Annotated in this window: 75 protein-coding genes and 1 pseudogene (1 of these 76 running past the window's edge); 21 read left to right on the plus strand and 55 right to left on the minus strand. The window is 34.8% G+C overall.

Annotation, left to right across the window (positions count from 1 at the left end):
- A protein-coding gene (locus CWS01_RS05580; protein WP_101176276.1) for an ABC transporter permease crosses the window boundary here: on the minus strand, positions 1 to 683 show its 5' portion. Its footprint begins 238 nt before the window's first position; only the first 683 of its 921 coding nucleotides appear in the window; it begins with the start codon at positions 681 to 683; its stop codon lies off the left edge, out of view.
- A 350-nt stretch (positions 684 to 1,033) separates the two neighbouring features.
- Here CWS01_RS05580 and CWS01_RS05585 point away from each other — a divergent pair, with 350 nt between their 5' ends.
- Together CWS01_RS05585 and CWS01_RS05590 are read left to right on the plus strand one after the other, a co-directional pair.
- Positions 1,034 to 2,740 (plus strand): sensor histidine kinase, encoded by a 1,707-nt coding sequence (locus tag CWS01_RS05585; RefSeq protein ID WP_157827562.1) that lies wholly within the window; start codon positions 1,034 to 1,036, stop codon positions 2,738 to 2,740.
- A 5-nt stretch (positions 2,741 to 2,745) separates the two neighbouring features.
- Complete coding sequence (locus CWS01_RS05590; RefSeq protein WP_157827564.1) at positions 2,746 to 4,383, plus strand: response regulator transcription factor; 1,638 nt, start codon at positions 2,746 to 2,748, stop codon at positions 4,381 to 4,383.
- A 231-nt stretch (positions 4,384 to 4,614) separates the two neighbouring features.
- On the opposite strand, the gene CWS01_RS05595 is transcribed toward CWS01_RS05590, so the two are convergent.
- Complete coding sequence (locus CWS01_RS05595; protein ID WP_101176177.1) at positions 4,615 to 5,451, minus strand: STAS domain-containing protein; 837 nt, start codon at positions 5,449 to 5,451, stop codon at positions 4,615 to 4,617.
- A gap of 622 nt (positions 5,452 to 6,073) precedes the next feature.
- On the opposite strand from CWS01_RS05595, the gene CWS01_RS05600 reads away from it, so the two are divergent.
- The 5 genes from CWS01_RS05600 (at position 6,074) to CWS01_RS05620 (ending at position 14,122) form a co-directional block, all read left to right on the plus strand.
- Positions 6,074 to 7,846 carry a cache domain-containing sensor histidine kinase gene (locus tag CWS01_RS05600; RefSeq protein ID WP_101176179.1) on the plus strand — a complete coding sequence of 591 codons (1,773 nt, stop codon included), beginning with the start codon at positions 6,074 to 6,076 and terminating at the stop codon, positions 7,844 to 7,846.
- A gap of 71 nt (positions 7,847 to 7,917) precedes the next feature.
- A complete protein-coding gene (locus CWS01_RS05605; RefSeq protein ID WP_101176181.1) occupies positions 7,918 to 9,114 on the plus strand; it encodes a response regulator transcription factor in 1,197 nt (398 codons plus the stop codon).
- Between the two features lie 19 nt (positions 9,115 to 9,133).
- The gene (locus tag CWS01_RS05610) at positions 9,134 to 10,441 is read left to right on the plus strand and encodes an ABC transporter substrate-binding protein (RefSeq protein ID WP_101176183.1); all 1,308 of its coding nucleotides are present in this window, start codon (positions 9,134 to 9,136) and stop codon (positions 10,439 to 10,441) included.
- 466 nt (positions 10,442 to 10,907) lie between these two features.
- Positions 10,908 to 12,404, plus strand: coding sequence for a glycoside hydrolase family 68 protein (locus CWS01_RS05615; RefSeq protein WP_101176185.1), 1,497 nt, complete (start codon positions 10,908 to 10,910; stop codon positions 12,402 to 12,404).
- A 113-nt stretch (positions 12,405 to 12,517) separates the two neighbouring features.
- Complete coding sequence (locus CWS01_RS05620; protein WP_101176187.1) at positions 12,518 to 14,122, plus strand: glycoside hydrolase family 32 protein; 1,605 nt, start codon at positions 12,518 to 12,520, stop codon at positions 14,120 to 14,122.
- Positions 14,123 to 14,435: 313 nt separating this feature from the next.
- Here the strand turns inward: CWS01_RS05620 and CWS01_RS05625 are convergent, their stop codons facing one another.
- From CWS01_RS05625 to CWS01_RS05640, 4 genes are all read right to left on the minus strand, one after another.
- Complete coding sequence (locus CWS01_RS05625; protein WP_101176189.1) at positions 14,436 to 14,801, minus strand: winged helix-turn-helix transcriptional regulator; 366 nt, start codon at positions 14,799 to 14,801, stop codon at positions 14,436 to 14,438.
- Positions 14,802 to 14,865: 64 nt separating this feature from the next.
- A complete protein-coding gene (locus CWS01_RS05630) occupies positions 14,866 to 16,152 on the minus strand; it encodes an ammonium transporter (RefSeq protein ID WP_205161143.1) in 1,287 nt (428 codons plus the stop codon).
- 143 nt (positions 16,153 to 16,295) lie between these two features.
- Complete coding sequence (locus CWS01_RS05635; protein ID WP_101176193.1) at positions 16,296 to 16,895, minus strand: hypothetical protein; 600 nt, start codon at positions 16,893 to 16,895, stop codon at positions 16,296 to 16,298.
- An 82-nt stretch (positions 16,896 to 16,977) separates the two neighbouring features.
- On the minus strand, positions 16,978 to 18,930 hold the full coding sequence (locus tag CWS01_RS05640; RefSeq protein ID WP_101176194.1) for a primary-amine oxidase: 1,953 nt from the start codon (positions 18,928 to 18,930) through the stop codon (positions 16,978 to 16,980).
- Between the two features lie 396 nt (positions 18,931 to 19,326).
- Here CWS01_RS05640 and CWS01_RS05645 point away from each other — a divergent pair, with 396 nt between their 5' ends.
- On the plus strand, positions 19,327 to 20,181 hold the full coding sequence (locus CWS01_RS05645) for a helix-turn-helix transcriptional regulator (protein WP_101176196.1): 855 nt from the start codon (positions 19,327 to 19,329) through the stop codon (positions 20,179 to 20,181).
- A gap of 805 nt (positions 20,182 to 20,986) precedes the next feature.
- Here the strand turns inward: CWS01_RS05645 and CWS01_RS22250 are convergent.
- The gene (locus CWS01_RS22250) at positions 20,987 to 21,163 is read right to left on the minus strand and encodes a hypothetical protein (protein WP_157827568.1); all 177 of its coding nucleotides are present in this window, start codon (positions 21,161 to 21,163) and stop codon (positions 20,987 to 20,989) included.
- A 402-nt stretch (positions 21,164 to 21,565) separates the two neighbouring features.
- Here CWS01_RS22250 and CWS01_RS05650 point away from each other — a divergent pair, with 402 nt between their 5' ends.
- Positions 21,566 to 21,991: a VOC family protein gene (locus CWS01_RS05650; RefSeq protein WP_101176198.1), complete on the plus strand. Its 426-nt coding sequence runs from the start codon at positions 21,566 to 21,568 to the stop codon at positions 21,989 to 21,991.
- Between the two features lie 118 nt (positions 21,992 to 22,109).
- On the opposite strand, the gene CWS01_RS05655 is transcribed toward CWS01_RS05650, so the two are convergent.
- From CWS01_RS05655 to CWS01_RS05720, 15 genes are all read right to left on the minus strand, one after another.
- Positions 22,110 to 22,940 (minus strand): sugar phosphate isomerase/epimerase family protein, encoded by an 831-nt coding sequence (locus tag CWS01_RS05655; protein ID WP_101176200.1) that lies wholly within the window; start codon positions 22,938 to 22,940, stop codon positions 22,110 to 22,112.
- A gap of 383 nt (positions 22,941 to 23,323) precedes the next feature.
- A complete protein-coding gene (locus tag CWS01_RS05660; RefSeq protein ID WP_101176202.1) occupies positions 23,324 to 24,688 on the minus strand; it encodes a sugar porter family MFS transporter in 1,365 nt (454 codons plus the stop codon).
- A 158-nt stretch (positions 24,689 to 24,846) separates the two neighbouring features.
- Positions 24,847 to 25,863 (minus strand): LacI family DNA-binding transcriptional regulator, encoded by a 1,017-nt coding sequence (locus CWS01_RS05665; protein ID WP_101176204.1) that lies wholly within the window; start codon positions 25,861 to 25,863, stop codon positions 24,847 to 24,849.
- Positions 25,864 to 25,996: 133 nt separating this feature from the next.
- A complete protein-coding gene (locus CWS01_RS05670; RefSeq protein ID WP_101176206.1) occupies positions 25,997 to 27,022 on the minus strand; it encodes a Gfo/Idh/MocA family oxidoreductase in 1,026 nt (341 codons plus the stop codon).
- 449 nt (positions 27,023 to 27,471) lie between these two features.
- The gene (locus CWS01_RS23120) at positions 27,472 to 27,606 is read right to left on the minus strand and encodes a hypothetical protein (protein WP_268877047.1); all 135 of its coding nucleotides are present in this window, start codon (positions 27,604 to 27,606) and stop codon (positions 27,472 to 27,474) included.
- Between the two features lie 192 nt (positions 27,607 to 27,798).
- Complete coding sequence (locus CWS01_RS05675; protein WP_101176208.1) at positions 27,799 to 28,947, minus strand: PstS family phosphate ABC transporter substrate-binding protein; 1,149 nt, start codon at positions 28,945 to 28,947, stop codon at positions 27,799 to 27,801.
- Positions 28,948 to 29,390: 443 nt separating this feature from the next.
- Positions 29,391 to 31,109 carry an ABC transporter ATP-binding protein gene (locus CWS01_RS05680; RefSeq protein ID WP_101176210.1) on the minus strand — a complete coding sequence of 573 codons (1,719 nt, stop codon included), beginning with the start codon at positions 31,107 to 31,109 and terminating at the stop codon, positions 29,391 to 29,393.
- Positions 31,110 to 31,547: 438 nt separating this feature from the next.
- On the minus strand, positions 31,548 to 32,558 hold the full coding sequence (locus CWS01_RS05685) for an ABC transporter substrate-binding protein (RefSeq protein WP_101176212.1): 1,011 nt from the start codon (positions 32,556 to 32,558) through the stop codon (positions 31,548 to 31,550).
- Between the two features lie 17 nt (positions 32,559 to 32,575).
- A complete protein-coding gene (locus tag CWS01_RS05690) occupies positions 32,576 to 33,337 on the minus strand; it encodes an ABC transporter ATP-binding protein (RefSeq protein WP_101176213.1) in 762 nt (253 codons plus the stop codon).
- A gap of 4 nt (positions 33,338 to 33,341) precedes the next feature.
- The gene (locus tag CWS01_RS05695; protein ID WP_193603752.1) at positions 33,342 to 34,436 is read right to left on the minus strand and encodes a FecCD family ABC transporter permease; all 1,095 of its coding nucleotides are present in this window, start codon (positions 34,434 to 34,436) and stop codon (positions 33,342 to 33,344) included.
- A gap of 363 nt (positions 34,437 to 34,799) precedes the next feature.
- A complete protein-coding gene (locus CWS01_RS05700) occupies positions 34,800 to 35,903 on the minus strand; it encodes a 5-methyltetrahydropteroyltriglutamate--homocysteine S-methyltransferase (RefSeq protein ID WP_101176217.1) in 1,104 nt (367 codons plus the stop codon).
- A 372-nt stretch (positions 35,904 to 36,275) separates the two neighbouring features.
- The gene (locus tag CWS01_RS05705) at positions 36,276 to 37,712 is read right to left on the minus strand and encodes a glycoside hydrolase family 1 protein (protein WP_101176219.1); all 1,437 of its coding nucleotides are present in this window, start codon (positions 37,710 to 37,712) and stop codon (positions 36,276 to 36,278) included.
- Complete coding sequence (locus tag CWS01_RS05710) at positions 37,705 to 38,064, minus strand: PTS lactose/cellobiose transporter subunit IIA (protein WP_101176221.1); 360 nt, start codon at positions 38,062 to 38,064, stop codon at positions 37,705 to 37,707. The genes CWS01_RS05705 and CWS01_RS05710 overlap by 8 nt, the downstream gene beginning before the upstream one ends.
- Before the next feature lie 26 nt (positions 38,065 to 38,090).
- Positions 38,091 to 39,320 carry a PTS sugar transporter subunit IIC gene (locus tag CWS01_RS05715; protein WP_101176223.1) on the minus strand — a complete coding sequence of 410 codons (1,230 nt, stop codon included), beginning with the start codon at positions 39,318 to 39,320 and terminating at the stop codon, positions 38,091 to 38,093.
- A 24-nt stretch (positions 39,321 to 39,344) separates the two neighbouring features.
- Positions 39,345 to 39,656, minus strand: coding sequence for a PTS sugar transporter subunit IIB (locus tag CWS01_RS05720; protein WP_101176224.1), 312 nt, complete (start codon positions 39,654 to 39,656; stop codon positions 39,345 to 39,347).
- A 172-nt stretch (positions 39,657 to 39,828) separates the two neighbouring features.
- On the opposite strand from CWS01_RS05720, the gene CWS01_RS05725 reads away from it, so the two are divergent.
- Positions 39,829 to 41,730, plus strand: coding sequence for a BglG family transcription antiterminator (locus CWS01_RS05725; RefSeq protein WP_101176225.1), 1,902 nt, complete (start codon positions 39,829 to 39,831; stop codon positions 41,728 to 41,730).
- A gap of 380 nt (positions 41,731 to 42,110) precedes the next feature.
- Here CWS01_RS05725 and tkt read toward each other — a convergent pair whose 3' ends face one another.
- The 4 genes from tkt to CWS01_RS05745 form a co-directional block, all read right to left on the minus strand.
- A complete protein-coding gene (gene tkt / locus CWS01_RS05730) occupies positions 42,111 to 44,111 on the minus strand; it encodes a transketolase (protein WP_205161140.1) in 2,001 nt (666 codons plus the stop codon).
- Between the two features lie 38 nt (positions 44,112 to 44,149).
- A complete protein-coding gene (locus CWS01_RS05735; protein WP_101176226.1) occupies positions 44,150 to 45,424 on the minus strand; it encodes a PTS ascorbate transporter subunit IIC in 1,275 nt (424 codons plus the stop codon).
- Between the two features lie 91 nt (positions 45,425 to 45,515).
- The gene (locus tag CWS01_RS05740; RefSeq protein ID WP_101176227.1) at positions 45,516 to 45,794 is read right to left on the minus strand and encodes a PTS sugar transporter subunit IIB; all 279 of its coding nucleotides are present in this window, start codon (positions 45,792 to 45,794) and stop codon (positions 45,516 to 45,518) included.
- Positions 45,791 to 47,875: a BglG family transcription antiterminator gene (locus CWS01_RS05745; protein WP_101176228.1), complete on the minus strand. Its 2,085-nt coding sequence runs from the start codon at positions 47,873 to 47,875 to the stop codon at positions 45,791 to 45,793. Before CWS01_RS05745 ends, CWS01_RS05740 begins: the two co-directional genes overlap by 4 nt.
- A gap of 571 nt (positions 47,876 to 48,446) precedes the next feature.
- On the opposite strand from CWS01_RS05745, the gene CWS01_RS05750 reads away from it, so the two are divergent.
- Positions 48,447 to 49,475, plus strand: a complete 1,029-nt coding sequence (locus CWS01_RS05750; RefSeq protein WP_101176229.1) for a CdaR family transcriptional regulator — start codon at positions 48,447 to 48,449, stop codon at positions 49,473 to 49,475.
- A gap of 184 nt (positions 49,476 to 49,659) precedes the next feature.
- On the opposite strand, the gene CWS01_RS05755 is transcribed toward CWS01_RS05750, so the two are convergent.
- Positions 49,660 to 50,796 carry a glycerate kinase family protein gene (locus CWS01_RS05755; RefSeq protein ID WP_101176230.1) on the minus strand — a complete coding sequence of 379 codons (1,137 nt, stop codon included), beginning with the start codon at positions 50,794 to 50,796 and terminating at the stop codon, positions 49,660 to 49,662.
- A 189-nt stretch (positions 50,797 to 50,985) separates the two neighbouring features.
- Positions 50,986 to 51,570: a DUF6241 domain-containing protein gene (locus CWS01_RS05760; RefSeq protein ID WP_101176231.1), complete on the minus strand. Its 585-nt coding sequence runs from the start codon at positions 51,568 to 51,570 to the stop codon at positions 50,986 to 50,988.
- A gap of 549 nt (positions 51,571 to 52,119) precedes the next feature.
- Between CWS01_RS05760 and CWS01_RS05765 the strand changes: the two genes are divergently transcribed.
- On the plus strand, positions 52,120 to 53,241 hold the full coding sequence (locus tag CWS01_RS05765) for a GerAB/ArcD/ProY family transporter (RefSeq protein WP_101176232.1): 1,122 nt from the start codon (positions 52,120 to 52,122) through the stop codon (positions 53,239 to 53,241).
- Between the two features lie 206 nt (positions 53,242 to 53,447).
- Here CWS01_RS05765 and CWS01_RS05770 read toward each other — a convergent pair whose 3' ends face one another.
- Entirely contained in the window at positions 53,448 to 54,446 is a 999-nt protein-coding gene (locus tag CWS01_RS05770) for an HNH endonuclease (RefSeq protein WP_101176233.1), read from the minus strand.
- A 361-nt stretch (positions 54,447 to 54,807) separates the two neighbouring features.
- Here CWS01_RS05770 and CWS01_RS05780 point away from each other — a divergent pair, with 361 nt between their 5' ends.
- Positions 54,808 to 55,200: a (deoxy)nucleoside triphosphate pyrophosphohydrolase gene (locus tag CWS01_RS05780; RefSeq protein ID WP_101176234.1), complete on the plus strand. Its 393-nt coding sequence runs from the start codon at positions 54,808 to 54,810 to the stop codon at positions 55,198 to 55,200.
- A gap of 11 nt (positions 55,201 to 55,211) precedes the next feature.
- On the opposite strand, the gene CWS01_RS05785 is transcribed toward CWS01_RS05780, so the two are convergent.
- From CWS01_RS05785 to CWS01_RS05795, 3 genes and pseudogenes are all read right to left on the minus strand, one after another.
- Positions 55,212 to 58,358 (minus strand): DEAD/DEAH box helicase, encoded by a 3,147-nt coding sequence (locus CWS01_RS05785; RefSeq protein WP_101176235.1) that lies wholly within the window; start codon positions 58,356 to 58,358, stop codon positions 55,212 to 55,214.
- Between the two features lie 103 nt (positions 58,359 to 58,461).
- A complete protein-coding gene (locus CWS01_RS05790; RefSeq protein ID WP_101176236.1) occupies positions 58,462 to 58,761 on the minus strand; it encodes a nucleotide pyrophosphohydrolase in 300 nt (99 codons plus the stop codon).
- Between the two features lie 11 nt (positions 58,762 to 58,772).
- A pseudogene (locus CWS01_RS05795) lies at positions 58,773 to 60,718 on the minus strand (DNA/RNA helicase domain-containing protein).
- 215 nt (positions 60,719 to 60,933) lie between these two features.
- Between CWS01_RS05795 and CWS01_RS22875 the strand changes: the two are divergent.
- Entirely contained in the window at positions 60,934 to 61,710 is a 777-nt protein-coding gene (locus CWS01_RS22875) for an NERD domain-containing protein (protein WP_101176237.1), read from the plus strand.
- A 65-nt stretch (positions 61,711 to 61,775) separates the two neighbouring features.
- On the opposite strand, the gene CWS01_RS05805 is transcribed toward CWS01_RS22875, so the two are convergent.
- The 13 genes from CWS01_RS05805 to CWS01_RS05865 form a co-directional block, all read right to left on the minus strand.
- Positions 61,776 to 62,369: a cell wall hydrolase gene (locus CWS01_RS05805; protein WP_101176238.1), complete on the minus strand. Its 594-nt coding sequence runs from the start codon at positions 62,367 to 62,369 to the stop codon at positions 61,776 to 61,778.
- A 383-nt stretch (positions 62,370 to 62,752) separates the two neighbouring features.
- The gene (locus tag CWS01_RS05810) at positions 62,753 to 63,715 is read right to left on the minus strand and encodes a phosphoglycerate dehydrogenase (RefSeq protein WP_101176239.1); all 963 of its coding nucleotides are present in this window, start codon (positions 63,713 to 63,715) and stop codon (positions 62,753 to 62,755) included.
- 41 nt (positions 63,716 to 63,756) lie between these two features.
- On the minus strand, positions 63,757 to 64,932 hold the full coding sequence (locus CWS01_RS05815) for a pyridoxal phosphate-dependent aminotransferase (protein WP_101176240.1): 1,176 nt from the start codon (positions 64,930 to 64,932) through the stop codon (positions 63,757 to 63,759).
- 5 nt (positions 64,933 to 64,937) lie between these two features.
- The gene (locus CWS01_RS05820) at positions 64,938 to 65,957 is read right to left on the minus strand and encodes a homoserine dehydrogenase (RefSeq protein WP_193603753.1); all 1,020 of its coding nucleotides are present in this window, start codon (positions 65,955 to 65,957) and stop codon (positions 64,938 to 64,940) included.
- Positions 65,958 to 65,962: 5 nt separating this feature from the next.
- Complete coding sequence (locus CWS01_RS05825; protein WP_168714361.1) at positions 65,963 to 66,724, minus strand: amino acid ABC transporter ATP-binding protein; 762 nt, start codon at positions 66,722 to 66,724, stop codon at positions 65,963 to 65,965.
- Positions 66,725 to 66,749: 25 nt separating this feature from the next.
- The gene (locus CWS01_RS05830; protein WP_157827569.1) at positions 66,750 to 67,409 is read right to left on the minus strand and encodes an amino acid ABC transporter permease; all 660 of its coding nucleotides are present in this window, start codon (positions 67,407 to 67,409) and stop codon (positions 66,750 to 66,752) included.
- Positions 67,410 to 67,574: 165 nt separating this feature from the next.
- Positions 67,575 to 68,381, minus strand: a complete 807-nt coding sequence (locus CWS01_RS05835; RefSeq protein WP_101176243.1) for a substrate-binding periplasmic protein — start codon at positions 68,379 to 68,381, stop codon at positions 67,575 to 67,577.
- A gap of 3 nt (positions 68,382 to 68,384) precedes the next feature.
- On the minus strand, positions 68,385 to 69,590 hold the full coding sequence (locus tag CWS01_RS05840) for a M20 family metallo-hydrolase (RefSeq protein ID WP_328588899.1): 1,206 nt from the start codon (positions 69,588 to 69,590) through the stop codon (positions 68,385 to 68,387).
- Entirely contained in the window at positions 69,586 to 70,938 is a 1,353-nt protein-coding gene (locus CWS01_RS05845) for an MmgE/PrpD family protein (protein ID WP_101176245.1), read from the minus strand. Before CWS01_RS05845 ends, CWS01_RS05840 begins: the two co-directional genes overlap by 5 nt.
- Complete coding sequence (locus tag CWS01_RS05850; RefSeq protein WP_101176246.1) at positions 70,925 to 72,310, minus strand: dihydroorotase; 1,386 nt, start codon at positions 72,308 to 72,310, stop codon at positions 70,925 to 70,927. Before CWS01_RS05850 ends, CWS01_RS05845 begins: the two co-directional genes overlap by 14 nt.
- A 23-nt stretch (positions 72,311 to 72,333) precedes the next feature.
- Positions 72,334 to 73,065 (minus strand): IclR family transcriptional regulator, encoded by a 732-nt coding sequence (locus tag CWS01_RS05855; protein WP_101176247.1) that lies wholly within the window; start codon positions 73,063 to 73,065, stop codon positions 72,334 to 72,336.
- A gap of 293 nt (positions 73,066 to 73,358) precedes the next feature.
- A complete protein-coding gene (locus CWS01_RS05860) occupies positions 73,359 to 74,390 on the minus strand; it encodes an alpha/beta fold hydrolase (RefSeq protein WP_101176248.1) in 1,032 nt (343 codons plus the stop codon).
- Between the two features lie 78 nt (positions 74,391 to 74,468).
- Complete coding sequence (locus CWS01_RS05865) at positions 74,469 to 75,245, minus strand: hypothetical protein (RefSeq protein WP_101176249.1); 777 nt, start codon at positions 75,243 to 75,245, stop codon at positions 74,469 to 74,471.
- 568 nt (positions 75,246 to 75,813) lie between these two features.
- On the opposite strand from CWS01_RS05865, the gene CWS01_RS05870 reads away from it, so the two are divergent.
- The 4 genes from CWS01_RS05870 (at position 75,814) to CWS01_RS05885 (ending at position 78,216) form a co-directional block, all read left to right on the plus strand.
- A complete protein-coding gene (locus tag CWS01_RS05870; protein ID WP_101176250.1) occupies positions 75,814 to 76,242 on the plus strand; it encodes a MarR family winged helix-turn-helix transcriptional regulator in 429 nt (142 codons plus the stop codon).
- Positions 76,243 to 76,301: 59 nt separating this feature from the next.
- The gene (locus CWS01_RS05875; RefSeq protein WP_101176251.1) at positions 76,302 to 76,700 is read left to right on the plus strand and encodes a DoxX family protein; all 399 of its coding nucleotides are present in this window, start codon (positions 76,302 to 76,304) and stop codon (positions 76,698 to 76,700) included.
- A gap of 46 nt (positions 76,701 to 76,746) precedes the next feature.
- The gene (locus CWS01_RS05880; RefSeq protein WP_101176252.1) at positions 76,747 to 77,145 is read left to right on the plus strand and encodes a DoxX family protein; all 399 of its coding nucleotides are present in this window, start codon (positions 76,747 to 76,749) and stop codon (positions 77,143 to 77,145) included.
- Positions 77,146 to 77,277: 132 nt separating this feature from the next.
- Positions 77,278 to 78,216, plus strand: coding sequence for a ring-cleaving dioxygenase (locus CWS01_RS05885; RefSeq protein WP_101176253.1), 939 nt, complete (start codon positions 77,278 to 77,280; stop codon positions 78,214 to 78,216).
- An 868-nt stretch (positions 78,217 to 79,084) separates the two neighbouring features.
- On the opposite strand, the gene CWS01_RS05890 is transcribed toward CWS01_RS05885, so the two are convergent.
- Positions 79,085 to 79,918 (minus strand): TetR/AcrR family transcriptional regulator, encoded by an 834-nt coding sequence (locus tag CWS01_RS05890; protein WP_101176254.1) that lies wholly within the window; start codon positions 79,916 to 79,918, stop codon positions 79,085 to 79,087.
- A gap of 101 nt (positions 79,919 to 80,019) precedes the next feature.
- Between CWS01_RS05890 and CWS01_RS05895 the strand changes: the two genes are divergently transcribed.
- Complete coding sequence (locus CWS01_RS05895) at positions 80,020 to 83,100, plus strand: efflux RND transporter permease subunit (protein ID WP_101176255.1); 3,081 nt, start codon at positions 80,020 to 80,022, stop codon at positions 83,098 to 83,100.
- Between the two features lie 69 nt (positions 83,101 to 83,169).
- On the opposite strand, the gene CWS01_RS05900 is transcribed toward CWS01_RS05895, so the two are convergent.
- Together CWS01_RS05900 and CWS01_RS05905 are read right to left on the minus strand one after the other, a co-directional pair.
- Positions 83,170 to 83,694 (minus strand): methylated-DNA--[protein]-cysteine S-methyltransferase, encoded by a 525-nt coding sequence (locus CWS01_RS05900; protein ID WP_101176279.1) that lies wholly within the window; start codon positions 83,692 to 83,694, stop codon positions 83,170 to 83,172.
- Positions 83,678 to 84,280, minus strand: a complete 603-nt coding sequence (locus tag CWS01_RS05905; RefSeq protein WP_101176256.1) for a bifunctional transcriptional activator/DNA repair enzyme AdaA — start codon at positions 84,278 to 84,280, stop codon at positions 83,678 to 83,680. The genes CWS01_RS05900 and CWS01_RS05905 overlap by 17 nt, the downstream gene beginning before the upstream one ends.
- 528 nt (positions 84,281 to 84,808) lie before the next feature.
- On the opposite strand from CWS01_RS05905, the gene pruA reads away from it, so the two are divergent.
- On the plus strand, positions 84,809 to 86,356 hold the full coding sequence (pruA, locus tag CWS01_RS05910) for an L-glutamate gamma-semialdehyde dehydrogenase (protein WP_101176257.1): 1,548 nt from the start codon (positions 84,809 to 84,811) through the stop codon (positions 86,354 to 86,356).
- A 13-nt stretch (positions 86,357 to 86,369) separates the two neighbouring features.
- A complete protein-coding gene (locus CWS01_RS05915; RefSeq protein WP_101176258.1) occupies positions 86,370 to 87,578 on the plus strand; it encodes an ornithine--oxo-acid transaminase in 1,209 nt (402 codons plus the stop codon).
- 187 nt (positions 87,579 to 87,765) lie between these two features.
- Here CWS01_RS05915 and CWS01_RS05920 read toward each other — a convergent pair whose 3' ends face one another.
- From CWS01_RS05920 to CWS01_RS05950, 7 genes are all read right to left on the minus strand, one after another.
- Positions 87,766 to 88,698 (minus strand): DUF4405 domain-containing protein, encoded by a 933-nt coding sequence (locus CWS01_RS05920; protein ID WP_101176259.1) that lies wholly within the window; start codon positions 88,696 to 88,698, stop codon positions 87,766 to 87,768.
- Positions 88,699 to 89,046: 348 nt separating this feature from the next.
- Positions 89,047 to 89,994 carry an ABC transporter permease subunit gene (locus CWS01_RS05925; RefSeq protein WP_101176260.1) on the minus strand — a complete coding sequence of 316 codons (948 nt, stop codon included), beginning with the start codon at positions 89,992 to 89,994 and terminating at the stop codon, positions 89,047 to 89,049.
- Positions 89,994 to 90,914 (minus strand): ABC transporter ATP-binding protein, encoded by a 921-nt coding sequence (locus tag CWS01_RS05930; RefSeq protein WP_101176261.1) that lies wholly within the window; start codon positions 90,912 to 90,914, stop codon positions 89,994 to 89,996. The genes CWS01_RS05925 and CWS01_RS05930 overlap by 1 nt, the downstream gene beginning before the upstream one ends.
- Entirely contained in the window at positions 90,886 to 91,365 is a 480-nt protein-coding gene (locus CWS01_RS05935; protein WP_157827571.1) for a CPBP family intramembrane glutamic endopeptidase, read from the minus strand. Before CWS01_RS05935 ends, CWS01_RS05930 begins: the two co-directional genes overlap by 29 nt.
- Before the next feature lie 787 nt (positions 91,366 to 92,152).
- Positions 92,153 to 93,580: an NCS1 family transporter gene (locus CWS01_RS05940; protein WP_101176280.1), complete on the minus strand. Its 1,428-nt coding sequence runs from the start codon at positions 93,578 to 93,580 to the stop codon at positions 92,153 to 92,155.
- Positions 93,581 to 93,771: 191 nt separating this feature from the next.
- Complete coding sequence (gene allB / locus CWS01_RS05945; RefSeq protein ID WP_101176263.1) at positions 93,772 to 95,160, minus strand: allantoinase AllB; 1,389 nt, start codon at positions 95,158 to 95,160, stop codon at positions 93,772 to 93,774.
- A 25-nt stretch (positions 95,161 to 95,185) separates the two neighbouring features.
- The gene (locus tag CWS01_RS05950) at positions 95,186 to 95,857 is read right to left on the minus strand and encodes a GntR family transcriptional regulator (protein WP_235851984.1); all 672 of its coding nucleotides are present in this window, start codon (positions 95,855 to 95,857) and stop codon (positions 95,186 to 95,188) included.
- Positions 95,858 to 96,927: the final 1,070 nt, after the last annotated feature.

Genomic DNA, 96,927 nt, shown 5'->3' on the forward strand with positions numbered 1-96,927 from the left:
AATAAAATCATGGCAGTGGGCAAAAGTAATGGTAAATCAATATGAAGAATCTTTTGCATTTTACTCGCGCCATCCATAGTAGCCGCTTCATAAAAGGTTGGATTAATTGCTGATAAAGCTGCTAAATAGATGATGCTGTCCCAGCCAATATGTTGCCATATATCACTCCAAACATAGATACTGCTAAAAAATGATGACTTAGATAAAACGTTTGGCATTTCAATTCCAATCAGCCCCAACACATTAGCTATCAATCCATTACTAGGTGACAGGAAAATCAAAATCATTCCACACATAACCATTGTAGAAATGAAATGCGGTAAATAGGTTGTTACCTGAAAAACCTTTTTAAACATACCAATACGCATTTGGTTACAAAGTATTGCTAATGCAATCGGCAATGGAAACCCTACCAAAATACTATATAAACTGATGCTTAATGTATTCTTTATTGTTAGATCAAATTGATAGGAATTAAAATATTGAATAAAATGCTTTAATCCAACCCATGGGCTCTCCCATATTCCTAAAGCAGGCAAATAATCTTTGAATGCAATAATCAGCCCATACATAGGCAGGTATGTAAAACAAATTAACAATATTATAGAAGGAAGTAACAAAGCATATAATGGCCCGCTTTTCTTGAACTCTTTCAGGGTTTTAGATGCTTTTCTTCTGGTCATTATGACTGATGAATCTGAAATACTTTGAGAAACAACTTTATTTTCCAACTTTCCCCCTCCTTTAATTAATGAATTTACATTTCCCCAGCGTATTAATAAGTAGTTTGATCTCCTCCTTTATTGGCTAGCTTTATTATATGGTAGCGCATTCATTGATAAATAGTAGTAAACGGTTCAAAAATGTATACTATTCCGTACAAATAGATAATTTTTCTAAATCATCCTATATAAAATAGCACTATTCAGCCCTTATCTCCCCTTTCAACCGCTTTCTTGACGTTATTTTGCTAGAAAATGCAAATTGATTCTGTATAATGAAGAGGAAGGCACGTATAGGAGTTGAAAGAGCATTGAAGTTGCATATTGGGAAAAATTCCTCACACTCTGTTAATTATTATTCAAAAGTTCTATTTGTCATTTTAATTTCTATATTACTTATCAATATCTTAGTTAGTTTCTTTACTATTTATATTACTAGACAACAAAGTATTGATTATATTACTAATACCGTTAATCTCTATTTAAAGGACACTCAACAAAAACTTAATGCTGTCGATCATTTTATGATATGGACCGTTAAGCATGAACCATTAATTAAGAATATTGAAGATGCCCAAGATATGGCACAGTTACCCAAAAGCATCAGTGATTTTAGATCAAGAGTGAATGATTTTCAATACACAACCGGGAAGGAATACCAATTTTTTTTATCATTAAAAAAAGAGAACTACTTTTTTAATAGCTCTCCCATCCGAATGAATTATTCTGAATATCTTCAAATAAAGGAATTCTACTTATCAGGAAATGCATACTCGAATAGCTATGAGAATCTGTATACTTGGCAGCCTCTTAAGATTAATAATAAATTCTATTTATCTCACAAATTAGACTATGAAAATAGAGTGTTTATTTGTTTGATTGCTGTAGATGATATTCTTCTGCCTTTACAAGATGTCAATTTGGGTGCTAACGGAAAAATAATTATAAAAAGTGATGAGTATGGTTTTCTTTCTAGCTCAAATCAAGTTCATTCTTTTAATAAGAAAGGATCTAACAATTTTTTTAGAAGTAACCTTGTATTTAAAGGGGAAAACACTTCTCTGCCATTTTCCTTGCATGTATCTGTAGACCATTTTAGTGCTTTTGGAAAAGTCGTTATTGCTCAATTTGCTCTTATAGCTGCAACAATTATAATAAGTATAATTTTATTTCTAATTCTGCTTTATATAAAAAACAGAGTAATATCGCCCATTCAAGTTTTTTCTAAAAATCTATCTGATATTAACCAAAATAACGAAACGATTGATTTTGAGAATAGTAGTATTATAGAGCTTGAACAAGCGAATGAACAATTCAGAGGGTTAATAAAGGAGATTAAAAATTTAAAAGTCAATATTTACGAGCAAGAATTTGAAAAGAAGCAAATACAAATGGATTTTATGAAACTGCAGATTAAACCACACTTTTATTTAAATTGTTTAACAACCATTTATAGTATGGCGCAAATGAAGATGGATAAAGAAATAAAAGAAATGGCATTATCAACATCTAAATATTTCAGATACTTATTTCAAACAAATCAAAACTTTGTAAGGCTGGAAAAAGAATTAAACCATGTGAATGACTATCTCTCAATACAAAAATTAGTGCATGGACCTGCATTTCTTTTTGAAAAATTTATTGAACAGGATATTGAAAAAACAAAGATTCCACCTTTAGTGCTGCAAACATTTATGGAAAACACCATTAAGTATGCTGTTTCTTTAGATGAAGAAGCGAGAATTTCCTTAAGAGTTTTTTCTATAGATATAGATAACAAAAAATACATTAAAATCATGATAAGTGATAGTGGTCCAGGATTCCCTTCTGATGTATTAGATAAACTGCAGAAAAATATTCCTGTAACAGATAAAGAGGGAAATCATGTTGGAATCAATAATGTCATTCAAAGGCTTCGTCTTTTGTATGCCGGCGAATTTTTGACAGAGTTTTCAAACGGTCCCAATGGTGGCGCTTTCATTAATCTGATGATACCTTATCATATATATGGGGAGTGAATAGCTTGAATATATTGATTGTTGACGATGATCGATTTGTCGTTTCAGCTTTAGAACAAAAAATAAATTGGACATCTTTAGGCATCCAACAGATTTACACCGCTTACAATATTCGTCAAGCGAAAAAAATATTCGAGGAAACTACAATTCATATTCTCCTATCCGATATAGAAATGCCACAAGGCAGCGGTCTTGAATTATTGGCTTGGATAAGATCAGAAGGGTTCAATGTACAAGCGATCTATTTAACTAACTTTGCCGATTTTAACTACGCACAAAAAGCTATTGAACTTCAAAGTTTTGACTATTATTTAAAACCTATTGAATTTGATAAACTGGAATTTATCATAAAAAAAGCAGTAAACAAAGTCAAATTAAGTCAAATAAAAGAAAATGCTATCAAAGTTGGACAGTATTGGCAGCATAACAAGGAAGAACTAGTAGAACACTTTTGGCACAATTATTTAGAAAACAATGATACCTTAGCTAGGGAAGAAATTCAAGAACAACTCCGAATCAAAAACATAAACTATTCTCTAAATGATTGCTTTTTGCCATTATTGCTTGATTTTTTTCCATATAAATTAATTGATAACAAAGGAATCATTTCAATATTTGATAAAGAAAACAATTTTCACAATAAGCTAAAATCTATTATGATGGAAACTTTTAAAAATGATTCCATTCGTTTAGATGGTGTTCTAAAATCAAGTACCACTAAAGATGAGTACCTTGCCATTTTTAAATTAACAGATAATGCTTTTGAAGCTTCATCTAGGGATTTGATTTCTTCCTGTAACCAGTTAATTGCAACAATTAACAACCAATTAAAGTGTGATGTTCAATGCAGTATCGGAACTTCAAATCCTTTAAACAAAATTCAAGCTGCTGTAAAGGCACTTCAAGTTGCAAGAAAAGAAACGATAGATTTTCGAAACACAATCTTTTGTTTTGAAACTTACAATACAAATGTTAACAACTATGTCGAACCAAATTTACAACTATTGGAGCATCGTCTCGAAGATGGCAATAGATTAAGTTTCATTAATAAGTGTTATCAATATCTTACAAACCTATTAGATAAAAATGCTTTAAGTCATCATGTGCTATGTTGTTTTAGAATAGATATGACTCAATTAATCTACACGCATTTAAAGAAAAAAGAAATTCTTGCGAATAAGTTATTCCAAGGGAAGATTAGTGATTTATTATTAGAACAATCCTCCAGATCTATAGATGATTTAATGATTTACATTTCCTATTTAGTGGATGTTTCTCTAGACTATATGGAATTTACCAACTCACAGAAATCTGTTGTCAATACAATTCGTGATTATATTGATCAAAATTACCAAGAAAATATCACGAGAACTAGTTTAGCCCAAATTGTCTATCTTAGCCCAGATTATATTGCAAGATTCTTTAAAAAAGAAACAGGAATATCACTTGTCAACTACATTATCAAAAAAAGAGTAGATATCGCAAAAGACTTGCTTACCAACACAAATTTGCCTATTCATAGTATTTCGGATAAAGTAGGTTATGAAAATTATTCCTATTTCACGAAGCTTTTTAAAAAGGAAACAAATTATACTCCAATTGAATTTCGAAAAATGGTTTATTCAAAAAGCGAAACTAGTTGAAAATATTACTTTCTGCTCTTTGTCACCATTCAATTAACCTGTAGCAGGAGAGAAAGAAATCCCTGCTACAGGTTAATTGAGGTTAACATATTGTGAATTAAACAGGAATTTATACATCCACGTCATAATAATATTCCTGCTTAAAATTCTGTAGATTCCTGAAAAATTCCCTCCTATTTGAGAATATAGGCTCTTCTATATTCTCAAACAGGAAAGATAATATAAATTCCTTTATTTCTGCAACTTAGATAAAGCTACTTTTAAACTCGTCATAAATGTTAGCTCTCTCAAATCTAAACCAAGGCTAACAATTGTTTGAGCTATTTCTGGTCGAATACCTGTAAATATGGTTTCTACTCCTAGCATTCTTAATGCATTAATGATTTTAAGCAATTCATTAGCCACCATAGTATCCACGATCATTACTCCAGAAATATCGATAATTAAATTATTAATCCCCAATTCTTTTGATTTAGCAAGCGCCTCTTCCATTAACAGCTTTGCTCTCTCTGTATCAATATCACCAACTAAAGGCAAAATAGCTATTGTATCTGTAATTGGAACAACTGGAACGGATAATTCGAGAAAGGACCTGCGAGTATTAGTAAAAGTCTCTGAATAAGCATCAACATATGCTAAACTAAAACTATGGACAGCATGATCTAATAGAGGATCAATAATGCCCCCCACTTCAAACACTATATCTAAAGACATATGATGTTCGATTACTTCTTCCTTAATAACTTTCCAAATAGACTTTCTATAATAAGATGCATCTTGTAAAGCCTCATTCAGCGGTACACTCTGAGCACAAAAAGCAGCGCCGGTTTCTTTTCCCCATTTTACAAACTTCTCAACTGCTAAATCCTTTTCTGAGCTATTTTTTAAGACTTCTCCAAATAACTCTATAAAATTAGCACGTATATTAATAATTTCATTTTCTACTTTTTTTAATTCACGGAGATCTTCTTCCCTTACTCCCACTAATCTCTCCTCATGAACTACTCTAGCAATTTCATACTTCTTTTTTACTATCACTTCTCCTAGATAGGATAACTCAGTTTCCATAATCTCCTCCAGTAATGCATTCTATATTTGTCTAATATATAAAAATTTCATTCTTTATCATTATACATAATAGAAGAATTATACTAAAAGTAAATAGATTTGCATTAATTAGTTGCCTTATTGCACTGCAAATAAACAAGACTAAATAATCGTTCGACTACTATTACTATCAATTGAGTTTTATTTCCTGCTAAACAGGAATAAAAGCTTCAAAGCAATAGAAATAGAGTAGGATAAGTCTGACTCTATTTCCACTCTTCTGATTATTATTGTCATGAATTAGGATTTGAAACCAAGGAAAATCTACATTCTAGATTCACTCCAATATTCCTACCTTTTGGTGATTATTGGCTAGTGCCTTCGGTTCATTTTTTTCCTGTTCTTCAGCGTTTTCATTTTTTGAAGTAACCGATACCATCCTGCTTATCTACAAGGAAAATAGAAAAACTTATCTAGCTTTCTGCCAATTTATGCGTGTTGACGTATTTAGTCGAATTAGGTTTAAATAAAAATCTAATAGGGTAACATTGGTTAGAGCAAAATTTGCAGTATCTATGCTTACCTTTCTATTACTTAAAAGAGGCATGTTGATTCTACTCCATGAATGAAAGGAGCATCTTACATGAAAAGCATTCAAAGCCGCTTATTTCTTATGCTTCTTATCTTTATTATCCTGCCCTATTTTCTATCCGTTCTGCTCATTTATATCCATACAAAAGATCGTATAGAAACTCATGAACTTGAAAACAATCAGGAGCAAATGGAGAAATTATCAGTAGAACTAGAACAATACTTTGAAGATATGGTTAATCTTCCATATATTCTATATCGCAAACCTGATTTTTTCCGAATGTTCACAAATAGATTTGAAGATTCCATTTACTTTAACCAAATTGCCATGGAAGAAAACATTGAAACTTTTTATCTGATGCGGCATGAAATCCGCCAGGTTCGCTTTTATCTTGATAAGTATAAAGAATCTTTCACTGTTTATAATGCTATAATCAGTGCTCGTAAATCTCACCCTGATTTCATGAAACAAGATGAGATTCAAAAACTTTATCACTCTAATTCGCAGTTTTTAATAGAGCCTCCCCATAAGATAGGAAACTATAATAATGCTGCGATTGTCCCTGATTCGGACAAGACAATGGTTGTAACGATTCATCATAAAATAGTAGATGTACTATCGAATGAGTTTCTCGGGGTTACCTCAATAGATATGGATTTAGATGCATATGCCCGCATATGCAACACACTAATTCAGAAGAAAAAGGAAACGGTCCTGCTTATTAATTCAAATGATATTGTCATGTATGCAAATGATTCGTCTCTTATAGGCAAACAGGCCAATCCTGCTTTACTTAAGCAGGTGAAGAACTCTAGCGTGGATAAAGACGAAAATATTGTCATGGCCAAAACATTATCAGAACCGCTAAATCAATGGAAACTAGTAAAGATAACACCTAGTAAGCTATTATTCTCTGATGTTAGACAAACTGCTTATATAAATACACTTGTTGGGATAGGTGTAGGGCTACTCGGGGTATTGATGATTGGCATTGTATCCTACCGAATTACTCGTCCCATTAAACTTCTTAGCAATAAAGTTCGAACAATTGAAGGGGGAAATCTGGATGTCCCCTTTGATGACAACAGAGAAGACGAAATTGGTCATCTGGAAAAACATATAAAAGAAATGATGAATCGCATTAACCTCCATATTGATCGTCAATATAAACTTGAAATAGAAAATAGGAAAAATCAATTTAGAGCGTTAAAATCGCAGGTTAATCCCCACTTTTTATTTAACGCATTGCAATCCATAGGTGCAGTTGCGCTAAAACATAATTCTGCAAAGATCTATCAACTGGTGACCTCTTTATCCAAAATGATGCGCTATTCTATTCGTGCAGATCAATGGGTCAAGGTTCAAGAAGAAGTGGATTATATAAAAGCATACTTAACCCTTCAAATGGAGCGTTTCGGAAATCATGTCAACTATTCTATACTCATTAACGAAACGATTCTAGAGAAGAAAATTCCAAGCATGATTCTACAGCCTCTTGTAGAAAACTATTTTAAACACTGTTACGAAGAAGGTTACTATGATGGTCATTTAAACATAGACGGGGAAATACATGGAAATACTTTATACCTTGTAGTAGAAAATGACGGTTCTAGCATAACACAAACAGAGCTTGAACTATTAAGAAAAAATATCTACAGTGGCCCATATGAAGGAACCTTTTCTCAGGAGCATATTGGCCTAAAAAACATTCATGACCGATTAGTTTTACATTATGGATTAGATGCTGGTTTAATGGTGGATACGAAACAAGGCCAAGGCTTTATCGTCCAACTTGTTATCCCTCTTAATGGTTCTAATTTGTAGATTTCCCCTTTTTAGAAAACCAAATTCAATTGCATAATGGCAGCCATTCTAGCAAGGAGGTTTAAATAAGTATGAAGGTTCTTATTGTTGATGATGAAATAAATGCACGATATGTTATACGCCATTTAGGCCAGTGGGAGAAATATGGCATTAGTAATATTTTAGAAGCTAGTAATGGAGAAGCAGCAAAAAAAATTATAGAAAAGGAAAAACCAGAGATTATCTTTACAGACGTGAAAATGCCAAAAATGGGAGGCTTGGAAATAATTGAATGGCTGGATGCCATTTCTTATCCTGGAAAGGCTATTTTAATTACAGGGTTTGATGACTATTCCTATATGCGCAAAGCCATTAAGTACAATAGTTTCGATTATCTATTAAAACCAATTGAAGCTGACTCATTTAATAAGACATTGGCTGATGCCGTTAAATCTTGGGCAACTGAAAAGGAAAATCAGGAATATAAAGAGACAGGCGTTTATGAAGATGTGAAAAGACTGCGATTGAATCAGTTAGTTACGCAAGCGTGTACGGGTGAGCTTTTTGATGTGAATGAGATTTCTTCCAGTCTCCCCCATGCTGATGAATATGATTTTACACTTATTTCTTTTTACCAAATGCACCATTCTGACCCTTACATTCAATTGCTGTCAGATGAACTTATTATACAGGGATTAGGAAATGCCTTTGCTCTTCAAAACGATAATAGCCTTTGTCTAGTTATTACGATCAAACGCCAATGGCTAGCTGTTGAGGAATGGATTTGCCAAAAATTCGATATCCCTGTTCGCATAGTGAACGGCGACCCTGTACGATCATTAGAAGAAATCCCGAAATCCTTTCAATCTATGCAAAAGGCGGTAGAAGATCAAAATTTTCGATCGATACACCGTCTAAATGATTTGGATGATGCCCGTCGCATGCAAGACATTATTTCCTATGTAGACATGTATTATATGGAAGAATTGAGTTTAGAAAAACTATCCAACCGTTTTTTCTTAAGTCGTGAACATATCTCAAGAAAGTTCAAAAAGGAAACAGGCATGCCCCTATCTAAATATATTATCAAATTAAGAATTGATCGGGCAAAATATTTGTTAATGGAAACGGACGAAAGCATTTATGCTATCTCCTTGCTGCTTGGCTATCAAGATGAAAAATACTTTTCTAAACTATTCAAAAAGATAGTTGGTTTGACACCATTTGAATATCGAAACAATCAGAAAAAGCTACAAATCGGGATCAGGAAATATATTCCTTTTCCATAAAGATGCCGGGGTGAAACTATTGACTAAATGGATAGTAAATATATTATTGGCTGGAGTAGTGAGTATGTCCCTTTCGGGTTGTCAAACAAATACAGAGACACTGGCAAAAGAAAAGGAATTAAAGAATCAAAAAATTAAGTTAAGCATACGAAATCCAAAGGTGGAAATTTCCATGCAATTTGAGCAAATGGTAGCCGCTTACGAAAAAGAAAATCCAAATGTAGACATCACAGTACATACCGTAGGAGGAGCTAGTGATGACCTTGCTGATTTGAAAGCACAAATTGCAGCAGGAAATGGCCCGGATATCTTCACAAACAATGGATATGATAATGTCAAACGATGGAATCAATATTTAGAAGATCTTTCAGACCAGCCGTGGGTTGATCATGCTTATAAAGACGCGTTAGCACCTATTATGATGGATAAAAGGATTTACGGAATGCCAGTTAACTTGGAAGGATACGGATTTATCTATAATAAAGATTTATTTAAAAAGGCTGGAATTCATAAAGAACCTAAAACATTGACTGAATTAGAAGAAGCGGCAAAAAAATTGCAACAAGCAGACATTACTCCTTTTGCAAACGGTTATTACGAAGAGTGGAAATTGGGAGTTCATCTCTTAAATATTGCATTCGCTCAACAAAAAGATCCTTCTGCTTTTATAAAAAAACTAAATAATGGAACGGAAAAAATCAATCATAATCAAAAATTCCAAGACATCATTCGTTTGTTGAATACAACCATAAAATATGGAAATGATAACCCACTAACAACCGATTATAATACAGAAGTTCAATTGTTTGCCACAGGAAATGCTGCAATGATTCAGCAAGGCAACTGGATACAACCAATGATTGATCAGCTATCACCAAATATGAACATTGGCTTTCTTCCTATACCAATAAATGATGATGCCAAAAATGATGCACTCGTTGTTAGTGTATCTAATTATTGGGTAGTTAACAGACAGACAACAGACGCAAAGAAAAAAGAAGCAAAGAAATTCTTAAATTGGATGGTTTCTTCTAAACAAGGAAAAACCTTTATGACAAAACAGTTCAAATTTATGCCGGCATTTGACAATATAGAGTCCGACAACTTAGGGCCCCTCGCAGAAAACTTGAGCTTATACTATAAAAAAGGAAAAAAGCTGGATTCTAACTGGTCTTCATTCCCTGATGGAGCACGAGAAGAATTTGGATTAGCCATGCAATCATATATCGCAAAACGGATTAATCATGATCAATTGCTGCAAGAGTTTCAAAAGTCTTGGGAGAAAGCTTCTAAACAATCCTCCAATTCACCCCATCATCCAAACTAGCACAAAAATTTCTACCCTCTATTTCAGAGGTTTTTTTTATGGAAAAATTCTGTCCATAAGAACGAGTACTGCTTAGTTCGCTTGTATAAGCATATACTTCTCATCCCTTTTTTATCTTCTAGAATAAGAATCCTAATTTATCTATAACAATCTCCTTCTTCTCAAGTAAGGGAAAATGCGTAAATGCCCGATTGACTCCTCTAATATTCCAAGAAAAGAAAACCAGCTTCTAGTAGTAAAGATTCATCTTCCTGCTATTTTTCTATTCTACTAGACCTAGTTATCAATATAAGACTAAATTTCAATCAATCTATGCCATATGCCAAAGAATAAGACTAGCCTATAATTTTAATTGTAGATACAACATACGGTATGTCTGCTGCTAGTCTTCTAGTAAACATTCAAAGCAGCATTGACGTATCCTTTCATTTATTTGTTTCACCATAACAATTCTAGGAGGTAAACGATGAATTTTCACAAGCTTGCAAAACAGGCAACAGCAGTCACTCTAAGTACAGCAATTCTATTAGGAGGAAGTGGAACACTGACTTTTGCCAAAGAAAAAGACTCATCAGACTACAAAAATACATATGGCATTTCCCATATCACTCGTTCCGATATGGAAAAAATGGTGGATCAGCAGAGCGACCCACGATACACTGTGCCAACATTTGATAAAACAGCCATTAAAAACATCCCTTCAGCAAAAAAAACCGATGAGAACGGCAATGTAATAGATTTAGATGTTTGGGATACTTGGCCACTTCAAAATGCTGATGGAACTGTAGCAGAATATAATGGCTATCAAATCGCTTTTGGATTAGCTGGAGATCCTGATAAAGGATGGGACACATTTATTTACATGTTCTATAAAAAGATTGGAGATAATTCTATTGATGCTTGGAAAAATGCTGGCAGAGTATTTAAAGACAGCGATAAATATGCTTCAAATGATCCTATTTTAAACAATCAAGCAGAAGAATGGTCAGGCTCTGCAACCTTAACTTCTGATGGAAAAGTTCGCTTGTTCTATACAAATCGCCAGGGCTGGGATCCTGCACACGGATTTTTCGGAAAACAAACTTTAACAACCGCTCAAGTTAATGTATCTAAACCAGATTCTAATACTCTAAAAATAGATGGTGTAGAAGACCATAAATCAATCTATGATGGTGGAGACAGCTCTGTTTATCAAACCGTTGACAAAGCTTTTGGCGAGGGAAACTATGCTGACAATCATACATTAAGAGATCCTCACTATGTGGAAGACAATGGCCGCAAATACCTTGTTTTTGAAGCAAACACTGGAACAGATTATGGCTATCAAGGGGAAAACTCGCTGTATAACAAAGCCTATTATGGAGGAAGCAATAAATTCTTCCAAACAGAAAAAGAACAGCTATTACAAAGCCCTAAAAAGGATTTAGCAACTCTTGCAAATGGCGCTTTAGGAATCATCGAAATTAATGATGATTATACAATTAAAAAAGAAATGAAGCCATTGATTGCATCTAATACTGTTACAGATGAAATTGAACGTGCAAACATCTTTAAAAAGGACGGAAAATGGTACCTATTCACAAGTACAAGAGGGGCTAAAATGACAATCGATGGAATCGATACTAAAGATATTTACTTATTAGGATATGTGTCAGATTCCATTACTGGACCATTTAAGCCGCTAAATGGAACGGGACTTGTTCTGCACCAAGATCTTGATCCATATGATGTTACTTGGAACTACGCACATTTCGCTATCCCACAAAAGGGCAGCGACAATCTAGTTGTAACAAGCTACATGACAAACAGAGGCTACTTTGATGATCAGCATTCTACATTTGCTCCAAGCTTTTTGCTGAACATTAAGGGCAACAAGACCTCTGTTGTAAAGAATAGCATTCTTGAACAAGGCCAAATAACAATAAATGATAAAGAAAAAACAAAAAAGAAAAATAGAAAATAAATAATGAGAAAAAAGAAAATTCCAGTAAATTGGTATTTTCTTTTTTCTTTAGATAGGAACTTCTCCTATACTTGGATAGATGTATAGGAATATAAAAAGTGTGGTGAGTCTACTTGGGGAAAAAAAGAGTTAATAAAAAAAATAATAAAATATTCGGTTTCTGGGCCATTTGCTTGATTTTATCCTTTATCATCGGCTTATTAGTCTATAAATTTACTAATTCACATGATCCAACAGCAAAGCATACAAAAACTAAACAGCTGGAACAAACAATTGCTCATAAGGATGCCTCCTATCGTGCTGATTACCACTTTACTACACCTGATAAATGGAAAAACGATCCTCAAAGACCAATCTATATAGATGGTCTATATCACTACTTCTACCTCTATAATCGAGACTATCCAAAAGGTAACGGAACAGAGTGGAGACATGCCACTTCAGAAGATTTAGTGCATTGGAAGGACGAAGGAATAGCGATTCCAAAATATACAAACAAAAATGGTGATCCATGGTCGGGGTCTGTTGTTGTGGATGAGCAAAATACAGCAGGATTTGGCAAGGGAGCACTCATTGCAATTGTGACACAACCATCTGCAAACAATCAAAAACAAGAACAGTTTTTATGGTACAGCAAGGATAACGGGAAAACCTTTATTTCATATAGCGAAAAGCCTATTATGAAAAATCCAGGAACCAAGGACTTTAGAGATCCAAAAATCATCTGGGATGAAAATCATCATAAATGGATTATGCTTATGGCGGAAGGAGCGAAAATAGGCTTTTATGAATCTTCTAACTTAAAAGATTGGCATTATATGAGTGGTTTCTTAACAGTTGATATCGGAATTGTGGAATGCCCCGATCTTTATTTAATGCGAGCAAACGATGGGACGTTAAAATGGGTGTTGGGAGTTAGCGCAAATGGCAAATCTAAGGCTAAACCAAATACTTATGCCTACTGGACTGGAAATTTTGATGGAAAACAATTTTTTCCAGACACAAGTGAACCACAATGGCTAGACTATGGCTTTGATTGGTATGCTGGAGTAACTTTCGAAGATGGAAAAACAAGGGATAAATACAGCAAACGTTATGCCTTTGCTTGGATGAATAATTGGGATTATGTCCATAATACACCAACACTTAAAGAGGGTTTTAATGGAATGGATTCGATCGTTCGTCAAATTGAGCTAATTTACGACAACAATAATACTTATTATTTAACTTCCCAGCCAAATGATAGATACAATGAATTGGCAAAATCTACAGACCACTTTGATCAAATCAACGTGAATGGTATAAAAACCCTTGATGTTACTGGTACTGTCTATCAATTAGAAACAGATATCTTTTGGTCAGAGCTCAATAATGTTGGATTAAGACTGCGAGAATCAACAGATCAAAAACGCCATGTAGACATTGGCATTTTTGCAAAAGAGCAATACTCCTATGTTAATCGTTCCCTCACAGAACATCCTGATAAAAGCAATTCATCTATAGAAAGCACAGCTGCATTTGATGCGAATAAAAAACAAGTGCACTTAAAGATTCTAGTAGATAAAAGCAGCATCGAAGTTTTTGTGGATGATGGAAGGGCCGTCCATTCCAATTTAATATTCCCGAAACAAGATGATCAAGGCATTACCCTATTTTCTGACGGCGGAACAGCACTATTTAAGAATGTGACGATTAAACATCTCCGTGCGGTTGATTGAATACAATTGCAGCTCCAATTGTTAGACAAGAATAACAGTTGAAGCTGCAGGTTTTATTGCAAAAGATGAATAAGAATTTATACGGCATGAACTGGATTATAAATCGCTTTTGCGAAATTAAAGGTTAATGTATTAAAAACTATATAGAAGCAACTTCATTTCAAAAAAGAAATAAAACAAATCAAAATCCACTGAAATAGCTGTTTCCAATGCCATTTCAGTAGATTTTTCAGATAAAGCGCAAGCATAAACATATTATCAAAAATCATCAGCAATATAAGATTTTGTCAAAACTACTTGATAATATAGGCTCTTATTTTATTACCGCTTCCTTATATTTAGCATTTTCTAAATATTTCTGTCGATAATTTTTTCCCCATTCATCCATTGCTTCTAAAATAGGCATTAATGTTTCTCCCTGTTTCGTAAGAGAATATTCTACTTTTGGAGGAACTACTGGATATACTTTGCGATTGATGATGGCATCTGCTTCAAGATCACGTAATTGATTTACCAACATCCGTTGTGTAATTCCAGGCATTAATGATTTTAATTGATTAAAGCGCAGTGTTTTATCTTTTTCTAAATGTGACATAATTAATATTTTCCATTTGCCACCTATTATAGTTAATGTTAATTCTTTTTCACAATTAAAGATTTTGTCAACAAAACGCTCCATCTCCTACTCTCCCTTTTTATTCTAAAATGACGTCATAGCAATAGTTCTTGTTAATAAGACTTATTTATCCTTTTCCTTGATTTGCCTCTTTATAGGCTTCTATCTCAGAATAAACTGGATAGGATGGAACCTCAGAATTATATGCTGGTTCTTCATGAAAACTTAAATCTAAGCCCATTAGTTCCTCTTCTTTGCTGACACGTAAAGGAGTGACCAAACTAATAGCTTTTAAAATAATATATGTCCCTAGAGTTGCTAGAACGATGGCTGTTATGACACCAATTAATTGGTGGAATAGCTGTTCAGGATTACCATATAATAGCCCGTTATTTCCTGCTGGATTAACCGATTTAGTAGCAAAAATTCCTGTTGCAATCGCTCCCCATATACCGCCTATACCATGGACCCCAAAAGCATCTAATGTATCATCATACTTAAAGCGCGCTTTTACAAAATTAATGCCAAAATAACAAACAGGAGCTGAAAGGACACCAATAATCAATGCAGATGGATAAGTAACAAAACCTGCAGCAGGAGTAATACCAACAAGACCGGCTATTGCACCTGTGGCAGCACCTACAAGAGTTGGGCGTTTCCGTATATTCCATTCAATTATCAACCACCCTAAACCACCCGCTGCTGCTGCAATTTGTGTATTAACAAATACTAGAGATGTAAGACCGTTTGCGCCAAGTGCACTTCCAGCATTAAAGCCAAACCATCCGAACCAAAGAGTTGCTGCACCAATCAGAAAAAGAACAATATTATGTGGGGCATGATCTTTCTTTAAGTGTTCAAATCTAGGTCCAATGACAACAGCAGCCGTTAATGCACTTACACCTGAAAGAATGTGCACTACTGTTCCTCCAGCAAAATCAAGTTCTCCTAGTTTGAATAGCCAGCCCCCTCCCCAAACCCAATGAGCCATTGGTGCATAAATAAAAGTGATCCATAAAACACAGAAGATAGACCATGCTGGAAAAGAGATGCGACCAGCAATCCCTCCAGAAATAATAGCAACTGTAATAGCTGCAAAAGCACATTGAAAGATAGCAAATAAAGAATGGGGAATAGTTAGTGTACCGAAAGCTGCCTCACTGCCGACATCTTTGAATCCCAGATAATCTAGTCCCCCTATAAATCCTCCAATATCTGATCCAAAACTTAACGTATATCCCCATAAAAACCAAACAATTGTAACAATTAATAAACTTACAAAACTATGCATCATAGTTGATACAACATTTCTATCACTAACTAGGCCACCATAAAAGAGAGCAAGACCTGGCATATGCATAAAAATAACAATTGCAGTTGCTACAAACATCCAAGTTGTATCACCTGTATCAATTTTTGAAGCCGCCTCTGCAGCAAAAGCATTTAACGGAAATAATGTAAAGATGATGAATGTAAGAATAAATAAATAGCTTCGTTTTAAAGATGACTGAAACATACTATTCCTCCTTTTTTTATAAAAAATGAAACAATTCAACGTTACTGACCTTCTCCCATCTGATGATGCTCATGTCCCATCTCGTTTTTTGAATTGTTCTCTTGATTATCTCCCAAAGAGTTATTACCTATAAAAAGAGCCGTTGCGATAAGTAATATAGGCAGAAAATTCAGATAAAAATACGCAGAAGGTCTAGAATTTGGAGCAATTCTAGTAGCTTCTCGGATTTCTCTATTTATAAGTGCCATAATTAAAAAAACCACTAATAGATAAAAAATACTAAACGAAACAATTATTAAGGTGAAATAGCCCTCTGATAACATCTCCCCTAACATTGCTCCCATCATGCCGCCCATAAAGCTGGCCATAATTGCTTCTAACATACCAGTTAATCCAAATGGTGCCGCTATAAAACAAACTAAAATAAGACTAACTATAATCGCTAAAATAGTTGAAAGAGCTAATTGCCCCTGAAGTGGAATCGCAATAATAATACCAATTGTAGTAGCACTAATCATTCCATAGACCATGGAAATGCATTTTCCTGTTGAGGTCTTTATATAATGCTTATTTTGATAAATTTTCACCCCGAAGTAGACAGTATAAAAAAGAATGGTAGATAAACTAATAAATGATAACATATTTCACCTCTGATCTATTCATTATGATAAAAAGGAGTTGTCGATGAAATCCACAACCCCTTTTATGCCGAAAACCTAATGCTTAATGTTTACAAGATGACTTTTGATTTGATTGACATGAACTTTTCAATGCAGGTCTTGGCAAATCTAAAGCTGGATTATGATCAAAAAATCCAACAGGCTTTAATTGAAAATTAGTATAAGCTGTTGGCATGATTGGCCAATCTTCCGTACGAGTTAGATGATGATGCCCCATTGTATACCAAACGACAAGATCTTCATTTTCTATATTACGATTTGCTTCAATATATTTGGTTAATCCTTCTCCACCTTTACTTTGATTTGGGTAAGAACCAGAAGCAAATTGTTCTTTTCGATCAAATTTCGTAACATGTAAGTGATTTTTTAAGAAACCAGCGCGTTTTATTAAACTAGAGTCATCGTTTGCGAATGGAAGGCAGTTTTCACCTGTCACTATTTTGTAGCCAACTGGTTGACCAACAAAGTTTTTAGAATTAGGATTTATCACTTTCCATGTGCGTACACTCTCTAAATTCATTTTTCTTACAGCTTCTTTCTCTGTTTTAAAAGTTTTTGAAACTGGATACCAGCCATTATTATATGGATTGTTCGGACCTTTTTCTTCAGGTACTGTTTCAATTTCCACTACAGAGTTTTTGGATCCATCTAGTTCCATATCTAAACGGAAGTTGAAAAAATGTTGATGGAATGTGGCATTTAATTGTGGAGCAATCAAGTTCCCATATTTAGGTATTTCCCCTTCATCAAGAGCTCCCGTATTCAACATGCCAGTAAGTTTGACTTCTTGCTCGATTGTCCCATCTTGATAGAAAGACCAAAAGAAACCATAATCATAGTTAGCAACCGTTGAGAAAAAGGAAACGACTAAGCGACGTGAACGACGAACTTCTACATCATCGGTTCTCCAATCAGTATGCTTCCATGCTACTCCATAATCTTCTTCATGGAGACAAATTGCATTTGGAATCGTTCTTATATTACCGTTATGATCTGCCATAACTGCATCAAAGTAATGAATATGACCAAGACAATCACAACCAAGCTCTAATGAATTAGCTAATTGTCCCATCCCGTATTCTCCAGCATCAAAGGCATTTTGACGACCATGCATTTCTGTTGTATCAGCATACGGAACAACCATTTCAGATAAGGAAGCTCGATATAAAATTGGACGTCTTTTTCCTTTATCCTCAAAACCTACTTGATGAATAACTAAACCTTCTCTAGGTGTGAAGCTAATGCGGAAATCCCATTTCTGCCATTTAATATGATGTCCATTCACTTCAAAACTTGGACCTTCCGCTTGTATAATTTCTAACGGCTTTAAATCTTTACGAACTTCAATAGAATCACTTAATTCAGGGGCATAATTTCCTTCTGTTGGAGGCAATGGTTTTACACCATAATCTTCAATTCGGATAATTTCTTTTTTATTTAAATCCACTACCGCATATAAACCTGTAAGAGGATAAGCATAACCATTATCATTTTCAGACTTTCTTACCCAAGCAAGTGCTCTTGCCACCCTCGTGCTTGGTTCATCCAATTCATTAAAATAACCAGCAGACCATGGATCTATCATAACTAAGTCTGGATTTGTAACCCCTCTTTTTAGAAGAGCTGCTTGATAATCTGGATCATTTTTACATACTTGTTCAATATCGAAATCTTCTAATGTAAAGCTTGGTTGAACATTTGGGATATATTCATAGGAGACTACTTCTTCCTTTGTAATAGAAACAATAGCTTCATATGTTTTGTTTTCAGCACTATCTAAAAGAATAATAAATGCTTCTCTATCAATAGAATCTCCTTCTTTAAAGTTAGATACTAGTTCTTTATCAGGCTCATATAATACAACCTGTACAAATTTTACAGTGTCATTTAACTCCTTCTCCCTTTTCATAATGGTTACAGCCTTTGTAATTTCTGAAGCAGTAAGTGGCTCTAAAGGATGAAGAGCTTTTTGTACTAATAATTCAGATGGGTTCATTCATGGTTCCTCCCTATATATACATTCAATTTATACTCTAGCAAACGATAATCGCAGCTTAAGGTTAGCTCCGTTTATGTTTTACTAGTGAAGTTACTCTTATCGTAATTAATTATCTAGTTTATTTATTGTATAAAACGAAACAAAGTTAAAAATAATAACAATGGTAGTTAACTTTTTTAACACTCACATAATTGCAAATACAGTGAGACAGAGTGATTTTCTACTAAATTGAAAAAAATTTAAAAATAAAAATTAAAAACAGTCGAACAATGTCATATATTCTTACACACGAATTGCTTTACACTTATTTTTAATTCATAATGGATCTTATAATTATTCAATCACCAACGAAGTTCTTCTTTGAGTTTTAACAATCATTAGGAGGTCCTGTTCATGCACAATCTGCTTTCTTTTCAAATAAAAAACTATTTTCCCTTCCAGCCTGAAATCCAATTAAATACAAATTCTTATATAGAATATAAGCCATATCATTATTCGGAAAATAAAGACATTGCTTTATTTTATCAATTTAAAACGAATGATAGCTGCCGCACTACTTTATCCCTTATTCCAGATGGCTGTTTTGATATTCTTTTTTGCTGCAATCAAAAAAACCCCTCTTCCTTTCTGTGGACCAGCCCCATTGAAAGAAGAAAACAGCCGACTTTACAAAAGAATAGTGTTTATTTTGGCATTAGATTCTTCCCTGAACAGGGTCTAATAAAATTAAACTATCCAATGAAGGAACTCTTAGATAAACAGATTCCATTGCTAGATGTAATATCTTTAGATTCATCTATTATAGAAAGAATATCTTCTAAGGAATCCTTTTTAGAGCGTATCCGATTGTTTGAAGACTTTATTCAAATCGCAGACTTTCATGTAAATAACAATCAAAAAATTGTAGATTTTGCTATAAAAAAAATCTATTCTTGCAATGGAATAATAAATATTAAAGCATTATCCGATCATTTAGGATATTCTGAGCAGTATATTCGCAGAAAATTTGAGAACTATATCGGATTTTCTCCGAAACAATTTTCTCAAATTGTTAGATTTCAGAATTCTTTAGACGGTTACCTTTTAGAAGAAAATTCAGAATTATTAGATATAATTCATGATAATGGTTACTATGATCAAGCTCATTTTATAAACGGCTTCAAAAAATTAATGAATATCACCCCTAAACAATATAAAAAAAGATTTATGGATATTAATTTTAATGAAGCTAGTCTAAAGCCAAATTAACTATATTCAAACTATTAATAAACACTATATTCACATTGGAATTAATAAAAAATTTATCATAATCTATTTATCTTATTACTCACAACTAAAAAATCCTGCGTTCTCACAAAATAAACAAACTAGAGAATACTCCTTTTCTTCCCAACTAGAAACCCAAATAACTAGGAATGTATATAAAAGGGAATTAAGCGATCTTCCATGAATTAACCTCAAATACGCTTTTATAAACGGACTAAAATTAGATGAATACTATCTTTTTTTATCCATATGATGAAATAATTCTGCTAATCGATAGAAACACGATAAAAATAAACGAAAAGGGCAATCCAATCAGCTGTTTTTCCGGCTGTCGGATGCCCTTTCTATGTTCCTAAATATCACCATATAAACACTGCTTTTTTAATGATGATGTTCCTTACTTCCTTCATTATTAAGTGTTTCTTCTTTGATAGAATTTAATTCCTCTTTAGAAAGTTGAACCACAACAATTTATTTGCTAGGCATTACAATAGAACCTTGATTACTTGCATGCACTTTAATTAAATAGATCCGTCTTTTTCCCATCTTGCGTGAGAACAGCTTTTACCGTTTTTCATTCATTTGGTGACAAATTTTCTGATAGAGTATTTCTATAAAATTAATATATCTAAAACAAATACTTTTTTATAGTATATTTCGAAAATAGCGTTAATCAAAAAATAATAATACAGTTTATGCACTCATGAAAGTTCTTCACAAAATGCACCTCCAATTGTTATTTGTGTTTAATAATTGGGGTGCATTTCATTTTTTTTACCTTTTTAGTCTACAAACCGCCATAGGATGAGTTTGTCCCCTTTGCTTTTTTCTGATTGCGCCCTTCTTCTTCCATTTCTTTTTGAACAGATTCAAGCCCATAACCCGTAGAACTAATTTCCAGCTTCTCTCCTCTGCTTTCTTTAGCTTTTGGATTTAGAATTGGATCAAAATTATTTGTTTCCATTGGCTCCTCCTTAAGATGAAGATATATAAATTATCTGCAATCTTTCCCCTTTTTATGATTAAAATATCATTTTATTTAGTTGTTTTTCCTTTTATTTCTTGCTTTAATGCTTCTGCTAAAACCTATTGATGGAAAAAATGCTGACAAACTTCAGAGCATTTCATAAATATGTGCTTCCAATGCATTAATGAAATTATAGGCAAAGCAACTTACAAAAAGATTTCTTAAAACTAATTTCCAACTTGCGAACATACGTTCTTTTAGTATATAATCTAATTGTTGGCAATAATAGCATTGTCCTGTATGCCTTAACAAGATCACCTAGAAATACATAATAAAGCAATACATCACCATTTTAAGCAAAAAATAAGACACTATTTATTAAATTAGGAGATGATTATGATGACAGTAAGATTAATACCGTACTTAGTAATGGATGGAAATGCTAAAGAAGCGATCCAATTTTATGAAAAAGCATTAAATGCACAAGTTCTCTTCTCTCAATCTTTTGGAGAAATGCCTGAGAACCCAGAGTTTCCCTTGCCAGAAGAGGCAAAGGAACGCGTCTCACACGCAACAATAAAAGTTGGTGAAACGGAACTTATGCTTTCTGATACGTTCCCTGGCCAGCCGCATCAGAGTGGAAACCAAGTGACCATTTGCATTACAACAGATGATGCAGACAAATCGAAACAAATGTTTGATGCACTGCAGCAAGAAGGCCAAGTAGGCATGCCGCTGCAAGAAACTTTTTTCAGCCCCGCATACGGCAGTGTAACAGATAAATTCGGAGTTAATTTCCAAGTATTCACAGAAGGCAAACAATAATTGCGTTTATTTTTGCGCCATACGTTTTAACATAAAAAAGGCGCCTGTCCCCCATTGCTTTCAAGCATTACCACTTTGGGAGTCAGGCACTTTTTAATCATTTTACTAGCTGCATGCATCATTTTACTTCTATTTTTACGTTATCCCACAATTTTAATGTTTCTAAGGATTTTTTATAATATTCTGTAATAACTTGCAAATAATTCTCTCCCTTTATTGGAGTAAATGGATTAGGCCCCTCTGCCGTCATTTCCATAATGATTGGTCCTTTATAATTGATCTCATGCAACGTTTCTACTTGTTCTTTTATATTTGCATGACCATTTCCAATTGCTTGACGATTAGAATCTCCCACGTGATAGACACCCAATTTATTCCCGGCTGTTCTTAACGCCTTCATCGGGTCGGACTCCTCTATGTTCATATGATAAGAATCTAAAAGAACCAATAAATTTGGACTGCCTACTTCTTCAATTAGGGCTAAAGCTTCTTGATTTGTGACAATTTGATGGTTTTCATAACGATTCAATACTTCATAAACTACTTCTATATTCAAAAAATCAGCTTTATCCATTACCACTTTTGTGCTTTCTACAAGCAGCTGCCAATCCTTCTCAAGATCTCCACACCCAACCGTTTTCCCCACATCTCCATGCAGACAAATTCTTTTCGCACCTGCTTCTTCAGCCCAGCTTAATAAGTCTAAAAAGTACTGTACTGCCTTTCCTCTTACATTTTCATCAGTACTTGAAATATCCACATTACCAGGGGTTACAGAAAGAATCTTTAAATTGCAGGCACTCAATAATGCTGCAATGTCCGTTGGATTTTGAGTGAGATCACCTTGAATTTCTACACCATCTACACCAATATCTTTTGCTGTCTTACATTTTTCTTCAAATGAAATGTCTCCAAAAGTCCAAAGGCACAGTCCAAAATCTCTATTCATCTTAATTCCTCTCCCTCTCTTTAAACTTAGCTATAATTTCTTGATAAAGCTTCTTTCCCTCGTTATTTCTCCTAGCTTATTTAATAGTTTTTTTCCTTCTTCATCTTTTTCAATTGATTTATAATCACCAAGCATAAATTGATTAGATGCAAACAAGCAATAGGTTAATTCATAAACATTTCTTCTAAAAAAATCCAACCTTTATATGAATTCGCTTCCATTTTTCAATAAGAAAACGAACAAAGAGGCATACTAAACCATTTATTTCACTAATTCCTAGCTCACATGCATTCTCTCAACCAAAAGCAGTTATATCATTATTGTTTCAATCAATTGGAAAGATCCCTAAATGTACTTTCCCTTTAGCAAACATCCTTCTCTCCTCAGTTATTCATGTGCAACTTCTGATTATTGGTGATAGGTTTTTTTAATGTTATTTCTGCTTCAATTTCTTCTAATGTCTTTCCTTTCGTTTCTGGCACATATTTATAGACAAATATAAATGCTGCTATACCAACCGTTCCGTAAATAAGGAATAGTAAACTAGATCCTATACTATTTAGTAATATAGGAAAAGATAAGGAGACAGCTATATTAGCTAACCATAAACAAGTACTTGCAACCCCCATAGCCGTGCCTCTTATTCTTAAAGGGAATATTTCTGCAAGAACCACCCAAACAACCATTCCCCAACTCGCTGAATATGCTACCATAAATAAGCATAAACAAGCTAATAATAGCCAACCTGGTGATTGAAAAAACGATGTACTAATTCCCAATATCCCTAATGCTAATGTCATTCCCACATTTCCCATCAGCATTAATTTTCTGCGACCGATTTTATCAACCAATACAGTTCCAATGATAGTAAATACTAAATTTATTATGCCTATACCAATGGTTCCAGCAATCGCACTTGATGCCCCAAATCCAGAATCCAATAAAATGGTAGGTGTATAATAAATAATGGTATTTGTTCCTATTATTTGCTGAAAAACTGCTAAGCCAATTCCAATCAGCAAAACTGGCAGCATCAAAGGAGAAAATAATTCAGAAAGAGGCACTTTTCCCACTGATTTTAATGCTTTTATACTCTCAATCTCTGACTCAATTTTATTAGACTCTCTCGTTAAGCCAAGTACCTTTCGAGCTTCTTCTTCTCTGTTATTTTGCAACAGCCACCGTGGACTCTCCGGCATAAAAAACATACCTATCATTAAAAGAAGGGAAGGAATAATTGCTAATAATAGCATCCAATCCCAGCGACCTGAGGAGGAAAAAGCATAATTGACAATATACGCCGAAAGAATACCTATTGCATTCATTACTGTGTTTAATGAAGCAACTCTCCCACGAATGGCGGCTGGTGCCATTTCTGACAAATATAGCGGCACTAATGCTGAAGCTCCACCTACCGCAACACCTAACACTATCCTAAAAAAGATTAATATACTTACATTTGGTGCAAGCCCTGTTCCAATAGCACCAATCGAAAAAAGAAGCCCGAGCCAAATAATCGCTTTTTTTCTTCCAATACGGTCAGCGAAATTCCCACAAAATGCGGCTCCAATTAATGCTCCTATCAGTACCCCACTAACTACTATCCCTTCCATTAAAGGGGTTAAGCCTAAATCTTCTCTTATAAAAAGCAAAGCTCCAGAAATTACACCTGTATCATAGCCAAAAAGCAAACCACCCAAAGCTCCAAAGAAATAAATTAAACTAATATATGCCTTTTTTGACTTCACAGATAGAACCTCCTACTGATCTTTTTTATAAAAATTAAAACAATAGGAGATAACAAAACTTTTGTTGTTTTAATTTAGAATTTTGTTATCTCAATCTCCCTAAGATCCTCGCAGGGGCATTTCAATAAAAGCAATATTCACTTTTTTTCATCGTGATGTTATTTGCTAAAAGGTAAAGTAGATTCACGAATAATTAATAATGGAGACAATATCACACGTTGCATGACCTTATTTTTCCCCTCTTTATTATTAGTGATCTCCTTTACAAGCAGCTCGATTGCTTTGGCTCCCATTTCTTCTACAGGCTGTGCAATAGTTGTTAATTGAGGATTGCTGAGCTTCGCTAATATACTATTATCAAATCCAACTAAAGATAATTGATTTGGTACTTGAATGTCTAGTATTCTTGCAGCCTGCAGTACGCCAAAAGCAAGCAGTTCTGTAGAAACAAAAATCGCTGTAGGCCTCTCTTCCACATTTTCCAATACCTTTAAACATAATTGTTTGCTATCTTCTAAATCAAGTGAACTATAAGAGACTGACTTTTCATCAAAAGGGATTCCAGAGACTTGTAAGCCTTCTTTAAACCCGTTGACACGTTGTTTTATAGTTGGATTGTTTAGATTTTCAGCAATCATAAATATTTTTTTATGCCCTAAGTTGGATAAATGAACTGCAGCTTCATATCCTCCTTGAAAATCATCTACCAATACGGCATGAACTGGCAAAAAAGGAACTTCACGAGAAAGCATAACAACCGGCATATCACTTTCTATCAATTCTTGAATGGCACGATTATTCTGCAAACCTGTAGCAACAATCATTCCATCCACATATTTTTGTTTCAGCATGGAAATATACTCTTCTTCTTTTGTAAAATCATTATCTGTACTGCAAATCATGACGTTAAACCCTTTTTTGCGGCCATTATCTTCAATTACTCTTGTAATTTCAGCCATAAACGGATTAGAAACATCTGGAATTAACAAACCAATTGTTTTCATCGCTTTTTTTGCCGAAGAAACAAGACTTGGCTGATAGTTTAATTCCTCAATCACATCCCAAACTCGTTTTTTTGTCTTTTCACTGATGCTGCCTGTCCCGTTCAATACTTTAGATACAGTAGAAATAGATACATTTGCTTTACTTGCAACATCGTATATGGTTGGTTTCATCGTAAATCACCTTTTTCTGCAATTTATATCCTAAGTATAAACGAATACAAAAAGAGTATCAGTAAAAAGGTGATTTATCTAATCAGACTGACGAGTTAGCAAAATGACTTTGTCTACACTCTGATCTAATGCTTCACACTAAATGAAGAACGCCATCTTTTACTTTAACAGGTCGATTCGTTTTATAAGATTCAATACTTGCTAATGCTATTAACAGGGCAGCCCTTGCATCTTCCCCTGTAGCATATGTAGGTTTATCATTTAAAACGGAATCTACAAATGAAGTTAATTCCTCTATATACGCATCATAAAGCAAATCTTGATCATAACGACAAGTATCCATACTGATTCCTGTCTTTGTATATCTAATCATATTTGATTCACGAACATCCCCTACTTGCAGCATGCCTTCAGATCCAAAGATTTCTCCACGAACATCATAGCCATATACAGCTTGAAAATTGGCTTCAGCAGTTGCAATTGCCCCATTATCAAACTTAATCGTTACTACTGCCGTATCAAGAAATCCCTTTTCTTTAAAATCCGGTCTTACTAAAGCATCAGCTGCAGCAAAAACCTCTACCGGCTTGGCATGAGGATTGAAATATAATAAAGCATCAAAATCATGTATAAGCGTTTCCAAAAAAATATTCCACTGAGGAATAGGTGATGGATCTCCTAATTTTGGATCTCTAGTAAGAGAACGCAATAACTGAGGAGTACCAATTGATCCTGCCACTATTTCATCATGTGCTTTTCTAAACCCTTTTGCAAAACGACGGTTAAATCCCACTTGTAATGGTACATTCATTTCCTTGACCACTTGAAGAACTTCATCAGCTTCTTCTAATGTAACTGCCATTGGTTTTTCACAAAATACAGCTTTTCCATTTTTAGCCGCTGCAATCACATTATTAGCATGTGTTTTTGCTGGAGATGCGATGATTACTGCATCTATATTTGGATCTTCCATCATCTCACCCGAATTAATATATGTTTTTATCGTTAGTCCTAATTTTTCTGCCAATTTTTCTGCAGCTCCTGGAAATGGATCTGCTATAGCACATAAACTAGCATTTGGTATTCTTTTTGCTATAGTCTCCCCATGAAATGCCCCCATACGCCCTGCACCTAGTAGTCCAACCTTTAATTGTTTCATCTAATCCCTCCTTATTATTATAAAGAAAGACTTTCCTTATTTTTTTATAAAAAATCCTTTTATAAAACGGATTTTTTATAAAAATATCAGTATATTCATATATAATTAGGAAAGTTCTTTCCTTAACTTATTTTGATTGTAATCCCTTTCAAAATATCTGTCAATCTATTTTCTAACTTTTTAAAAAAATCCTCTCCTCTAATTTCTCCCAGATTAAACTACATTCGATTGAACAAGCAGAACTCTAGATAAACTAGAAGAAAGCAAAACGAGGAGAACTAGATAGAAAAAAGATGAAAAACAAAAAAGACCTGGAAATCGGAAAGTATTTTTCACGAAAACCAAGTCTAAATTAGAAATGTTTATTTTTCAAAAAATTCCTAAGCCAAATTACATGAAAGCATTCGGCTCTCGTGGCAAGCACTATTATTCATCAAAAGCCATTTCTCTTAATCTGTATCTGTTTTATCATTCTGATCTTTATTGCGTTTATTTCCTTTGCTGTTATCTCCGCTTACGCTCACAGATTGATTTCCTTTTGGAGAACTTTGGTTTTTGCTGCCTGAATTAAATTTCTTTGTCATCACCTAACACCCCTTTCTTTCAGCTTTCTTATTTTCTCCTGGTTGATTCCAAATTATGTTTTGAATTCATAAGGCAGCCTTTATAGTTCTCCTAAAGAATCCTAATACTTATTGCATAAAAGGACTATTGGATTGGGGGTCAGGCACACTTATGCCAATTCATCTAATATACAATAAATAATTTCTCTAATATTAGTTATTTAATGAGATATATCCTGTCTTTTCCACAATCTCTTGTCCTTGCTCAGATTGAATCCATTTAATGAATTCTTCTATATGGGGATTATCACTCCCTGCAGTAATAGCATAAAACTCCGCTACAATAGGATAAATTTCATTTTGAATATTCTCTTTTGTCGGAAGTACACCCTCTACAGCAATATTTTTAATTTTCCCGTTTTGTACCATTTCCTCTGAAAACTTCCTAAAAGAAAAGCCAATTGCATTTGTTTTATTTCTATAATTAGTCGTTTCGGTAATAATACCTCCCATCCCAGTTACAATATCTTCAGAAGGGGGATTCATTAGAGGAATGCCATCCATTAAGCGAATTAAAGCAGATTGACTTCCACTTTCTTCTGGCCGTTGAAAGGCTCTTATTTTTTCATCATTCCCCCCTACTTCCTTCCAGTTTTTGATTTGGCCAGAATAAATTCCTTGAATCTGTTTTATGGACAGCTTCTTTACTCGATTTTTATCATGAACAAAAAAGACAAAAGCCTCTCTCCCAATCGGAGTCAACTTCAATTCTACGCCCTGCTCTTTGGCACTCTTCATCTGATTTTCCGAGGGATGTGCCATAAATACAATATCTGCATCTCCATTTACTAAACGGTCAAATGCAGTGCTTGTTTGGCTTGAAACAACCTGACTTTCCTCTAACGGATAATTTTGTTTCGGATAAACAGCCTGAACAAAAGCCGAATAAACAGGATATAAAGCAGTGGCCCCATCTAACATAGGAAGATTTTCTTTAATCTTATAAGTAGAATTATCCTCTAATGACACAGCTTTTGTATTTTTCGCAAACGGACGATACTCAGACAAATCCACATCTTGATTACTTACCACTTCAAGACTCTTCAAATAAGCTTGATACCCCTCGTAGGAAATAATCAAAACAGCAGAGACTGAGAAAAAAACAATCGCACTAATCCTTGGCATTTTCTTCTTCAACTGACCATAGATTGCGAGAAGGATTAAAATAATCAATCCAATTGTTATAGCTAGAACCATCGGAACATAAAACTCAGCATTCCTCGATAGCGATGCGATAATAGTAGCAATAAAGCCAGCGAAACCAACTATAACAACTGTCAGAATTGCTCCAAAACTTTTCATCTTTTCTTTTCCCCCTAAAACTAACGTATTTATTAATATGTATCTATCTTATTTTAAATCCTGCTAATTCTCCTTCCTTGTCATCTTACATAATAGAATGCATTAAATAATAACAATCTTAAAAAAAGTGTATTTTTACACTATTATAATATATTTACTCTAATATAAAAAGACTTTTTTGATTCCTTATTTATAAAGATAATCAGGCATGTGAAAGATTAAGATGTATATCCCCATAATCTTAATAAAAACAAAAAACCTCCTGCCAATGTTTTAAAGCATTGGTAGAAGGCTTCCTAGATTTATTCCCATTAAATAATATCCAAGTAAATATCTTTTTCTAAAAAATAATTCCTGTTAATAGATATGGGGGCAACTACTTCTTTATAGTTCAAATCGCTTCTTTAATTAGCTTGTCCCCATTAATGATTCTTTTCATTTTATTAATCTATTTGAAACTGTGCATGATGAAGTCTGCTGTATGTCCCTCCAACTTCAATCAGCTCTTTATGTGTTCCCTGTTCTTTTATGCCTTCTTCTGTTACAACTAGAATTCGATCAGCATTTTTAATCGTAGCCAGACGATGGGCAATTACTAGTGTAGTTCTGCCCTGTGACAGTTCATTTAATGCTGTCTGAATTGCTGCTTCTGTTTCTGTATCCAAAGCAGACGTTGCTTCATCGAGAATAAGAATTGGCGGGTTTTTCAAAAACATCCGAGCGATAGAAACTCTCTGCTTTTGACCTCCTGATAATTTGACGCCACGTTCACCGATTAATGTATCTAATCCATCTGGAAGATTGAGGATAATTTCTTCTATCTGTGCCCGTCTCGCTGCCTTCCAAATTTCCTCTTCTGTTGCATGAAGTTTTCCGTAAGCAATATTTTCACGAATTGTTCCATCAAAAAGAAACACATCTTGTTGTACAATTCCAATATGCTGGCGCAAGGATGAAAGGGACATCTCTTTAATATTGATGCCGTCAATCTCAATGCTGCCTGATTCACTATCATAAAATCGAGGAAGCAGACTGCAGATCGTCGTTTTTCCAGCTCCAGATGGGCCAACGAGGGCAATTGTTTCTCCTCTATTGACATGAAAGCTAATTTTATTTAAAACTTTGCCTTTTCCTTCGTAACCGAATATTACATTTTTGTATTCAATGTCACCCTTTAAATGTTCCACTTGAATAGCATCATGTTCATCTTTCTCATCAGGAGCAGTGTTAAGCAACTCCAAATAACGGCGGAAACCAGCTACTCCCTTTGGATATGTTTCAATAACAGAATTAATTTGCTGTATCGGTGTAAGAAATACATTGGAAAGAAGCACAAAGGCCATAAATTCGCCAAACGTCATTTGTCTGTCAATCACAAACCAAGTACCACATCCTAGCACGAATAAAGAAACAACTTTCATCAGCAGATGGCTAATCGATGAGTTCCATGCCATTACCTTATAAGTAACAAGCTTTGTTTTGCGGAATCTTCCATTATTTACAGCAAATTGATCCATTTCATGATTTTCATTAGCAAATGCTTTTACGACGCGAATACCGCTGACATTATTTTCGACTCTTGCATTAAAATCAGCAATATCTACAAACATTTGACTAAAGGCACGCGACATTTTCCTGCTAAAGTAGATCGATAAACAGATTAAAAATGGAATAATAATGAACGTCAGCACAGCAAGCTTCCAATTAATCGATAGCATTAAACCAAAAGCTCCTGTCAGAGTCATTATCGCAATAAACAAATCTTCAGGACCATGATGGGCGATTTCTCCAATATCCATTAAGTCATTCGTCATTCGGGAAACAAGATGACCTGTTTTGTTATTGTCAAAAAATCGAAAAGACAGCTTCTGAACATGATCAAATAACCTTTTTCTCATATCTGTCTCAATATTGATTCCTAGCATATGCCCCCAATAGGTAACAACAAAATGAAGGAAAGCTGTTAACGCATAAATCCCCAGCAAACCTACACATGCCCATATAATAAGCATCCAGTTGCCCATTGGCAATAAATCATCAACTACTTTATTAATAGCTAAAGGAAACGCGAGCTCCAATAAAGCAGCTAAAATTGCGCAAGTAAAATCAATAGTAAATAACCATTTATACGGTTTGTAATAAGAAAAAAACTGTTTTAACATATTGTTTACGATCTCCCTCCTTTTGGTTATTAAGCTTTTAAACAGACAAGCAAATATACTAAATAAGGTGCTCCAACTACCGCAGCAACGATTCCGGATAGTACCGTTGTGGCAGTAATTTAATTACGAGCACCTCTTATCAGAGCAGATGATGAAAACAACAGCTTTTGCAGAAGATGAAATTGATTATTATTCTCAATAAATAATTATAAAAAAATTCCTTTTAGTTATAATATCAATACTGTTTTATATAAAAAATCAACTTTATTAAACTACTTCTAGTTCCTGCGCTCGCTATTTTTTATCAATTATTACGTCTGATTCAAATTCATAGTTTTTTGCAATCATTTCTTTACCAATACTTCCATACTTTTGACGATATGCTGATTATGCAGCTAATAATCAAAATTTCATTTCAAAGCCCTGACAAGCAGCTTTCTATTTAAACAAATCTGGATACATTTCTTTAGCTAATATTTCCATTCCATCTATTGTGTTGTAGCCATATCCAAACATATAGTTGTAGTCAACCGCATAAACCTGTTTATTTTTTATTGCTTTCATGCTTGATAACTTAGGATTACTGTAAAGTCCTTCTTTTATCTTGGCACTTGAATCTTCCCAATCAGGAATGATTAATACATCTGGATCGGCCTCAATAAGCATTTCAATACTAACCTCTCCCGTTTGATCTTTAAACACGTTATCTAATTTAACCATTTTAAAGGCATCATTAAAGAATGTTTCCGTACTCGCTGTATACACATATACTTCTTTTGGATCGCTCATATGCAAATAAGCAAATGTTTTTTCTTCTTTTATGTTAGCTAATTTAGAGACGATGGATGCTTGTCTTTCCTTTAATTCTTTAATAAAACTTTCCGCTTTATCCTGTATGTTAAAAATTCCGCCTAAGTTTTCAATATCTTTATAGATAGAGCTATACGTTCCCCCAATAACGGAAGATTCAAGAACATATGTTTTAACTCCCATATCATTAAGGGAATCTACTGTTCCTACTCCCCAGTCTGCATTATCAAATAAACCGCCTCGGCCGTATACTAAATCTGGGTCCGTTCCTAATGCAACTTCTTTTCCAACATATTCATCACTTAATATATTTAATTTAGAATATTCTTTTTCCACCGATTTATCTGGTGTGCCAAAATTTGCACCTACGCCAACAATTTTGTCTCCTAATCCTAAATGCAATAACAGTTCTGCTGCTGGTCTGGTATTTGCCATTATTCGTTCAGGCGCTTTATCAAATATTTGCTCTTTTTCTTCCCAAGTTGTTCCCCCTTCTGCTTTTGTATAATTTTGAATCGTCAATGGATAATGATTTTTAGTCTGTGATTCTTCTGTGGAGCTGTTTTTAGCTGTACCTCCACATGCTGTTAATGTTAACATCGTTGCTAAACCAATCCCTAGCAATAATTTCTTCTTCAAGTTTTTATCCCCCTATTTTATATGCCATATGCAAAACCTAATCCATTTGTAACTGGATTAATGAATGTTTGGCACTTTATTTGATATAGTGCTTCAATTGTTTCAGACGTTAGAACCTGTTCAGGTGTACCATGTGCATACACTGCTCCATTTTTTATGGCATAAAGATAATCACAGTAATGAGCTGCCATTTCTAAATCATGAAGGGCTGCTAGTACACCAATATTCAGCTCTTTTACACATTCTAAAATTTCAATTTGATAACGAATATCCAAATGATTGGTTGGTTCATCTAAAATCATAAATTTTGGCTGCTGTGCAATTGTTCTCGCTAAAATAACCCTTTGCTTTTCCCCGCCAGATAAAGATAAAAAACTTCGATCCTTGTAATCAAGCAAATTCGTTCGCGTCAATGCTTCTTCAACAATCGCAAAATCTTCTTGTTTATCTGACTCCAGCATTTTTTTATGTGGAGTTCTGCCCAGCATAACCATTTGCTGCACAGTCAAATCAAAATTCATTTCATTAAATTGGCCAACTACACCCAATCTCTGTGAAACTTTTTTTTCAGAAGTTTTTAGTATATTCAAATCATCTAAAAAAACAGTGCCTTTATGAGGAACTAAGCTTTTATAAATACTTTTTAAGAGCGTTGATTTTCCACATCCATTTGGTCCAATCAGACCAACAAATTGCTGTTTTTTCACTAGTATTGAAATATTTTTAACAATTTCTTTTTTGCCGATTTTGATCTCCATTTCTTTCGCAATCAATTCCATTTTCTTACCCTCCGAAATTGTAGCCTTTTTTCACAATCATATAAATGAATAGCGGTGAACCAATAACAGATGTAATGATGCCAATAGGCAATTCTACATTATGTATTAGCGTTCTTGACAAAATGTCTGCCCAAATTAAAAATAAGCCTCCTAATAATAGTGTTCCTAACATTAGCCGTTTATGATCTGACCCAAATATACCTCTAGATATATGTGGAATAATAAGGCCGACAAAACCAATCATTCCTGCATATGCAACCATTGTTCCAGTGATAAGAGCAGTAACAATCATATAAAATTTACGGTAAACGCTTAAGTTAATTCCAAGTGTAATGGCAGATTCATCCCCTAATAGCATTGTATTTAACACGCGATGCTGAAAAAGAAACATGCCGCATCCAAGCAAAACTACAACTGCCATAATAGGTATCTTACTCCAACTAGAGGAAGCCAAACTTCCCATAGACCAAAAAGTAACGGTTTTAATCCCTTCCGCATCATTGGCAAAATAGATAATAAGACTAGAAAAAGAACTGCATAATGCACCAATAACAACCCCTGATAAAACAAGCTTTACCGATGTTGCTTTACCGCCTATGCTAGATAATACAAGCACAGCTATGGAAGTAATCATCGCACCAACAAAAGCTCCAAATGCTACTCCAAATTGGGATAACAACGCACCGCTTCCAAATCCAACCAAAATAGCAAATGTTGCTCCTAAAGAAGCTCCTGATGAAATCCCAAGAATATATGGATCCGCGAGGGGATTTTGCACTACTGCCTGCATGACAGTTCCACACAAGGAAAGTCCTATGCCAATAAGAAGAGCAAAAATAACCCGAGGCATCCTAACCTGCAAAATAATATTCAAATAGGATTCGCTTTCAATATTATCTAGCGATCCAAATCTGCCATTTGTTAATGTATGCATCAAGATCTCCATCGATTGCTTAAAAGGAATATTCACTTGACCAATTGATACAGAATAAACAGCAGATAACATAATTAGACCTATTAAAAGAAAAATAATAGCATAATAGATATTTCCTATCCCTATTTTGTTTGTATCCTTTGTATTCAAAAATTCACCTCCCATTCAATTAGGTAATTAGAATTACATAAATGATAATGATTATCATTATTGTTTATAATAAGATATAATTTGACAAAATACAATAAATATTTACAAAAAATATTTTTTTGTCATACTCTCTATTTTCTTCCCTTTGGTTTTTCCAATAAAATAGTGAGTTATTAATGGCATATTCTTTATAAGGGACTATAAGAAGAAATCTTTTGCTGAATGAATGCTATAATATTTTTTCTTTTCGTCTATTTAGCGTCCCAAATACATCCTTTATTGCTTCTATTAGGCTGCTGATCATGCTAAAAAACCGGAACATTCTTCCCAAAATGTCCCGGTTTTTTATTATCCCTTATTTAACTGCAGCTTTATTTTTTATCCCCAAATTTCTTTGGCAACATCCACAATAAATTTTAATTTTGCCCATTGTTGTTCTTCTGTTAATTTATTTCCATGGTGTGTGGAAGCAAATCCACATTGCGGGCTGATGCAAAGCTGTTCAAGAGGAACATATTTAGAGGCTTCTTGCACCCGAGCTTTAATTGCTTCTTTATCTTCTAGTTCGCCCTTTTTAGAAGTGAACACACCTAATATTACTTGTGTTCCATCAGCAGGAACATATTCTAGAGGCTTGAAATCACCAGAACGCTCATCATCATACTCTAAGAAAAAGCCATCCACTTTTTCTTTAGCAAAGAAACTAGGAGCGATTCGGTCATATGGTCCTTCAAAAGCCCAAGCTGATTGATAATTTCCTCGGCAAAGATGAGTAGTAACAATTAAGTCTTCTGGTTTGCCTTCAAGTACTCCATTTACAACACGCAAAGCAAGATCAATTAAATTTTCTCTTTCTAAGTCACTTTTCGCAAATGGAAGTTCTGGAGCACAAAGTCCTGCAATATATACATCATCCAATTGCAAATAGCGGCAGCCTGCCTGATAGAATGCTTGGATGGCATCGCGATAAGCTTGGATAATATCTTTAGCGAACTCTTCAACAGTTGGATAAATTTCTTCGTTGCGGATACCAGCGTTGAAAAATTGATTCGGACTTGGAATGGTCATTTTTGCAACTGCACGATCACCGACGATTTCTTTAAATTCAATAAAATCTTTTAAGTGAGGATGCTCAGAATGAAAGGATACCTTGCCTGTTACACGTACATTATAAGCTTCCGTTTCTACTCCTTTAAATTTATAGCCATGATCAGGAACATAACCTTCCACACCGTTTAAATGCTCCATGAAATCAGTATGCCAAAACCTGCGGCGGAACTCCCCGTCCGTTACCGCTTGAAGCCCAACTTCAATTTGTTTGTCTACTATTCTTTTGATTTCCTCTGTTTCCACGGCACGCAGCTGTTCAGCCGTAATAGTACCTTCTGCAAATTTCTTTCTAGCATCATGAATGGATGGAGGACGAAGCAAGCTTCCTACATGATCTGCCCTAAATGGTGCTTTAATAAGTGTTTTTGTCATTTTAATTCCTTCTTTCATCATGTTTTTATGTCAAAAATCCATAATCAAGGTGTCTAGAGGATAGTTCCTCTCTCCCTCTCTAAGCAAAACTGTTTTAGAATAGATGGAACTAATTTTTCTTTCTCTTCATTTCTTTTGTTTATGTACTCTAAAATAAATGTAACATGAGAAAAGGGGGCTAGGATAATACATAAAATCTATCTCTTGTTATAGCTTTAGGCTAGAACCAGGATTATTTTCTTTGTTAAAATCACTTTCCAATAAGAAATCGATAAAAAACAAAAATTCCCTCAGCCAACGAATCCTGAGGGAATAGATATTTTAGTATATTACAAAACTTCAGAAGCCTACTGTTATTTTTTGCTTTTATTCCTACTTTAAATCTTCTCCATTTGTTTCAATCGCTTTTTTATACCAATGATAGCTGTCTTTCAGCAGGCGCTTTTTGCTTCCTTTGCCATAATCATCTTGATCTACATAGATGAAGCCATAGCGTTTAGACATTTCTGATGAGGAGCAGCTGATAATGTCAATTGGTCCCCATGCATAATAGCCGCGCAAATCGACCCCGTCTTTAATCGCTTCTTTCATTTGTTCAATATGTGCCCGGTAATAATCAATACGATATGGGTCATGGATTTCTCCATCTTCTAATTGATCATAGTAGCCAACGCCATTTTCCGTAATATAAATTGGACACTGGTAACGATCATAGAATAAATTAAGATATGTTCTTAACCCAACTGGATCAATAGACCAGCCCCAAGGATTTGCTTCTAATTCTGGATTCCGGTAATCTTCGTTTCCATTTGCATAGCTTTTAGCATCGCAAATTCGAGTATAATAATAAGAAAATGACATAAAGTCAGCAGTATTTTTCAGCGCTTCTTCATCACCCTCGCCAAATTTAATGTTAATGCCAATATCTTCAAAGTATCTGAATGCATAACCTGGATAGTATCCTCTTAGCAGGACATCTGCAAAAAAATATTCCATTTGATTATGGCGAACAGTGGCCAACACATCTTCTGGTTTTGGAGTTGCTGGATAAGCGGGACCACCGCATAACATCATGCCAATTTGCAGATCTGGATAATTATCATGGGCATATTTTGTTGCATAGCCGCAAGCAACCATTTCATTGTGAACACCTTGATATTTTGCTTCTAAAAGATTATCCACTTTATCTTCCGCAATGCCTAGATGGTTAAATGATTCATGAACAATTAAATTAATTTGATTAATAATAATCCAGTGTTTTACTTTTTGGTGATAACGGTCAAACAGCACTTCACAAAAACGATTAAAAAACTCAATTAATTCGCGAGAGTACCAGCCTTTATAAGCCGTTGTTAAGTATAGAGGCATTTCATAGTGAGAAATAGTAATCATCGGTACCATACCGTTTTTTATGATTTCATCAAATAAATCCTCATAGAACTGCAGACCTTCTTGAGAGGGCTCTAATTCATCTCCATTCGGAAAGATTCGTGACCAGGCAACAGAAGTTCTAAATGTTTTTAGCCCCATTTCTGCTAATAATTTCAAATCTTCTTTATACGTATGATAGAAATCGATGCCCCAGCGTTTAGGAAAAACACGATCTGTACTATTTAAGGCAGCTTCAATATATTCTGTATCTATTTCTCTATTTGATTTTTTTTCAATCGGAATATCAGCGCGGAATTCATTAATGTCCGCTACACTTAATCCTTTTCCGCTGATATCATATGCCCCTTCTATTTGGTTGGCCGCAATAGCCCCGCCCCATAGAAAATCTTTTGGAAAACCTGTTGGCACTTTACTCATATTTATCCTCCATTTCTGCTTTTTCTAATTTTGCTAAACGAGCTTCATAGACTTCAAAGATCTTAATCATTCTTTTGGCAATATTTATTTCACTATATATCGTCATTAATGTATCTTGAGCATGTGCAAAAAGCACCGAATATGTCCCTGCTTCCCCTTGCGTTTCCGCTGAAATGGCATTTGTCTGAATATGATGCGCTTTGACGATTTCACCATTTGCTAATTTTATTTCTTCTTTTGCCTTTTCAAAGCTGCTATTTTCGATTGCTTTTAATGCATTCATACAATGAACACGGGCATCGCCTGCATGAAGAATAATTTGCATCGCATTTTGTGCAGTTTTTTCATCCATCTTTATTAATCTCCTTGAAAAAATAATTATTTTGTTTCTTTTAATTCGTTTTCCATTTCTTGTTTTTCATACACTTTAAAAAATGGATACCAAATAAGCGTTGCGACAATCACACAAACTAGCATTAAGATAATTCCGGTAATTGTTCCGGTTGTAATCCATGTTGCAATTGGAAAAGGCACATACCATAAATCAAAAACAATCTTTGGAATGGGCGCAAAGTGAATTACTTTTGTACCGATCCAAATAATGATTGGCAATACAATTCCAATAATCCACATTGGCAGCATCATAATTGGATTCCAGGCAATCGCTCCAAAAACGACTGGTTCATTAATATTGAAAATGCCTGGAGTAATGCTTGCTCGTCCAAGTGCTTTCAGTTTGGCATTTTTAGAAAAAGCTAACATAATAACTAAAGGCAGTGTACAACCTATCCCGCCAACCCATAGATAAGCGGAAAAAACTGTTTCTGAAGTGACAAGATTAGCAGCTCCAGCAGTAGCATTAGCCGTAATAGCAGCTAAAAAAACTGGTTTTGTTACAGGAGTAAGCACCCATGTTGAAATACCCATTGTATATAAAAAACATGTAATAAACATAATTAAGGGAAAGCCCCATGGTGATTCCATAATAGATGCTAACGGCATAAATATTCGCAAAATAGTATGATATAAATCAAATCCGACAATATCGACTACTAGCCAAGCTGCCACAATAACAGCCGCAATAGGAAGCATGGCATCAAACCAAGCACGGACAAAATCGGGGATGACAGATTCTTCTTTGAAGAAAGAAAACTTTCCAAACAGCCCCATTACCCAGCCAGTAAATACGCCTGCAACAATCGCTACAAACATGCCTCCTGCGCCTAATGATTCATGACTAAAACCAATCGATTTATCTGCAATGACTTGGGGTGAGATAATAATCAAAAAAGTAATAAGACCAGTACAGCCAGCAATAAAACGCTGTTTGCGCAAGCGTTTCTTTTCCATTAAATTAAAAGGAATCAAAAAAGAGATTAAAAGAGACAGCATGCCCATCGTCCATCCAAACAATGTCCAGAAATTAGGATAGTTTTTAATATGAAATACCTCTCCAGGAATGGTCAATAAACAGAATACAGAACCTAAAAGGATAAACGGAAGCAGTTGCATAATAGAATCCTTTAGCGTTACTACCCAAACATTATGATTAATTTTGTTCATTTTAGGTGAGAAGTCATTTTCCAGCCAACTAATCAGTTTCTCCATATATGACAAACCTCGATTCGTAAATTATTTGAATTCCTTTAATAAATCCTCTATGGCTGCCTCTCCATCAAGAGTAGAATAGTAGGACGGCTTCATTAATAAAACCTTCACATCAGCATCCCCGATATACTCCTCAATTTCATCTAAAATATACGCCAAGTGAGGTCCAACCATTAAAGCATCAATTTCATCAATATAATTTTCGATTTCAGCTTCCCCTCTAGCTTTAATGCTAATATCTAAATTGCGCTTTGCCGCTGCTTTCCGAATATTTGACGCCATAAAACCAGAACTTGCCCCAGATCCGCATACTAATAATACGTTTAATTTTTTCATAGAAGATTCTCCTTTGTGTTTTTTGATAGCGCCATCATTTTTTCTATCTAAAATATAATATTAATATTGGAAAAGTTCCAATATTCATTTACACTAGTGTGGTGCAAACGAATATTTTTGGAGTGCAAGTACATAGCAGACCCAATTATTTCAATGAAATGAGGCGCGGTTAATGAATAGTAAATACAGGAATATTCTTCGTTATCTAAGTGCTCAAAATGACTGGACTTCCTCAGCCAAACTTGCCAATACATTAGGCATTTCCAAAAGAAGTGTCAAAACATATATTGCTGATATTAATTCAATGGAATTGGGCTTGATTTCTTCTTCTAATAAGGGATATCAAGTCGACTTGAAAAAATTAAACTCTTTTTTCGCATCCATGAATAATGCCATTCCTCAATCACAAAAAGAACGAGCCGAATATCTTCTAAAATGCCTGGTTAATGCAGATAGTCCCCTTAATATTTTCGATTTAAGCGAGGAATTATTTATCAGTGAAGTCACACTAAAAGGAGATTTGAGGAAAGTCAAAAAAAATTTAGCTGATTATAATTTGGAACTAAAAATTTACGGCGACACGATACAAATTGTTGGCCAAGAAAAAAGCAAACGAAAATTAATGAGCTCCATCCTCTATAGTGAAACAAATGATAATTTTCTAGATATAGAGAAATTAAAGGCAGCTTTTGAAGGATATGATATCGATTATATTCGTGATGTGATTGCGGAAATTTTTTCTACTTATCACTATTTTACAAATGATTATTCCCTTACCAATGTTATCCTTCATATCGCCATTGCCATTGATCGAATGAAAAATGGTTTTATTTATACGCAACAAGCAGATAGAGAAGCCAATTTAGAAAAGGAATACAAAATTGCCAATGAAATTGCCAAAAGACTTGAAGTTCACTTTGGTGTAAAATACTCGGAAGGAGAAATGCTCGACCTTGCTTTCCTTATTTCCAGCAGCGGAACAAGCATCAACTTTATGCATCTGCAGCTATCTGATTTGCAAGATGTCGCAGGACTGAGGTGCTTAAATCTAGTAAAGCGAATTCTTGAAGATCTAGAGAACAATTATTATATTGTCATTGAAGATGCGGACGTTCTAGTGCGCCTGACACTCCATATCAAAAATTTGCTTATGCGTTTGGAAAATAACTTTTCCAGCAAAAATCCGCTGACTGCTGCCATAAAACAAAACTGTCCGTCCATCTATGATTGTGCTGTCCATGTTTCCTATACCATTAAAGAAGAAACAGGATACACAATTAACGATGATGAAATAGCCTATATTGCCTTTCATTTAGGCTATGCTCTAGAAATGCAAAAACAAGCCAATTCCAAAATTACCTGCTCTATCCTTTTTCCTTTTTATTATAATTTCAACGTGCACCTTATGGAAAAGTTAACCCAATATTTCGGTGAAGATCTTCTCATTCAGCATGTTGTGACAAATGAAAGTGATTTAGACGCTCTAAACAGCGATTTAATCATTTCAGCAGTCCAACTTAATCTAGTGCCAAAAGTGCCGTTTGTTTTGATTAACCCTTTATTCTCAAATGCCGATAAAAACAAAGTGGCAAATAAGATTAAAGAAATTAAAGAAACAAAGCAAAAAGAATTATTTAAAAAAAATCTTGAGGCAATGATGGATGAACAACTTTTTAACATAGATCATTCAGTTAGGACAAAAGAGGAAACGCTTAAAATGATGTGCAAAATGATGAACAAAAAAGAATTTGTCGATACTAGTTTCCTTGCAAATGTAATAGAAAGAGAAGCCATGTCCTCCACCGCATTTGGCCGAATCGCCATCCCACATGCCATCAAAATGAATGCCAAAAAGACCGGGATGTTTGTCTTCATAAATGACAAAGGCATAAAGTGGAATGATTTAACAGTAAATCTAGTCTTGCTTATATCTGTCAGCAAAGATGATCGAAGACTATTCCATGACGTCTTTGATTCACTAGCAGCTATTCTGACCGAAGAAGGAAATGTTTCGCAAATTTTGACTGCAGGTGATTATCAGGAGTTTGTGGATTTGATTGTGGGATGTTTTTGATGGAAGGAAATATATTTTCTCATAATGTAATAGACTTCTAAGTTAATAGCAGTTTAGAAATTGGTTAAGGTGCTATTGGATACTAGTTAATCTATCACATGTAAATTTTAGAGGTTGCCATAGCGTGAAAAAGGTGCCTATTAATATTATATTTGTGCTCTTAGCATGAGTAAAAGGAGCCCTTCTCTCAATACTTTAACTTACTGAGGATAGGCTCCTACCATTACCCACATAGACTTTATCTAGATAAATCTTCTTCTCGAAAAAGCAATAATTCCTATCTTTTGTTCTCTTGATAGTTCTAACCTTACATTCTTAATTCTATTTTCGACTTATAGGACAATTCACAATCAAATACAGTTATATAAAAAATAATTCGGTTATTTATTTAATACTCTCTTCATATTCGAAACAATATCTGAAACAGTAAAGTTAAGCTGTTTTGCTAAATCATCTCCAGGCCCAGATGCTCCAAATTGATCAATACTCATTACTGCCCCTTCTAAACCAACATAATGTTCCCATCCATATTTCGAACCCATTTCAACAGATAGGCGTTTTGTAAGTTCTTTCGGTAAGATTTTTTCTTTATATGCATCCTCCTGCTTTTCAAATAATTCCCAACTCGGCATACTTACTACGTTAATCTCTATTCCTTCTGCATGCAAGATATTTTGAGCCTGCAAGGCAAGCTCAACTTCTGCCCCAGTTGCAATAATAATTCCTTCTGCAGTACCATTGGAAGGGGAAATAACGTAAGCACCTTTTTCAACACCTTCTATTGATGCATTTTCTAAAACCGGAACATCATGACGGCCTAATGAAAGTACAACAGGTGTCTTTTTAGATTCAATGGCTATCTTCCAGGCAGCCGCGGTTTCATTCGCATCTGCAGGTCTTATCACGATTAAGTTTGGCATGGCACGCAAGGATATTAAATGTTCTATCGGCTGATGCGTAGGTCCATCTGGTCCAAGTAAAATGCTGTCATGTGTAAAAATGTAGATCATTGGAATTTCCATTAATGCAGAATGGCGAATGGCAGAACGCATGTAGTCAGCAAAAACCAAAAATGTACCGCAGTACCCTTTCACTCCACCATGAAGGACTAATCCTGTCTCAATGGATGCCATCGCAAATTCTCGAACTCCGTAATATATATTCGGACCTCCATAGTCTCCTTTCTGCATAAAACTTTCTCCATTAATCGTTGTTTTATTCGATGATGCAAGGTCAGCAGAGCCTCCAACTAATATTGGATAATCCTTATAAATTCTGTTTAACATTTCACCTGAGGCATTACGTGTTGCTATTTTACCAGGCTTAAACCTCTTTATTGTATCGTCTGAAAGGGTAAATCCATCAGAAATTGTTTTATCTAATTCTTCAGCAAGCTCAGGATAAGTTTCCTTATAAGCCTTTAGCAGTTGATTCCACTTTTCCTCTTCCTGAATTCCGTTTTTCTCTATTTCAAAAAAAGAATCTCTTACTTCTGTGGGAACAAAAAAAGGTTCTTTATACTTCCATCCATATGACTGCTTAATCAGTTTGGATTCTTCCTCCCCTACAGGATTACTATGAATTTTAGCTGTTCCTTGAAGATTAGGAGAACCATAGCCAATCACATTTTTCACTTCGATAAGCGTCGGTTTATCTGAACAAGCTTGTGCTTCGTCAATGGCCTTTGAAATCTTCTGAAGATCATTTCCATCATTCACATAAAGAACCTGCCATCCCATCGCTTCAAATTTCCCTTTAACATCCTCCTTGTTGGAAAGATCAACTGCACCATCTGATGTAGTATCATTAGAATCATACAGTACAATTAAACGCCCGAGCCCTAATTGACCTGCAAGAGAAGCAGCCTCCTGTGCAACACCTTCCATTAGATCCCCGTCACCACAAATCGTGTAAGTATAGTGATCAATAACAGGGAAGTTTTTTTTATTAAATTTTGCGGATAAATGGGCTTCAGCTAGAGCCATTCCAACAGTAAGAGAAAACCCCTGACCAAGAGGACCTGTAGTAGCTTCAACACCTGGTGTGATATGAACTTCCGGATGCCCTGGAGTACGAGTATTCAGTTTTCTAAATCCCTTTAAATCTTCGAGTGTTAAGTCGTAACCTGATAAATGCAGCAGTGAATATAGCAAGATAGACCCGTGACCAGATGTTAGAACAAACCGATCCCGATTAAACCACTTTGGATTTTTGGGATTATGCTTCATTTTATTTCTCCAAAGTTCGTAAGCCATTGGAGCAGATCCTAACGGCATACCTAAATGACCGTGATTAGCATTTTCTACACTATCTAAACATAACGTTCTTATTGCATTTACTGACAACTCATCTGTATTCATCTTTAAATTAGAAGTTCCCATTTCATATAACCTCCATCTTTTTATACCCATTTATTAATTTAGAAAATAAATTGTAGTAATTTTCCGATATAATAGATTAATATTCCAACAATATTAAAATCCGTTTCAGGAAAAGCTGTTCCTTTCAAACCGATATTTTCCATAATCGGATAGATGGTAGCTGGCCCAACTGCAATCAATACTCCCACAACAAAAGAACCAACTACAGCACCTTTCCAACCACCCGTGGCATTCCCAAATACTCCTGCTGTCGCTCCTATAAAAAAGTATGGAACAGCTACTGGAATAATAACAGCCATGTTGAAGGCACCAAATACGAACATACAAAGCAAACCACCTGCATATGCACTTAAGAAACCAATAACAGTAGCAGTAGGAGCAAATGGGAAAACAATCGGACAATCTAGTGCAGGCTTTGCATTGGGAATTAATTTCTCAGAAATCCCTACGAATGCGTTTACAATTTCACCTAAAAGCAAACGAACTCCGGTAATAATTACAAATAATGATGCCGCAAAACTTAGTCCTTGAAATAGAGGATAAACCAACCAATTGACCCCACTAGACAACGCTTCTACTTCCGTTTTGCCTGCCGCAAATGCAGCAACATAAAAGAATACAATAATAGTTATACTTACTCCTACTACATAATCTTTAAAAATAGATAGCCATCCTGGAAGATTCAAGTTTTCTGTACTGTCTTCAGGTTTACCAACTTTAGATCCAATCCAACCAGATAACGCATAGCCGACTGTTACATAATGGCCAAGTGCAAGTTCATCATCTCCAGTTACTTTTCGCATGTAAGGTTGGCAAATTGCTGGAAATACAGCAGCACATATCCCAAGAATAATACCGCCAAGAATAACAATTACCATATTGCTTAATCCTAAAGCCTTCATCATAACAGTTAATAAGGCGGCCAAATAAAGATTATGCTGTCCTGTTAAGAAGATATATTTAAGTGGAGTAAATCTGGCTACAACCAAATTCATTACAAAACCTAAGACCATTACTAATGAAACAGTTGTTCCAAATTTTTGTTGGGCCAATGCGGTTACTGCTTCTGCTAATGGCAGTACACCATCTAGCCCAAAACCAGCAGCAAATAAATCTTGAAAACTAGTTAGTGCTACAACTGCCGCTCCAGAACCAACACCAAATACTAGGAAGCCAACAATAGTCTTTAAAGTACCGGAAATGATATTTTCCGTTGTTTGTCTTTGTAAAACTAAACCAATAAACGCCATAAGACCAACTAATATCGCAGCAGAACTTAATAAATCAAACACAATCACTTTGACGAAATCCATGTATTTTTGCTCCTTCCATGAAATAAATTTGCTTTAATCAGTCTATTTAAATGTTCGACAAGCATATGTTTGAAAGTTTCCTAGATTAAATTTAATTAGAGTCTGCTAAAAATTTTTCTAGTTTTTCTTTGATTTCCTTTTTATCCATTAGATTTTGAATCCCAATAATGTACTTAACTTTATTTTTTAAATCTGGAACCAAATCTGCCATAGTAATAAGAAGGTCACCTTTAAATTGTCCAACGGCATCTATCGTGTTATGTTCTGCTTTAATAGGAAATTTATTTTCTCTAATAACTTGATCCACTTTAATTTTTAGCATCATACTTGAACCCATACCTGTACGACAGGCAATTAATGCTGTTTTCATTTTAATTCCCCCCGTTTTTCATACTCTAAAATAAATTCATACACTTCTTTTGAATTTTTTGCTTCATCCAGCTTTTTATAGAATTTTTCATACTCTAATAATTCCACTAATTCTGCCATGGCCACTAAATGTGTTTCATTATCTATCGCACTTAAGCAAAAAACATATTTAACAGGATCATTGCCGCTATTTCCAAAATTTATTGGATTCTTTAATTTTGTCATGCTGATTCCAATCTCTCTGGAACCAGATTCTGGCCTTGCATGGGGCAATGCAACATGTTGAGCAATAACTATATATGGGCCCGACTCACTTGCTGTATCAATCATTGCCTGTATATATTCTAAGGAAACCTTTCCTTCCTTAACTAAGGGCTGCCCTGACTTTCGAATGGCGTCTTGCCAATCTGTTGCTTCGACATCCAATTGAATTAAATATTCATTCGTAATATCACTTAACACGGGTTCAATCACTTCCTGTAAGTCTATTTTATTAGTAGTAAACAGCTCAACGAGACTATTCTCTAAACTGGCTCTATCTGTAACGTCTGCATATGATTCTATAATACTCATGATCCGATGAATGGAAGGTTGATTGAATACTGGGTTTCCTAATTGAGCGTATACATTTCGTACAACATTATACTTCTCTAAGCTGGTCATAATAGGATTTACAATTACGAGTGGCGTTTTTTTAATAATGAGTCTTGTTGATGGTACAGTTGAAAACAATATATCAATTTTTGTTTGAACTGTTTCTAACTGTTCAATTTCTATAGGAGGCAAAAATTCTATCTCTGGAAATATATTTCGAAGTTCTTTATATAAAATAGCTGAAGTCCCTACTCCATTAGGGCACACAATGAGTGCAACCTTTTTTTCCGTATATTCTTCATTAGTACTGCTGATTATTGATGCAAAATGAATAGTTAAATAGGCAATTTCTTCACTAGGAATTTCATTTTCAAAAGCAGAAGCAAAAGGTTTCAACGTTTCCTTAACTAGTTTATAAAGCTCCTTATATTCTTTTTTTATCTTATGCATCATCGGATTTACTATTGGTAATTTAAATAGCATGCGGTAGTATGCTGGTCTAAAATGCATATAAAGCTGCGCAATTACTTGTTGGGGCTCCATAAATCGAATACCCGCAAGATTTTCAAAACGATCGATAATTCCTTTCACTAAGTCTAATAAAGTCGTCCTATCACTTGTTAAATGATTTAAGTTGCCTACAGACAACCCTAATATATATGCACTTAAATATACCTTTTCTTCAGGAAAACCAATGTTAAAGTCCCTTAATAAATCCTCTGCAAAATTATATTCTATTGTTTTCTTAAAAATAGACTTATTTTGCTCCTTTATTAAAACCTGATTTGAATTTTTAATTCTTGTATGAATGTAGATAAAACTATAAACAAATTCATGCATCTTATTCTCCACAAATTTGATGGACCATTTTTCTAAATTATCCTTCACAATAAGCTGAAGTTTTTTCCCTTCTATTAGATGGTTTTTTGCATTGTACCAGTCTAGAAGCTTCGAACCATTAGAATTCGATAATAACTCCATAACAAAATGCATCATGCAGAAACGAAGCATTTGTTCATCACCATAAAGAGAATAACCCTTTTGACGGTTATAAATGATGCGAATATTAGATTTTATAAGGATTTGCTCTAAATTCTTAATATCTTTTAACACTGTACTTTTACTGATGTTAAGAAAATAAATAAAATGATTCAAAGAAAGATATTCTTGGTTACTAAAAAGTTGGAGATAAATAAATACCATTCTCTCTTTATCCCCAAATGAATAGGCAGAACTTGCTTTCTCACCTCCTTTTTCTAATATTTGCTCAATAATATACAGCTTTGTTTCAGCTGGTACCGCGATTCCCTTTCTCCTTAATTTTTCAATCTTAGGATATTGACGTTCTGATAGCCATTCATTAATTTTTACTAAATCGTAATCAATTTGACGTCTTGTTAATTCCGTTCTGTTTTGAATTTCTTCCATTGTAATCAAGTCAGATTTTATTAGTAATTCTAATAACGTAAGGCTCCTTTGCTCCAGCACTTCTAATTACCTCCTACACAAATCATAAAATGAAAACGGATACAAAACAATGATGGTTGAGGTTATAAAATGTAAATACTATTTACACTGAAAAAATTTTTCAATCCATGATTGTTTTTATCTAGAGTCAACCTCTGACCTTTTCTTCAGATAAATTCAGTACTACGGTATGTATGCACCCCTTTCTCTTTAACTGATTCATTAACAAATATATGAAAGAAATCTATCAATATGTTTTGATAGAACCTATTTTCTTTTGCCATAAAATCTATAATCTTTTTGAATTAGGCTGCTTAAGCTGCTCTCTAGCGTTCACTAATAACCAATGATAAAATGCCAGAAACATACAGTTCATGACTCTCCCTGAGTCTCTTCAACTATCCCTACTTTTTTTAATGATTTTCACTCGCAGCTATTCTGACCGAAGAAGGAAATGTTTCGCAAATTATGACTACGGGTGATTATCAGGAGTTTGTGGATTTGCTTGAAATAAAAATATCCTAGGCTTATATTGAAAATAAAGTATATGATGCATACAATCTAGACAAGTGAGGATAAAGGAGCTACAGCCATGTATGAATTAACGCATCGTCAGGCCCAAAATATTGTGGATAAAATGATGAAGGATATTCCTTATAATATTAATATTATGGATAAAGCAGGCATTATTATCGGAAGTGGAAATAAAAAAAGGATTGGTACGCTCCACCCTGGTGCGGTAGCTGCCATAAAACAAAAGAAAATAGTAGAAATCAAAAAGGATGAAAATTTCGTAAAGAAGGGCATTAATTTACCAATCGAATTGAACGGCTTCATTGTCGGAGTGATAGGAATCAGTGGAGAGGTTAAGGAAACCAGTCCCTTCGGAAAACTTGTTAAATCAGCTGTTATTTTGTTAATCGAACAAAGCGTTGCATTAGAAAAAGAGAATTTAGAAAAAAACTTAAAACAGAAGTTTTTTAACTTAATTACAGAATCGGGTACTGCATACACAAAAGAACTAATGGACCAGGCATTAACTTATGGCATTCAGTTAAATAAACCTTGCCAAATTGTATACGCGGAATTTTCTACTGAAATTGCTGAGGGTACCATTAAAAATTTCCCTTTCTTTAAAACATCTAATCATTCGCTTTGCATGGTAATTCAAGAGCCAAACAAGGTTGAAACTCTGCAAAAGCAAATTAGAAATAATTTTCCAGATACCTTCATTTCCATCAGCAAAATAAATGATAAAATTTCTGACGGATTTTCACAGACCAAATCAGCCATGCGTGTACTAAAAGGTGTTTTTTTTAATAAAAAAGTCATTTCCTATGCAGAATGTGAATTTATTGCCGGTCTATCTGAACTGCAAAGGAATGATGCAAAAGTAGAACATCTAGCCCATTTGCTTGAAAAAAATGATGAATTAATAAAAACCCTCCAAGTTTATCTCAACTGTAACCTGAATATTAACGAAACGGCCAGCCAGCTTATTATCCATAGGAATACACTGAACTACAGACTAAACAGGATTTATAAAATGACAGGAAAAAATCCCAAAAATATATTAGAACTCGTGGAATTGATCTTTATGTTGATTAATCGGATAAAGTGAGACTTCAATCAGTGGGTGTTTTCTACGTCCTCGCTGATTGTTAGGTAAACCAATTAGGCTTTTACGGGCAAGTTTCTGCCTAGCTATATTTCTCCTGATCTTTCAGGTCAGGATCTTACTGCCCGCTAAATATGGATAAAAATAAAGAGGCATTCCCTTTGTTTTGGGACTGCCTCTCTAATGATTATTTTAATAATCTAGCAATGCTTTCAGATGTGCGGGCAACATTTACTTTGCCTTGTGCAAGCAAGGCATCAATACCTGCTGCTCCTGGTACGATTCCAAAAATGGCATCAAAACCTTCCTCGTATAATGTTTCAACATCTTGACCGATATACCCTGCCAGTGCAATAACTTTAATGGCACTGTTAACACTTTTGGCCGCCTGAGAAACTCCATAAGGGGCTTTGCCAAACTTTGTCTGAAAGTCGATGCCGCCTTCTCCTGTAAAGCAGTAATCTACATTTTGCATTTTTTCTTTTAAATTTGTATATTCAATAACAATTTCTATTCCCTTTTTCATGGTGGATGTGGTGAAAGCGATTAGTCCTGCACCAAGTCCCCCTGCAGCACCTGCACCAGGTACATCCGCCATATCGATTCCAAGCTGCTCTTTCACAATCTTACTGTAGTGCCGCAAATTATTATCCAAAATTTGCACCATTTCAGGAGTGGCACCCTTTTGCGGGCCGAAAACAGCTGATGCTCCTTCTTCTCCGCACAATGGGTTGGTTACATCTGACGCTACCAAAATGTTTATATGTTTCAATTGCGGAATAACATCAGAAGTATCGATTTTATCAAGTTCACCTAAATATCCGCCGCCAAGTGGCAGTTCATTCCCATCTTCATCCAAAAATTTATAACCCAGTGCTGCTGCCATTCCAGTGCCGCCATCATTCGTAGCGCTTCCGCCAATACCCAGAATGATGTCTGTAATGCCTCGTTCCATACAATCCCTGATTAATTCTCCTGTTCCAAAGGTAGTTGTAATGAAAGGGTTTTTCGTTTCTTTCGTAACATAATGAATTCCGCTGGCCGCTGCCATTTCAATAACGCCAGTCTTGCCATCTCCCAGAATTCCATACTGGGCCATAACCGGTGTGCCCAGCGGTCCTGTCACTTCTTTTTTTATTAATATGCCTTCTGTTGCATCTATCAACGACTGGACAGTCCCTTCACCGCCATCTGCCATTGGTACATGAATGCATTCAGCATCCGGAATAGCTCTTTTTATGCCAATCTCCATTGCTTCGCATACTTCTTTTGCTGTCATGCTTTCTTTAAATGAATCAGGAGCCAATAAAAATTTTTTCCCCATTATTTACACCTCATTTTTCACTTTTGTAAAAGCCTTTCTATTAAATACGCTTTCATTTTATTACGATACTAAGCCTTTCACAATTGATAATCTAACAAATAATATTGTGCATATGCACTAAACCATACATTTTCTATCTCCTTTTAGAATGGCACAAACTAATTGGATAAAAATCAAAAAAAACAGGCCTCACTTGAGACCTAACATTCCATTTACTACATATTCTTTATAATTATTTTTTATAAACTCTTCTTCTTCTTCTTCGCTCAATATTCCATAAGCTTTGCCAATTGTTCCACCTTGCAATTTCCAAAAATAGTTATGATCTTCATCTACAGCTTCAAAATTGTTATTTTTCCATTTATCTACTATATCTAATAGTTCTGCTTTATTCTCAAAATCACTTTTTGCAATAATGCTATACACTTGATTTATGGTATCTTCTAAAATAGGAACTGCTCCCCACTTCTCTTTTGCTTTTACTTTTTGATGGGTCATTTGATGCATAACCTGCACAACTTCATCTTCTGTTGACTGATCATTTAGTTTTGTATCGTATGTTACACCATCTATTTTACCAGTTTGTTCTTCTCCGTCTTTTTTGCTCTCTGTACCTGAAGCTTCTTCTTGTTCACCAGTCTCTTTGGCCAATGCTGAGCTCACCACAGAATTCCCGCTGTTTTCCGGAGCATATTTAGGAAGTATAGAAGCTCCCCAAGCTATCAAAGCAGCCAATAATATAGTTGATGAAGTAATAATCAATCCCTTTTTCATAATAATTCCCCCCCCAGTAAACTATGTACGCTTTCATGATAGATTATAGATTATATATACTTATCTCATCTATGTTTCTTCTATTCTAACAAACCTTTTATTGGGAATGAAACCATAAGAACGCAGAAAGTCATGGAAAAAGGTAAATAAATATCTATAAAAGTGCCAGTTCCCCATTTCACATTCATTTGTTTGAACATATTACGTGAATAATGGGATAATCTACAGTACTATCTTCCATACATAGAAAAAGTTTTATCGAAATAGACACTTGGTTATTCTGCTTCAAAACTATCTCATGCAAAAGCAGCCGTTTAACTTCTATAAAGCCGTGATGTAAATATCCGTCCGAGTTTCCTCTTTCCGCATGTACTGACTTAGAAAACACTTTATTAAAAATAATGCATTATGGAGAAGCAAGTGCCAATTACACGAAAAGGACATTTGTACTTTTGGAGTGCCTGGCACCTAAATTTCGAAAGCATTAAAAATAGGAAAGTAGGGAAGGATAAATATCACCACTGGGTAAAGGAAGGAGATACCTAGACAATGGAGAAAGCAAAGATTAGTGTCATTCAACTATTTGCTATGATGTTTTTATTTGAACTTGGTACCATGCTTGTTATAAACTTTGGCATTAATGCCAAAAAGGATTCCTGGCTTGCGATTCTTTTAGGAATGTGTTTAGGAATAGCATTATTCTTCATTTATTACGCTTTATTTCTCCAATATCCCAACTTGCCACTGACTGGATATGTCAGGAAAATTTTTGGTAGATATATTGGATGGATAATAGGTCTAATATACGTCCTATTTTTTTTATATGAATCTGCCCGGGGTTTACGTGACTTTGGGGAGTTGCTACTTTCGTCAACAATGACCGAAACACCGTTATTGGCAATCAACATCTTAATGATTCTTACTATTTCTTATGTAATTTACCTAGGAATTGAAGTATTGGGAAGAACGGCAGAAGTATTGATTGTCATTTTAATCTTTTTTGGATTCACAGGAAATTCTTTCGTCTATTTATCAGGTAATATCCATCTTCATAATTTGCAGCCGTTTCTTGAGAATGGTTGGAAACCTATCTTAACGACTGTATTACCGTTAACCACCTTTAACCCTTTTGGGGAAGCGATCGTCTTTACCATGTTGCTTCCTTATTTAAATCGGGCCAAATCAGTGAAAAGAGTTTGGCTGTCGGCCATTCTTTCAAGTGGACTTATCTTAAGTTATACAGCAGGTTTAAATATTACGACTCTTGGTGTTGAGCAAGTAGAGAGATCTACTTTTCCTTTGTTATCAACAATTGGAAAAGTAAACCTCTTTAATTTTATCCAACGCCTTGATGCTATTGTTGTCTTTACCTTCTTAATTACCATGTTTTTTAAAATATCTATTTGGTTTTATTGTGCCGTAATCGGAATAACTGATTTATTCAAAATAAAAAATCATCAACAAATCGTCTTACCACTCAGTATTATTGTCCTCTTTTTATCCGAGGTAATTGCCTCGAGCTTTTTGGAACATATAGAAGAAGGTCTAAAGTTTGTGCAATATCCTATTCACCTGCCTTTAATGGTGATCATTCCATTGGTCATGCTATTTATTGCTCTGATTCGTAATCGTTTTAAGAAGAAAGTTAAATTAAAATCAAATTCAACATAATAACAATTAGGTTATATTCCAAAGCCATCGGGCGCTTTAATTGAACAAGCAACGAAAAGGATTTTCGATGGAAGATCCTTTTTTATTGCCAATAAGAATGTTTATTTTAGAAGCAAGTGTTAGGTACGCCAAAAGACATGTATACTTTTAGAGTGCCTGACACCTAAATTGGGATTAGGCAACCCTAATTTAGGGAAATAACCATTCTACATACAAATATCCTTTGGTCTCCAAAAATCCGTATATCCATTATCCATGGAATAATGATACAAATCCGTCAACTTTTTTTCGCTGTACACTTGCATATCCTGCCGCGTAATGAATTTCTTTTCTGCTAAAAACTGTTCATTTCGGTCAACTAATGATACTAAATATTGATTTTCTGCCAACTTATCATTTTTAGCAAGATTACAAGTTTTACAGGAGATGACCAAGTTCCATATTTGATCTGCTTGGACAAAACTCCATGGAATAAAGTGATCAACATGTACAGAAGTTTTTCTCTTAAGTTCTTTCCCACAATAGAAGCAGCAACCATTATAAAAAGAAGATAAAAGCATATAAAATTGATCCAATGATGTTCGTTTCGAGACATTTTCTACTTTCATCAGCAGATTTGTTGTGTCCCCTTTTTTATTAAATTTTTCTAAAAATAATGCAAGCTGGTAATTTGTCAAATAGCTTAGTATTCTCTGAAACCGCTGCATAAATGAATAGAAAGCCGGATTAAATCTTATCACTTCTTTTGCATTATCAAAATCATAAATGGTCTGATCTGTATCTCCATATAAAGCGCCCATCACGTTAATCTTACACTTTCGTTTTACCTTTGTGATAACTTCTACTTGAGTCTCGGCAGAAAGCTTATCAAATATAAGCGTTTCTGGAATCTGATATTTCGTCTGAATATCCATCAGAATCCTTTCCACTTCTGCCCTTTTGCCTGTCATATTGATTTGATTAAGATGATGATGAATAACCAAATTCCAATATATTTTCGCAAAGCTGCTAAACAAACTAGAATAAGAAATCTCAAGACGATTATTTACATTATATAAATTCTCCAATATAGATTTTATAAGTACAAATTTGTAAGTAGTTGAATTTCGAGACTTGCTCGAAAAAATATAATTAAAATGACCCCATATTTCCTTATCTGTTAGATATTCTGTTTTCATTTCCCCGACTTGCAGCTTAAAGCTCATGTTTGTTCACCTATTTTTCCTTTAGTAGCTGATACAAAAATTAATCTTCCACTTCTATTAAAAAGATCTTTTCTCTAAATCTACCACGTTTCTCTGCTTTTTTCTGTCTAAACTCTATTATGTATTCCTCATTTGTTATATATGTGCAATATGTGCTGACGATTTACTTTATTAGTCTATCCCTCTTAGCAATAAAATGACTATTTGCTTCCGTACTCGACATGCGTAGACTATAGAAACACCTTATCAACAATAATACATTGTAAAAACCACCATAAAAATTAACTAAACACTCCACCACCATTTCAACAAAAATGCTATCATATTACTAAATCAACCATCAATAGGAGGCTCCATTCAATTGAAAAAAGTAATAAACGTCGTTGCAGCAATTATAGAAAACAAACAAAACGAAATACTATGCGCACTTCGCTCCCCACAAATGTCTCTCCCAAATAGGTGGGAATTCCCTGGTGGCAAAGTCGAGAAGGGTGAAGATATATTTTCTGCTCTAAAACGAGAAATACTGGAAGAACTAGACTGCCAAATAAAAGCTACCGAATTGTTTCATGAAAATACCCATGAATATGATCGATTTATTATTACTTTAATATGTATCAAGGCAAACATTATCGAAGGTACTCCGACTGCTAGTGAACACTCTAAACTTGTATGGTTAAAGAGAGAAAATTTAGATTCTCTAAAATGGGCACCTGCTGATATTCCGGCAGTTACCACATTAATAAACGAATAAAAGATACCTCTCTATAGCACACTCTTATTAGCCCGTGGCACCAAATAAGCTGGCATTTCTTCTCTTAACTCCCATACAAAACTAACTGGCTTACTCCCAGAGTTCTTTACATAATCTACCGTTCCTAAAAAAACAAATGGAGAAGTATAGCTATTCTCCTTTTTATATTCACGAACAAAAAGTGCGATCTGATGGTCATTTTTCCTGTGTGTGATGTATCTTTTCGCTGTTTCACTCGTTTCTGCTACTTTGCTTTGTGTTTGCCAATGAAATAATTTTTCGTTGATGGCATAGTCTTCGTAAAGAGTGGATGGTGAGAAATCTTTTTCTGATTTATTTAATGTTGTGAAAAAGATATCCATCTTTTTTTCTTTTAGATGTTTTACTCCTTCTCGGAATGCTGGACTACTTTTTTCATTGTAATAGCCCATTGCGGCCAAAACTTGAGTTGTTGTATATTTGCTGTGCACTCCTAAAGGACAAGGAAAGGGTAGATCGTTTTCAATTTCAATTGTTTCTAAAGAGTTGTATAGGTAATGTAAGATTTCTAATAATTCAATTCTATATTCAGCTATTTGTATGATTTGTTGGATTCCTTCCTCTATTGAAGAGAATCCTTGTTTTTCCGGATGGCCTTTATAGAAGGTATAATAAAACATTGCTAGCATCAATTCCTCTTCTGCACCATCAATAGTTCCTTCCTTTATATAATGGAGTAGAAACTTTAATAATTTCGGTGAATTCAAATGAAAAAAATGCGGTAATCTACTTTTAATAAATTTTTCATTTTCGATTTCTACCGCCTCTATTAATCCTGCGGCTACTTTCATTTGATAAAAACTTCGATCACCATTTTTTCCATATAGATCATATAAAGTGAAATGATGATGCTGTAGGAAATTACTTAATGTAAGTTCTAAACCAGTATCTTCGGTGAAAAATTTGATCTTGTTTACCAAATTTACTTTTGTTAAGGCACTGCTTTTTATATTTCGTAATATATATTCTTTTGCTTGCTTTTCTAATTGGATAAAACTTCCTTTTGGAAGGTTGAAAAATCCATTTTCCACATAATGCCGAACGGAATGTTTTGTTTTCCCGATAAGCGCTCGAAATTTTTCTTCAAAATTATAATTTTGATGTGCTTGACCAACAAAATCTAAAACGGTTAAGCAGTCTTTTCCTGCAGCCAAACGCAAGCCTCTCCCTAACTGCTGCAGGAAAACAGTTAAGGATTCGGTTGGTCGAAGAAAAAGAATAGTATTTACTTCTGGAATATCAATTCCTTCATTATATAAATCCACCACAAAAATAAATTTGATTTCTCCACTAACTAATCTTGCTTGTGCTTCTTTTCTAATTTGGTTATCTACATTTCCATATAAAGCTAAAGAAGCAATGCCTGCATTATGAAAGAATTCTGCCATATATTTTGCATGTGCTATTGAAACACAAAATCCTAATCCTTTAACATCCCCTATATCAGTCACATATTTATGAACACTATTTATTATTTGATTGCTTCTTTTATCATTCGATGTGTAGATACTCTCTAATTCTTTTATCTCATAGCCTCTTCTACTCCACTTTAATTTCGATAGATCCACATCATCACTTACACAGAAATATTGAAATGGACTTAGTAATTTTTGATTAATCGCCTCTGTTAATCGCATTTCAGCAGCAATTGCATTATCAAAATAGGTTAGAATATTCTTTCCATCCATTCTTTCTGGTGTTGCTGTTAATCCTAGTAATATTTTCGGTTGATAATGTGCTAATAGTTTTTGATAAGAGTCTGCAGCTGCATGGTGAAACTCATCCACAATAATAAAATCATAAAAATCACTTGTTGTGTGTTCATGTATTTTTTTACTATTAAAGCTTTGAATACTTATAAATAAATGATCTAATGAATGGGCCTGATGATTCCCTACTAAAAGATTTCCAAAGTTTGTATCCTTTAACACATAACGAAATGTATCACGACTTTGCTTTAATATTTCTTCTCGATGTGCAACAAATAAAAGTCGAGCGGGTTTATTTTTTTCATAGTATCTTTTGTAATCAAATGCGGAAATAACGGTTTTTCCAACACCAGTTGCTGCCACTAATAGGTTTTTATAACGACCATATGTTTCTCGCTCTACTTGGAGTTTTTCTAAGATTTCCTTTTGATAGAAATATGGTTGAATATCAAATACAAACTGAAAATCATTTGTTTGATCTTTCTTTTTTAACAAAGCTAGCTTTAATCGTTCTTGATCTTCTTTCTTTTCTGGATTGAATGGCTGGAATTCTCGATCATTCCAATAGCTTTCAAATGTTGCTTCAAACTTTTTTACAATATCAAATGAATCCTTTTCTGTTACTTTTATATTCCACTCTAAACCAGATGTTAATGCTGGATTAGATAGATTAGAAGAACCAATATATGCGGTACTAAACCCTGTATCTCGTTTAAAAAGATAAGCTTTTGCATGCAATCTTGTTCGTTCAATATCATAGGAAATCTTAATTTTTGTATTTGTTAGTTTACTTAATTCTTCTACCGCTTTATAATCCGTTGCTTCCATATAAGAGGTTGTGATTACTTGTAGTTGCCCGCCATTATCAGTAAACTGCCGTAACTCTTCGATAATGCAACGTAACCCACTCCATTTTATAAAAGAAACAAGCATATGTATGGTATTAGAAGAAAGGATTTCCCGTTTTAATTCTTCTAGCATGCTAGGTTCATAGTTAGAACCAGTAAATAACGAACTTTCTGAAATAGGTGTTATAGGCCGAATAATCTCTTGTTTTTTGATGCTTTTTATACTATTAATCTTTGAATAAAGATGTGTAAGTACCTCTCCTTCTTCTGCAATTTTTAAAGAATCAAATTCCTCCCCTTCTAATTTTTCACTTAATATATGAATCATGTCATTACATGTTTGAATTTGACGCAACACTGCTTCTCGATCATCCTTTACTTGTTCCCGCACATACATTAACGCTCTTCTAGTCACAAGGGAAATATAGGATGCTAGTATTTTACGTGTCTCTTCTACATCCATTGGTTCTTTGCCAATATCATTTGTTTCTATATCAATTATGCCTAACTCTTTTTTAAGCTTTTCAGTGATAATTTCTTCATAAATTCCTTTTTTAAGCACTCATGTCACTCCTTAGAGGTTATTACTTCTTCCTCTATTAATTATAGGTAAAATTATACAATAAAAGATGCACCAATAATGGTACATCTCTATGAAATATTATTTATTTACTCTTGACCGGATACTTCTCCCGATTCTTCACCATCTTCGCCAATGCCTCTTTCTTTAAATCAATCCCTAATTTATCAGCCAACTGAATTAGATAAATTAGTACATCGGCCATTTCCTCCTTTATATTTTGCATGTCTTTTTCTTTTGCTTCTTCACTTGATTTCCATTGGAAGTTTTCTAATAGCTCGCTTGCTTCCAATACAATGGAAATAGCTAAGTCTTTTTCATCATGGTATTGCTTCCAGTTTCGTTCGTCTCGGAATGCTAGTACATCTTTTATCAAGTCTTTCATTATTCTGTCTCCTATTCGTAGGGTGTTGACTCTTCGGCAACTTGATTGATTGGTTCGAAAAATTCGTTTTCTTTGTATTGTTTATTGCTTAGGTTATGTCTTTCTTTTAGGTATTTTGCTAATTCTGCATCAGTGCAATACACAAAGCAGCCTTTTTGTCCTCTTGTCATAAGTGTTCTATATGTATTGCGGATAATTTCATCTGCCAGTTTTTCTGCTTTTTCCGGCTCTTCTTTCAGCAGTTTTTTTAAGCCTTTTAACGATTGATCCGTTTTTGCCCGTGCTGTATGTTCTGTACGAATTATGTCATTTTCAACTTTTAAATCGTCGCCAATAATAACGCCGACATAATCAAATTCCAGCCCTTGGCATGTATGGATGCAGCCTGCTTCTTTTACGGACTGTTCATCAATTGCCCATGCTTCCGTATTGCCTAAATTCCAGCTTATTTTAAAATCATATTCTGGTATTTCAATATCGTAAATATTTGGATTATTTTTCCCCTCTTTAATCCAATTCCAGCAGTAGCCTGCGACCATTCTTGCTTTATTATTGACTTTATTAAGCTTTTCGATGTCTGCACGCAATTCATTCGGATTTTGATAGACACGGAAATCGTACTCACTTCCAATAAAATTACTGTTGGCTGTTTTGCGGATTTGCAGTACATCATCAAGCCATGCTAAATAGCCGTCGGAACCGTTGCAGCGGAATTGGGATTCTAGCTTCATTGTATGGATGTCCGCTCCTACTTTTTTGGCATACTTTTTTATTTCGCCAATTGTGCCAGAATCTTTTAGCGTTACTTTCTGCCTTTCATCTATAAAAAAATGGAAAACTTGCTTGCATAGATGATTTCTTTTGTTTGGTTTTCTCCTAGATTTTGAAACATGCCGGACTTTTCATTTAACCGATGGGCTTCATCTACAATCAGCACATCCAATTCGTTTTTCTCAGCCTTTATATAACTGCCAGATCCTTTAAATAAGTTGTCGATATGGCCTTTTCGGAAGTCTTTTTTTAATTTTTTTGCATATACATTTCTTGGTGCAGCATTTTTTGTTACATATTGGGACACCATATTTTGTCCCGTCATTTCTACCATTAAATTAATCGCAAGAACGGATTTTCCCGTACCAGGTCCTCCTTCTACAATCAATACTTGTTTTATGCCGGTGCGGATTGCTTCTTTTGCCAAAAACAGTGCTTCTTCATAAACAACTTTCTGCTCATCAATCATCACAAATTCTGGATTTCCCTTCAACATTTTGTTTAAAGAATCTTGCAGGGACTTGGATGGCCTTATTTTCCCTTTTTCTATTTTATAAAGATTTTCTTTATTATCACCAACTTGTATGTACCGTTTAATAAACTCTCGTAATTTTTTTGCTTCCCCTTTTTTAAAAACGGGAGCCTTCTCTACATAATAATTATAGATACTGTTTGTTAAAGGATCTTCTTGCCCTTGGTCAATATAATTATGCAGATAAGCGCATGGATAAAAATGCATCTTATGATTCTGGGCATTTTCATTATAATCTTCAATTAAAGCTGCGTAGGACCATGCTTGATAGGAAGGATGTGTCGTTTCTCTAATCCCCTTATTAATCAGGGTCTTCACAATCGCTTCTTTTCCTTGTACTGCCTCAACCTTCTTCCATTGCTTTAACTCCACAATAACGACAGAGTTCTGATCATCCTTCTTGCCGGATAAAAGAAAATCGACCCGTTTGGATGTATAGGGTATTCGAAATTCTATTGCTACACCGGCATCATTTGGAATTCCATCATCATGCAGTATTTTATACATATATAGCATCGAATTATCCCATGCCCGAACTTCCCGCTCATTTATTTTGCCAATCTTAGAATTATAGTTGGTGCAAATATTATTGACCAATTCATCATTATATACATCCTGTATAAATTCTGATTTTGTCGCTTCATAGACTATCATTATGTTCCTTCCTTTTGTTTGCCTTTGGTATATTTTTATCTAAAAAACATATTTTAAAAATTATACTTTTGCATATCTTTATACTTATTTTACCATCCAACTATTAAAGCTGATAAAGTAAATAAAAAGATTATTCACATTTTTTTAATATTCAGCATAAATTTATTTCTTTCCATCTGGTACAATAGTACTAAACGAAGAAAGGACAGATAATATTGATAGCGACAATGATACCACTTTTATTACTGTTAGCTTTTTCACTTCTACTTAAAGCCTCTTATCCAAAATTAAAAGGAATGGTTGGAGAAAGCAGGGTTAAAAAACTTCTTTCTAAATTAGATAAAGGTTCTTATAAGCTATGGAATGATCTATACATACCGAATAGCAAACAAAATACTTCTCAAGTAGACCATGTGCTATTGAGTGAAAATGGCTTATTTGTACTAGAAACAAAAAACTATGCGGGCTGGATTTTCGGGAATGAAAATAGTCGAAATTGGACACAAGTGATTTATAAACAAAAAGAAAAATTTTATAATCCCATATGGCAGAATCATGGACATATTCAAGCGTTAAAAGAATATCTTCAAGAAGAGCTCCCAAATGATTTCCCCATTTACTCGATTATTGTCTTCAGCAATGAAGCAACTTTAAAGAATGATGCTTCTTTTGAAAAAGCCATTGTCATTCAAAACAAACAGCTTCTTGCTACTATAAAAAAACTTTATTCTAATCCATATACCGGTCCTAGCCGAATAGACCATATAAGAGATAAATTAGCTTCACTAGAAATAACAAGCCTTAAAGAGAAAAAACAAACTGCTAAAAAACATGTCAAACAAATCAAATCCGATTTGAAGGACAATAAACAAAAAATAAAAAAGAATATCTGCCCATGCTGTGGAAGTAAGTTAGTGAAACGGAGAGGAAAAAATGGTTCGTTCACAGGCTGCAGCAGCTTTCCGAAATGTCGTTTTACAAAGACAGGTTAACAATTGATAAGAAAAAAAGTTAAACAAAAAGCACCAACCTATAAAGATTGATGCTCCTTACCTATCTATCTAGCAAAATGATGATTTCCAATAGTAACAGTAGCTTGACGTGTTGATACCCAATCACTTGTAGCTGTTTTTGGATTATAGAAGAATAACGAACCATTGCCTTTCCCGTCTAGAGCAATCGCTTCGTTTACAGCCTTTTTAGATATAGCATCAGCTGGCTTATTAATTTCCCCGTTTTGTACTGGAGTGAAAGCATAATAGCCATTTGATTTTTCATAGATTACGCCGCTGACTGTATTAGGAAATTGATCACTCTTTACACGGTTTAGTACGACAACCGCAACGGCAACCTTACCCGCATAAGGTTCACCAACAGCCTCTGCACGTACTAAACGTGCCATTAGATCTTTATCTGCTTCAGAGATTGTAGCATATGGCAGAATCATATTTTGACCTGTAATTAGTGGTTTACTATGGTTTACATTCATTAAGTCATTCATAGGAATACCAAATCCTTTTGCTACTTTCCAATACGTATCGCCAGATTGTATGGTGCGATTTGTGGCAGCATCAGCTTGATTTGTTAATGTAAATGCTGAAATAGATACCAGTATCCCAGCGGCTACTATTAGTTTTTTAAATTTTTTCATGTTGTGTGCCTCCTAGTAGTCGTTTCTCTACTAATAAGGCTATCAGATGTAACATTCCTAATCATTGCCCAAAAATTGGTAAACAAAAGATTATTATGATAAACATATGGTATGAAGGGCTTGATAGATTCATAGGAATTGTTATCCATATAATCAAATTACCCATTAAACTCCTCTTCTTGTTAAAAATGGATTTTATTTTACGGTATGTAAATATTGTATAACAAGGAGGATAAATGGACATATTTAGGGAAATAGATTTGTAGAAGAATAGAGAAGAAAAAACTTCATTCCAATAGTTTATATTTTTCTGAAAACTAACCTAGCAATGGCATAAATAAAAAAGGGTTAAAACAATCTAACCCCTTCTTTTGACTGCTTATTTAATTTGCCATTTCTTTAGGCAACACCACATAATCGAGTTCTTCCCCCATTAGAAGCTTTTTAATATTGGATACAGATAAGTCTCCTACTCTGTAGATGGATTCGTATGTCGCTCCTCCAATATGAGGGGTGGAAACTACATTTTCCATAATTGGCAATTCATTGGTTGGAGGCTCCATTTCGAATACATCTAAAGCAGCTCCTTTAATTTGATTCGTTTTTAATGCATCTATCAAATCTTCCTCCTTTATTAAAGGACCACGGGATACATTAATGATGAAGGCTGTTGGTTTCATCCTGCTCAATGCATCTTTGTTGATCAGATGTTTATTTTTTTCATTTAAAGAGGTGGCAATGATGATAAAATCGGATTCCTTGAATAATTCTTCTTTCTCCACAAAAACTGCCTTGTATTTTTCTGCTTCCTCATAATCTTTATGATTGGTGTAGACTATTGTTTCCATATCAAAGCCAATAGCACGTTTTGCAACAGCTTTGGCGATCGATCCAAATCCTATAATTCCAAGTTTCTTCTTATATATTTCATATCCCATGGATAATTCCCAATATCGGGATTTTAATTCTTTATCTTTTTGAGGAATATTTCTAGCTGCTGAAAGCATTAAGCCAAAAGCATGGTCGGCAGCTGATTGGGCATTCATGCCTGGTGCATTTGTGACAGGAATTCCCTTTTCAAAAGCATAATCGACATCAATATTGTCATAGCCTGCACCATGTTTGATAATGTATTTTAAATTTGGAGCTGCATCTATCACTTCTTTGTCGATTTTAACCACTGTGACAATAATAATATCTACATCTTTCACTTCATCTTTTAACTCTTTTTTATCGATGCCATTATCGGTATACAGTATTCTAACGTCCCCAATTTTCTTTAAATCTTCTATCAGTTTTGGATTTGCTTCATAAAAAGCGTCTCGCAGCATCAGCAAAATTTTCATAACTATCCTCCAAATCGAATATGACCTCATTTTAATCATTACTAAAATCGCACTAAAAATTCTTCTAATCTATCCATCCCTTTTTTGATTTCTTCCATGCTTGTAGAATAGGCGAATCGAATATGTCCTTCCCCTTGCTCTCCAAAAGCAGATCCTGGGACACAGGCAATGTTTACTTCTGTTAAAATTCGTTTTGCCATTTCCACAGAGGATAATCCTGTTTTCTTAAAAGATGGAAAAATATAAAATGCACCCGATGGATTCACACTTTCTGTTAAAGGCATCGCCTTTATTCGTTCCATCATAAATTTTCTCCGCTTATCAAATTCTTTGACCATCTGATTAACATCCTCTTGGCTGCCTTTATACGCTTCGACTGCGCCATATTGGGCAAAAGAAGTGGCGCTTGATGTATTGTATTGATGCATTTTCACTATAGGTTTCATCAATTCCACATGCCCTGCTGCATATCCTAAGCGCCAGCCATCCATTGCATATGCTTTGGAGAATCCATTAATGGTGACCGTTCTTTCAAACATGCCAGGCAATGAAGCCAGACTCACATGTTCTGAATCGTCGTAGATTAATTTTTCATAGATTTCATCTGAAATGACCAACAAATCATATTCTATAGCAATGGAAGCAATCTCTTCCAAAACATTTTTGGGCAAAACGGAACCTGTTGGATTATGAGGGGAATTAATAATCATCATTCTTGTTTTATTGGTTATGTTTTGCCTTAATATTTCAGGGTTCATTACAAAACCGTCTTCTGCATATAGCGGAATGGGTACAGGTATGCCTCCTGCTAACTTTACAATATATTGATATTCGAGCCACGATGGATCTTGAATCAACACTTCATCTCCAGGATTTATAAAAGCAAATACCGTATTAAATATGGCTTCTTTACAGCCTATCGATACAGCTACTTCATTTTCTGGATCTATTTTAATCTTGTTTTCTTGCCATAATTTTTGGGCTATTGCTTCCCTCAATTCCATAATCCCATTATTGGAAGTATAATGAACATGACCATTTTCTAAAGCAAGATTGGCTGCTTTTTTGATATGCTCAGGTGTGTCAAAGTCAGGTCTTCCAATTTCCATATGAATAATATCAGAACCAAGCTTCTCCATTCTTTTTGCTTCTTCAAAGATTTCGCGAATATTTGAAAAGGGAATACTGCTAATTCTTTCAGATGTAGTAAAAGACAAAATATTCAGTCTCCTTTATATAAATTTATCAAATCTTTTAATACTGCCGCTGCTGTTGCTCTAATATTGGATGCTCCTCCAGCTGCACAAATGCTGCCCATTTCTTCTGTATGAAAAATAATTCCTTTATTCGTTTCATCGACATAATAAAGCAAATGATCGCTGCTTAATTCCATCGGTGCTACCTTTACCTTCGCTCCATCCTTATCCTTGGTAATTTTGGCAATTAATTTAATCTTTTTATCCCGTTCTTTTGCATGCAGGATGTCTTTAATTGCTACATCATCAATGCCTGTTATTTCGGCATCTTTTATAGTCAATTCCTGATCGTAAATATTATTTGCTAGAATAATAGCTTTAGCTGCTGCATCAAACCCGCCAATATCCAAAGTTGAGTTTTTTTCTGCAATCCCCTGTGAAATAGCAATTTCTAATGCAGTTTCAAAAGAAATCGATTCATGATGCATTTTGGATAAAATAAAATTGGTCGTGCCATTTAAGATTCCCTCTATACTTTTTATAACCGTGCCATTTAAACTATTTTGTACAATATCAATAGTCGGCAAGGCTGCTGCTGTTGCTCCGCTGAACTTTAAAGAAACATGGTGAGAAGCTGCCAATGCATTGATTTCTTTCTGAGAGTTTACGAGTGCCCCTTTCGATACAAAAACAACATCTAAACCATTCTCGATGGCAGATTTGCTGTAAGCCAACCCAGACCCTCCAGTAAATATATCTGTTGGCGTGCTTTCGATTAACACATCTTGATCATTAATAGAAAAAGGAAGAAGCTCTAAATTTTTCATTTCACAATATTCTTCCAGCGCATTGGAGCCTGTTCCAAACTCCAGCAAAGACAGAAGATCGATTCCCCCTTTTTCATATACCATGCCGCGTGAACCAACAATAGAAGTAATCCTCCATTCCAAACCGTATTGATCGTTCAAAAAAGCCTCTTTTTCAAGAATAAGTTTCATTAGTTCTCTGCTTACATTTCCATAACCTGTTATGATAATATTTTTCATTTTGCTTAACCAACTTGTATTTTATTTAAAAATGAATTCAGCCGCGGCTGTTTTCCATGATAAAATACGTCCTCAGGTGTACCAACTTCGACTATGTGGCCTTTATCCATAAAAATGACCTTATCAGATACTTTTTCAGCAAACTTCATTTCATGTGTCACAACAACCATCGTCATGCCTTCTTCCGCTAAACTTGTCATTATTTTCAATACTTCTCCTACTAATTCTGGATCAAGTGCAGATGTCGCTTCATCAAACAGCATGACTTGCGGTTCCATCGCCAATGCTCTGGCAATTGCAATCCGCTGCTGCTGTCCCCCAGATAAATCCCTTGGAGAAGCATTTATTTTATCTATTAAACCTACTCGATCCAATAATTTTTTTGCTTTTTCTATGGCCTCCTGTTTATTTTCCTTTTTTACTTTTATTGGGCCTTCAATAATATTTTCCAGCACTGATTTATGTGACCATAAATTAAAATGCTGAAATACCATCCCCACTTGAGAACGATAGGAGCTGATTTTATTTTTAGAGGAATATGTTAATTTTTTCAGCTTATTTACTCGATAGCTGACTTCTTGATCTTCCAGAAAAATTTGGCCCTCATTGGGAACTTCCAATAAATTAATGCATCTTAAAAGAGTGCTTTTTCCTGAACCGCTGGGACCAATAATAGAGACAACTTCTCCTTTATTAATATCTAAATCAATTCCATGCAAGACCGTATTTTCACCATATTGTTTCGTAATTCCTTTTAGTTTCAAAATACTCATTTGAACATACTCCTCTCTGTTAAGCGCCATTCACTTTCACAATATCTAATTTCTTCTCTACCCAAGATTGAAAGATCATCAGCAACGATGTCATCAATAAATAAAATACTGCTGCAACCCCAAGCGTTTCCCATACAGTGTAAGTTGTTGAGAATAAGGAAGTCGCATTCATCATCAAATCTGGAACCGTAATAACAGAAACTTGTGCTGACTGTTTTAAGAAACTAGTAGCATTGCTGATATAAGGCGGAATAATAATTCTGATGGTTTGAGGAATTCGAATTCGCATCATAATTTGAACTGGAGTCATCCCAATTGCTTCTGCCGCTTCAATTTGCCCTTTTTTAACAGCTAACATGCCGGAACGAATATACTCAGCACTATACGCTGCATTATTGATGGTTAAAGCAATAATGGCTGCGTTAATGGATGAAAGCCGAATGTCGAATGGTGTAGCGTAATAAAAAATAAAGAGCAGAATCAATAACGGAATACCGCGGAAAATCCACGTATAAAGAAAAGAAATGGATGATAAAATCTTATTGTCTGATATTCTCATTAGACAAATGATAAAACCTAATAATGTGCCTAATATTAACGATATTAAAACAATAGAGAGGGTTACAGTCGCCCCTTGAAATAAGAGAGGGAGACCGTTTTTTATGATTTCAAAGTTCAATAGAAACATTCCTTTCCTTACAGATTGGCTAAGTGAAGTAATAAGAAGATAAATCCATGGAGCCAAAATCTCATCATTGCTTTCCTCTTATCTCAAAAGTAGAAGCACATGATAAGATTTTCACTCCGCTAGAAAAAACTTCACTATTATTCTAGAAAAAGTTTATTATTCAAATGTAATGCCAAAGTACTTCATCGCTAATTCATCATAAGTTCCGTCTTCTTTTAATTCTGCGATCGCTTTATTTACCGCTTCTTGCAATTCAGCATCGCCTTTTCGCAAAGCTATAACAATATGGCTTTCTTCTCCGCCATCTAAAGGTTTACCAGAAATCTCTATTTGATTGCCGTCAGGAGCATTTTTAATATATGCTGCTGCTGAGGCTTGCCCCAGCACCACTGTATCAATGCGCTCATTTATTAAATCGGCAATACTCTCTGTTGGACCTGGATATGTTTTTAATTCTTTAAAACCTCCGATATCGCGAACAATCGTTTCCCAGTTTGATCCAGCATTAACCCCTACTTTTAAGCCCTTGATTTCTGTTGGATCAGCTATTTCCAGCGAATCTTTTCTAACAACCGCTACCGCGCCATCCAATGCATATGGGTCAGAAAAATCAAGTGATTTCTTTCTTTCCTCTGTTACATGGATACTAGACATGACCATATCAAAACGCCCTTGGTTTAAACCTGGAATCAAGCCTGAAAAATCTCCTGTTTCAAATACTGGTTTTACACCCATTTGTTTCGCAATCGCTTTTGCCCATTCGATATCATATCCTGTTAATTTATTGTCATCTCCTAAATAAGTAAATGGACGATAATCCCCACTGGTCGCAATAACTAATTCTCCCTTGTCTTTAATTTTATCTAATGTGCTTTTTTCTTCTGAACTTGATTTAGAACTGCCGCAAGCCCCTAACAATAATGTCAAAAGGAATATAAAAGGGATGATTACTAATTTTTTCATTGTTTACTCTCCTTTATTGGAACAAATAGTTAATATCGTCTTCAGAAGCACATTCCCGCCTTTTTCAATTTCTTCCCAACTTGTGTATTCATCAGGATGATGACTTAAGCCATCCTTGCTTGGGACAAAAATCATGCCAGCATCTGTGATATATGTCATGGAATTCGCATCATGATTAGCCCCGCTTATCATATAGCGATAAGAATATCCCAGTTGTATACACGCCTCTTCAATCACTTGTTGAATCCTTTCATTTAAGCTGTTCGGTTTCTTTTCAACGATATCTACTATTGTTGTATTCTTAGTATTCTCTTTAATCCATGCTTGAATTTGCTGGACAACCTTTTGCATATCTTCCCACGTCTTGCCTCTTACCTCTACTAACATGCTTACATAACCTGGAACAACATTTGCTAGATTTGGTTTAATGGAAAACTCTCCAACTGTCGCCACCATTTCATTGCCATAATTTGCAGCTATTTCATTCACTACTTGGATAATTTTAGATGACTCTACTAACGCATCGCTTCGTAATGTCATTGGAGTTGTTCCAGAATGGCTTGGCTTTCCGAATACTTCCACTTTGAAGCGTTTAATTCCAGCAATCGACGTTACAATTCCAATATTTTTTTGGTTTTTTTCGAGAACTTCTCCTTGTTCTATATGCAATTCAACAAACCCTAAGTAATCTTCTTTTTTCATCTTTGCTTGTTGAAGTTCTTCTATTGTAAATCCAAATTGTTTCAATTCTTCTTCCTTTTCTTTTTGGAAATCTATCAAACCAGTAGCTGTTCTGCTCCCAAAAGTGCCCCCCAAAGGATTTGCTTCTTCCCCAGTAAAGCAAACCAGCTCAACTGGGGAATCTAATGCAATTTTAGATTCAATAATAGTTTCTAATGCTTCTAAACCAGTTAAGACTCCTAACGCTCCGTCATATAATCCTCCTTCTGGAACCGTATCAAGATGGGAACCTATCAATAATGCTGGTTTATCGCCATCACCTAAGCGAGCATAAATGTTGTCCGCAGAATCTCTTCGAATCTTTAGATTTAATTCCTGGCATTTCCCTATAAGCCATTCTTTTGCAGATTTTTCTTCCTCAGAGAATGCTAGTCTGGTATAACCTTTTGTTCCACTGTTGATTTTTGCTATCTCATCAAAAAAGGTTTTCATTCTATGAATGTTTATTTTAAGCCCAGTCGTATTAATAAACGGTCACTCCCTTTAAATAGTTAAACCATTCGTTCATATTTTCTTCCTGATCGATAGAATAAAACTTGCTCTTCAAAAGATCTAATTCTTTCTGATCAGGTATAATATTTAAATATTTTTGATTTAATTTTTCATCTGATAAAGGCTCTTTGAAACTTCCAGAAGCATCTTTTACCTCTCCTACAAGGCAGTTATTATTTATAAATTCAATTGTTACTCTAGCAGCCCTTTCTTCAGGCAGCCGAGCTGACATAAGCGGATCTTCCATTACTTGAATTTTATCTGAAATTTCTGTAATTTTAGAATAGACTAATGTCTCATCTGTAAAACTGCCATAAAGGTTCTCTCCCGATAAAATGACTGCCAAAACATATGGGATTGAAAATTTCGATGATAATATATTTTCTGGACATTGATTATCTAATCTTGCTGCTAAACCGTATGTCTCTACTGTTATATTTTTAATTTCGTTAGGATCAATTTCATTTTTTTCAAGAATTTGATATAAGGCATCAATCGCTGAATGGGTAAAACGGCAAGATGGATAATACTTAAAGAAGCTCTTTTCAATCATCGCTGGCTTCATAAGATCTTTTTGAAATAGCTCATCATTAAAATCCTTTAACATTAAATGATCCCAAGTAGCTTGAACTACTTTTAAGGAACTCTTAAAATTTGCTGTTTGAAATAAAACGGTTTTATAGGCAATCATCATGGCAATTCCAGTGTATAAATTCCTTACCGTATTGCCGCTTACAGCTGCTTCCCAAGCTGTTGCAATCGGAGTGGCAGCAGCCAACAAGGCAATTTCGATGATTTCTTCTTTTGTTTTTCCCTGCAGAATTCCACATGCTACAGCTCCGCCAATTATTCCCCATGTTCCATGGGGATGAAAACTATCATCCATATTTGCTGCATACGCATATCGAGAAGCTGCTTCATACCCAAGAATAAAAGCACGAATGAAATCTTTTCCATTTGCTTCATCAAGGATTGCCTTCACATAAAGCGGAGCAAAAATATGTGCAGCAGGATGGCCTTTTGCAAATTGATTTCCTTCATCATTTTCATTGGACACGACAGCTGTGCCGTGCAAAAGCAAATTATCTTCTAGAGATGTGTATAATGCAGTCCCAAGCACCGGAATGCAATAATGCTGGTCATACTGCGGGGAGGATACTTGCTTCATTAAATTTTGCATTTCTTTATTGTTCAAACCATCGATTGTCGCTAAGGCTGTATCTAAAATAATGGACTTTGTTCTTTCTATTGTTTCTGCTGAGAAATCCTCCCACTGATAATCCAAAATTTCTTCTAGCATTTCTACAAATCTATTTAGTGACAACGAGTTCCTCTCCTTTATAAGCAGAACCTTTCACAAAGTTGCCAAATCCAGGTTCCACTACAATTTTCTCTCCATCAAAAACTACTTCTCCTCTTATAATCGTTTGCGCCACTTTTCCTTTGCCTTCATATCCATCGAATGGAGATAATTTTGCATTGGAATGAAATTTTGTTTCATCTACTATGAATGTTTCTGTTGGATCAATTACGGTAAAATCAGCATCATAACCTTCCTTAATTTTCCCTTTCGAAGGAATGCTAAATACTTCAGCTGGATGTGTAGACATTAATTTAGCAAATTCTACTGGTGTAATTTTTTTCGTATTGACTGCACTATCAAACATTAATGGAACCATAACGTCCAAACCTGGCATTCCAGAAGTTGCTTTAAAGATATTATCATTTCCAATTTCTTTACTTTGGTATGGCCATGGAGCGTGATCAGAAGAAATTAAATTAATATGGTGAGCAGAAAGTTTTTCCCATAATCCTTGTACTTCCTCAGGAAGGCGTAACGGCGGATTATTTTTTGCTTTCGGTCCATATTTTTCTAATGCTGTTACATCTAACATTAAGTATGGATAACAAGTTTCTAATGTAACATTTACTCCTTGTGCTTTATAAAGTTGAATTAGTTCAATGGTTCTAGGATGACTTACATGGACAATATGCAGAGGAGACTTCGTAAAATAAGCAAATTCCAGAAGTTTTAACACGGCTGTTGTTTCAGAAATCGGCGGTCTTGTCTCCATATGTGCAGCGGGATAAACTTTTCCTTCTTCTTCATATTTTTCAATCAAGCCGTAGATGATTTCATCATTTTCTGCATGAAAGGCTGCTCGTATACCAAGTTCTCTTAATTGCTCCATTGCTTCCATGATTTCTAAATCTGGAATTCTTGGAAATCTGAATTCATCTGTTTCAAAAGTCGACATTTTAAATGCCATAGCTCCCGCCTCTGAAAGTGGTTTAATTTGATCTGTTCCATCTTTTTTAGAAATGGTAGCCCATAAACCAATATCAACAATTGCTTCTTCTTTTAATCTTTCTACTTTTTCTTTGAAGATTTCTACATTGTTGATTGGAGCTGGCCGGTCATACGGCATATCCATAAAAGTAGTTACTCCTCCAGCAGCTGCCGCACTGCTAGTAGGGATAAACCCTTCTTCTGTATTGCTGTAACAATGGACATGCACATCAATGATTCCTGGAAAAACAAATTTATCGGTAAAATCCAGAACTTCTTCTCCATCTATAGTTTTACTATCCATAACAATCTTTTCTATTTTTCCATTATTGACACCAACTGCTCCATTAATGACTCTATCTTCTAAAACAATATTCCCTTTAACTACCTTTTCGAATTTTTCCATTATGCTTCACCTCTTTAAATTAGTTATAAATATTTTTCAATATTACTGGCAGATTCTTTTAATTGATGAATTAAAAACTGGCTGTCAATATCTTTTATTCTTTCTGAAGGGAAAGCTACACTTAATGAAGTGATTAAACTGCCATTAAAATCAAAAATCGGTACACTGTAGGTACTTACACCCCAATCAATCTCACTTTCACTGTACGCATAGCCTTTTCTCCTAATATCCTCTAACTCTTTCAGCAGTTCTTCTCGGTCACAAATTGTATTTTCTGTATATCTCTCTACAACATTTAATTCATATAACTGATCAATAAATTTCTCATCCATATAAGCAAGCAAAACCTTGGATGATGCTCCACAATGAATTGGCACAATTGCTCCCTGTTTAGAAGATACATTAATTGGCTGCAAGGAAGAGATGGTATCCAGGCAAACTGCGTGGTAACCGGACCTGATGCTTAGAATGATTGTTTCTTTTGTTGCATCTCTTAAACGAATCATTTCCTCTCTTGTTACATGCAATAGATTAGTATCATCTCTTATTATTTTTGAAAAATACAAAATCTTATAGCCTAATTTGTACATGTCTTCCTTATCTTCACGTATATAGCCGCGGTTTTTTAAAACCTTTAAGTGTCTATACACAGAACTTTGAGGCTGATTAAGCTTTTCTGCCATTTCAGCAACGGAATAGGTTGTATGATCAAAATTGTATAATTCTAAAATATCTAGTGCTTTCTCTAGACTCAAGACATCCTTCCCTCCCTTACCAAATCACTAATTATCAATTATTGATAATTGATTATCATTTCTTAAATCCATAGTCTTAATTTACAGCACTAAAAATGATTTGTCTTACTTATAGTCAGATAATCTTACAGTGTTTTTTGAATTTTCAGTTTTAATTTACTTTTATGTCATTTTATTTAACATCCAAATGTACTATTAGAAAAATGCAAAAAGAATTTCCAAATTGCCGTTTTACAAAAAGCACTTAAATTTGAGTGAAAATAAAAATGAGTGAAATCCTTTAATAAAGGATTTCACTCACTCCACTCTCTCAAATTATCAATTAAAATTTGTTCTATCTCTTTTGCATCATCCAAATGAAAAATATGAGAAGACTTCTTTGCCCAATACAGTCTTTTCTCAGGAGCATCCAGCTTTTCAAAATAGTCTTGGATTAATTTTGGCATAATGTGCTTATCTTTTTTCCCGTGGATAAATAGGACGGGAATTTCTACTTTAGGAATTTCTATAGGGAAATTAAAATGATTTAGGTCATAAAGCATTTGTTCTGAATAAGCTAGTTTCATTCCTGTGATTAATGAATGATAGATGTCCTTTAAGGTGTAATCAGGAGATGTCAGCATCATTTGAAACATTTTGAAATAAGTGGGTGTCCCTTTATCTTTTGCATCATAGATCATCGATTTATATTTAAATAACCATTTTTGAAGGATGTTCCATTTCTTAAAACTTTTTAGATAAGGAGGTTCTCCAATCCTTGTCAATTCATTGATAGCTTTTTGATTATTCGTTTCTTTTGCTTTTTTCAGCAGCCATCGATAGCTTAGCTTGTCGTTTTCTCCCCAATTTGTAACTTGGGATAACGCGGTATAAGAATAGAATAAATCTGGATATTGGGAAATGAGGGGCAGTCCGATAATTGTGCCCCATGAATAGGCCATAATATGCAGTTTAGGCTGCTTAAAACGTTTTAATAAATAATCGGTTATTTCCTTGGCATCCCTGATAAATTGTTTAAGATGCATCGTTTCTTTTGGGATATCCTTTGAATAGGACTTTCCTGTGCCTCGCTGATCCCAATAGACAAGGGTAAAATGTTTAACTAGTCGTTTCGTGCAAGTAATTAACGTGTAATCGGCTCCTCGATTGGATATTCCGGGAATAGGCATGCTTGGTCCACCATGAAGAACGAACAGCATAGGGTTTTTGATGTCTTCTGTTTGAATAAGTATCGATTGCTTGATGCCGCCAATCTGGATTGTTTCGATAACATTCATGCCGTTTTTTGAAATAGTGAAATCTGCTTTTCTTGAAAAAAACTTCACACAAATCAACCTCTCTTTACCCGAAACTGTTCCTTCCATCTATACCGAAACTTTATTTTAAAAAAAGTATAGTTCTCTTCAACAACTCAATACTCTCTCAATCCTCACAATAATATCCAAAAACTCATTAAAATCGTTATAGACATACTCTTGGGAATGCGCGGTATTGTTTCTTAGTTCTTCTATCCTGTTAAAAAATTGTTTTGCTTCCCTTCTTGAATGAAGTTCTAATTTTTCCAATAAGTCAGGAGTTTTTTGGACAATCATGCCTTTATCTGAGAGCTGCAAACAGTCAATTAATCCTAGGCCTGCATTTTTTTCTTTTCTTATATGGAATAGGTTCATCGCTTCATTTATCCGATTAGCACTCAAACGATTTTTCCATTGTTCATTTGGGTAATAATCCATGATTAACTCAACTAAATTCATCTCCAAAATCGATATTAACCCAAATACCAGCATGCGAATCGGCTGCTTTTGCAAATCTGCAACAGTTATCAACTTATTGATTCGATTGCTTTCTAGTATGAAAACAGGATGCCTCTCTCTTAAAATTAACAGCAACTCTAGTAAAGAAGTGGATTCTGAAACAAGATCCTCCATTTGAAAGGTATGCATATAATGTGAAATCAACCCTTCATTCAATTCTGATTGAATAATATAACCAATGATTTTTCCATCAATCGCCACTCCATAATAGTCAAAATCAAGCTTTTCCATTTGAAATTTTATTGTTAATGCATCATCTTCTGGAGAACATGCTGATAATTCTTCTGCTATTAATCCTACCGTAAGATTATTGGAATAAATTTCTTGAAGTGTCTCAAGATTTTTCCTTATGCTTTTAATTGCCAAAATCAATTCTCCTCCATAACCTCTTTCGTTTCTGTGTGCTTTGCAAATATATATAAACTATTTTTTGTGAATTTATGATTTTTAGTCTTATTTTTCCCCTGATTTAAATTATCTACGTTCATTTTACCATCTCTTCTATGGTCACTGTTTTTTATTTTCTTGATTTAGAGTCAGCTCTAAGTTGCAGACTATCCTTAAATCGTGGTTATTTGTATTTTAAAAAAAGGCTGTTTTTTAAAAGATTGTTGTTTTTCGGATAGTTTCCATGAGTAAATCCATGGTTAAAACAGGTGGATTGGAGTGCAAGGTGCGAGACTCCTATGGGGTTAGCGGGACAGGTGAGACCCCGCAGGCGATGCGCCGAGGAGGCTCACCGCCCGCCCCACGGAAAGCGCGCATCCTAGAACGGAAATCCACCTACTCCTTTAAAAGCAACAAATTTTACAAGAACAGTCTTAAAAAATCACAAACTAAATATAAAAAGACTATTGACATATAAGTTTAAACGTATTATTATTATCTCATATTCAAGATACTTTAATTAAAAGTATTTGTGGAGGTGAAATAAATGAAGATAAAGTGCACGAATTTGCCTTATCTTGTTTTAATGCAAACATCTAAAGCATTACAAGAACATATGAAGTTAGAATTGGCAAAAAGCAAACTCAGCATTACTGAATTTTCCGTTTTAGAAGTACTTTGCCATATGGAAAAATCAACGATTCAACAAATAGGCAGCAAGATACTTATATCGAGTGGGTCTATGACATATGTTATTGATAAATTAGAGCAGAGAGGTTTATTAATTCGTAGCGCATGTCCTGATGACCGGAGAGTAATTCATGTTGCTTTAACAGATGATGGGAACAAATTGATGGACAATATCATGCCTAAACATCAGGAATTAGTTAATTACTTGCTAGGGTCTTTAAATAATGATGAAGCAGAGATGCTTGTTACGCTATTAAAGAAGATAAATAAAAGGGTAGAAAACTAATTTTTTTAAATATAATATCTTGATTTCGAGATAAAATAATAATATAGGAGGATTTTTTTATGATAGATTTTGGTTTATTGATCATTCGTTTAGTAATTGGTTTACTTTTCATCGGACACGGTGCGCAAAAATTATTTGGCTGGTTTGGCGGTTATGGATTAAAAGGCACTGGCGGCTGGTTTGATTCTATTGGCATGAAGCCTGGCGTAACTATGGCGCTTTTCGCTGGACTGGCAGAATTAATCGGAGGCATCCTTTTGGCTCTAGGGCTTTTTACTCCACTTGCAGGAATTATTATTGCAGGAACAATGATTATGGCTATTGTTAAGGTTCACGGTCCTAATGGTTTATGGGCGACATCTAATGGTTATGAATATAATTTGACATTACTTGCAGTTGCTATTGGGTTAGCTTTAATCGGTCCTGGAAAATATGCTTTAGATGCCTTTTTATTCTAAAATATCTCGAATTAAAAATAAAATAATAATATAGGAGGATTTTTTTATGATAGATTTTGGTTTATTAATCATTCGTTTAGTAATTGGTTTACTTTTCATCGGGCACGGTGCACAAAAATTATTTGGCTGGTTTGGCGGTTATGGAATTAAAGGCACTGGCGGCTGGTTTGATTCTATTGGCATGAAACCTGGTGTAACTATGGCTCTTTTCGCTGGACTGGCAGAATTAATCGGAGGCATCCTTTTGACTCTAGGACTTTTCACTCCACTTGCAGGGATTATCATTGCAGGAACAATGGTTATGGCTATTATTAAAGTTCACGGTCCTAATGGTTTATGGGCAACATCTAATGGGTACGAATATAACCTGACATTGCTTGCGGTTGCTATTGGGTTAGCTTTAATCGGTCCTGGAAAATATGCTTTAGATGCCTTTTTATTCTAAAATATCTCGAATTAGAGATTCTTAAATTAAAGTAAATATTATATAATAAGATTTTAATTTCCGAATTAGGAATAAAATAAGATAACATGTTCCTCTAAACAACGGAATTTCATAGGAAAAGGAGTGGACAAAATGAGCAAAAAAACATTGGGTATTCACCACATCACTGCAATCGTAGGCCACCCACAAGAGAATGTTGATTTTTACGCTGGTGTTTTAGGCTTGCGTTTGGTAAAACAAACAGTAAATTTTGATGATCCTGGTACGTATCACCTTTATTTTGGCAATGAAGGTGGAAAACCAGGAACCATCATCACATTTTTTCCATGGGCAAAAGCTCGACAAGGAATCATTGGCGATGGCCAAGTTGGAGTTACCTCTTATGTTGTTCCAAAAGATTCCATGGACTTTTGGAAAAAAAGACTAGAAAAATTTAATATTCCTTTTACTGTAATAGAACGCTTTGGAGAACAATATTTAGAATTTGATGACCCACATGGACTTCACTTAGAAATAGTGGAAAGAGAAGAAGGCGAAATCAATACATGGACGTTTGGAGAGGTAACATCGGAAGTTGCTATCAAAGGATTTGGCGGAGCTACTCTATTATCAACTCAGCCGGAGAAAACAGCTGAATTATTGGAAAAAGTAATGGGGCTGGAATTGGTCGGCAAAGAAGGAGATTTCACTCGTTATCGCTCTACAGCTGATATAGGAAATATTATTGATCTTAAATTAACTCCTATTGGACGCGGCCAAATGGGTGTAGGCACCGTTCATCATATTGCATGGCGAGCTGTTGATGACCAAGATCAATTGGATTGGCAAAAGTATGTGGCAGAGAGTGGCTATGGTGTCACCCCTGTTCAGGATAGAAACTACTTTAATGCTATTTACTTTAGAGAACATGGTGACATTCTATTTGAAATTGCAACAGATCCTCCAGGTTTTGCTCATGATGAATCAACAAAAACAATGGGTGAACAATTGATGCTGCCATCACAGTATGAACCCCATAGAGCAAAAATTGAAGGAAGCTTGCTGCCGTTTGCAGTAAGAGATCTAGACTGATTTTACAAATAGAATTATCCGAAACAATAGAAGCAGCATAACTCTTTCAGCAACGAGTTATGCTGCTTTCCTTTTATTTTTAAGATTTCCTCGGAAATAATCGACAAGAATAGACAAACTTTCAGTTAAGATAGAAACTTACTTGCAATAGCTCTACTCGCTCTTTATCCCCTCTCTTTTAACCATCCGAGATATTAATTAAATTCTGTCATCTTAGAATAGGGAAAAAATAAGTATTGTTGTTAATCTATAATAAAAAGAAGCCTTGTTTTTTGTCTTCTTCTAATTCAAATAGCATATTATACATGTTGACGATAAAGACAGCTTCAAAGTTCAGGTCGTTGCTGCTTTCTATTGTGCTTATTTTTATCCCCCTCCTTATTTTTTCCAATACCTGTTTTGATTGTGCATTTTCTATTACTCATATAAAAAGGCTGTTTTCTAAAGGATTATTGTTTTTCGGATATTTCCCATGAGCAACTCTATGGTTAAAACAGGTAGATTGGAGTGAAAGGTGCGAGACTCCTGTATGATTAGCGGGACAGGTGAGACCCCGCAAGGCCACAGCCTGAGGAGGCTCACCGCCCGCCCCACGGAAAGCGAGCATCCCTTCACTGCAATCAGCCTACTTCTTTAAATGCAACAAAGTTTACGAAAACAGACTATAAAAAACAAAAAAAATTTCCAAGTTATACAAAAAAAGCGAAACTATTTATCTACGGGAAACGTATATAAAAATGAAGCTTTATTTTAACAGTCCAACTATTAGTTAAAAAGAATAAAGAGCACCCAAAATATGGATACTCAAATAAACCATTTAATAAAGGTGGTAAATTTTAGTGATTATATGCACATCATTGATTTAAAGCTACATCTTCAAATAACTCTGCAACAAATAAGTAATCCACTTGCAATGTGAATTATGGCGGATATTTTCCAGCAGTCCTTTGACAATGGCTGGGCCAAATGTTGGTTCTTTTAGATGCTTTTTAAGCAGAATAAATGATTCTTGTACAATCGAATCATCTTTAAGCCCTTCTATCTTTTGATCAATGATTTCAAGGATTTTTTCCTTTTGTTCTTCTTCTGTTACCGGATGTTTGATATTTTGGTAAAGTTCTTCTGTCAAGAATGGGACAGCAGCATGTTTTGCCAGCAGGTCTGTTTTTTCTACAAGAGATTTCGCTAGCTGATGCAAATCAAACGGAACTTGAGAGAAAAGAAAAAGATGAGAATAAGTATTCATAAATCCTTTAATGCTATACATAATATCCAATTTAGCAGGTAAATTCTCACCATATATTCTTTCAATCATGGATAGGATGATTTTTTCCAATTCACTGTCATAATAATGAATTTTTAAGATAAACTCTTCATTAAATGAATGAGTCTGCTCTTTAATAAAAGTTTTCGCAAAATCAGAGTACTTATAGAAGGAAGAAAAATTACCATAATAAAATTTATACAGTACTTCATTCGTTTTTTCCGTATCTCTGACTATGCAGTCAAGTTCAGAAGTGATCTGCATCATAAAATGATCTATTAAGGATAAAATCAATTCATCCTTTGACTTAAATGATAAGTAGAAGGCACCTTTTGAAATACCGCATTGTTCGGTAATCTGCTGAACAGATGTTGCTTCAAAACCTTGCATCGCAAAAAGCTCCAATGCTTTTTCCATTATTAATTGTTTTTTCATCATTTTATTTCTTCACTCCTAGAACATGGTTGTTGACAAATGACCGGTTAGTCATTATTATAAAAAAATAAGCTTAGCAAGTCAATTAAAGGAAGGTGTATTAGTTGAAAGGTGTAGTAAATTTTGTTCTCGGTAACAAACTGGCAGTATGGCTTCTTACCATCATCATTACTGTATCAGGCATTTATTCAGGCACTCGTATGAACATGGAGACAATCCCTGATATTTCAATTCCCTATCTTACAGTAACGGGAGTATATCCTGGTGAAACTCCAGAAAAGGTAATGGATGATATATCCATGCCTATTGAAAAAGCAGTAGAAGGTCTTGAAAATGTAAAAGCCGTCTACTCTAATTCGTATTCTAACATGTCGAATGTTCAAGTGGAATACGAATATGGTATAGATATGGACGAAGCAAAACGCGAATTAAAATCTGCCATTGAGTCAGTAGAACTGCCAGATGGTGTAGAGACTCCAACGGTTTCTGCAATTAGCATGAACATGATGCCAGTTGTTGCATTAAGTGCAAGCAGCTCTAAAGAAGATATTGTAGAGTTAACTTCAACAGTAGAAGATATCTTGCTTCCAAAAATCGAAAAAATCGATGGAGTAGCATCTGCAACCATTACTGGCCAGCATGTGGAAGAAGTAGATCTTACTTATAACAAAGAAAAAATGACTGAACTTGATTTAACAGAAGATAAAGTCAAAGAAATGATTCAAGCAAGTGATATGCAAGTTTCATTAGGTCTTTATGAGTTCGATGAAGGGGAAGAAGCAGTTTCCATTGATGGCAAATTTATGACCGCCAATGAATTAAAAGATATGCTTATCCCAGTTACGCCAACAGCGGAGAATCCATCTCCATTTGTGAAACTTAGCGATATCGCAAAAATTGAAGTTATTGGTAAAGTGCAATCTGTTTCCCGCACAAATGGAAAAGATGCCATTGCCATTCAAATTGTCAAAAGTCAACAAGCAAATACAGTTGATGTCGTAAATGCTGTAAAAGATTTAGTCAAAGATGAAACGAAAAAAATTGATGGTCTAGATATCAACATAACAGTTGACCAAGGGAAACCAATTGAAGAATCTGTCTTCACAATGATTGAAAAGGCAGTATTTGGTGGTTTAATTGCCGTATTGATTATCCTATTATTCTTACGCGACTTTAAATCCACGATTATTTCCATTATTTCCATTCCAGTATCTATTTTTATGGCTTTGCTTCTATTAAACTGGATGGATATTACGTTAAATATTATGACACTTGGTGCGATTACAGTTGCGATTGGCCGGGTTATCGATGACTCTATCGTTGTTGTAGAAAATATTTATCGTCGTTTACATTTAAAAGATGAAAAATTAACAGGCCGTGCCCTTGTTCGCGCGGCAACAATAGAAATGTTTAAACCAATTCTATCATCCACATTAGTAACTGTTGCAGTATTTGCGCCGCTTATCTTTGTTGGCGGAATGGTCGGTGAATTATTTACTCCATTCGCATTAACGATGACATTTGCTCTTGGTGCTTCCCTGCTTGTAGCTATTACAGTAGTGCCTGCTTTATCCCACTTCTTATTTAAGAAAAAATTGTACAGTGAAAAAACAGAAAGCAGCCATAAAGAAGTCGGCAAATTATCATTATGGTACAAAGGCATTCTTGAAAAAGCTCTTAACCATAAAATCATCACTTCCATTATTGCCGTTGTTTTATTAGTAGGAAGTTTAGCATTAACACCATTAATCGGCTTCAGCTTTATGGGCAGCGAAGAAGAAAAAACAATGTATCTAACTTACACGCCAGCAGCTGGTGAATTAAAAGAAGATACATTAAAAAATATTAAAGTAGTCGAAGATAAAATGCTTGAGCGCGACGATATTGACATTGTTCAATTATCCGTAAATGATGAAGCAAATGAGATGTCAGCAATGATGGGCGGAGGTTCTGGCGGAGGCCTAATGTATCTAATCTTTGACCCAGACATGAAAGACTTCCCTGAAGTTCGCGATAAAATTGAAGATTATGTGAAGAACATTGGCCAATCCGGAGAATGGAAAAGTCAAAACTTCACGTCTATGTCAGGATCTACAAATGAAATCAGCTACACATTATACAGTGAAGATTTAGATAAACTAAATGAATCTGTTAAAAAAGTCGAAAAAATTATGAAAGATAACGATGGTTTAAAAGATGTTTCATCAAGTGCTGAAGATGCATACGTGCAATATACATTTAATGTAGAACAAGATGAGTTATTGCAATATGGTTTAACAACAGGCCAACTTGTCATGCTGCTCAATCCATCCTCTACAAAAGATGTCTTAACAACTGTTGAAAAAGATGGAAATTCTTTAGATGTCATTGTACAGCAAGAAAAAGCAAAACAGCCTAAATCAATTGATGAAATGTTGGATACAGAAATAACTACTGCACAAGGCAAAATGCCTCTTTCTGATCTTGTAGAAGTAGATAAAGGTACAACGCTAAATACCCTTTCACGCAGTAAAGGAGAATATTATGCATCTGTATCAGGTACTATTAAAGACGATGATATTTCGAAAGTAACAGCTGAAGTAGACAAAAAAGTGGATAAATTAGAACTGCCAAAAGGTGTTTCAACAGAAGTTGCAGGTGTATCTGCAGATATGAATGAAACATTTACACAACTTGGGGTAGCAATGCTTGCAGCAATCGCAATCGTATACTTCATCCTTGTGGTTACATTCCGTGAAGGTGTCGCACCATTTGCAATTCTATTCTCTCTTCCATTTGCAGTAATTGGTTCATTTGTTGGTCTATTAATTGCAGGTGAAACCATTTCAGTATCTGTTATGATGGGTCTATTAATGTTGATTGGTATTGTTGTAACAAATGCAATTGTACTCGTTGACAGGATTATTCATATGGAACGCGACGGCATGAATATGCGTGCTGCTGTTCTTGAAGCCGGTGCAACTCGTCTTCGTCCAATCCTAATGACAGCAATCGCAACTGTCGGTGCATTAATCCCATTAGCCGTTGGATCAGGAGGCGGCGGGTTAATATCTAAAGGTTTAGCTGTTACCGTAATCGGCGGGTTAATAAGTTCTACACTATTAACACTAGTAGTTGTTCCAATCGTTTACGAAGTGCTATCAAAACTATTTAGAAAAAACCGTAAAGAAGTTCAAGAGAATTAACCATTTGAGCCTTGCAAGAATCACTTGCAAGGCTTTTTTGCTATTTATCCTCTCTTCTATTATTTCACACTATCTACTGATGCTTTTTTCCAATTCAAGAAGCTTTGTCTTCATTTCTAAGCCCCCGCGATAACCAGTTAAAGACCCATTTTTCCCAACTACTCTGTGGCAAGGAATCGTAATTAGAACCGGATTGGCACCAATTGCTGCTCCAACAGCACGAACTGCGGCAGGTTTATTTACGGAGTTGGCAATATCAGAATACGACTTTGTTTGTCCATATGGAATCTCACAAAGTGCTTGCCAAATCGCCAGTTGAAATGGCGTTCCATTATAGTCAAAAGCCATAGTAAAGTCCTTTCTTTTTCCTTCTAAATATTCTATTATTTCTTCCCTATAGGCTTTAAGCATTTCTTCGTTTTCCACAAGAGAAATTTTTGGAAATCTCTTCCCTGCCCATTCAGATAATTCTTCAAATAGCGCATTCTGTGAACCAACATAACAAAGTCCTTTAGCTGTCATTGCTATATAAAAATTCCACTCTCCATAACTTAACAAAGACCAATAAATCGTTGGGTTATTTTTTTGTTCCATCATCCTTATCCTCCATTAATTTCATTTGCCGATATTGTGCTGGTGTATAGCCAATTTTCTTTTTAAACAAAGTAATAAAATAAGGTAAATTTGGCATACCCACAGATAATGCAATTTCAGCAATCCCTATATTTGTTTGAATCAACTGCTCTTTCGCTTGTTTTAAGCGGACTTGCTGGATATATTCAACAGGGGTGACACCCTTTATTTTTTTAAAGATACGATGCAAATGATAAGGACTTCCGTGAGCAATATCTGCTAACTTTTCTAATGTTAATTTCCCGCCGAAATGCTTATCGATATATTCTGTCACAACAGTAACCCATTCATTATCCGGCAAATGTTCATTATTCGGTTTGCACCGTTTGCATGGGCGAAAATTGGCCAGAATCGCTTGATCTGCGTTTGTAAAGATCTCTACATTTTCTTTTTTAGGAGGCCTTGATTTGCATGAAGGCTTACAAAAAACACCCGTTGTTTTCACCCCATAACAAAATTTATCATTATACGTTTCATCATTATTGATAATAGCTTGCCACTTTTCTTCTGTTATTTTTTCCATAGAGTTATTCATCCTTTCTGCCATATGTTTCACTTCTTTCTAGTGGCTTATCGAACATCCGGCAGCAAAACAAACTATTTTAAAAAATAAGGATACTCCTCCTAGCTAACTGTATTTTTTATCATCGCTTTTTTTGTTCGCAGCAGGTCGATAATATCTCTTGTACTTAACACTATAACCATTTCAAAAAGAAAAAATAAGATATTTCGAATATAATAGCAAGATAACAAAATAAAACTCTATTATATACATCACGTAAAAAAATAGATTTGTAAATATGCTAGATACTTATTTGCTTTTCAAATGATATAAAACCCGCTGAAAAAATGGAAATATTCAGCAATCGTTTAATCTTGATAATAATTCAACACCACTTCATTTTTTCCATTATATAGAAATAATAACGACGTTTAAATGGAACATCGAAAAGAACTTATTAATTTTTTCCATTAAATATTGCTAAATCGTCATTCCGGATCGTCCTAATAGATATATTTATATGTAAAGAGTGTTTAACATTCTGCATTTTCTAATAAAAAAGGAGTGATTCAAATGGTAGTTGCATATCATCATGAACCATTTACTAATTTTGGCGTAGAAAAAAATAAACAGGCGTTTAAAGATGCTTTAGCATATGTTAATACACAGCTCGGCAAACATTATCCTCTTGTTATTAATGGAGAAAAAATAGAAACAGATGAAAAAACCATCTCCATTAATCCTGCTAATAAAGAAGAAGTAATTGGATCTGTCTCCATCGCCAATCAAGAATTGGCGGAAAAGGCCATGCAATCTGCCCTCCAAGCCTTTGAATCGTGGAAAAAATGGAAAGTCGAACATCGTGCAGATATTTTATTCAAAGCCGCTGCCATCATCCGCCGAAGAAAGCATGAGTTTTCCAGCTATTTAGTGAAAGAGTCTGGAAAGCCTTGGAACGAAGCAGATGCAGATACTGCAGAAGCCATTGATTTCTTGGAATATTACGCTCGCCAAGTTCTTGAAATAAAAAATGGAGTAGCCGTAAAAAGCCGATCTGGAGAATATAATCAATATCACTATATTCCTCTTGGTGTCGGGATTATTATTGCTCCCTTTAACTTTCCTCTTGCCATTATGGCAGGCACAGCAGTTGCTGCTATCGTAACAGGCAACACTATTTTATTAAAACCAGCAGATGCCACACCTGTTATAGCAGCAAAATTTGTAGAGGTAATGGAAGAAGCCGGTCTCCCAAATGGTGTATTAAACTATATTCCTGGCAAAGGAGAAGTAATTGGAGATTATTTAGTCGAACATCCCAAAACTCGATTTGTTTCCTTTACAGGTTCCCGTGCCGTTGGCTGCCGTATTTATGAGCGAGCAGCAAAAGTGCAGCCAGGACAAATTTGGCTAAAACGGGTTATTGCAGAAATGGGAGGAAAAGACACGATTTTGGTGGATAAAGATGCAGATTTAGACAAAGCGGCTGCTTCTATTGTTCAATCTGCTTTTGGTTTTTCTGGCCAGAAATGTTCTGCCTGTTCTCGAGCAGTCATTCATCAAGATATTTACGACAAAGTATTAGAAAAAGCAATCGCTTTAACAAAAAAGCTGTCTGTCGGCGCTCCAGAAGATTCAGGGACATATATGGGACCAGTCATTCATCAAGCATCTTATAATAAAGTGATGAACTATATAGAGATTGGCAAAAAAGAAGGAAGATTATTGATAGGCGGTGAAGGCAATGATACATCTGGATACTTTATTCAGCCAACTATTTTTGCCGATGTAGATGAGAATGCACGTTTAATGCAAGAAGAAATTTTTGGTCCTGTTGTAGCATTTTGCAAAGCCCGGGACTTTGACCATATGATGGAAGTTGCCAATAATACCGATTACGCATTAACAGGCGCTTTATGGACGAACAATCGAGAACATTTAGAGCGGGCAAGAGAAGAATTCCATGTTGGAAATTTATATTTTAACAGAGGCTGTACCGGAGCTATTGTCGGGTATCAACCTTTTGGGGGCTTCAATATGTCTGGAACCGATTCAAAGGCTGGAGGACCTGACTATCTAATTCTTCATATGCAAGCCAAAACAACATCTGAAACATTTTAAGGAGGGGGATTTTATGTCTACTGAAACAACACAAACTACAAAAATTATTCAGCAAACAGAAAAATTTGGCGCAAACAACTACCATCCTCTTCCAATCGTCATTAAAAAGGCACAAGGTGTATGGGTAGAAGATCCAGAGAACAATCGATATATGGATATGCTCAGTGCCTATTCAGCCGTAAACCAAGGCCATCGCCACCCTAAAATCATTAAAGCATTAAAACAACAAGCAGATAAAGTTACTTTAACATCACGAGCTTTCCATAATGATCAGCTTGGTCCATGGTATGAAAAAATTTGTACGTTAACGAAAAAAAATATGGCCCTCCCGATGAATACTGGAGCCGAAGCCGTGGAAACTGCCTTTAAAGCGGCACGGCGATGGGCTTATAAAGCGAAAGGCATCAGCGACAATCAGGCAGAAATTATTGCTTGTACAGGAAATTTTCATGGGCGAACAATGACTGCCGTTTCTTTATCATCTGAAGCAGAATATCAACAAGGATTCGGACCAATGCTGCCTGGAATAAAGTTAATTCCATACGGTGATTTAGAAAGCTTGCAAAAGGCAATCACCCCTAACACGGCAGCCTTTTTAATCGAACCAATTCAAGGAGAAGCGGGCATAGTCCTGCCGCCAGCTGGATTCATAAAAAAAGCATTTGATCTGTGTCAACAAAATAATGTCCTATTTATAGCAGATGAAATACAAGTAGGTTTAGCAAGAACCGGCAAACTTTTTGCATACGAATGGGAAGGAATCGAACCCGATATGCTTATTTTAGGAAAAGCCCTCGGCGGGGGAGTATTCCCTATTTCATGTGTAGCAGCAAATGAGGATATATTAGGAGTTTTTACTCCTGGTTCACATGGTTCTACTTTCGGCGGCAATCCCCTTGCATGCGCTGTATCGGTCGCTGCTTTAGAAGTCATAGAAGAAGAAGGATTGGCCGATCGGTCGCTGCAACTTGGAGATTACTTCAAAAAAAAATTACAAGCAATCAAAAGTCCGATAATTAAAGAAATCAGAGGCCGAGGCTTATTTATTGGCATGGAATTAACAGAAGATGCTCGGAAATATTGTGAAGACTTAAAAGAAGAAGGATTGCTTTGCAAAGAAACACATCATACAGTCATTCGTTTTGCCCCACCCCTTACCATTACAAAAGAAGAATTAGATTGGGCAATGGAACGAATCCAAAAAGTATTCCAAACACAATAAGGAACTAGCCGACTATTTTTCTTGTTTCCCTACTCATATACCTGCAGAGTTTCTTTCTGCAGATGTCATTGATGTGCAGCAATCGTTGATACAACAAAACATACTAACTTTAGTAATACAGGCCAAGGTCATGGTTTGTTCTACTAATGCTAGTATGTTTTTCATTTAATAAACGGATAAATATTTTTTAGATTTGTTCCCCAGCTGCAGCCTGTTTTTGTCCAATGCCTCTCCTCTTTTTATTTTTTTGCATTCTTTTAGTTAATTTATTTAAATAATAGGTCACAATCACAAAAACAGCCATAATTCCTGTATAAGTTATAATCACACTAAATACATTGCTTTCTCCGCCTTCATGATTGCCGCCCATTTTCCCTTGGAAATTATCCGGCCGTTCTCCAGATGGAGGCTGGAAGGAATTTTGTCCTTCACTACTATTTTCAGTTGGCCGCTGAAAGGAACCAGAAGTTGAGTTTTCAGATGAAACCCCTCCTCTTTCTCCCATCATCTCTCCTTTTCCTCCCTCTGCCATAGTTTGTGATCCTATTCCTATGATGGAGCTTGCACTTGCCAAACGATTCATAAATCCAGTGTTATTCATTTCGTATATCCCAAATAGTAAAATAAGAACCGCTGCTGCTTTTCCCATATATCTGATCCAAATCTTTTTCGGTTTGTACTTCCACATTTTCTGCCAAACATTCACAACCCATTGCCAATGCAGCCCAACATGAACGCCTATAAGTGCCAAAACTAAAAATGAGATGGAAATATGGGTCATTTGAAACCATCTTTCATTGCCTATATTGATATTTGGAAATACCACTCTGGAAATAAAGATTCCACTGATAATAATAAAACTCATGAATACTAGCAATAATAAATTTAATGCATAGCTTCCTCTGACTTTCCATGACAACTTCCGATCAAACAACTTCATTGTTACATTCTTTACCCACTTCCAATTCAGAAAGATATGGGTAAAATAAGCTGCCGCAAAACCAATCCCTGCTATTTCATGAAACGTTAACCCTCCTAGCACTTGCTTATTGAAAAATAACACAAATAATAACGCCATTATTAAGTCTAGGGAAAATTTAATATAATTTATTTTTTTCATAAAGACTCTCCTCAGTTAATGTATTAACCATACTATAAGAGGGCATCCTTAATTTTTTCTTAATTTGCACTGCTTGCTGACAGACTTTTGTTTATAAAATAATTTTTCTTTTCTACGATTTAAAAATCACAAAAAAACATTTTCTTCCACATGAAGTTCTACTGCTTAATCTATTGAATATGTGCAATCTTGATAATAAGACAGCCGTCCACTAAATCTATCAGGCACATCTAGTATTTAGATAAATATAAATAAAAAAGAACACCCGATTAAAATAAATAGACTTATACATTTATTTCTGTTGCTAATAATTAACGAAATCTCTCACTTGCAAAAGACTGATTTTTTTTACACAAGCATGTCTTTTTTTGTAAAAAAAGCAAAAGAAAGATAAATAGAAACAATCATCGTAACTATCATAACACTGCTAGATAACAATAAAGACGTATTCTGCAAATCAAAATCGCCTGTAAGATGGGCGCCAATATCCAAATTTAAAATAAAAAGATATTTTAATAAATCCAGCTTGCCTTGAAGACTTGATAATATTCCTCCAAAGACTACCAGACAAATAGAAAGGCTAATGGATGTTGTTACTGTGTGAAACAGTACGGAAATAAGTATAAATACACTGCATAATGTTAAAATCACGATTATATTTAACAGCAAGCCCTGAAGCATATATTGCCAAATAGGGATAGCTTTTAATGTTTCTTCCCCTACAACAATTAAACTATTCCAATCTCCTAATCCATTTTTAGGAATCGCTGACAAATAGGTCAATAAATCTGATAATAACATTGCACCAATAGAAACAATTATTGCAGCTATCCATTTTGAAAAAAGGATATTACTTCTGCCAATAGGGCTAACCAGTATAGATTTTAACGTACCGTTAGAAGCCTCGCCAGCAATTATATCTGCTGTAATGATTACTATTAATACCGGAAGAACTATTTTTATAAACATTCCAGAGACACTAGAAATAGCTGAACCTGCTGCACCTTCTACTTCTGGATTAACATTATGCTCTAACTGAAATTCCAATTTATCACGTTGCTTTACCATCTCTTTGTATTCAGTAGAGTGTTTATCTAAAGTGCTTATATAGTTATTTAACTCTTCAGTTTGTGTGACGAGTGGCTCTTTCCAATTCTCTCCTTTAGCAGAAGAATCATCAAAGTAATCAATCACCATCATTAGAACAGCAAAGAAAATGAGTATGCCTGCAATAACGTGAAGCCTCTTTTTTTTATATAATTTCACAAGTTCATTTTTCACAGCACCTCCGAGCATTACATTACCTCCTGTGTAACGGATAAGAAATAATCTTCTAAAGAATTGTCTTGTTGATTAATTAAATATACGTGGATGTTCTTTTCGTATAAAAAATTCACCATATGAGGAATGTCCTCTTTTTTACAATTCACGATGATTTTATTGTTTTCTTTATATACTTCCATACTATTATTTTTTAATTTTTTGTAGGCGACGTCTACTTGGAAAGGATCTACTTCCAAAGAATAAGTAGAGGTATTACGTGCAATTAAATCGGAAACAGATCCTGCCACTACTTGTCTTCCTTTATTAATAATTAAAACATGATCACAAAGCTGCTCAATTTCACTAAGTAAATGAGAAGATAAGAAAATGGTTATTTGCTGCTCTCTTGATAATTTTTTTATAAGTGATCGCATGTCTTTTATACCAGATGGATCCATTCCATTTGTAGGCTCATCTAAAATAATAATCTGAGGAGAAGAAACTAGTGCTTGGGCAATAGCTAACCTTTGTTTCATCCCTAAAGAATAATTTTTTACGTTCTCATGTATTCGATCTGTTAATTCCACTGTTTGAACACACCATTTTAGATGATCCAGTTCTACTTTTTTGTCTAACCGTCTAACCACTTGCATCAAATTATCCCATCCACTCATATAATCAAATAAAGCTGGATTCTCAACAATTGCACTTAAATTTTGCATCACCTTTTTAAAATCTTTTTGAATATCATAACCCATAATCTTTATCGAACCTGAAGACTGCTTAATCATTCCTGTTAGCATACGTATTGTAGTTGTTTTACCAGAACCATTCGGTCCAAGAAAACCATATATTTGCCCTTTTTGAACTTTAAATGAAAGATCATGGATAATTTTTTTGCCTTTGATACTCTTTTCTAAATTTTCAACTATGACTATATCTTCCAGTGACATTATGATCACTCCTCCGTTTGAAGCTGCTGTATTTTTTTTGTATAAAGAAATAGAACAATAAAAAAATGCATATGTTCCACATTAGGTTTGTAGCAGGATGGACATCCACTACTTTAAATAGGGAAGGAACAGACCCATCATCAGTAGACTTTTCTTCAGCTAAAAACCAAAGTATAAACATATTATTTGCTGCATGTGCCCCAATAGATAACTCAGATCTACCTGCTTTTACCGCAAAAAATGTCAGCATAAATCCGCCCCATATATAATTTAAACCTACCCATAATGTTGATTTTTCCATTTCTGGATTTGTAAAATGCAAGGAACCAAAGATTAATGCTACTAACAAGGGGAGTAAAAATGGATGGGAATTTTTTTTGGCAAACCATTGTAATAAAAATCCTCTGAAAATGAGTTCCTCCACTGTCGTTTGAAGTGGAACAAATAACAATACATGGAAACAAATATGTAAATGGATTGGCGTATTTTCAAGTGGGTTCTTGAACTAGTTTCAAACTAATTCGATTAAGTAATCACTAAATTCACATAATTTATAAGGTTGTCCTTCAAGGACAGCCTTATCTAAAAATACAACTTTACTTATCTGATATTTAATTATATTAATCTATCCAAATCTCTCCCACTAAGTAGTGATTCTGGCTCGACCAAAAACTCCCACTTCAAGCATTAGCTAAGTGGCGGGTAGTTCAAAGTGTTAGTATTCAAGCAAAAGGAAGTTTGAAATTCCAACCTTCCTTTTGGCTATTTCATTAATTCTAGTGAAAAATAAACCTTCAATAATTCAACTAAAAACTGTATCTTCATTTATTTGCTTACCGCTAAAGAAATTCTGGGAATATTTACTAAAAAATCATAACATTTTATTACATTTTTTTCTATAAACATTTTATTAATAAACAAAATTTGACTTAATGATACTTCAATAGGGGTCTTACTATTCGTAAATGTAGAATTTTAAAAATTTCCTTTCACATGCTATTCTAATTTACCCACCAGCCTTTATTTTCCCTCGATTCTTTAGTACTTTCATCTATTAATGAAATCTGATCAGAATAGATTGTATTCTTATTTTCTTGTGAACATATAATAAGGAAATTTTTCGTTATTTCTTCTAATAGAAACAACAATTTATTCTTTATTTCCCCTTTAAAAACTCTGTTCTTCTCTTAAAATACCAACAAAAAAAGAATGTCCAAAAAGTGGACATCCTTTTATATTCAACTTATCTGCTTATTTTCATTACCCTCTCCATTTTTCTCAAAAATCGTGCCTTTTCTAAACTTCGAATCTTTAAATGCATATTTCATTAAAAGAAGATAGCTGATGCCTGATACAACAAAGCCGATGATCCATGCCAGCTCTACTTCTATGAATGCTGCTCCTGCACCGATTAGCATGGCTAGTATTGCACTTGGATTAGAGCCAGCAAACTGGCCGTCTTCTTTATATAGTTCAGCAACATTTACTTTTTGTTTTCTTAATAGATAATATTCTATTAAAATAATCGCCACAATCGGCCCTAAAAAGGCGGAATAGATCAAAATAAATGTATTTAGCCCTTTTGCTGATGAATCTTGGACAAGCACCCATGGGAAGGAGCATAAAGCAAGAAGTCCAGTTACTACAACAGCTGATTTGTATTTCATTTTTGTCAGCAATTGCACGACATACGTTGGCGGAATAATATTTGCAACCATATTTACTGCAATTGCTCCCATTACGATAAATGCTGATACAAAAACAGTAATGTAGGAGTTATCTACAATGATTGCAAATGCTTTTACTGGGTTCGCGATACCTGTTGCTGCAGCAAGCATTGCACCAATTGCAAGAACAAAACCATATGCGATAAAGATTGGCAAGAAATACAAAGTTCCACGCTTTTTATTGCTCATACCAGTTTTCAGTTCCCTAGAGTAATCTGCTGCGCTTAAAAAGATAGCAGCATAATTTCCTAAAAAGACCATAATAAAGGCGAAGAAAGGCAATCCCCATGTTCCTTTTGCATGAACCCATTTATCAACAATCACTTGACTATGAGAGTTTAAAAGAACGCCAAATACATAAACAAGTGCCAGCATAATAACAATAGAAGCAAGAGATTCCACCCATTTAATCGCATGAAAACCGTATAACGAAAGAACTATTTGTACAACCTGCAATACCACAAAACAAACCGCAATGCTGTTAAAAGAGCCTCCTGTCACAATTTTGGCAATTTCATTTAACGCAGTTGCTCCAATCCAGCTTTGAAAACCATACCAGACAATAGCAGGAATTCCCCGCAATAAAGAGGAAATAACAGATCCTTTAATTCCAAATGACATTCTTAGCTGCACCACATAAGGTATTCCCGTTCGATAGCCTAATCGATCATTTAATGCAAAAATAGTAGAAATAATTCCAATAGCAATAATAGCTGCCAAAAATGTTTGAAAAATATTCAATGTTGCCGCTCCTGCCACAAACAGACTTGCTCCAAGAGTCATATTTCCTAAGTTAATGCCATCCCCTATCCACATAAATGCATATGCAATAGACCCTACTGTACGATCTTTTTCTTGTTTTGGCTTTAACGATTCATCCATATTCGCACTCGTTGGGATTTCTTCCTCATTTGTAGACACATAACTTTCGATATTCATAGCCAAAGCCCTTCACTCCCTCTATTTTTATAAAATTAAATTTTTAAAATTCAAAATATTCAGTTTAAAAATTATATAAAACCCTATTATGTAGTAAATTCTAGCTGTGACATGCTTTCTATAAGAAAGGGATAATCTACAGCAATTTCAAAATCCCCTAGAATCTCCCCTTATTTTTTGTTTCTTAAAAATTACGATATAACACACTCTACTTTTGGATTGTATATCACTAATTTTCCTACCGGATCCCCGATAATACCTTGATTTACATCAAATACCACATTTCCTCTAACTAGTGTTTTCGTCACCCGACAGTTAATTTTTCTGCCAATATACGGGCTGTGCTGATGACGGTAGTATAAATCTTCCTTCTTCACAACATAGGATTGATTTGGATCAAGCAAAATAATATCAGCATCTTTTGAAACCGCAATTTCCCCTTTTTCTGGCATTTGAAAACGTTTGGAAGGGTTGTAACTGATCATTCGAACAAAGTCTTCCACAGGGATATTTCGTTTCATTACTGCTTCATCAAACATTAAATCAACATTATTTTGGCAGCCTGTAATCCCACCCCATACTTCAAACATGTTGTTTGCTGCACTTTCCTTCATTTCAGGAGGACACGGGGAATGATCAGATGTCAGCATATCCAATTTGCCTTCTATTAATTTCTGCCAAAGCTTTTCTTGCTCTTCCGCATCACGAAGCGGTGGAGAACACTTGGCAACAGGACCTATTTCCTCAAACTCTGCGGTTGTAATCGTAAAATAATGTGGACATGATTCCAACGTAACATCTTGCCCTTCCTTTTTTGCCTTTTCAATCACTTCGACCGCTTCAGCTGAACTAATATGGACAAAATGAAGCTTGCAGCCTGTTTCTTTCGCAAAATGCAATGCTCGTTTAACTGCATCCACTTCCGCAACAACAGGGCGGGATGCCACATAATCGGCTGCTGTTAGTTTCCCATTTTTCACCATCTCTTCTGCCATTCGATCGGTGATTATGGCATTTTCTGCATGAATCGATAACATATGTCCTAATTCAGCTAATTTTTTCATTCCCATATATAACGTATAATCATCCACATTGGTGAAATCCTCTGGTATATCGGAACCACATGATGACATAAAGCATTTAAATGCGACCACCCCTTCTTCTGAAAGTTCAGTCAATTTTTCCAAGTTGCTAGGGATTAACCCGCCATAAAATGCATAATCAACATAATTTTTTCCTGATGCTGCCTCTTTTTTTAACTGAAGAGACTTGCGATCTATCGTTGCAGGAAGTGCATTTAAGGGCATATCCACATAACTTGTTGTCCCACCTGCAGCAAGCGCCTTCGTACCTGTTGTAAATCCTTCCCACACTGTCCGTCCTGGTTCGCATATATGAACGTGTGTATCAATCATGCCTGGCATTACATATTGCCCTTCGGCGTTTATCGTCTGAAAAGAATCGCCTTCGATGATATCTCCAATAGCAGCAATCTTTCCATCTTTAATGCCGATATCTGCTTTCTTCACAACCTCTTTAAAAACTACATTTCCACCTTTAATGATCAGGTCGTACATCATGATTGCCCTCCTCCTTGCCAATTAATTATTTAGGATTAAAAATTTCCGTCAAAGACACTGAAAGCTGATTTTTGTCGCTAAACTGCAGATTATTTTCCATATCAATTAAATGTTCTAATGCCAATTCTGCTGCTAACTGTTCATCTCGTTTCTTAATCGCATGAAAGATATGACGATGATGTAAACAAGCATCCTTTTCTTCCTGATTTTTTCCGTATATAGAAATGATCACATGTGTTAGCGAAATCAAGTCTTCTAGATATTGATAAAAATAAGAGTTTCCCGCCATTTCTGCTATTTTCAAATGAAATTCTCCTGACATTTGAATAGCGTCATAATACTCGATGTCTAAATGAGTCTTTTCTTCTTCTTCAACCATCTGCTCTAATTCAAGAAGCTGCTCTTCCGTTGCTAGCAGACAAGCTTTTTTCACTGCTTCCCCTTCAAGGATTCGTCTCATTTCAAATACTTCTTTTGCTTCTTCCTTGGAAGAAGATGTAACAAACGTTCCCTTATTTGCAATGATTTTTACTAGACGCTCATAGGAGAGTCTGCGAAGGACATTGCGGATAGGTGTTCTGCTTACTCCAAATGATTCAGCAATTTCTGTTTCTACAAGCTGCATATTAGGACGCAGTTTTTGCTGAATGATTGCCTGTTTAATTTTATTGTAAATTGCTATTTCCTTAGCATTCATCAGGTATGACCTCTCTTTTATGAAAAACAAAATGCTACTATAACCGATTATTTTCACATTGTATACGAGATTGTATACAATTTCTTATATGCTATAAGTTACTACATTATTTTTTGATTTTCAATTATTTTTTGAAAAAACATTTTATTTTATAACATCATTATGTCAGATTTCCTTACACAAAATGATTCGAAATATAATTTTGCAATAATATAAATAAAAAGAAAATTCGCATACTGCAACGCTCACCATCGTTGTTTCTTATTATCCTTTGAGTAAGGATTTTATACCTGCCATTCTACTTTTATCCATTTTTTTCTTATTGACTATTGATTTTGCAATCGTTTTCATTTATACTATAACTAGGTTGGATGACATATGTGGTTATCATGGTATCTAGCGCAGGATGGAGCTGATACTACAAAGAAAATTGTTATATAGACGTTTTCTATTTATCATAAAAACAAAAAGGGAAGCTGAATTCCAGCTTCCCTTTTTGTTTTTATACAATATTTTTTATTTTTTTAAAAAATATTTTCTTCCTGCATCAATTATTCAGCATTAATTCCGTTTGTCCCTCTCTCCAAATGATGAGAAGCCCAAAGTAATTCAGATGGGAGAGAACTGCCCATAAAGCCTGATTGATTCTGCTAACAATCAGCGGAAGACTTGATTCCTCCTGACTAGTACTCCCCTTTAGTTGTAACTGCTAAACTAAATCAGCCGTACCATTCATTGGTTCTCTATTTACTTATAATTGTTACAAACCTGTGAATTGATTCTTTAAAGAAAACGTTTTATTTGTCTAGTTCACAAAACAGACAAATATTTGTGATGTTTTTCACAATTTAACAACTATAATAAAAGTATCAAAAGCAAACATTACTCTTTCAAAGAGATGAAGCATATGATAGCCTTGAAAACAATAACATGATTTGTTTTTGATAAAAAATCAATAGCTTCTTTTTATAAAAAATAAAAACCATATTTACATTGCTAATTAAAAATATATGAAATAAATAAAACTTAGATAAGGGAGAGATTTATGATGAAAAAACAAAATATTAACC

The sequence above is a fragment of the Niallia nealsonii genome, assembly GCF_002835805.1.
In the GTDB taxonomy this organism is placed as follows: Bacteria; Bacillota; Bacilli; order Bacillales; family Cytobacillaceae; genus Niallia; species Niallia nealsonii.

Excerpts from the sequence above, each read along its gene's own strand:
- CWS01_RS05595 (WP_101176177.1), bottom strand. The coding sequence starts at position 5,451 with ATGGAAACTGAGTTATCCTATCTAGGAGAAGTGATAGTAAAAAAGAAG.
- CWS01_RS05600 (WP_101176179.1), top strand. The coding sequence starts at position 6,074 with ATGAAAAGCATTCAAAGCCGCTTATTTCTTATGCTTCTTATCTTTATT.
- CWS01_RS05605 (WP_101176181.1), top strand. The coding sequence starts at position 7,918 with ATGAAGGTTCTTATTGTTGATGATGAAATAAATGCACGATATGTTATA.
- CWS01_RS05615 (WP_101176185.1), top strand. The coding sequence starts at position 10,908 with ATGAATTTTCACAAGCTTGCAAAACAGGCAACAGCAGTCACTCTAAGT.
- CWS01_RS05625 (WP_101176189.1), bottom strand. The coding sequence starts at position 14,801 with ATGGAGCGTTTTGTTGACAAAATCTTTAATTGTGAAAAAGAATTAACA.
- CWS01_RS05635 (WP_101176193.1), bottom strand. The coding sequence starts at position 16,895 with ATGTTATCATTTATTAGTTTATCTACCATTCTTTTTTATACTGTCTAC.
- CWS01_RS05640 (WP_101176194.1), bottom strand. The coding sequence starts at position 18,930 with ATGAACCCATCTGAATTATTAGTACAAAAAGCTCTTCATCCTTTAGAG.
- CWS01_RS05645 (WP_101176196.1), top strand. The coding sequence starts at position 19,327 with ATGCACAATCTGCTTTCTTTTCAAATAAAAAACTATTTTCCCTTCCAG.
- CWS01_RS22250 (WP_157827568.1), bottom strand. The coding sequence starts at position 21,163 with ATGGAAACAAATAATTTTGATCCAATTCTAAATCCAAAAGCTAAAGAA.
- CWS01_RS05650 (WP_101176198.1), top strand. The coding sequence starts at position 21,566 with ATGACAGTAAGATTAATACCGTACTTAGTAATGGATGGAAATGCTAAA.
- CWS01_RS05655 (WP_101176200.1), bottom strand. The coding sequence starts at position 22,940 with ATGAATAGAGATTTTGGACTGTGCCTTTGGACTTTTGGAGACATTTCA.
- CWS01_RS05665 (WP_101176204.1), bottom strand. The coding sequence starts at position 25,863 with ATGAAACCAACCATATACGATGTTGCAAGTAAAGCAAATGTATCTATT.
- CWS01_RS05670 (WP_101176206.1), bottom strand. The coding sequence starts at position 27,022 with ATGAAACAATTAAAGGTTGGACTACTAGGTGCAGGGCGTATGGGGGCA.
- CWS01_RS23120 (WP_268877047.1), bottom strand. The coding sequence starts at position 27,606 with ATGACAAAGAAATTTAATTCAGGCAGCAAAAACCAAAGTTCTCCAAAA.
- CWS01_RS05675 (WP_101176208.1), bottom strand. The coding sequence starts at position 28,947 with ATGAAAAGTTTTGGAGCAATTCTGACAGTTGTTATAGTTGGTTTCGCT.
- CWS01_RS05680 (WP_101176210.1), bottom strand. The coding sequence starts at position 31,109 with ATGTTAAAACAGTTTTTTTCTTATTACAAACCGTATAAATGGTTATTT.
- CWS01_RS05690 (WP_101176213.1), bottom strand. The coding sequence starts at position 33,337 with ATGGAATTGATTGCGAAAGAAATGGAGATCAAAATCGGCAAAAAAGAA.
- CWS01_RS05695 (WP_193603752.1), bottom strand. The coding sequence starts at position 34,436 with ATGGGAGGTGAATTTTTGAATACAAAGGATACAAACAAAATAGGGATA.
- CWS01_RS05700 (WP_101176217.1), bottom strand. The coding sequence starts at position 35,903 with ATGACAAAAACACTTATTAAAGCACCATTTAGGGCAGATCATGTAGGA.
- CWS01_RS05705 (WP_101176219.1), bottom strand. The coding sequence starts at position 37,712 with ATGAGTAAAGTGCCAACAGGTTTTCCAAAAGATTTTCTATGGGGCGGG.
- CWS01_RS05710 (WP_101176221.1), bottom strand. The coding sequence starts at position 38,064 with ATGGATGAAAAAACTGCACAAAATGCGATGCAAATTATTCTTCATGCA.
- CWS01_RS05715 (WP_101176223.1), bottom strand. The coding sequence starts at position 39,320 with ATGGAGAAACTGATTAGTTGGCTGGAAAATGACTTCTCACCTAAAATG.
- CWS01_RS05720 (WP_101176224.1), bottom strand. The coding sequence starts at position 39,656 with ATGAAAAAATTAAACGTATTATTAGTATGCGGATCTGGGGCAAGTTCT.
- CWS01_RS05725 (WP_101176225.1), top strand. The coding sequence starts at position 39,829 with ATGAATAGTAAATACAGGAATATTCTTCGTTATCTAAGTGCTCAAAAT.
- tkt (WP_205161140.1), bottom strand. The coding sequence starts at position 44,111 with ATGGGAACTTCTAATTTAAAGATGAATACAGATGAGTTGTCAGTAAAT.
- CWS01_RS05735 (WP_101176226.1), bottom strand. The coding sequence starts at position 45,424 with ATGGATTTCGTCAAAGTGATTGTGTTTGATTTATTAAGTTCTGCTGCG.
- CWS01_RS05740 (WP_101176227.1), bottom strand. The coding sequence starts at position 45,794 with ATGAAAACAGCATTAATTGCCTGTCGTACAGGTATGGGTTCAAGTATG.
- CWS01_RS05750 (WP_101176229.1), top strand. The coding sequence starts at position 48,447 with ATGTATGAATTAACGCATCGTCAGGCCCAAAATATTGTGGATAAAATG.
- CWS01_RS05755 (WP_101176230.1), bottom strand. The coding sequence starts at position 50,796 with ATGGGGAAAAAATTTTTATTGGCTCCTGATTCATTTAAAGAAAGCATG.
- CWS01_RS05760 (WP_101176231.1), bottom strand. The coding sequence starts at position 51,570 with ATGAAAAAGGGATTGATTATTACTTCATCAACTATATTATTGGCTGCT.
- CWS01_RS05765 (WP_101176232.1), top strand. The coding sequence starts at position 52,120 with ATGGAGAAAGCAAAGATTAGTGTCATTCAACTATTTGCTATGATGTTT.
- CWS01_RS05770 (WP_101176233.1), bottom strand. The coding sequence starts at position 54,446 with ATGAGCTTTAAGCTGCAAGTCGGGGAAATGAAAACAGAATATCTAACA.
- CWS01_RS05790 (WP_101176236.1), bottom strand. The coding sequence starts at position 58,761 with ATGAAAGACTTGATAAAAGATGTACTAGCATTCCGAGACGAACGAAAC.
- CWS01_RS05805 (WP_101176238.1), bottom strand. The coding sequence starts at position 62,369 with ATGAAAAAATTTAAAAAACTAATAGTAGCCGCTGGGATACTGGTATCT.
- CWS01_RS05810 (WP_101176239.1), bottom strand. The coding sequence starts at position 63,715 with ATGAAAATTTTGCTGATGCTGCGAGACGCTTTTTATGAAGCAAATCCA.
- CWS01_RS05820 (WP_193603753.1), bottom strand. The coding sequence starts at position 65,957 with ATGAAAAATATTATCATAACAGGTTATGGAAATGTAAGCAGAGAACTA.
- CWS01_RS05835 (WP_101176243.1), bottom strand. The coding sequence starts at position 68,381 with ATGAAAAAATTAGTAATCATCCCTTTTATATTCCTTTTGACATTATTG.
- CWS01_RS05850 (WP_101176246.1), bottom strand. The coding sequence starts at position 72,310 with ATGGAAAAATTCGAAAAGGTAGTTAAAGGGAATATTGTTTTAGAAGAT.
- CWS01_RS05870 (WP_101176250.1), top strand. The coding sequence starts at position 75,814 with ATGAAGATAAAGTGCACGAATTTGCCTTATCTTGTTTTAATGCAAACA.
- CWS01_RS05875 (WP_101176251.1), top strand. The coding sequence starts at position 76,302 with ATGATAGATTTTGGTTTATTGATCATTCGTTTAGTAATTGGTTTACTT.
- CWS01_RS05880 (WP_101176252.1), top strand. The coding sequence starts at position 76,747 with ATGATAGATTTTGGTTTATTAATCATTCGTTTAGTAATTGGTTTACTT.
- CWS01_RS05885 (WP_101176253.1), top strand. The coding sequence starts at position 77,278 with ATGAGCAAAAAAACATTGGGTATTCACCACATCACTGCAATCGTAGGC.
- CWS01_RS05890 (WP_101176254.1), bottom strand. The coding sequence starts at position 79,918 with ATGATGAAAAAACAATTAATAATGGAAAAAGCATTGGAGCTTTTTGCG.
- CWS01_RS05900 (WP_101176279.1), bottom strand. The coding sequence starts at position 83,694 with ATGGAACAAAAAAATAACCCAACGATTTATTGGTCTTTGTTAAGTTAT.
- CWS01_RS05905 (WP_101176256.1), bottom strand. The coding sequence starts at position 84,280 with ATGGCAGAAAGGATGAATAACTCTATGGAAAAAATAACAGAAGAAAAG.
- pruA (WP_101176257.1), top strand. The coding sequence starts at position 84,809 with ATGGTAGTTGCATATCATCATGAACCATTTACTAATTTTGGCGTAGAA.
- CWS01_RS05915 (WP_101176258.1), top strand. The coding sequence starts at position 86,370 with ATGTCTACTGAAACAACACAAACTACAAAAATTATTCAGCAAACAGAA.
- CWS01_RS05920 (WP_101176259.1), bottom strand. The coding sequence starts at position 88,698 with ATGAAAAAAATAAATTATATTAAATTTTCCCTAGACTTAATAATGGCG.
- CWS01_RS05925 (WP_101176260.1), bottom strand. The coding sequence starts at position 89,994 with ATGCTCGGAGGTGCTGTGAAAAATGAACTTGTGAAATTATATAAAAAA.
- CWS01_RS05930 (WP_101176261.1), bottom strand. The coding sequence starts at position 90,914 with ATGTCACTGGAAGATATAGTCATAGTTGAAAATTTAGAAAAGAGTATC.
- CWS01_RS05940 (WP_101176280.1), bottom strand. The coding sequence starts at position 93,580 with ATGAATATCGAAAGTTATGTGTCTACAAATGAGGAAGAAATCCCAACG.
- allB (WP_101176263.1), bottom strand. The coding sequence starts at position 95,160 with ATGATGTACGACCTGATCATTAAAGGTGGAAATGTAGTTTTTAAAGAG.
- CWS01_RS05950 (WP_235851984.1), bottom strand. The coding sequence starts at position 95,857 with ATGAATGCTAAGGAAATAGCAATTTACAATAAAATTAAACAGGCAATC.